This window comes from Povalibacter sp., from assembly GCF_036520495.1.
Classification (GTDB): Bacteria; Pseudomonadota; Gammaproteobacteria; order Steroidobacterales; family Steroidobacteraceae; genus Steroidobacter.
Map to the genome: position 1 here is coordinate 1 of NZ_DATDJO010000030.1, position 115,343 is coordinate 115,343.

At 63.0% G+C, this 115,343-nt stretch carries 106 protein-coding genes and 1 pseudogene (1 of these 107 running past the window's edge); 45 read left to right on the plus strand and 62 right to left on the minus strand.

From position 1 onward, the window contains the following. Positions 1-60: 60 nt before the first annotated feature. Positions 61-834, minus strand: coding sequence for an alpha/beta hydrolase (locus VIZ63_RS10905; protein ID WP_331609629.1), 774 nt, complete (start codon positions 832-834; stop codon positions 61-63). Between the two features lie 233 nt (positions 835-1,067). Between VIZ63_RS10905 and VIZ63_RS10910 the strand changes: the two genes are divergently transcribed. Next, positions 1,068-1,763, plus strand: a complete 696-nt coding sequence (locus VIZ63_RS10910) for a YoaK family protein (RefSeq protein WP_331609630.1) — start codon at positions 1,068-1,070, stop codon at positions 1,761-1,763. A gap of 239 nt (positions 1,764-2,002) precedes the next feature. Here VIZ63_RS10910 and VIZ63_RS10915 read toward each other — a convergent pair whose 3' ends face one another. Further along, entirely contained in the window at positions 2,003-2,551 is a 549-nt protein-coding gene (locus VIZ63_RS10915; RefSeq protein WP_331609631.1) for a general stress protein, read from the minus strand. A gap of 229 nt (positions 2,552-2,780) precedes the next feature. Between VIZ63_RS10915 and VIZ63_RS10920 the strand changes: the two genes are divergently transcribed. From VIZ63_RS10920 to cyoD, 8 genes are all read left to right on the plus strand, one after another. Continuing rightward, positions 2,781-4,820: an FUSC family protein gene (locus tag VIZ63_RS10920; RefSeq protein WP_331609632.1), complete on the plus strand. Its 2,040-nt coding sequence runs from the start codon at positions 2,781-2,783 to the stop codon at positions 4,818-4,820. Beyond that, positions 4,817-5,044 (plus strand): DUF1656 domain-containing protein, encoded by a 228-nt coding sequence (locus VIZ63_RS10925; RefSeq protein ID WP_331609633.1) that lies wholly within the window; start codon positions 4,817-4,819, stop codon positions 5,042-5,044. Before VIZ63_RS10920 ends, VIZ63_RS10925 begins: the two co-directional genes overlap by 4 nt. Beyond that, positions 5,041-5,937 carry an HlyD family efflux transporter periplasmic adaptor subunit gene (locus tag VIZ63_RS10930; RefSeq protein ID WP_331609634.1) on the plus strand — a complete coding sequence of 299 codons (897 nt, stop codon included), beginning with the start codon at positions 5,041-5,043 and terminating at the stop codon, positions 5,935-5,937. The genes VIZ63_RS10925 and VIZ63_RS10930 overlap by 4 nt, the downstream gene beginning before the upstream one ends. Continuing rightward, positions 5,934-7,364 carry an efflux transporter outer membrane subunit gene (locus tag VIZ63_RS10935; protein WP_331609635.1) on the plus strand — a complete coding sequence of 477 codons (1,431 nt, stop codon included), beginning with the start codon at positions 5,934-5,936 and terminating at the stop codon, positions 7,362-7,364. The genes VIZ63_RS10930 and VIZ63_RS10935 overlap by 4 nt, the downstream gene beginning before the upstream one ends. Positions 7,365-7,713: 349 nt before the next feature. After that, positions 7,714-8,511, plus strand: coding sequence for a ubiquinol oxidase subunit II (cyoA, locus tag VIZ63_RS10940; protein WP_331609636.1), 798 nt, complete (start codon positions 7,714-7,716; stop codon positions 8,509-8,511). A 1-nt stretch (position 8,512) separates the two neighbouring features. Next, positions 8,513-10,444, plus strand: a complete 1,932-nt coding sequence (gene cyoB / locus VIZ63_RS10945) for a cytochrome o ubiquinol oxidase subunit I (protein WP_331609637.1) — start codon at positions 8,513-8,515, stop codon at positions 10,442-10,444. After that, entirely contained in the window at positions 10,441-11,061 is a 621-nt protein-coding gene (gene cyoC, locus VIZ63_RS10950) for a cytochrome o ubiquinol oxidase subunit III (RefSeq protein WP_331609638.1), read from the plus strand. Before cyoB ends, cyoC begins: the two co-directional genes overlap by 4 nt. Further along, positions 11,058-11,441 (plus strand): cytochrome o ubiquinol oxidase subunit IV, encoded by a 384-nt coding sequence (cyoD, locus tag VIZ63_RS10955; protein WP_331609639.1) that lies wholly within the window; start codon positions 11,058-11,060, stop codon positions 11,439-11,441. Before cyoC ends, cyoD begins: the two co-directional genes overlap by 4 nt. A gap of 2 nt (positions 11,442-11,443) precedes the next feature. Here the strand turns inward: cyoD and VIZ63_RS10960 are convergent, their stop codons facing one another. The 11 genes from VIZ63_RS10960 to VIZ63_RS11010 form a co-directional block, all read right to left on the minus strand. Then, a complete protein-coding gene (locus VIZ63_RS10960; protein ID WP_331609640.1) occupies positions 11,444-12,877 on the minus strand; it encodes a LuxR C-terminal-related transcriptional regulator in 1,434 nt (477 codons plus the stop codon). Positions 12,878-13,011: 134 nt separating this feature from the next. After that, positions 13,012-13,626: an ABC-type transport auxiliary lipoprotein family protein gene (locus tag VIZ63_RS10965; RefSeq protein WP_331609641.1), complete on the minus strand. Its 615-nt coding sequence runs from the start codon at positions 13,624-13,626 to the stop codon at positions 13,012-13,014. After that, on the minus strand, positions 13,623-14,609 hold the full coding sequence (locus VIZ63_RS10970) for an MlaD family protein (protein WP_331609642.1): 987 nt from the start codon (positions 14,607-14,609) through the stop codon (positions 13,623-13,625). Before VIZ63_RS10970 ends, VIZ63_RS10965 begins: the two co-directional genes overlap by 4 nt. A gap of 4 nt (positions 14,610-14,613) precedes the next feature. Continuing rightward, positions 14,614-15,426: an ABC transporter ATP-binding protein gene (locus VIZ63_RS10975; RefSeq protein ID WP_331609643.1), complete on the minus strand. Its 813-nt coding sequence runs from the start codon at positions 15,424-15,426 to the stop codon at positions 14,614-14,616. Between the two features lie 9 nt (positions 15,427-15,435). Beyond that, positions 15,436-16,560: an ABC transporter permease gene (locus VIZ63_RS10980; protein WP_331609644.1), complete on the minus strand. Its 1,125-nt coding sequence runs from the start codon at positions 16,558-16,560 to the stop codon at positions 15,436-15,438. Beyond that, a complete protein-coding gene (locus VIZ63_RS10985) occupies positions 16,557-17,015 on the minus strand; it encodes an EipA family protein (protein WP_331609645.1) in 459 nt (152 codons plus the stop codon). The genes VIZ63_RS10980 and VIZ63_RS10985 overlap by 4 nt, the downstream gene beginning before the upstream one ends. A gap of 43 nt (positions 17,016-17,058) precedes the next feature. Further along, positions 17,059-19,359 carry an FdhF/YdeP family oxidoreductase gene (locus tag VIZ63_RS10990; protein WP_331609647.1) on the minus strand — a complete coding sequence of 767 codons (2,301 nt, stop codon included), beginning with the start codon at positions 19,357-19,359 and terminating at the stop codon, positions 17,059-17,061. Between the two features lie 260 nt (positions 19,360-19,619). Continuing rightward, positions 19,620-21,341, minus strand: a complete 1,722-nt coding sequence (poxB, locus tag VIZ63_RS10995; RefSeq protein ID WP_331609649.1) for a ubiquinone-dependent pyruvate dehydrogenase — start codon at positions 21,339-21,341, stop codon at positions 19,620-19,622. A 14-nt stretch (positions 21,342-21,355) separates the two neighbouring features. After that, a complete protein-coding gene (locus VIZ63_RS11000) occupies positions 21,356-22,216 on the minus strand; it encodes an acetoacetate decarboxylase family protein (protein WP_331609650.1) in 861 nt (286 codons plus the stop codon). A 161-nt stretch (positions 22,217-22,377) separates the two neighbouring features. Further along, positions 22,378-23,013: a response regulator transcription factor gene (locus VIZ63_RS11005; protein ID WP_331609651.1), complete on the minus strand. Its 636-nt coding sequence runs from the start codon at positions 23,011-23,013 to the stop codon at positions 22,378-22,380. Positions 23,014-23,066: 53 nt separating this feature from the next. Next, positions 23,067-23,747 (minus strand): response regulator transcription factor, encoded by a 681-nt coding sequence (locus tag VIZ63_RS11010; RefSeq protein ID WP_331609652.1) that lies wholly within the window; start codon positions 23,745-23,747, stop codon positions 23,067-23,069. A gap of 557 nt (positions 23,748-24,304) precedes the next feature. Between VIZ63_RS11010 and VIZ63_RS11015 the strand changes: the two genes are divergently transcribed. After that, positions 24,305-29,878 carry a trifunctional serine/threonine-protein kinase/ATP-binding protein/sensor histidine kinase gene (locus tag VIZ63_RS11015; RefSeq protein WP_331609653.1) on the plus strand — a complete coding sequence of 1,858 codons (5,574 nt, stop codon included), beginning with the start codon at positions 24,305-24,307 and terminating at the stop codon, positions 29,876-29,878. 426 nt (positions 29,879-30,304) lie between these two features. On the opposite strand, the gene VIZ63_RS11020 is transcribed toward VIZ63_RS11015, so the two are convergent. From VIZ63_RS11020 to VIZ63_RS11075, 12 genes are all read right to left on the minus strand, one after another. Beyond that, on the minus strand, positions 30,305-30,676 hold the full coding sequence (locus VIZ63_RS11020) for a response regulator (protein WP_331609654.1): 372 nt from the start codon (positions 30,674-30,676) through the stop codon (positions 30,305-30,307). Beyond that, positions 30,673-31,368, minus strand: coding sequence for a response regulator transcription factor (locus VIZ63_RS11025; protein WP_331609655.1), 696 nt, complete (start codon positions 31,366-31,368; stop codon positions 30,673-30,675). The genes VIZ63_RS11020 and VIZ63_RS11025 overlap by 4 nt, the downstream gene beginning before the upstream one ends. A 396-nt stretch (positions 31,369-31,764) precedes the next feature. Continuing rightward, complete coding sequence (locus VIZ63_RS11030; RefSeq protein ID WP_331609656.1) at positions 31,765-32,490, minus strand: response regulator transcription factor; 726 nt, start codon at positions 32,488-32,490, stop codon at positions 31,765-31,767. A gap of 39 nt (positions 32,491-32,529) precedes the next feature. After that, positions 32,530-33,555: a FecR family protein gene (locus tag VIZ63_RS11035; protein WP_331609657.1), complete on the minus strand. Its 1,026-nt coding sequence runs from the start codon at positions 33,553-33,555 to the stop codon at positions 32,530-32,532. After that, entirely contained in the window at positions 33,552-34,049 is a 498-nt protein-coding gene (locus VIZ63_RS11040) for a sigma-70 family RNA polymerase sigma factor (protein ID WP_331609658.1), read from the minus strand. The genes VIZ63_RS11035 and VIZ63_RS11040 overlap by 4 nt, the downstream gene beginning before the upstream one ends. A 101-nt stretch (positions 34,050-34,150) precedes the next feature. Then, on the minus strand, positions 34,151-34,909 hold the full coding sequence (locus tag VIZ63_RS11045; RefSeq protein ID WP_331609659.1) for a response regulator: 759 nt from the start codon (positions 34,907-34,909) through the stop codon (positions 34,151-34,153). Between the two features lie 336 nt (positions 34,910-35,245). After that, a complete protein-coding gene (locus VIZ63_RS11050) occupies positions 35,246-36,031 on the minus strand; it encodes a hypothetical protein (protein ID WP_331609660.1) in 786 nt (261 codons plus the stop codon). Between the two features lie 441 nt (positions 36,032-36,472). After that, positions 36,473-36,850, minus strand: coding sequence for a tautomerase family protein (locus VIZ63_RS11055; RefSeq protein WP_331609661.1), 378 nt, complete (start codon positions 36,848-36,850; stop codon positions 36,473-36,475). 24 nt (positions 36,851-36,874) lie between these two features. Then, on the minus strand, positions 36,875-37,843 hold the full coding sequence (locus VIZ63_RS11060; protein WP_331609663.1) for a cytochrome c: 969 nt from the start codon (positions 37,841-37,843) through the stop codon (positions 36,875-36,877). 135 nt (positions 37,844-37,978) lie between these two features. Next, complete coding sequence (locus tag VIZ63_RS11065; protein WP_331609664.1) at positions 37,979-38,650, minus strand: gluconate 2-dehydrogenase subunit 3 family protein; 672 nt, start codon at positions 38,648-38,650, stop codon at positions 37,979-37,981. A 157-nt stretch (positions 38,651-38,807) separates the two neighbouring features. Then, positions 38,808-39,515 carry a response regulator transcription factor gene (locus VIZ63_RS11070; protein WP_331609665.1) on the minus strand — a complete coding sequence of 236 codons (708 nt, stop codon included), beginning with the start codon at positions 39,513-39,515 and terminating at the stop codon, positions 38,808-38,810. 656 nt (positions 39,516-40,171) lie between these two features. Then, on the minus strand, positions 40,172-40,900 hold the full coding sequence (locus VIZ63_RS11075; protein WP_331609666.1) for a response regulator: 729 nt from the start codon (positions 40,898-40,900) through the stop codon (positions 40,172-40,174). 563 nt (positions 40,901-41,463) lie between these two features. Here VIZ63_RS11075 and VIZ63_RS11080 point away from each other — a divergent pair. Genes VIZ63_RS11080 through VIZ63_RS11090 form a run of 3 tightly spaced genes read left to right on the plus strand, consistent with a single transcriptional unit; the run spans position 41,464 to position 45,567 of the window. Next, positions 41,464-41,955 (plus strand): sigma-70 family RNA polymerase sigma factor, encoded by a 492-nt coding sequence (locus VIZ63_RS11080; protein ID WP_331609667.1) that lies wholly within the window; start codon positions 41,464-41,466, stop codon positions 41,953-41,955. Between the two features lies 1 nt (position 41,956). Continuing rightward, positions 41,957-43,015, plus strand: coding sequence for a FecR family protein (locus tag VIZ63_RS11085; protein ID WP_331609668.1), 1,059 nt, complete (start codon positions 41,957-41,959; stop codon positions 43,013-43,015). A 17-nt stretch (positions 43,016-43,032) separates the two neighbouring features. Continuing rightward, positions 43,033-45,567: a TonB-dependent siderophore receptor gene (locus VIZ63_RS11090; protein WP_331609669.1), complete on the plus strand. Its 2,535-nt coding sequence runs from the start codon at positions 43,033-43,035 to the stop codon at positions 45,565-45,567. A gap of 36 nt (positions 45,568-45,603) precedes the next feature. On the opposite strand, the gene VIZ63_RS11095 is transcribed toward VIZ63_RS11090, so the two are convergent. After that, a complete protein-coding gene (locus VIZ63_RS11095) occupies positions 45,604-46,614 on the minus strand; it encodes a lipid A deacylase LpxR family protein (protein WP_331609670.1) in 1,011 nt (336 codons plus the stop codon). A gap of 181 nt (positions 46,615-46,795) precedes the next feature. On the opposite strand from VIZ63_RS11095, the gene VIZ63_RS11100 reads away from it, so the two are divergent. Beyond that, a complete protein-coding gene (locus tag VIZ63_RS11100) occupies positions 46,796-47,005 on the plus strand; it encodes a hypothetical protein (protein WP_331609671.1) in 210 nt (69 codons plus the stop codon). A 127-nt stretch (positions 47,006-47,132) separates the two neighbouring features. On the opposite strand, the gene VIZ63_RS11105 is transcribed toward VIZ63_RS11100, so the two are convergent. Continuing rightward, positions 47,133-47,489: a hypothetical protein gene (locus VIZ63_RS11105; protein ID WP_331609672.1), complete on the minus strand. Its 357-nt coding sequence runs from the start codon at positions 47,487-47,489 to the stop codon at positions 47,133-47,135. A 230-nt stretch (positions 47,490-47,719) separates the two neighbouring features. Here VIZ63_RS11105 and VIZ63_RS11110 point away from each other — a divergent pair, with 230 nt between their 5' ends. From VIZ63_RS11110 to VIZ63_RS11130, 6 genes are all read left to right on the plus strand, one after another. Next, positions 47,720-48,202 (plus strand): hypothetical protein, encoded by a 483-nt coding sequence (locus VIZ63_RS11110; RefSeq protein WP_331609673.1) that lies wholly within the window; start codon positions 47,720-47,722, stop codon positions 48,200-48,202. 361 nt (positions 48,203-48,563) lie between these two features. Then, on the plus strand, positions 48,564-49,949 hold the full coding sequence (locus VIZ63_RS11115) for an L-lactate MFS transporter (protein ID WP_331609674.1): 1,386 nt from the start codon (positions 48,564-48,566) through the stop codon (positions 49,947-49,949). Further along, entirely contained in the window at positions 49,946-50,044 is a 99-nt protein-coding gene (locus tag VIZ63_RS25390; RefSeq protein ID WP_349261170.1) for an MFS transporter small subunit, read from the plus strand. The genes VIZ63_RS11115 and VIZ63_RS25390 overlap by 4 nt, the downstream gene beginning before the upstream one ends. A 193-nt stretch (positions 50,045-50,237) precedes the next feature. Next, positions 50,238-50,825 carry a DNA starvation/stationary phase protection protein gene (locus VIZ63_RS11120; RefSeq protein WP_331609675.1) on the plus strand — a complete coding sequence of 196 codons (588 nt, stop codon included), beginning with the start codon at positions 50,238-50,240 and terminating at the stop codon, positions 50,823-50,825. Positions 50,826-50,916: 91 nt separating this feature from the next. Next, positions 50,917-51,486, plus strand: coding sequence for a glycine zipper 2TM domain-containing protein (locus VIZ63_RS11125; protein ID WP_331609676.1), 570 nt, complete (start codon positions 50,917-50,919; stop codon positions 51,484-51,486). Between the two features lie 15 nt (positions 51,487-51,501). Further along, a complete protein-coding gene (locus tag VIZ63_RS11130; RefSeq protein ID WP_331609677.1) occupies positions 51,502-52,284 on the plus strand; it encodes a DUF6515 family protein in 783 nt (260 codons plus the stop codon). A gap of 507 nt (positions 52,285-52,791) precedes the next feature. Here the strand turns inward: VIZ63_RS11130 and VIZ63_RS11135 are convergent. The 5 genes from VIZ63_RS11135 to VIZ63_RS11155 form a co-directional block, all read right to left on the minus strand. Beyond that, positions 52,792-52,992: a hypothetical protein gene (locus VIZ63_RS11135; RefSeq protein WP_331609678.1), complete on the minus strand. Its 201-nt coding sequence runs from the start codon at positions 52,990-52,992 to the stop codon at positions 52,792-52,794. Between the two features lie 313 nt (positions 52,993-53,305). Then, a complete protein-coding gene (locus tag VIZ63_RS11140; protein ID WP_331609679.1) occupies positions 53,306-54,904 on the minus strand; it encodes a hypothetical protein in 1,599 nt (532 codons plus the stop codon). A gap of 16 nt (positions 54,905-54,920) precedes the next feature. Then, positions 54,921-55,310, minus strand: a complete 390-nt coding sequence (locus tag VIZ63_RS11145) for a c-type cytochrome (RefSeq protein WP_331609680.1) — start codon at positions 55,308-55,310, stop codon at positions 54,921-54,923. A gap of 30 nt (positions 55,311-55,340) precedes the next feature. Beyond that, entirely contained in the window at positions 55,341-57,101 is a 1,761-nt protein-coding gene (locus VIZ63_RS11150) for a GMC family oxidoreductase (RefSeq protein WP_331609681.1), read from the minus strand. Positions 57,102-57,110: 9 nt separating this feature from the next. Continuing rightward, entirely contained in the window at positions 57,111-57,887 is a 777-nt protein-coding gene (locus VIZ63_RS11155) for a gluconate 2-dehydrogenase subunit 3 family protein (RefSeq protein WP_331609682.1), read from the minus strand. A 326-nt stretch (positions 57,888-58,213) separates the two neighbouring features. On the opposite strand from VIZ63_RS11155, the gene VIZ63_RS11160 reads away from it, so the two are divergent. Then, complete coding sequence (locus VIZ63_RS11160; protein ID WP_331609683.1) at positions 58,214-58,912, plus strand: YceI family protein; 699 nt, start codon at positions 58,214-58,216, stop codon at positions 58,910-58,912. Positions 58,913-59,014: 102 nt separating this feature from the next. Here the strand turns inward: VIZ63_RS11160 and VIZ63_RS11165 are convergent, their stop codons facing one another. The 3 genes from VIZ63_RS11165 to VIZ63_RS11175 form a co-directional block, all read right to left on the minus strand. Next, on the minus strand, positions 59,015-59,587 hold the full coding sequence (locus tag VIZ63_RS11165) for a hypothetical protein (protein WP_349261171.1): 573 nt from the start codon (positions 59,585-59,587) through the stop codon (positions 59,015-59,017). 129 nt (positions 59,588-59,716) lie between these two features. After that, positions 59,717-60,493 (minus strand): molybdopterin-dependent oxidoreductase, encoded by a 777-nt coding sequence (locus VIZ63_RS11170; RefSeq protein ID WP_331609685.1) that lies wholly within the window; start codon positions 60,491-60,493, stop codon positions 59,717-59,719. A 1-nt stretch (position 60,494) separates the two neighbouring features. Beyond that, complete coding sequence (locus VIZ63_RS11175) at positions 60,495-61,133, minus strand: cytochrome b/b6 domain-containing protein (protein ID WP_331609686.1); 639 nt, start codon at positions 61,131-61,133, stop codon at positions 60,495-60,497. Positions 61,134-61,372: 239 nt separating this feature from the next. Between VIZ63_RS11175 and VIZ63_RS11180 the strand changes: the two genes are divergently transcribed. The 9 genes and pseudogenes from VIZ63_RS11180 (at position 61,373) to VIZ63_RS11215 (ending at position 73,336) form a co-directional block, all read left to right on the plus strand. Continuing rightward, the gene (locus VIZ63_RS11180; RefSeq protein WP_331609687.1) at positions 61,373-62,323 is read left to right on the plus strand and encodes a hypothetical protein; all 951 of its coding nucleotides are present in this window, start codon (positions 61,373-61,375) and stop codon (positions 62,321-62,323) included. Between the two features lie 197 nt (positions 62,324-62,520). After that, positions 62,521-63,735: an MFS transporter gene (locus tag VIZ63_RS11185; RefSeq protein WP_331609688.1), complete on the plus strand. Its 1,215-nt coding sequence runs from the start codon at positions 62,521-62,523 to the stop codon at positions 63,733-63,735. Between the two features lie 125 nt (positions 63,736-63,860). Continuing rightward, on the plus strand, positions 63,861-65,036 hold the full coding sequence (locus VIZ63_RS11190; protein WP_414703790.1) for an efflux RND transporter periplasmic adaptor subunit: 1,176 nt from the start codon (positions 63,861-63,863) through the stop codon (positions 65,034-65,036). Between the two features lie 19 nt (positions 65,037-65,055). Next, the gene (locus VIZ63_RS11195; protein ID WP_331609690.1) at positions 65,056-68,235 is read left to right on the plus strand and encodes an efflux RND transporter permease subunit; all 3,180 of its coding nucleotides are present in this window, start codon (positions 65,056-65,058) and stop codon (positions 68,233-68,235) included. Position 68,236: 1 nt separating this feature from the next. Beyond that, the gene (locus VIZ63_RS11200; protein ID WP_331609691.1) at positions 68,237-69,763 is read left to right on the plus strand and encodes an efflux transporter outer membrane subunit; all 1,527 of its coding nucleotides are present in this window, start codon (positions 68,237-68,239) and stop codon (positions 69,761-69,763) included. A gap of 188 nt (positions 69,764-69,951) precedes the next feature. Beyond that, positions 69,952-70,125: pseudogene (locus tag VIZ63_RS25395) on the plus strand (histidine kinase); the annotation flags it as partial. A gap of 196 nt (positions 70,126-70,321) precedes the next feature. Next, positions 70,322-71,353 carry an aldo/keto reductase gene (locus VIZ63_RS11205; protein ID WP_331609692.1) on the plus strand — a complete coding sequence of 344 codons (1,032 nt, stop codon included), beginning with the start codon at positions 70,322-70,324 and terminating at the stop codon, positions 71,351-71,353. 235 nt (positions 71,354-71,588) lie between these two features. After that, complete coding sequence (locus VIZ63_RS11210) at positions 71,589-72,335, plus strand: HAMP domain-containing sensor histidine kinase (RefSeq protein WP_331609693.1); 747 nt, start codon at positions 71,589-71,591, stop codon at positions 72,333-72,335. Between the two features lie 170 nt (positions 72,336-72,505). Further along, positions 72,506-73,336, plus strand: coding sequence for an oxidoreductase (locus VIZ63_RS11215; protein WP_331609694.1), 831 nt, complete (start codon positions 72,506-72,508; stop codon positions 73,334-73,336). Positions 73,337-73,436: 100 nt separating this feature from the next. On the opposite strand, the gene VIZ63_RS11220 is transcribed toward VIZ63_RS11215, so the two are convergent. The 6 genes from VIZ63_RS11220 to VIZ63_RS11245 form a co-directional block, all read right to left on the minus strand. Then, positions 73,437-74,150, minus strand: a complete 714-nt coding sequence (locus VIZ63_RS11220; protein ID WP_331609695.1) for an SDR family oxidoreductase — start codon at positions 74,148-74,150, stop codon at positions 73,437-73,439. 250 nt (positions 74,151-74,400) lie between these two features. Then, on the minus strand, positions 74,401-75,228 hold the full coding sequence (locus VIZ63_RS11225) for a DUF1080 domain-containing protein (RefSeq protein ID WP_331609696.1): 828 nt from the start codon (positions 75,226-75,228) through the stop codon (positions 74,401-74,403). Next, complete coding sequence (locus VIZ63_RS11230; protein WP_331609697.1) at positions 75,225-75,854, minus strand: gluconate 2-dehydrogenase subunit 3 family protein; 630 nt, start codon at positions 75,852-75,854, stop codon at positions 75,225-75,227. Before VIZ63_RS11230 ends, VIZ63_RS11225 begins: the two co-directional genes overlap by 4 nt. Beyond that, the gene (locus VIZ63_RS11235; RefSeq protein ID WP_331609698.1) at positions 75,854-77,659 is read right to left on the minus strand and encodes a GMC family oxidoreductase; all 1,806 of its coding nucleotides are present in this window, start codon (positions 77,657-77,659) and stop codon (positions 75,854-75,856) included. Before VIZ63_RS11235 ends, VIZ63_RS11230 begins: the two co-directional genes overlap by 1 nt. Positions 77,660-77,663: 4 nt before the next feature. Continuing rightward, complete coding sequence (locus VIZ63_RS11240) at positions 77,664-77,849, minus strand: hypothetical protein (RefSeq protein ID WP_331609699.1); 186 nt, start codon at positions 77,847-77,849, stop codon at positions 77,664-77,666. Between the two features lie 18 nt (positions 77,850-77,867). Then, positions 77,868-78,089 carry a hypothetical protein gene (locus VIZ63_RS11245; RefSeq protein WP_331609700.1) on the minus strand — a complete coding sequence of 74 codons (222 nt, stop codon included), beginning with the start codon at positions 78,087-78,089 and terminating at the stop codon, positions 77,868-77,870. A gap of 59 nt (positions 78,090-78,148) precedes the next feature. On the opposite strand from VIZ63_RS11245, the gene VIZ63_RS11250 reads away from it, so the two are divergent. Beyond that, on the plus strand, positions 78,149-79,003 hold the full coding sequence (locus tag VIZ63_RS11250; protein WP_331609701.1) for a fumarylacetoacetate hydrolase family protein: 855 nt from the start codon (positions 78,149-78,151) through the stop codon (positions 79,001-79,003). A gap of 20 nt (positions 79,004-79,023) precedes the next feature. Here VIZ63_RS11250 and VIZ63_RS11255 read toward each other — a convergent pair whose 3' ends face one another. The 5 genes from VIZ63_RS11255 to VIZ63_RS11275 all read right to left on the minus strand — a co-directional run bounded on the left by VIZ63_RS11255 (position 79,024) and on the right by VIZ63_RS11275 (position 84,371). Further along, positions 79,024-79,617 (minus strand): DUF1080 domain-containing protein, encoded by a 594-nt coding sequence (locus tag VIZ63_RS11255; protein ID WP_331609702.1) that lies wholly within the window; start codon positions 79,615-79,617, stop codon positions 79,024-79,026. A gap of 83 nt (positions 79,618-79,700) precedes the next feature. Next, the gene (locus VIZ63_RS11260) at positions 79,701-81,221 is read right to left on the minus strand and encodes an MFS transporter (RefSeq protein WP_331609703.1); all 1,521 of its coding nucleotides are present in this window, start codon (positions 81,219-81,221) and stop codon (positions 79,701-79,703) included. A 31-nt stretch (positions 81,222-81,252) separates the two neighbouring features. Continuing rightward, positions 81,253-82,374 (minus strand): Gfo/Idh/MocA family oxidoreductase, encoded by a 1,122-nt coding sequence (locus VIZ63_RS11265; RefSeq protein ID WP_349261173.1) that lies wholly within the window; start codon positions 82,372-82,374, stop codon positions 81,253-81,255. A 23-nt stretch (positions 82,375-82,397) separates the two neighbouring features. Further along, positions 82,398-83,453, minus strand: coding sequence for a sugar phosphate isomerase/epimerase (locus VIZ63_RS11270; protein WP_331609705.1), 1,056 nt, complete (start codon positions 83,451-83,453; stop codon positions 82,398-82,400). A gap of 18 nt (positions 83,454-83,471) precedes the next feature. Continuing rightward, entirely contained in the window at positions 83,472-84,371 is a 900-nt protein-coding gene (locus tag VIZ63_RS11275) for a sugar phosphate isomerase/epimerase (RefSeq protein WP_331609706.1), read from the minus strand. 139 nt (positions 84,372-84,510) lie between these two features. Here VIZ63_RS11275 and VIZ63_RS11280 point away from each other — a divergent pair, with 139 nt between their 5' ends. Next, positions 84,511-85,719, plus strand: coding sequence for an ROK family transcriptional regulator (locus VIZ63_RS11280; RefSeq protein ID WP_331609707.1), 1,209 nt, complete (start codon positions 84,511-84,513; stop codon positions 85,717-85,719). Here the strand turns inward: VIZ63_RS11280 and VIZ63_RS11285 are convergent, their stop codons facing one another. Next, the gene (locus VIZ63_RS11285; protein ID WP_331609708.1) at positions 85,720-86,592 is read right to left on the minus strand and encodes a DUF1080 domain-containing protein; all 873 of its coding nucleotides are present in this window, start codon (positions 86,590-86,592) and stop codon (positions 85,720-85,722) included. Between the two features lie 182 nt (positions 86,593-86,774). On the opposite strand from VIZ63_RS11285, the gene VIZ63_RS11290 reads away from it, so the two are divergent. The 13 genes from VIZ63_RS11290 (at position 86,775) to VIZ63_RS11350 (ending at position 100,180) form a co-directional block, all read left to right on the plus strand. After that, the gene (locus VIZ63_RS11290) at positions 86,775-88,466 is read left to right on the plus strand and encodes a GMC family oxidoreductase (protein ID WP_331609709.1); all 1,692 of its coding nucleotides are present in this window, start codon (positions 86,775-86,777) and stop codon (positions 88,464-88,466) included. 13 nt (positions 88,467-88,479) lie between these two features. Further along, the gene (locus VIZ63_RS11295) at positions 88,480-89,088 is read left to right on the plus strand and encodes a gluconate 2-dehydrogenase subunit 3 family protein (RefSeq protein WP_331609710.1); all 609 of its coding nucleotides are present in this window, start codon (positions 88,480-88,482) and stop codon (positions 89,086-89,088) included. 54 nt (positions 89,089-89,142) lie between these two features. Further along, positions 89,143-89,547 (plus strand): Dabb family protein, encoded by a 405-nt coding sequence (locus VIZ63_RS11300; protein ID WP_331609711.1) that lies wholly within the window; start codon positions 89,143-89,145, stop codon positions 89,545-89,547. 515 nt (positions 89,548-90,062) lie between these two features. Further along, a complete protein-coding gene (locus VIZ63_RS11305) occupies positions 90,063-91,067 on the plus strand; it encodes a MoxR family ATPase (protein WP_331609712.1) in 1,005 nt (334 codons plus the stop codon). Then, positions 91,064-91,960: a DUF58 domain-containing protein gene (locus tag VIZ63_RS11310; RefSeq protein WP_331609713.1), complete on the plus strand. Its 897-nt coding sequence runs from the start codon at positions 91,064-91,066 to the stop codon at positions 91,958-91,960. Before VIZ63_RS11305 ends, VIZ63_RS11310 begins: the two co-directional genes overlap by 4 nt. Beyond that, positions 91,957-92,442: a DUF4381 domain-containing protein gene (locus VIZ63_RS11315; protein WP_331609714.1), complete on the plus strand. Its 486-nt coding sequence runs from the start codon at positions 91,957-91,959 to the stop codon at positions 92,440-92,442. Before VIZ63_RS11310 ends, VIZ63_RS11315 begins: the two co-directional genes overlap by 4 nt. Next, positions 92,439-93,413, plus strand: coding sequence for a VWA domain-containing protein (locus tag VIZ63_RS11320; protein ID WP_331609715.1), 975 nt, complete (start codon positions 92,439-92,441; stop codon positions 93,411-93,413). Before VIZ63_RS11315 ends, VIZ63_RS11320 begins: the two co-directional genes overlap by 4 nt. Next, the gene (locus VIZ63_RS11325) at positions 93,410-94,342 is read left to right on the plus strand and encodes a vWA domain-containing protein (protein WP_331609716.1); all 933 of its coding nucleotides are present in this window, start codon (positions 93,410-93,412) and stop codon (positions 94,340-94,342) included. The genes VIZ63_RS11320 and VIZ63_RS11325 overlap by 4 nt, the downstream gene beginning before the upstream one ends. Further along, positions 94,339-95,463 carry a hypothetical protein gene (locus VIZ63_RS11330; RefSeq protein ID WP_331609717.1) on the plus strand — a complete coding sequence of 375 codons (1,125 nt, stop codon included), beginning with the start codon at positions 94,339-94,341 and terminating at the stop codon, positions 95,461-95,463. The genes VIZ63_RS11325 and VIZ63_RS11330 overlap by 4 nt, the downstream gene beginning before the upstream one ends. Continuing rightward, positions 95,460-97,232: a BatD family protein gene (locus VIZ63_RS11335; RefSeq protein ID WP_331609718.1), complete on the plus strand. Its 1,773-nt coding sequence runs from the start codon at positions 95,460-95,462 to the stop codon at positions 97,230-97,232. Before VIZ63_RS11330 ends, VIZ63_RS11335 begins: the two co-directional genes overlap by 4 nt. 266 nt (positions 97,233-97,498) lie before the next feature. Further along, positions 97,499-97,843 (plus strand): hypothetical protein, encoded by a 345-nt coding sequence (locus VIZ63_RS11340; protein WP_331609719.1) that lies wholly within the window; start codon positions 97,499-97,501, stop codon positions 97,841-97,843. A gap of 418 nt (positions 97,844-98,261) precedes the next feature. After that, positions 98,262-99,380, plus strand: a complete 1,119-nt coding sequence (locus VIZ63_RS11345) for a hypothetical protein (protein WP_331609720.1) — start codon at positions 98,262-98,264, stop codon at positions 99,378-99,380. Further along, complete coding sequence (locus VIZ63_RS11350) at positions 99,377-100,180, plus strand: class I SAM-dependent methyltransferase (RefSeq protein WP_331609721.1); 804 nt, start codon at positions 99,377-99,379, stop codon at positions 100,178-100,180. The genes VIZ63_RS11345 and VIZ63_RS11350 overlap by 4 nt, the downstream gene beginning before the upstream one ends. A gap of 99 nt (positions 100,181-100,279) precedes the next feature. Here the strand turns inward: VIZ63_RS11350 and VIZ63_RS11355 are convergent, their stop codons facing one another. The 15 genes from VIZ63_RS11355 to VIZ63_RS11425 form a co-directional block, all read right to left on the minus strand. Continuing rightward, positions 100,280-101,473, minus strand: coding sequence for a glycosyltransferase (locus VIZ63_RS11355; RefSeq protein WP_331609722.1), 1,194 nt, complete (start codon positions 101,471-101,473; stop codon positions 100,280-100,282). Beyond that, a complete protein-coding gene (locus tag VIZ63_RS11360) occupies positions 101,470-102,609 on the minus strand; it encodes a glycosyltransferase (protein WP_331609723.1) in 1,140 nt (379 codons plus the stop codon). Before VIZ63_RS11360 ends, VIZ63_RS11355 begins: the two co-directional genes overlap by 4 nt. Then, positions 102,606-103,409, minus strand: a complete 804-nt coding sequence (locus VIZ63_RS11365; protein ID WP_331609724.1) for a WecB/TagA/CpsF family glycosyltransferase — start codon at positions 103,407-103,409, stop codon at positions 102,606-102,608. The genes VIZ63_RS11360 and VIZ63_RS11365 overlap by 4 nt, the downstream gene beginning before the upstream one ends. 2 nt (positions 103,410-103,411) lie before the next feature. Beyond that, complete coding sequence (locus VIZ63_RS11370) at positions 103,412-104,509, minus strand: glycosyltransferase family 4 protein (RefSeq protein ID WP_331609725.1); 1,098 nt, start codon at positions 104,507-104,509, stop codon at positions 103,412-103,414. Further along, positions 104,506-105,687, minus strand: coding sequence for an O-antigen ligase family protein (locus VIZ63_RS11375; protein ID WP_331609726.1), 1,182 nt, complete (start codon positions 105,685-105,687; stop codon positions 104,506-104,508). Before VIZ63_RS11375 ends, VIZ63_RS11370 begins: the two co-directional genes overlap by 4 nt. Further along, a complete protein-coding gene (locus tag VIZ63_RS11380) occupies positions 105,684-106,985 on the minus strand; it encodes a lipopolysaccharide biosynthesis protein (RefSeq protein WP_331609728.1) in 1,302 nt (433 codons plus the stop codon). The genes VIZ63_RS11375 and VIZ63_RS11380 overlap by 4 nt, the downstream gene beginning before the upstream one ends. A gap of 100 nt (positions 106,986-107,085) precedes the next feature. Beyond that, complete coding sequence (locus VIZ63_RS11385) at positions 107,086-108,141, minus strand: acyltransferase (RefSeq protein ID WP_331609729.1); 1,056 nt, start codon at positions 108,139-108,141, stop codon at positions 107,086-107,088. Then, positions 108,138-110,396 (minus strand): GNVR domain-containing protein, encoded by a 2,259-nt coding sequence (locus tag VIZ63_RS11390; RefSeq protein WP_331609730.1) that lies wholly within the window; start codon positions 110,394-110,396, stop codon positions 108,138-108,140. The genes VIZ63_RS11385 and VIZ63_RS11390 overlap by 4 nt, the downstream gene beginning before the upstream one ends. Beyond that, positions 110,386-110,892: a low molecular weight phosphatase family protein gene (locus VIZ63_RS11395; RefSeq protein WP_331609731.1), complete on the minus strand. Its 507-nt coding sequence runs from the start codon at positions 110,890-110,892 to the stop codon at positions 110,386-110,388. Before VIZ63_RS11395 ends, VIZ63_RS11390 begins: the two co-directional genes overlap by 11 nt. A gap of 49 nt (positions 110,893-110,941) precedes the next feature. Next, complete coding sequence (locus VIZ63_RS11400; RefSeq protein ID WP_331609732.1) at positions 110,942-112,159, minus strand: polysaccharide biosynthesis/export family protein; 1,218 nt, start codon at positions 112,157-112,159, stop codon at positions 110,942-110,944. Between the two features lie 178 nt (positions 112,160-112,337). Continuing rightward, positions 112,338-112,850 carry a hypothetical protein gene (locus VIZ63_RS11405; RefSeq protein WP_331609733.1) on the minus strand — a complete coding sequence of 171 codons (513 nt, stop codon included), beginning with the start codon at positions 112,848-112,850 and terminating at the stop codon, positions 112,338-112,340. Positions 112,851-112,852: 2 nt separating this feature from the next. Further along, on the minus strand, positions 112,853-113,668 hold the full coding sequence (locus VIZ63_RS11410) for an EAL domain-containing protein (RefSeq protein WP_331609734.1): 816 nt from the start codon (positions 113,666-113,668) through the stop codon (positions 112,853-112,855). Between the two features lie 14 nt (positions 113,669-113,682). Beyond that, entirely contained in the window at positions 113,683-114,108 is a 426-nt protein-coding gene (locus VIZ63_RS25745; RefSeq protein ID WP_331609735.1) for a hypothetical protein, read from the minus strand. Then, entirely contained in the window at positions 114,108-114,716 is a 609-nt protein-coding gene (locus VIZ63_RS11420) for a polymer-forming cytoskeletal protein (RefSeq protein ID WP_331609736.1), read from the minus strand. Before VIZ63_RS11420 ends, VIZ63_RS25745 begins: the two co-directional genes overlap by 1 nt. Before the next feature lie 119 nt (positions 114,717-114,835). Next, positions 114,836-115,343: the 3' portion of a tyrosine-type recombinase/integrase gene (locus tag VIZ63_RS11425; RefSeq protein ID WP_331609738.1), read on the minus strand. Its footprint extends 347 nt past the window's final position; only the last 508 of its 855 coding nucleotides appear in the window; its start codon lies off the right edge, out of view; the stop codon is at positions 114,836-114,838.

Genomic DNA, 115,343 nt, shown 5'->3' on the forward strand with positions numbered 1-115,343 from the left:
CCCCCCCCCGCGACCCTGTTGCCAATTCGTCATCGGGGTGCTCCTGTGATTACACGCGCATCACTTCCCGAGGCTGCGCGCCGCCTTCGAGATGAAGGCCGCGACCTCCCGCGGATGCGACTCGAACACCACATGGCTCGCGCCCTTGATCTCGATGACCTCGCTCTTCGCCCGCTTGTAGTACCAGCGTTCGAGATCGGGATTGATGATCTGATCGTGCTCGGCGACGACACCCCAGCTCGGTTTGGTTTTCCAGGCAGCTGCGGTCAACGGGGTCGAGAACACCGACGCTGCCGCCAGCACCTGGGAATACGCCGCGAATGTCGCCCGTTCGCGCGGCAGGTCCGGCGCGAACAACTTGAGGAAATCGGCGGGTGCAAGATAGGTGTAGCCGTCGGCCGTCTTCCTGATCGCACCCTCGGTCTTGCCCAGGACACTCGGAGTTTTCTTGCCCAGCGTGGCCTCGTCTTCACCCACGTCGGGCGCATGCGCCGCGACGTAAACCAGGCCGACGACCTTCGGATGCACTCCCGCCTCGGTGATGATCGAGCCACCGTAGCTGTGGCCGACCAGCAGGGTCGGTCCGTCCTGCATATCGAGCACGCGCCTGGCTGCCGTCACGTCGTCGGCGAACGAAGTTTCCGGCTCCTGCACCATCGAAACCATGAACCCCTCGCGCGTGAGGATGTCGAACACCGCTTTCCAGCCAGAGGCATCGACCCAGGCACCATGAACCAGAACGATGTTCTTGAGCGGCGCAGCGTGCAGCGGGGGTGCAATGGCAGCGAGCAGTGCCGCTGTCACGACCGTGAGGCAAGACTTGATATAGTTCATACCGATGGCTCCTTGTGAGTGCGAGTGCAGCTTGCCCGCCTTGCATCGCGGCAATGTTTCGACAGCGCCTGCATTGCAATTCGGGTGACATGCGCTGCGTGAGGAATGAAATGCTGCCGCCCTCGCGCGCTGTTTGTTGGATCTGAAACGCCGGCGCTCTCGACCAACAGCGAGCGGTGCGATCGAATCCCGGCTCACTGTGTGCCAACGCAGTGCCGCTACGGAGATGAGACATGTCAGATGCCGACAAAGCCGGAGCGACCGAAACCACAGCGCACATCCTGCTGCCGGTGATGCTGAGCGTGGTCGCGGGGATGGTCGACCTCACTGGCTTTCTGACGCTCGGGAATCTGTTCACCGCCCACGTCACCGGCAATATCGCGATCCTGGCCGCGGTACTGGCGCGGGATGAGGGACCGCGACTGATTCAACTGTTGATCATTCCGATGTTTCTGGTGGCGATCGTCGCAGCCCGCTGCGTCGCGAACATCGCGAGATCACGACGCGTTTCGCCGCTGCGCGTCCTGCTCGCCATTCAGTTCCTGTTGCTGTCGATCGCGCTGACTTTGAGCATCGCCGCCCTTCCCTCTGCACCGGCGCACAGTCCTGCGACTGACGTCATTGCCGCTGTTGTCACCAGCGCGATGGCTTTTCAGTTCATCCTGGTACGAACGATGCTGCCGGGCCGTCCGTCGACCGTCACGATGACTACGAATCTTGCGGACACCGTGCTGCTGTTGCTGGAAGCAAGAACCGAGGTGACGCGCCAACGTCTGCGGCGAACGGTGCCCGTCGTCCTGGGATTCTTCGCTGGCTGCGTGATCGCGGGTGTCGCCGTCAGGTGGCTGCACGATGCTGCCTGGGCCTTTCCGGCAGGTGTCGCGGCGCTCGCACTTCTCATTGATGACCAGGGCCCGGACCGCGAGTGAATTACAGCTGAAATTTCCAGATCGCAATCCGACATCGTCCGCTGCGACTGCTGCGACACACTCCTTCCCGAACGTGATCATCAGCACGTTCTACCCTCACAGCCCCTGCTCAGAGGCGCCGCGCTACCCCCTCCCCCAACCCCAGCGCGGTCGAGCAGGGGCTTTTTTTTCCTCGGGAAAGTACAACCATGGAAGAGGCACTGGCACGCCAACAGATGGCGTGCCAGCAACTGCAACGTCTACTCGGTGACAGGCGCGACCGGTTCAGCCGCGTCGTGACGATCGAACGATGTGGGATTGGTCGATTTGAGCAGCTCGCGCGCCTTCACGATGTCCTCCGTGACGCCATGTACGACCAGCAGGAACTGGTTCGCCTTCAATGCACGCTCGTAACGAAGGACCGAATCCTTCGGGATGCCGATTGCCGTCATTGCGCCGACCAGCGCGCTGGTGCCGCCGACCACCGCGGCACCCGCCACTCCTTCGAACAGCATCGCGGCAAGCGGACCAAGGATGAATACGTGGCCCACCACGGGGACGAACAGGAGGGCGGAACCGAACAGGATGCCCATCAGCCCCCCCCAGAACGCTCCGAGCTTGCCGAACATTTTCGCCCGATCACCTGCATTCAGAAAGCCAACGACGCGCTCCTCGGTCTCATAGTCCCGCGCCACGATCGAGATGCGCTTCATGTCGAAGCCACCCCGCTGCAATATTTTTACCGCGTCTTCAGCATCGATATGCTGGTCGTAGATGGCAACGGCTATTTCTTCGGGAATGGTTTTCATGGGAGCTCCGTATCAGTGTGCTGTGGATCAATGCTTCTGGCATGCGCCACGGCGATGATCCAACGCCTGTAGTTCCTGGGAATTTCTGTGCGGGTTTCAGCAGAAACGTGTCCACCGCGAATTCCCCCGGGCGGGGGATGCAGCAAGGTGAACCGATCAACCACAGTGGGTCGGGTCCGCCGCCGTATCCCGGCCGCCAGTCGCTGCGCATCCAAAGTCCGTGGAATTCATGCGAATACTGCATCAACGCGCTGCCTTCATTGTCGCCAACACCGCGGCGATTCTGAGCGCCTTGTACATCGGGCTCGCCGCCGACCTCGAGCGGCCGTACTGGGCGGTGTTCAGCACATTCATCGTCGCCGCACCGATCGCCGGTGCTGTGCGCTCCAAGGCGGTGTGGCGTCTCGCCGGCACGGTGATCGGCGCCGCTGCCGCGCTGCTGATCGTGCCGCCGCTCGTGCACTCACCACCGCTGCTGTGCCTCGCGATGGCCGGCTGGGTGGCGCTATGCCTCGGCTTGTCGCTGCTCGACCGTACGCCACGCAGCTATGTACTCATGCTCTCCGGTTACACGGCAACGATCGTGGGGCTGGCCGTCGTCGATGTTCCGCTCGCGATCTTCGACACGGCCGTCGCGCGCGTCGAAGAGATTTCCGTCGGCATCATCTGCGGCGCGCTCGCTCATTCCATTTTTTTTCCCCGCACGGTTGCGGTCGAACTCAATGAGAAGACCGCAACCGCAATCCGGATGTGCGCGGGCTGGATCTCGCAAACGCTGCGCGAGCCCACTGCGGAGTTGCAGACCATGGCCGCGTCGCGACGCCTGACGCAACTGCTTGCCGATCTCTCGACGCTGCACACGCATATCGCCTTCGATCTCTCCGACGTGCCGCGCATCGGCAAACACCTGCTGGTACTGCGGGAACGTCTGATGGCGTTACTGCCTGCCATGACCAACGCGCAACTCGCGATCGACAGGCTGCGGGCCAGCGGGGGGCCGAACGCTCCGCTGAATGCACTGCTGGCAGACACCGTGCGCTGGACAGACCAGATCGCAGCCGCTGCCGACGTGCTCGACGGCGGCGGCTCCGCGCCATCCCGCGCAGCTCCACTCGACGCTGCAGCCGGTGAATCGGTCCGCTGGCCGCTGCTGCTCGAGCAGACAGCCACGCACCAGGTGCAGGAACTGATTGCAGTGCTCGAGGATTGCCGGACTCTGGCGCGTGCCATACGCGATGGTGGCGGGCCGCTGCCGCCACATCTGGAAACACAGGTAAGCAGCGCCAGGCGTCTGCCGCTGTACCGCGATTACACGCTCGCGCTGCTGTCGGCGGGCGCCGCCGCGGTGGCCGTCGTCGTCGCCTGCATACTCTGGATCTGGGGTTCCTGGCCGGAGGGTGCGATCGCCGCGCAATTCGCAGCGATCGGCTGCTCCTTCTTCGCCACGCTCGACCGACCGAGCAAGATGCTGACGGCCACCCTCTACGCAGTGCTGCTCGCCCTGCCAGTCGCCGCGTTCTACCAGTTCGCCGTGCTCCCGCGGATCGAGGGTTTCGTCGCTCTCGCGCTCGTGCTCGTGCCGATCCTGCTGCTGTTCAGCTTCCTGCAGGCCATCCCCAAGCTCACCGGCGCAGCGCTGATACTCGCAATTTCCTTCTTCGGCGGGCTCGCTTTCCAGAAAATGTATCAAGCCGATTTCGCCGCCTTCCTCAACATCAATCTCGCCGAGATCGCAGGCGTGCTGATCGCGATCGCGATCAACCTGGTGTTCCGCACGATCGACCCGACCTGGAACGCGCTGCGACTGTCGCGTGCGGCGTGGCGCACCATGGACCGCCTGACCCAGAGCGGCTCGCCGACCGCCGGCACGCATTCGCAACTGGTCGACTGCCTCAGCCAGGTCGCGATGCGGGAGGAACTCGTCGATGCCGCGCGCAGGGATCAGGTTCGCTCGGACACGCTGCGCGGCCTGCGAGTCGGCGCGAACCTGGTGACCTTGAACTCCGTCGAGCGTGATTGCGGCCCCACATTCGCTGCGCCTCTGGAAGCCGTGCGACGCTCGATCGGATCGATCTTCAGCGCCTGGGCCCGCCAGCGCAGTACACCGACGGAAGATCTCATCGGATCGTCACTCGACACCAGCATCAGAACCGTCACTGCGCTGCCACCGTCCGCTGCCCGCATGAAAGCACTGGCGGGACTGGTGGCGCTGCGTATCGATCTTGCCCCGCACAGCGCGTTCCAGGATTTGCAGGAGACGACGGCATGATCGGTGAGTCGTCCATCGCCGGCGTGTTCTTTCCACCGCTGCTGATGCTCGCGATCGGTGCCTTCCTGGTGACGCTGGGCCTGCGCTGGCTGCTGCGTCGCCTGCACCTGTACCGATTCGTGTGGCATGCGGGCCTGTTCGACACCGCCTTGTTCGTCGTCGTTCTGTGGTTGATGTCAGCAGCCACGACCCAGGTGGGATTTTCGGGGAGTGCGATAAGTTGAATACACGCTGGCTGAGCCTCGCCGTCCGTGCCGGGACGACCCTCTGTATCGTGATAGCCGCTGCCATCGGGGCGCGGTGGCTGTGGGTCCATTACCAGATCGAGCCATGGACGCGCGACGGTCGGATTCGTGCGGACGTCGTGCAGATCGGCTCCGACGTGAATGCACTGGTGATCGAAGTGAAGGTTGCCGACAACCAGTTCGTGCAGGCGGGCGACGTCTTGCTGCAGCTCGATCCCTTGCGCTACGAACTGGCGCTCGAAGAAGCGATGGCTGCCATCGCCGCTACGCAGGCAGCGCTCACACAGGCGCTGCGCGAGGAGCGGCGCAATGACGATCTCGGTTCGCTGGTCACGACGGAGCAACGGGAGCAGAGCGCAGCGCGTGTCAAGGAACTGCGCGCTCAGCTCAAGGGTGCGATCGTTCAGCGCAATGCTGCGCGCCTGAATCTCGAACGCACGGTGGTGCGTGCGTCGGTGAACGGCGTCGCCAGCAACGTCAATGTGCAGCCCGGCGACTACGCCGCGGTCGGCCGACCGCTCGTAGCACTGTTGAATGTCGACTCGTTGCGCGTCGAAGGCTACTTCGAGGAGACCAAGCTGCCACTGATACGCGTCGGCGATCCGGCACTCATTCGTCTCATGGGACTCGAACACGACCTGCGCGGCACGGTGGAGAGCATCGCCGCCGGCATCGAGGACCGCGACCGCGGGCCGAGCAGCTCAGGGCTCGCCAACATCAATCCTTCGTTCAGCTGGGTCCGCCTCGCGCAACGCATTCCCGTACGCATTCGCATCGACGCCGCACCGCAGAACGTGAGACTCATCGCGGGTCGCACGGCGACGGTTGCCATCCAGGTGCCGGCTGATCGCAAGCCGGAAGGTCACCCATGAGTCTCGCGGGTACCGCTCGCGGAGCGCTTCTCACGGCGGCGTTCGCTTTGCTTGGCGCCTGCAAGGTCGGTCCGGACTACCGCGTTCCGGAACAGTCACTCATCAATGCGCCGGCTGCCAACGGGCCCTTCATTTCCCACGGAGACAGCGCGCTCGCTGCCGACGATGTACCGGCGCACTGGTGGCGGCTGTACGAGGACGAGGCGCTCGATGCCCTGATCAGCGAGGCGTTCGCTACGAATACCGATCTGCGCGCCGCGGGTGCAGCGCTCGCCCGCAGCGAAGCACTGTTGCGCGAAGCGCGCACCTTGCGTCAGCCGAGCCTGCCCATCGAAGCGGGCATCGAGCGCAGCCAGGTTTCGGGCGAACAGTTTCTGCTGCCCATCCGGCCACCTGTCAGCAACGATTACGAGATCAGCTTCAGTATCGGCTATGACCTGGATCTGTTCGGCGCGATCCGTCGCGGCATCGAGGCCGCCGCAGCGGACCATGAAGCAGTGGCCGCTGCGCGCGATCTGGTACGAATCAACGTCGCCGCAGGGACGGCTCGCGCCTATGCCGATGTTTGCGGCGCCGGGCTCGAGCTGGCCACCCTCGAACGTTCGTTGCAACTGCAGGAGCGGAGCCTCGCGCTGACGCGTGAGCTGCGCGATGCCGGTCGCGCGACCGACCTGGACGTGACGCGCTCGCGGCAACTCGTCGAACAACTGCGCAGCAACGTGCCGCCGCTCGCCGGCGCGCAGCGCAATGCGCTGTATCGACTGGCGACTCTGACGGGCCGCGCTCCGTCGCAGATCGACGCCGGTCTGTTGAATTGCCGCTCGCCGCCTCGCCTGCTACAGGCGCTGCCCGTCGGTGATGGTGCAGCGCTGTTGCGGCGCCGGCCCGATGTGCGCCGCGCGGAGCGTCAGCTCGCCACAGCTACGGCCGGGATCGGCGTGGCGACCGCTCAGCTCTATCCGGATATCCAGCTTGGTGGATCGCTGGGATCGCTCGGCCGAACCGCCGACTTCAACACTCCGCCGACAAATTTCTGGAACATCGGTGGGCTCGTGAGATGGCAGGCGAATCAAAGTGCCGGACGCGCTCGCGTTGCGGCAGCTGACGCCAGTGCACAGCTGGCGCTGGCGGGTTTCGACGGCGTCGTGCTCGAGAGTCTGCGCGAGGCAGAGACGGCGCTGAACACGTATCTGCACGATCTGCAGCGCGAAGGAATCCTGCGCGCGGCACGCGACGATGCAGCGCAGGCCGCTGCCGACGCGCGACAACTGCTCATCGGCGGACGCGCAACCGAGATCGTCGTCATCGACGCCGAGCGCACGCTGGTCGCGGCCGAGCAGTCGCTCGCGCAACTCCAGGTGGCGATCGCCAGCGATCAGGTCGCCGTCTTCCTGGCACTCGGCGGAGGCTGGGGCGACGCGCGCTGACTGCGCGTCATGTCACCCTGCGCCGCTCGCGGGTCCTGCAGCGTACCCGAGCGAGCTGGAGCAACGCCAAGAAGTACTGACCAGGGAAGGGTGCTCGCGCCGTGCGCCTCGCCCTATCCCCCTGAAGAGGTCTTGGAATTGAACTCTGCGGTTACATGCGCACAAGCCGCGGCACTGCGCCCCCATTCGGGGGATTCGCACACGCAGTCCACGCAACGAGTATTCGCGACAGCCGTCTGCGACCCAGGACGGCGCCATTGGAGATGTCGATGCGTCCGCTTGCTTGCATGCTCTCGCACGATGCACACGCAGCGACCTGCTACGGCGGTGCCGCTGGAGTCGCAGCGACATGAGCGGCGTGCTCGATCCACAAGGCATCATCGGCAAGGCGCAACTCGTCATCCTGACCGACGCGCTGGTCATCATGCTCGTGATCGTCATCCCGGTGATCATCCTCACGCTTGCATTCGCCTGGTGGTTTCGTGCGTCGAACACCCGCGCGCGCTATCGCCCGGATTGGCAATACTCCGGACGCGTCGAATTCGTCACGTGGTCGATTCCGGCGCTGGTCATCCTGTTCCTCGCCGGCCTCACCTGGGTGAGCACGCACGAGCTCGATCCGCCGCGGCCGATCGCGAGTGCGAATCCCCCGCTCGAGATCCAGGTGATCGCACTCGACTGGAAATGGTTGTTCATCTATCCGGAGCAAGGCATCGCGAGCATCAACCAGCTCGTCGTACCGGTGGACACGCCGCTGCGCTTCCGCATCACGTCCAGCGACGTCATGAACAGTTTCTTCATTCCGCAGCTCGGCAGCCAGATCTATGCGATGCCGCGCATGGAGAACGTGCTCTATCTCCAGGCGGATGCACCCGGCACCTACGGTGGCCTGTCCGCGAACTACAGCGGTGGTGGCTTCTCGAAGATGCGATTCGCGGTGTACGCCGTCGATGCTGCTGATTTTGATTCGTGGGTCGAGACCACGAAACGCGGCACGCTGGTGCTCGACGCGATCACCTTCGCACAGATCGCACCGCCTTCGACCTTGAGCCGGCCGCTGGCATTCGCCGCCGTCGCACCGGGGATGTATGACGCGGTGCTGGCCAACGGCCGGGCGCTCGCTCCTTACTCACCTGCGGGACGATGACATGCTAGGCAAACTGAGCTGGGCCGCCGTGCCCTTCGACCAGCCCATCATCATGGGCGTGACCGCCGTACTGATCGTCGGCATCGCGGCGATTCTCGCGCTGATCACCATCAAGGGCTGGTGGGGCTACCTGTGGCGCGAGTGGCTCACGAGCGTCGACCACAAGCGTATCGGCACCATGTACGTGATCCTCGCGCTGGTCATGCTGGTGCGCGGCTTCTCCGACGCGATCATGATGCGCACACAGCTGGCGCTCGCCTCTGGCGGCGCGACTGGTTACCTGCCGCCTGAGCACTACGACCAGATCTTCTCGGCGCACGGTACGATCATGATCTTCTTCGTCGCGATGCCATTCGTCGTCGGCCTCATGAACTTCGTGGTGCCGCTGCAGCTCGGCATCCGCGACGTGGCTTTCCCGGTGATGAACTCGGTGAGCTTCTGGCTGACTGCGGCAGGCTGCCTGCTGATCAATCTGTCGCTGTTCATCGGCGAGTTCGCACGTACCGGGTGGCTCGTCTATCCGCCGCTGAGCGAGCTTGCGTACTCGCCGGGAGTGGGCGTCGACTACTACCTCTGGGCACTGCAGATATCGGGGGTCGGAACGTTGCTATCAGGGATCAACCTGACCACGACGATCCTGAAAATGCGGGCGCCCGGCATGGGCTACGGCCGCATGCCGGTCTTCTGCTGGACCGCGCTCGCCTCGAACCTGCTGATCGTCGCTGCCTTTCCAGTGCTGACCGCGACGTTCGCGATGCTGCTGCTCGATCGCTACTGCGGCTTTCATTTTTTCACCAACGACGCCGGTGGCAATCCGATGATGTACATCAACCTCATCTGGATCTGGGGTCATCCGGAAGTCTACATCCTGATCCTGCCCGCCTTCGGCGTGTTCTCGGAAGTCGTTGCGACCTTCTCGGGCAAGCCGCTGTTCGCCTATCGCTCCATGGTGATGGCCACGATGTGCATATGCGTGCTGTCCTTCTTCGTCTGGCTGCATCATTTCTTCACGATGGGCGCCGGGGCCAACGTCAATGCGTTCTTCGGCGTCGCCACCATGATCATCGCGGTGCCCACGGGGGTGAAGGTCTTCAACTGGCTGTTCACGTTCTATGGCGGACGCATCCGCTACCACGTGCCGGTCTACTGGACGATCGGATTCATGGTGACCTTCGTGATCGGCGGCATGACCGGCGTGCTGCTGGCCGTGCCGCCCATCGACTTCGTGCTGCACAACAGCCTGTTTCTCGTCGCTCACTTCCACAACACCGTGATCGGCGGCGTGGTGTTCGGAGTCATGGCCGGATACACGTACTGGTTCCCGAAAGCTTTCGGCTTCACGCTTAACGAGCGCCTCGGCAAGGTGATCTTCTGGTGCTGGTTCCTGGGTTTCTATCTCGCCTTCATGCCGCTCTATTCGCTCGGGCTGATGGGCGCGACGCGCAGGATGCAACAGTACCCGGACCCACACTGGCAGCCGTTCATGATCGCAGCGCTCGCAGGTGCCGTAGTGATCCTGCTGGGCATCGCGCTGACGATCACGCAACTGGTGGTGAGCATTCGCGCCCGCGAACGTCATCGCGTCGCCAACGATCCCTGGGATGGCCGCACGCTCGAGTGGTCGGTGAGTTCGCCGCCGCCGGCGTGGAATTTCACGCTCATACCGCAGGTGAGCACTGCGGATGCATTCTGGCACAGCAAAGTCGCGGGCCTTCCCGGGCACACTGCCGTACAGGCTGAGACGATTCATCTGCCGCGCAACAGCGCGACCGGGTTCCTGATAGCCGTGTTCGCCGTCGTGCTGGGCTTCTCACTCATCTGGCACATCTGGTGGCTGGCCGGTCTTGGACTCGCCGGATGCCTTGCTGTCTGGCTCATGCTGAGCTGGCGTACTGACCGCGAAGTCGCGATACCCATCGGAGCCGCCGCATGAGCGCCGTCGATGCCTCCACCGCACCGGAAGATGTGCCGCTGTCCTTGCGTGGGCCGGCCTCGACGCATGTCCTCGTCGGCTTCGGCTTCTGGTTGTTCCTGCTGTCGGACATCGTGATCTTCGCCGCGCTGTTCGCGACCTACGCCGTGCTTTCCGGGCAGACCGCCGGCGGTCCGACGGCGGCGGAATTATTCGACCGATCGCATGTGTTCGTGGAAACCCTGTGCCTGCTGATCTCCAGTTTCACCTGCGGCATGGGCGCACTGGCGGTACAGCGCTCGAACCTGCGAGCCACCTATTTCTGGTTCGGACTCACCTTCGTCCTTGGCGTGATTTTTCTCTCGCTCGAAATCAGCGAGTTCGCCGCTCTGGTCGCCGCGGGCGCCGGCCCCACGCGCAGCGCGTTTCTTTCAGCGTTCTTCACGCTGGTGGGCACGCACGGACTGCACGTGGCTGGCGGACTGTGCTGGTTGCTCATCATGCTGGCGCAGATCGCGACCCTCGGCTGGCGGCCCATGGTGCGGCAACGGCTGTTCTGCTTCGGCTTGTTCTGGCATGCGCTCGACATCGTCTGGGTCGGCGTGTTCACCATCGTCTACCTGGGAGCCGCTCCATGATCCCGTCCCCCGATCCTGATTCCATCGACGCGCAGGGGCATGCCCCCGGGGCGAGCTCTCACGGCTCCTGGAAAACCTACGTCAATGGTCTGCTGCTGGCGTTGTTGCTGACCGGCGGATCGTTCTGGGCCGCATCGAGCGACGCCATCTACGCTCCTGGCGTGCCGATTCTGCTGGCGGTGCTCGCCATCGCACAGATGGGCGTACACATCGTTTTCTTCCTGAACATATCCAGCGCACCGGACCAGACCAACAACGTGCTGGCACTGGCTTTCGGTGTCATGGTCGTCGGTCTGATCGTGTTCGGCTCGCTGCTCATCATGGCGAATCTCAGTCCCCACACCATGTCGATGCACGAGCTCGAGATGATGCAGCGATGAGATCAGATCAGGCTGAGGCTGGCCGCCTTGACCACCGCTTCGACCCGTGTCTGCGCACCGAGCTTGATGAATATGCGTTTGGCGTGTGACTTGACCGTCTCCGGCGCAATCCCGAGCTGCTTCGCGATGAGTTTGTTCGAAGAACCGTGACGCATCAAAGCGAGGATGGTGTGTTCCCTCGAACTCAGCGGTCCGAACAGCCGGATCTGTCTGGCCCGGGTAACCGGCCGGACGGTGCGGCGTCCCAACAGGCTGCACACGTACGGATGCAGGAAGTGTCGCCCGTTTGCATCGCGCGCCAGGCGATCCTGCGCCCTCGCGATGAGATGCATGATGGCTGGTCCTGCGCTCACGAACGACTGGTACAGCCCCGCGCTGGCACCGATCTCCAGTGCAGCCAGCAACGCTTCGATCGCTGCGGACTGATCGACGTCGCTGCCGAGCGCCTCGGCGACACGAATCTGCAACTGCACCGACGAGTAGGCATCGCCCCGTGCATCCGCGAGTTCGATGAGCCATCGCAGACCAACGACTGCTTCGGCGACGAAGCCACCGGCCAGCAGCGTCCGGCAGCGCGCCAGCATCACCGCCGCGCCGACGCCGTTGTCCCCCGGGTCCGCTCCCGGCCAGCGCGATTGCATTCTGGCGGCGCGCTTGCTCGCCTCCTCGAGGTTACCCGCGCGCAGCAGGATGCCTATCCACTCCTGCTCACAAACGGCAGCCAGGCGATCCCAGCCGCGACTGTCACCCAACGCGATACCGTCGCGCAGCAGGACGATCGCCAGATCGCCATTGTTGCGGTCGACGGCAATTCTCGCGAGCAGCACATAGCAACGGATTGCGACTTCCGCACAGGCGCGGTTGCGTATCGATGGCAGATGGTCGCGCAACCAGCGCTCTGCCTCGGCCAGCTCACCCTGCTCATACAACAACTGTGCGAGCAACACACCGCCAAACAACAGTGCAGGCGACTTGCGCCTGACGCTGCTTTCCAGTTCATCGGACTGTTGCGCCAGCCTGCGTGCGACGCCCAGACGCAGTTGCTGCAACTCCACCGCAGCGTCGAGCGCCAGATCGAACGCCAGGACTCTCACATCACCCTGCTGAGCGGCAGCGCCAATGCGCCGCTGCGCGTGAAAGTTCTGCAACTCGCCGCACTTCCATTGCGCCAGCCGATACAGCGAGACAGCCAATGCGCCATCGCAACCCGCGCCCGAGGAAAACGCGGGTGAACGAACCAACGCCAGCAGAGACCCGTCATCATCCAGCAGCCCGAGCGCTATCGCGCGCAGCATGATCAGCTCGGAACGGAACTCGTCCGCCGCTATCGCCCCGAGCGCCTCGATGTCCTTGTCCAGCCCATCGATCTCTTCGCATACCCTGCCGAGATCCAGCACGCGCAAGCGACGCCAGAGCCTGTTGATGGCGGTTCGCATGTCTTCATGCACCGCAGATGCAAAGTTGTTTACGAACATGGTCGACATGGTTCATGGGAAGACATGCCTGGCGCCAGCCCCCGGCGGGCATGGAGCGGGCTATCCAACGGGCGGCGAAGATCTCCTCCCATGGGCTAGTGCCGATCAGGGGCCGGAAGTCCGGCAGTAACTTCGGCAAGTATTTCCGCAAGCGCGGTACCGTAAGCCTGAACGAGTGCCTCGGGTAATGCCGCTGCCAGGCCGACTGAGCGGGACGATGAGTTCTCGTACACCAGCTGCGGTCGTCGGCCGCGCTGATCGATGAGCGCCAGCTGCAGCGCCAGCACTGCCGCCGGTGGTCGGCCCGGACGGAAATCGCCATAGAGGGCGGTGACATTGATCTCGAGCACAAAGGCAGCGGGCTGCACGCTGCCGGGTTGCGCCACGACCTCGAACAAGCCCGTGCGATCGAACCAGTCTGCAATCCGCACCCCAAGCATGGCAGCGGGATCCGCTGCGAATGCGTGGTACGGGTCGGTGACATACCGGACATCGTCCAGCCGATAGACGAGCCCGGCGCTCCCGAACGGAGCCGCCACGTGCACTCTTCCCACACGAAGCACTTCCGTCGCAGGACGATCCACCGCAGATGCAGGAACTGCCGGCATATCGATCAGGTAAGTCGTCGCCTGCTCGACCGGCCTGCCGATCGAACACGCGGCGCTGGACAGCGCCATGCAAACGACCAGCAATGCACGTGGAGTTTTCATCGTGTCCTCTCCGGAAGCTCGATCTTCGGCGGCGGCCCGCCGAGCAGCACGCCCGCAGGATCACGCTTCAGGACTTCCGACAAGGCGCGCAGATTGTGAGCAGTGGCCCGCAGGTCCTGCACGAGGACGCTCACGTCATACTGATTGTCGCCAATCAGCGCATCGAGCCGTTCCGCGGCCGAATCGATCGAGTCGATCATCCTGTCGACACCGCCACTGTCCGCGAGGCGCCGCAGGCGCGCGCTGATTGCCTCGGCATTGTCGAGGGTCTGTTCGAGCGATGGGTCTGCCACGACGCGCTCGACTCGAGTGAGCGTCGCCGCGGCCCGGCGCAGCACATCATCCGTTCTCGCCGACAACGCCGCGACCGGCAGTTGCTCGAGCTTTGCGTCCGCATGTTCGATGAACGCGGTAAGGCTGCGGCTCAGTTTGGGAATGTCCACATCGTCGAGACTCACCAGGAACGCCTGCACCTTGTCGATGATCTCGCCGGCGACGCTCGGCGCTGACGGCAGGTAGGTGGTCTGCGGCGTCCAGGAGAACGGCAATGGCGGATTTTTCTTTACATCCAGAAAGTCCAGCTCCAGGTATTGCTGGCCGGTGATACCCGCCAGCTGTGTCTGCGCACGCAAGCCACGCCTGATCAGCGTGCCGATGTCCTTGTTCATCTGCGCCGCCGCGGCGGCCGACAGGCTCGCTTTCACGCGCACGACGATGTAGTCATGCCGTTTCTCGATCGGCACATTCGACTCATACGGTGCTGCCGATGTCAGGATCTCGACGACCTGGCCGAGCGGCACACCGCGAAAACTGACCGGCGCGCCGAGCTCGAGCCCGGAGATGGACTGATCGAAGTACGTTTCGAACATGAAGGCGGGCTGGAACCACAACCGCCACCCGAGCACACTCAGCCCGGCAACCAGTCCGGACAGGCTCACGACCACGAGTAGTCCGAGCCGGATGTAGCGCTTGCTGTCTTCCATGACTTCAGCGCTCCCCGCTCGCCCGCAGCGAATCGGGCTGCCGGTTGAAGAAGCGATGCACACGCGCGTCGCTGCTCTGATCCCGCAGGAACGCCGGTACGCCATCCGCGATGACGCCCCGCGCATGCCCGTCGAGCATGATCGCCCGATCGGCGATCGCGAAGATGCTCTGCAGGTCGTGGGACACGATCAGGAACGTGACCGCAAATTCGCTGCGCAGCGCCAGTATCGTGCGATCCAGATCGGCCGCCGTAACGGGATCGAGCCCCGCCGAGGGTTCATCGAGTAACAGGATGTCGCAACCCAGCGCCATCGCACGGGCGATCCCGACGCGTTTGAGCATGCCGCCGGACAGCTCGGCCGGCATGAGCGTTTCTGTGCCGTCCATCTCCAGTTCGTGCAGCAGCATGCGCACGGCCAGGTTCTTCTGCTCGAGCGTGAGCTGCGTAAAGCGATCGAGCGGAAAGCGAACGTTCGCCAGCACGTTCAGCGAACCGAACAGCGCGCCTCCCTGGTACATGACCCCGAGCTTGCGCTGCAATCGGACCTTGCCCGCGGCGTCGGCCTGGAACAGGCTCTCGCCGTCGATGAGGACGTCGCCGCCCGTTGGCCGGTGCAGGCCGATGATGGTTTTCATCAGGCTCGATTTGCCGCTGCCCGAACCGCCGAGGAGTACGACGATCTGGCCGCGATGCACATCGAACGATGCATCCTCGAGCAGCACTCGCGCGCCAAAGCTCAGGTGCAGATTGCGGACGCTGATCGCTGGCGTCCCTGCAGGTGCCGTCACGCGTTTCGCAGCAAGGTGTTCTGTCACGTCGGATACTCAGCTCGTGAGGACGGCAAAGAAGCCATCGATCACGATGATCAGGACGATGCTCGACACGACCGCACGCGTTGCAGACTGGCCAACCGCCGTCGCTCCCGCACCGGTCGCAAGGCCCTGATGACACCCCACCGCGGCGATCGTCAGCCCGTAGCACGCTGCTTTGACGAGACCCAGCAAGAGGTCGCTGGCTTTCACCGCACCGAGCAGTTCCGTGTAGAACTGCAGATACGTCACATCGAAGGTCATCAGCACCAGGACACCGCCGCACAATCCGACGAAGTCCGCCAGAACCGTCAACAGCGGTACCACGACCACCATGGCCAGCAGGCGCGGCAACACGAGAAATTCGATCGGGTCCAGCCCGAAGGTCGCGAGCGCGTCGAGTTCCTCGTTGACTTTTTGCGAACCGAGTTGCGCCGCGAAGGCCGCTCCCGTGCGCCCCGCGACCACGACCGCCGTCATCAAGGCGCCCAGTTCGCGAAGTACGGCGCTGCCGACGCCGTCCACGACGAAGATGACCGCACCGAACTGCCGGGCGACCTGTCCCAGTTCGAACGCGATGATCACGCCCATGAGAAAGCCGATCAGCAACACGATGGGCACTGCATTCGCGCCCGCCTCGGTGGCTATGTCGAGTGCGTCGCGCCAGGTCGAGACTTGCCGCTCTTGCGAACGAAACAAGGCGCGCGCGCAGGCAGCGACGAAGCCGAGCAACTCCACCAGGTAGCCTGCCTGACGCTCTGTCGCGCGACCCACCTGCTCCAGCAAGCCCATGGAGTGCAGGCCGCTGCCGGCGACTGCAAAGTCTCCCGGCACGTAGCGCTGCAGGATGGCGGCGAGGTCGGGTGCAAGCGCGCGTACTTCGACTTTGGCTCCGGGTGCGCGCTCGCGTCGGATCAGGTCGAACAGCATCGCAAGCCCGACGTTGTCGACGAACTCGAGGCGCGACGCATCGACGAGGACGGGCCGCAGCGGATGGCCTTCGATCTGCTCGATCGCTGCCTTCCAGATCGGCGGCGCCGTCTGCGCGGTGATCCGCCCCTCGAGCCGCAGCGTCAGACTCGCGTCCGTATCCATCGACGACGCCGTCAGCGCAGGGCCGGACCCGGCCTTGCGACTCACTGCTTCAGGGCAATGCGCACACCGTCGGCGGACAGGTCCAACCGGAGGCCAAGGTCCTCTTCGATCAGCCTGATGACGACGCCGTGCTCGTTCCTGAGATAGGTGGCCGTGGATCCGCCGGCGAGCGCAACGCCTGCAGCCACGGCGATGTAGTTGCCGGGAAAGTCCTCGAGGCGCTTGAGATCATAGACATGTCCGCGCGCCGTGAAGTGCGCCGCTCCGACGTCGACCACTGAAAATCCCTTGACCGAGATCTGGTGCACTTTGCCGAGATACTCGAGTTGGCCGTTACCCCACGCGAACCCGACACCCGCGGCAACGGTTTCGCCTTTGAGCGTGATCGTGCCGATCGGCGTTCCGTCGGCCACCATGGGTGCTTGAGCACTGACGTCCGCTGCCTGCGCTGCAGCGCCGAGAAACACGGTCGCCAGCAAGGAAAGGATGGTTCTGCGCATTGAAGAAACCTCTGGTGGAGTGGTCATTGACGGCTGCATCCTGTTACGCACCGGGTTCGGCTTTGCGCACGATCACCGGCACGCACTTGTAGGCCGGTGTGCCGCTTTGCGGGTCCATGTAGTCGAGCGGCAGCAGCACGTTGGCTTCGGGGTAGTACGTGCCGACCGATCCGGCGGCAATGTCATGTTCGACGGCGGTGAGTCCGGTCAGGCGCAGTTTGCGGCTCGAATCCGCGAGGCTCTCGATGTCCACCTGGTCGCCGTGCTCCAGCCCGCGTGCGCGCAGATCCGCTTCGTTCATGAAGATCACATCGCGCCTGCCGAAGATGCCGCGATAGCGATCGTCCATGCCGTAGATCGTCGTGTTGTACTGGTCGTGGCTGCGCAGCGTCGTGAGCTTGAGCACTCCGCCGGCGGCAATGGCCGGATCCTCGTTGATTCCCGCGAATACGAGGAATTCAGCCTTGCCTGAGGGTGTCTTCCAGATGCGCTGCGTCGCGGGCAGCGGCAGACGGAAGCCGCCCGGCACACGAATACGCTCGTTGAAGTTCGCAAAATCCGGAAACACGGCTTCGATGCGACCGCGGATCCGATCGTAATCGGCGATCAGCTCCATCCACGGCACGCGCGTCGACGGCAGCGTGGCCGTCGCGATCCCCGCAACGATGGCCGGCTCCGAACGCAGCAGCGGCGATGCCGGCGGCAACTTGCCGCGCGAGGCATGCACCATCGACATCGAGTCTTCCACCGTGATCGACTGCGGGCCGGTGGCCTGAATGTCGCGCTCGGTGCGTCCCAGACACGGCAGCAGGAATGTCTCCTTGCCCACCATCAAGTGCGATCGATTCAGTTTGGTACCAATATGCACCGCCAGATCGAGCTCACGCAGGCCAGTCAGGCCGCGACCGGTATCGGACAACGCCACTGCGAAGTTGCCGCCGAGGCATATCAATGCCTTCGACTGACCCGCAATGATGGCTTGCATCGCGCGGACGGCATCGTGTCCGTGGTCGCGCGGCGGCTCGAAGCCGAAGGTGGACTGGATTCGATCGAGCATCTCGGGTCCCGGCCGCTCGGTGACACCGACGCTGCGATCGCCCTGGACATTCGAATGTCCTCGCAAAGGACAGATCCCGGCGCCGGGCTTGCCGATGTTCCCGCGCAGCAGCAGCAGGTTCGCGATCTGTTGCACGTTGGACGTGCCCCGGAGGTGCTGCGTCACGCCCATGCCGTAGCTGACGATCGTGGCGTTCGATTGCACATAGGCCTGTGCCACGGATTCGAGTGCCGCGCGCGTCAGTCCGCTCGCCGCTTCGATGTCCTTCCAGTCAGTCGCGCTCAGATCTGTCGCCAGCGTAGCGAAGCCATGCGTATGTGCGTCGATGAACTGTGTGTCGAGCACCTGTCCGGGATACCGGGCCTCGAGCTCGAGCACCGCCTTCATGATTCCTTTCAGCGCCGCGGCATCGCCGCCCACCTTGACCTTGTGATAGGCCGACGCGATGCGCGTCGAACCCAGCGGGCCGCGGCCGAGCGCTGCCATCTCGACGGGATCCTGCGGATCGGTGAACCGCTCGAGTGCACGCTCGCGCAATGGATTCAACACGATGATGGGCACGTTGCGCTCGCCCATGCGGTAGAGCGTCTCCATCATGCGCGGGTGATTGGTGCCCGGGTTGTGACCGATGGCAATGAGCAACTCGCACGACTCGAAGTCATCGAGGGAGACCGTGCCTTTGCCGATGCCAATCGACCTGGGCAGGCCGACACTGGTGGCCTCGTGGCACATGTTCGAGCAATCCGGAAAGTTGTTCGTACCGAACTCGCGTCCGAACAGCTGGTACAGGAAGGCCGCCTCGTTCGATGCGCGGCCTGAGGTATAGAGCTCGAGCATGTCCGGCTGCGGCAGGGAACGCAGGATCGTTCCGATGCGTGCGAATGCCTCGAACCATTCGATCGGGCGGTACGTATCCGAAGCGGCGTCGTACACCAGGGGATGCGTGAGCCGGCCTTCATCCTCCAGTTCGAAGTCACTACGCTGCAGCAGCGACGATACGGTATGGGTGGCGAAGAACTCCGGCGTCGCGCGTTTGTGCGTCGCCTCCCAGGTCACGGCCTTGGCGCCGTTCTCGCAGAACTGAAACGTCGAGGTGTGATGCTTGTCCGGCCAGGCGCAGCCGGGACAATCGAACCCGTCTGGCTTGTTCATGCGCAGCAGCGTGAGCGGCGCCTCCGCAAGGTCCATCTGCGTGCGCACTGCACGCGCTACTGCGCGTAGCGCGCCCCAACCTCCGGCTGCACTTGGATAGGGATGTACGCCGGGAACATCGCGTTTCTGTGCCATGGGCTCTCCACGTTTGACTGCTGCAAGCTGGGCCCGTCGAGCTACGACATCGTTGCAGCAGGCCGCGCGAGTGTTTCAGTCGAAACGACGGGGCGGTCCCTGGCACTGGCCAGTCAGGAGAAGCGGAGATTTTCCACGGGGGTACGGGGAGCAGCAGGCGGAACAGAAAATCCCCGAAGACTTTTTTCTGTCCTCTCGTTTTGCCTGCCCCGTGTTCCCCGTGTCCCCCGTGGAGATCCTCTGCGCTGCTCCAGGTCGCATCAGCGCAGCAGATTGACCTTCGCCAGATCGATGAGCTCGCTGGCTCGTCCATCCAGCACGGCCTTCATCATGAACAGGCCGAACTTGTGCGCTTCGTCGAAGGTCTTCGCCGGCGGCAGGACCAGTTCCTGACGCGCCGTAACGACATCCAGCAGTGCAGGCCCGTCGTATTCGAGAACCTCCCGCAGGGCCGCCTCCAGATCCTGCGGCTTCTCGACACGAACGCCTTTGATGCCCATGGCGCGGGCCATCTCGGCAAAATCCGGATTCGTCAGATCGCAGCCCGTATCGAGAAAGCCGGATGCCTTCATTTCGAGTTCGACGAAACCCAGCGTGCCGTTGTTCAGCACGATGACCTTCACCGGCAGGCGATGTTGCAGGAGTGTCACGAATTCGCCCATCATCATCGTGAAACCACCGTCGCCCGACATCGAGATCACCTGACGCCCCGGAAACGCGGCCTGCGCGCCGATGGCTTGCAGCAGCGCATTGGCCATCGAGCCGTGACTGAATGAACCGATCAGACGACGGCGGCCATTCATCCTGAGATATCGTGCGGCCCAGGCGACCGGCGTACCCACATCGCACGTAAAGATCGCGTCGTCATCCGTCAGTTCGCTGACGAGACGGTTCACGAACTGCGGGTGAATCAACTTCGTCCCCGACCCGCCTTCGGCGAGCGCATCGAGATCGGCGCGCGCCTTGCGATATCCCGCGACGGACGCATCGAGATGCGCCGAGTCCGTCTTCGCTTCGAGCAGCGGCAGCAGCGCCTCGAGCGTATCGCCGACCGTTCCGAGCACGCCCACGTCGAGGGCGCAGCGATTGCCCAGAGCGGCTGCGCGGATATCGACCTGCGCGATGCGGGCCTGGACCGGCAGAAACTGGCGGTACGGGAAATCGGTACCGAGCATCAGCAGCGTGTCGCAGGTCTTCATCGCCTGATAGCCCGAGGCAAAGCCCAGCAGTCCGGTCATGCCGACGTCGAACGGATTGTCGTACTCGAGATGTTCCTTGCCGCGCAGTGCATGAACGATGGGCGACTGCAGTTTGCGTGCGAGTTCGATGACGCGATCGTGAGCGCCCGCGCAACCTGCCCCGCACAGTAATGTCACGCGATCTGCGGTGTTCAACAAGTCGGCGAGCGCGCGCAGTTCACTATCCGCAGGCCGCACGATCGGAGCAGCCGGCAGCAACCAGTCGGGCACCAGTTGCGCCAACGGCTGCAATGCGACGTCACCGGGAATGACGACGACAGCCACGCCGCTTTGCGCGACCGCCACCCGCATGGCACGCAACAGGATCTGCGGCAGCTGCTCCGGATGACTCACCAGTTCGACGAAATGACTGCAATCCCTGAACAGATTCTCGGGATGCGTGGCCTGGAAGAAGTCGATGCCGATCTCGCTGCTCGGGATGTGAGCCGCGATGGCCAGGACGGGCACGCGACTACGCTGCGCCTCGAACAGGCCATTGATGAGATGCAGGTTGCCGGGACCGCAGCTGCCGGCACAGACCGCGAGCTTGCCCGTCAGATGTGCCTCCGCACCGGCCGCAAACGCAGCGCTCTCCTCGTGGCGTACGTGAACCCACTGGATCGATTCGAGTCGCCGCAGCGCATCGCTGAAACCATTCAAGGAATCTCCCACCACGCCATAGATGCGCTCCACTCCCGCCAGTGTCAGCGTCTCGACCAGATAGTCGGCTGCGGTTCGGCTCATCCCGATGCTCCCTGCTATTGCAAGTTCGAGGAACGACGGCCACGCAACTTCGATTGCATACCCGCGACAGCGCGCTCGGCGGCATAGTCCCTGAGAATGCGCAGATCCGTCACCGAATACGCCATACCCAGGCGATAGCCACGGCCCACCCGCACAGGCGCGAGCGAGTGCAATTCCTCACCCGCCACCTCGGGAATACTCAGCTCCGCTGCGCCGGCCCAGACGTCGACGATCCTGAGATCCTCGACGAGCGACAACGTGAGTTCGTCCACCGGCGGCTGGCCCTGCCGTCCGGCCTCGAGCTGCGGAAAGAAACGCCGTATCGTGGTCGGCCGATTGAACACTGTCGAGGGATCCACGACGTTCTCTTCCAGTTGAATGCGCGCCGTCGCGAGCCGCTCATCGTGTGCAGCCACGCTCGCGCCGAAGCGACTGCCTCTGGCCAGCGGCGCCGCCGCTGGACCCGGCGCCGAGAAGCTCCTCGTCTGGTAGATGCTCCCGAGCTTCTTTGGAAATCCCTGAATCCAGCCGCGCGCCAACGCCGCATCGTTGTCGACAAAGATGAAGGGACAGTAGTTGACTGCCATGTCACCGAAGCGGGCTTCGACCAGGACGAATGCTTCGCGATACTGATAGCGGGCGGGATCGGTCAGCTCGTCGTTCGCTCCCGTGAACTGCCAATCGAGGAACCAGAAAAAGGCGCGCCCATTGGAATTCTCATCCGGCGTCAAACCCGGCGGCAGCAGAGCAGCGATCGCAGCCGGGCTGGTCCAGTACTCGATGGCGATGTTTTCGCTCGAGTAATGCCAGGGAGGTGTCGGCGCCAGCGGCGACTTCCCTTGCGGAGTCAGCGGCACGGAATACCCTTTGAGCATGTTCGTTGTCCTCTGTTGGCAGGCCACGCATGCCGGCCCCGGCGATTGCTCTGCAACCAACGCGCGGCACGGAAACCGAGGACGCATCGTCCGGCTTGCAAAGTGTGCCGTGCCAGCCCTGTTTGACCGGGGCAACGAGCGTCAAGGAGAGCAGTGATCACCTACTCCCTACGGCCAGTGTGCGACCGATACGCCAGCGCACGGCTGTCCGGTTGCACGCCACGGAGTTCCGCGCACCTCACCAGATCAGCAAGGCAGGTGGCGTCCATCTTCTGCATCACGCGGCGCCGGTGTGACTGCACCGTGGCCTCACAGATGCCCAGCACGGCGGCGACCTGCTTGTTGAACGCACCGCCGATAGTCAGCATCATCACCTGCCGCTCGCGATTCGTGAGCTGCTCCAGCCGTCGACGCATGCCCATGATGCGCTGACGCGCCGCACGGGTGCTCGCGTCGTATTCGATCGCGGAACGCACCGCGATGATCAGATGCTGTGGTTCGAGGGGCAGTGTCAGAAGGTCGTACACCCCTGCCTTGATGGCGCGAACCGAAGACGCCAGATCCTCGTGACCCATGAGCAGCAGCACGGGAGGACCCATCTCCACGAACTGCTGCAGATCGAGGCCATTCGTGTCGGGCACCACATCCAGAATGACGCACGATGGAGTGTCAGGCTGAGGGCACACCACGAAGCTCGCAGCCGTCTCGAAGACAGCGGTGCCAATCCCCTCCGCGCTGAGCAGTCGATGCAACTCCATGCGCACACCATGATCACCGCTGACTACGCACACGGGCATGGATAAGGCGCTCCATTACCGCGCGTAATTTTCGACGTGCAGCAAGCTGGCACTCATCTCCAGCCGCCGTTCGAATCGTGGCCTCTGTCGACGATGATCCTGCCCGCAGGCATCTCGATCGAATCATCGGATATCAGGCCGCGCCGGCGCGCGACGGCTACGGCTTCGACGCGGGTCGCTGCATCGAGCTTCGCCAGGATCGCCTTCACATGCGACTTCGCGGTGCCCACGCTGCGCTTCAATACCGCCGCGATCGCCTTGTTGGGCAGGCCCAGCATCATCAACCGCAGGACTTCGATTTCCCGGCTCGTCAGCGACGGGGGTGCCAGGCTCGCGGCGATCTTCGAGATGAACATCGGATCGATGGCCGTTCCGCCAGTGTGAATGCATCGCACGGCGTTGATCACGGACGACACCGGCGCGGACAGCGGCAGATATCCCCTGATGCCGAGTTCGATGGCGCGACGGACGTTCGCTTCACTGTCGTCATCGCTCACGATCAGCACGCGCCAGCGTCGGGTGCTTTGCGAAGCCAGGATGCCCAGTCCTCCCTGGTAGTCGGTAACCGCGATGTTTTCGGCTCCGAAGCCAACTGTGCCAGCCACCGGGGCCTGCGGCCCCGGATGCATGGACAAGCAGAATGAATCGTCCGCGCGGAAGGCGGCTTCGAGCCCTGCAGCCACGAGCGGATTCCCATGTGCGATCAACACGCAGATCTTCTTGTCGGCTGACATCGCAATTCACCTCGAACAATGAAACTCTGGCTCGAATGCACCGGCCACGGAGCCGATCGAAACTGCGTGGCGAACAAGCCGCTCGGACTGCAGCGTTCGACGTGCTGGTCGGTGGGCAACACATGCATACCGACTACGTCGGTTGATTCCCAAGCGGTTGCGGTCCCCACGTCGGCCCCTGTTGCCGCTGGCCCGACGGGTTACCGGGCCATTGGCCTTTAGAGTCCTGACAACGGCGGTACGCGCCAATTCGACTTTTGTGTTACGAGTTTCCCACTATCCCGAAAGAAGCAGCCCATCCGACGCAGGTCGCGCCCGCTCATCCTGGCGTTGCTACTTCAACCATGACGCGCATTCAGCCAACCGACGTGAAGAAGCCCAACCAAGGGACGCTCGCTCCAACACCGGCTTCACGTCGCCAGGTCGCTGCAATCATTTTTTTATGTTTCTTGCTGCGCAGCGGACAGCTATCATCGAGCCGGTTCCCAGGGGCTGCCGGCTGCGCCTTCCTGCACTTTCACGAGGCAGTGTGAGCAACAATCAATGAAATTCGGCCGGTGAATACACTCGGTTCTGTGGATGCCAGCGACGATCCCGCCTTCGAGGTTGCATGGCAGGACGCAGAACGGGTCTTCGAACGAGGCTCGTGGGTCGATACCGACGGCGTACGAATTCCCGTGCTGGCAGTACAGCCTGCTACAGGAAACAGCCGTTGGCTCGAAGTGCTTGGCCGTCTGGCGCATGAAATCGAACTGAGGGACAGCCTCGACAGTGCGTGGGCGATGCGGCCTCTGCAGCTCGTGCGCGAGCGCAACGTATTGCTCGTGGAAGATCCAGGCGGCCAGCCACTCACCCAGCTGATCGATGCGCCGATGAACGTGGGCCGGTTCCTGCCCCTGGCCATCGCGCTGTGTCGTGCCGTCGGTCGACTGCATGGGAATGGCCTCATCCACAAGGACATTCGGCCGGGAAACGTGGTGGTTAACACCGCGACCGACGAAGTCCGTCTGACCGGTTTTGGTTTCGCGTCCCGCGTACCGCGCGAGCGTCAGTCACCAGCGCCGCCGGAGGTCATCTCCGGCACCTTCGCGTACATGGCGCCCGAGCAGACCGGGCGCATGAATCGGTCGATCGACTTCCGCAGCGATCTGTATTCGCTTGGCGTCACCTTCTACGAGATGCTGACCGGTTCCCTGCCGTTCACGGCCTCGGATCCGATGGAATGGATGCACTGTCATATCGCCCGGCAACCGGCGAGTCCCGCTGACCGGGTGAACGCGCTCCCCGAGCGCCTGTGCGCCATCGTCATGAAGCTCCTCGCCAAAGGTGCCGAGGATCGTTACCAGACGGCGGCCGGATTGGAACACGATCTCGAACACTGCTTGGCCGAATGGGAAACGCATCGATCCATCGGGCACTTCGCCTTGGGCGACCGCGACGCCACTGACCAGCTGCGGTTCCGGGAAAAGCTTTACGGGCGCGACGCCGAAATAGGACGCCTGCTCGCGGCGTTCGAGCGCGTCCTTACACACGGCGCAGCGGGGCTCGTACTGGTGTCCGGCTATTCAGGCATCGGCAAGTCATCGGTCGTCAACGAACTGCACCGGGCGCTGGTGCCGCCGCGGGGTCTCTTTGCCGCCGGCAAGTTCGACCAATACAAAAGCGGCATTCCCTACGCCACCCTGGCCCAGGCCTTTCAAAGCCTCGTGCGCCAGTTGTTGAGTAAAAGCGACCCGGAACTCGAGCGTTGGCGGCAGGCGCTGGTGCAGGCGCTCGGCGCCAATGGCCGCCTGATGACCAACCTGATTCCGGAACTCGCCCTCGTCATCGGCGAGCAGCCCGCCGTGTCTGATCTGTCCGGACCCGATGCCCAGAATCGCATTCTTCTGGTCTTCCGGCAGCTCCTCAACGTATTTGCACGTGACGAGCATCCGCTCGTTCTGGTGCTGGACGACTTGCAGTGGCTGGATGCGGCGACACTCGCCGTGTTCGAAGATTTCGCCACCCAGCGCGAAGTACGCAATCTATTGCTCGTCGGGATCTATCGGGACAGTGAAGTCGGACCGGCACATCCGCTCACGCGCAGGTTGCAGGCGATCCGCGAATCCGGGGTAGCGGCGGAGGAGATCGTGCTCGGCCCCGTTCAGACCGAACACATGGCGACGATGATTGCGGATGCGCTCGGCACGGAGCCGCAGCAAGTGGATTCGCTGGCGCAGATCGCATTCGAGAAAACCCGCGGCAACCCCTTCTTCACGATGCAGTTCATCAGCGCACTGGCGGACGAGGCGCTGCTCCACTACGACCCGCAGACGGCGGCGTGGCGGTGGGACATCGAGCGAATCAAGGCCAGAAGGGTCGGCGACAATGTGGTCGATCTGATGATCGAACGACTGAGCCGGCTGCCAGACGCTTCGCTGCAAGCGCTCAAACAAATGGCTTGTCTCGGCAACAGCACTGCCATCGCCAGGTTCCGCCATGTCCTGGGCGCATCCGAATCAGACACACAGGGCGTGCTTCGCGAAGCGCTGCACGCGGGCCTGCTGCTGCAGATCGATGATGCCTATGCGTTCGCTCATGACCGTGTTCACGAAGCGGCTTACGCCATGCTGGCCGAGTCCGAGCGGCCTGGGATCCATCGGAACATCGGTACCCGTCTGCTGGCCGACCTGTCGGACAACGAAGTGGAGACCGAGATCTTCGAGATCGTCAGCCAGTTCAATCGGGCCGACTTCGGTATGGCAGAGAACAGCGAAAGAATCGCTGCAGCGTCACTCAACCTGCGCGCCGGCCGCAAAGCGAAATCCGCTGCGGCCTACAAGGCGGCCAGGGAATATGCTGCAAAGGGGATCGCGCAGCTCGACGAGGATGGCTGGATCGATCAATACGAATTGGCTTTCGCCCTGCACCTCGAGAACGCGCAATGCACGTTTCTCAGCAGCGAGTTCGTCGACGCCGAGCGGCTGATCGTCGCATTGCTGCAACGGGCCCGGACCGCGATCGATTCGGCCGCCGTCTATCGACTCAAGGTCGAACTGCACGTCGTGCGCTCGGAGAATGATCTTGCGGTCGCAAGCGCCCTGTCCGCGTTGCGCCTGCTGGGCATCGAGCTGTCGGCAAAACCCTCCTGGGCAGATGTGCAACGCGAATACGACCGCATCTGGACGACGCTGAATGGCCGGTCGGTCGACAGCATCGTCGATCTTCCGGCGATGGTCGATCCGGAGAAGATAGCAACCGTACGGCTGCTCGCAGAACTCTACCCGCCGGCTTATTTCACGAACTTCAATCTCACGACGTTGACCATCTTTCACATGGTCAATCTCAGCCTGATACACGGCAGCCCGGCGACCAATCAGGGTTATGCCTTGTTCGGCTGGATCATCGGCCCGGCGTTCGGACGATACGAAGAAGGCTATCGAATCTGCGGCCTGGCATGCGCGATGGCAGACAAGCGCAACGATCTGCTGGACATGGCCCGGATTCGCGCGTCCATGGCTCTGACCGCTCAATGGACTCAGCCCATGACAACGGCGACCCGATGGAATCGCAGCGCCTACGAGACCGGAGTTCGCGCGGGCGATTTGTACTTCGCCACCTACTCTGCGGCACAGACTGTCCAGTCGCTGTTCCTGAGCGGCCAGCAACTGGAACAGGTTGCGCTGGCGGCCGATGAATATCTTGGCTTCGCTCGTGGCCTCGGCTTCCGCGACGGCACCGACCTGATCGTCACGACCGAGCGAGCGGTCGCAAGCCTGCGCGGCCTGACACGCGACCTTGGCCACTACGACGACGAAGCGTTCGACCAGGAGGCGTTTGAAAGCGAGCTGACCGGCTCGCGCATGACCGTGGTCGTGTACTGGTACTGGACCCGGAAACTCATGCTGTACGTACTCGCTGGCGACTACGAAGCAGCGCTGCGATGCGCGGACTGCGCCAGGCCTGCAGACGGCATCCGAGTCGTGCAGGTACAGCAGATGGACTATTACTACTACACCGCGTTGGCGATTGCCGCGGTGGTGGCCGACGCTTCCGGACCGCGGCGGGATACCCTGATGAGTGACCTGCGCGCGCACCACGAGCAGCTCGGCGTCTGGGCCGAAGAAACGCGCTCGCCAACCTTTGCGGACAAACACAGCCTCATCTCGGCCGAGATCGCGCGTCTCGAGGGCCGCGAAAGCGAAGCACAGATTCTCTATGAGGACAGTATCCGGCTGGCGCGTCAGCACGGATTCATCCAGAACGAAGGCGTTGCCCACGAAACCGCCGCGCGTTTCTATGCGGCACGCGGTCTTGAAACGATTGCGCGTGCGTACTTACGCGAAGCCCGGCACTGCTATCTGCGGTGGGGCGCTCACGGCAAGGTGCGGCAGATGGAGGCGTTGTATCCACCTATCTGGGGCGAGCAGCGCGCACCGGACTCCACAGCCGCCGCTGCGACCGAACTTCCCGAGCACCTCGATCTGGCGACTGTCATCAAGGTTTCGCAGGCGGTCTCCAGTGAAATCGATCTCGCCAGACTGATCGAAACGATCATGCGCACGGTCATCAATGACGCTGGCGCCGAGCGAGCTGTGTTGGTCCTGGTGCGAGACGCCGAGCATCGCATTGCCGCCGAGGCGCGAACCCATGCCGAGGGGGTGCTGGTGCGTCTGCAGGATGGGCCAGTCGTCGACGCAGAGCTGCCGGAGTCCATCGTTCAATACGTGGCCCACACCGGGGAAAGCGTGATTCTCGACGACGCGCAAGTCCAGAACACGTTCTCTTCCGACACTTACATTCGCCGCCAGCGGACTCGTTCACTGCTGTGTCTGCCGCTTCTGCATCAGGCCAAGCGCGTCGGTCTGCTCTATCTCGAGAACAACCTTGCGGCACACGTGTTCACCGCGAAGCGGCTCTCGATCCTCAGGCTGCTGGCATCGCAGGCGGCGATCTCCCTGGAGAATTCGCGTCTGTACGACGATCTCAAGGCGCGCGAGGCCCGGATTCGCCGCCTGCTGGACTCCAAGGTCATCGGTATCCTGATCTGGAATCTCGATGGCCGCGTGCTCGACGCCAATGATGCGTTTCTCCGCATGGTGCGATACGAACGCAAGGACCTGCAGGTGGGACTGAACTGGGCGGACATGACGCCTGAGGAATCCCAGGAAGTCAGTGCCGCCGGCATTCGCCACCTGCTGGCGACCGGTGAGATGCCACATCTCGAGAAGGAATTCTTCCGCAAGGACGGCACGCGCGTGCCGGTCATGATTGGCGCAGCGGCTTTCGATGGCACGCCCACTGAGGGTGTTGCCTTCATCGTGGACCTGACGGAGCAGAAGCAGGCGGAGGAAAAGCTCCGCGAAAGCGAACTGCGCTACCGGGCTCTGCAGTCAGAGCTGGCGCATGCGAACCGGATCGCGACCATGGGACAGCTGTGTGCCTGGATTGCTCACGATGTACGGCAACCGCTGGTCGGCGTCGTGGCGAGCGCCAACGCCGGGCTGCGCTGGCTGTCGACCCAACCGCCCAATGTCGGCTCAGCCGAGCGCGCGCTCGAGCGCATCGTCAGGGAGGGCCACCGGGCGGCCGACGTGCTCGACAGGATTCGGGCGCTGGTAAAGAAAGCGACCCCGCACAAGGAACTGGTCGACATCAATGAGGTCGTCAGGGAGACGATAATCCTGCTCGGTCCAGAAGCAGAGCGCAAAGGCATCGTGGTGCAGGCGGATCTCGTCAGCACTCTGCCCTTCGTTCTCGCGGACCGCATTCAGACCCAGCAGGTGATCGTGAACCTGATGGTCAACGCCATCGAAGCCATGAACAACGCTGCCACCCCACTGCCACACGATCTGCTCGTGGCTTCGAGCGCCGATGCTTCCGGCACTGTCCTGGTGGCTGTGAGCGATTCCGGGCCGGGCGTTTCGTCCGAGCATCAGGGTCATCTGTTCGATGCGTTCTTCACCACCAAATCCGGCGGACTCGGCATGGGACTGGCGATCAGTCGGACCATTATCGAATCCTTCGGCGGCCGCATCTGGGTGACGCCGAACATGCCTCGAGGGGCGGTGTTCCAGTTCACTTTGCCAGGCGTCGCAGCATCCAGCGTTCCGACCGCCGCCAGCGATGCCTCTCCTTCGCGTTCGCGCTGAACCCGTGACTGAAAGGAATCCCGCGGGATGACCGCAGGTGACCAACGGAAATCCCGGGGGCGAATGGTTCATTCATCGAAGCACTTCGATTCTTGCGTCTGTCCGTGAATCAGAACCCTTCGACAGGGTTCAGGGAGAACGGAGGAAGCTTCAGCTCTCTTGTACGTTCGTGCTGAGCCAGGTCGAAGCACTCCCGCTCTTGCGCTCGTCCATAGAATCTCAGGGCAAACGGAGAGAGGCCGACTCCTTTGTGTGGGTCCGGCTTTCCCCAAGGGATTCCCGTTGGTCGCAGCCGGACGTGACCGCCACGGGCGGTGCTCCGCTGAGGTCCGACTGAAGTCGGACCCACACAGGGAATGAGACCCCATTCTTCACTTGAACGCTGTCCATGGAATCTCAGGGCGAACGGAATGAATCAGAGATTTCTCAGGGCTTTCGCAGGACAGAAGTTATTGCGGCAAGCAGTCGCTGGGCATCGAACGGCTTGCTGAACAGAATCTGATGGCCATCGGGGGACGCCACCTGCCTGCCACCTTCGTGCGCGGTAATCAGTATGATCGGCAGCTCGGGGCGCCGCGCGGCGACAATGAATCGCAGCTCCCAACCGTCCATGCCGGGCATGCGGATGTCCGACACCAGACAGCCGATGGAATCGAGCGCCCCGCTATCGAGAAACTCCCTGGCTGACGAGAATCTGCACGCGGTCAAGCCGGCAGATGCGAGCAGGTCCATCATGGCTTCGAGAACCGCACAATCGTCGTCGACAACGGCCACGTCCACATAACTGCCTTGGTTCATGTCGGGTCTGTTCCGGATCTGCCCTCGCCCGCAGCAGAACTCCGCAACTGTGACGTGGATTGACCCTCGCTCGCGGTGGATGCAATGCCGAGCTTCATCGACATCCTCACCAGATCAGGCAGGGAATCAGCGTCCATCTTGCGCATGATGTGCGCGCGATGGATCTGCAGCGTGACCTCCCTGATCCCCAGCTCGGCCGCTGCCTGCTTGTTGAGCCGACCCCGCACGACCAGCGGCAACACTTCCCGCTCACGCGGCGTCAGTGACGCATAGCGGACTCTGAGACTCGCCAGTTCCACCAACTGGCTGTGCATCTCCCGGTGCTGGAGCAAGGCGGCGTCGATGGCTGTCAGGAGCTGCTTCGACGTGAACGGTTTCGGCAGGAAGTCGACGGCCCCTGCCTTGATTGCCCGTACCGACGATGGAATATCGCCGTAGCCGGTGATGAAAACGATGGGCGGATGTTGGTGACCCGCGAGTTCCGATTGCAGTTCCAGGCCGCTCATGTCGGGAAGATCGATGTCCAGCACCAGGCACGCTGGTCCGTCTGCACTAGCCACAGCCGCTTTGTAATCAGCTGCGGAACTGAATGTGGTGACAGCGAATCCGTGCGAGGAAAGCAGGTCCTCCATCGATTCGCGCACGCCGGGGTCGTCATCGACTACGTAGACCGTGCCTTCTGGTTTCGTCATGCCTCCCTCCACGCCGGAACGAGCGGATTCGAACGGACAGGCCCATCTCGCGTCCCTACGCATGAGGTCACCAAAGAGGCTCTTGCAGAGGATTGAAGCAGCAGCCGGATCATACGGGACGCTCACGCGAATCAGGTGTAATGGAAATACATGATTGGCAAACGCAGCGATGTCTGGCATACGAAATTTCAGCCATCTCCGCACAACTGCGATCGTTCAGTCTTCTGCAACGCTCATCAAGGCGGCCTGGCTCGACGGTTCGCTCAACGGCATGCTCGTCGGTTACACCATCCATCAGTATCGGGTTCCGCTCGCGCTCACCAGTGTCGGCTTGTACGGTCGCTACGCATCGGGCACGAGCAGAAGCATGGGTGCGGACCTGGAACGGGGAATAAATCAGAGATTCCTCAGAGCGCTGTCTTTGACGTGCCGCGAGCTGAGACCCAACGCGCGCCGCCGCTCGAACTCATGGGCCTTGCCTGCAAGTCTGCCGACAGGCATCTGAATCGCATCATCGGAGATCAAGCCCCGCCGCCGCGCGACCGCCACGGCCTCGACACGCGTCGCTGCATCGAGCTTTGCCAGGATGGCCTTCACATGCGACTTCGCCGTGCCCAGGCTGCGCTTCAGCACCGCCGCGATCGCCTTGTTGGGCAGGCCCAGCATCATCAACCTCAGGACCTCGATTTCCCGGCCCGTCAGCGACGGGGATGCCAGGCTCGCGGCGATCTTCGCGATGAACGTCGTGTCGATGGCAGTCCCGCCAGTGTGAATACAGCGCACGGCGCCGATCACCGCCGACACCGGCGCGCACAGCGGCAGATAACCCCTGACGCCGAGTTCGATGGCGCGACGCACGCTCACTTCGCTGTCGTCATCGCTCACGATCAGCACGCGCCAGCGTCGGCTGTTCTGCGAGGCCAGGATGCCCAGCCCCGCCTGGTAGTCAGTCACTGCGATGGCCTCGCGCCCGAAACGAAGCGCAGCATCCACTCCGTCCTGCGGTGCACAGTGCGCGGACAAGCGGAACGAATCGGCGGCGCGGAAGGCGGCTTCGAGCCCGGCCGCCACCAGCGGATTCCCATGCGCGATCAACACGCAGATCTTCTCGTCGGTCGACATGACAGTTCCTCGAAGTGAATATGCGCCCCGGACGCCGGGCTACGGTGCGTCCGGGACTCGTGTGACGATGAAGCCACCCTTGCCATCGGTTTCGACATGGGCCCCGGGAATCCCCGCAATGAACGAAGCAAACATCGCTGCGTCGTTCGACGAAAACCGTCCCGTGATCGGTTCGTCCCGCAGGGCCGGACTGCGGATCTCGATCCGCCCGGCGTTGTAGCGGTTGATTTCCTCGACCACTTCACCCAGCGGACGCCGCTGAAACACCAGTTGCTGCTGCATCCACGCGGTGGCAGCGGCGACATCGACGCCACGCTCCAGCTGACCGGATCCATTGATACCCACGGTGATGCGATCGGACGCGGTCAGCACGGGAAAGCGCGACCGCTGCTCGTTCACTGCGACGCGCCCCTCCACCACCGTGACGGTCGTGCGGTCGGCTCGACGGTCGACATCGAACACCGTACCCACGGCCCGTACCACCGCCGCGCCCGCATGCACGTTGAACGGTCGCGTCGAATCATGGGCGACCTCGAACAGCGCCTCGCCTTTGATCAGATCGATCCGCCGTTCACCCGAGCGCAGACGTACTTCGATCTGCGATGCGGTGTTGAGTGTCACGCGCGATCCATCCCCCAGCACGACCGCTCGCTGCTGGCCGATTTCCGTCTGAAACTGCCGGGGGCGCGACAGCGTCCACCATCCGATGCAGACTGCGATCAGCACCGAAGCAGCCAGAGCGAGTGCGAAGCGCCGCGTCGTCGGTTCAGCGCGACGCTGCACGGGACGCTGACGGAGGGGCAGATAGACAGGATCGGCGGGCGCGGCCAGTGCGTCGCGAATCAACTCGGCGGCCGATTTGGCAGGCCAGCCGCCCTCCGCGTTCGTGACGGCAGAATGGACCTGCGCCACGCGCAGATAGGCTGCAACCCGTTCAGGCGAGCGGCCAACCCACTCGGCAAAGCCGCGCCGCTCGCTCTTCGAAACGGCTCCATCGTTGAACACTATCCACCAATGGGCGGCCTGCTCGGAAACCGGGGCCAATGACTCCTTGTATTGACTCACGCCAGCTCTCCCAATGCTGCCCGCAGGCGTTCGTAGCCACGCACGAGGTACCGCCGCGTCTGTCTGACAGTGATCTGCAGATCGTTGGAAATTTCCTCGCAGGACCGGCCGTCGCGCAGCTTGAGCACCATCACCGCCTGCATCATCGGCGAGACGCTCGCCAGCGTGCGGGCCAGTTGCTGCTGCGACAGGTGCGCATCCAGCTCGAGGTCCGGCGAGCTCTCATCGAGCAGCATCGCCTCGCCCAGTTCGACGGTCGCATCGCCATTGCGCTGCCGCTCGCGCCCATCCGGCGTGACGTGTCTTGCCACGTGCAACAGATACGCGTGCGGGTTCTGTACTTCGCTCAGGTCGCGGGCTCGCAGCAGCCGCAGATAGGTTTCCTGGGCCAGGTCCTCCACATCGACGGCTACGGACACCCGTCGCCGCAGGAACTGGACCAGGCTCCGGTTCCACTGTTGCCGCCACCCCAGGAGAACAGACTTGTTGGACATACGCCCCTGGATCGCCGGGTTACCGCTACCGGCTTCTAACCAGACAAGACCCCGGGCGGTGCCATTCAGACCCCTACCCGCAGAAATAAATGTCGGACGCCTCACCGTACCGTCGCGACCAGCGCATCGAAGAAATAGCCGGTACCACGCTCGGTGCGAAAAAAGCGCGGCGTCGCCGGATGGGCCTCGATCTTGCGTCGCAGGCGCAGGATCTGCACATCGATGGACCGATCGTAGACCTCCGTGCTGTGCAGGCGTGACATGTCGAGCAGTTGATCGCGGGTGAGGATGCGCTGGGGCTGCGACAGGAAGGCACACAGCAGGCTGAACTCGCCCCGCGAGATCGGCACCCGGGCTCCCGCGGGCGACAGCAGCCGATGCAGCCTCACATTCAATTCCCAGCCGCCGAACCGGTAGGCTCGCACCGATCGGTCCGGGCTGCCGGCCAGTGTCGCCTGCGACCGCCGCAGCACCGCGCGAATCCGGGCGAGCAGTTCGCGAGGCGAAAAAGGCTTCGTGACATAGTCGTCCGCGCCGAGTTCGAGTCCCATGACGCAGTCCGCCTCCTCCCGCAACGCGGACAACACGACGATCGGCAATTTGGATGTTTCGCGAATGCTGCGGGTGAGGCCGATTCCCTCGCTGCCTCGCAATCGCGGTTCCAGCAGCAGCAGATCGATCGCCTCTCGCCCCAGGATGTCCAGCATCTTGTTGCCATCGTCGACCGCCGTCACCCGGAAGTCGTGCTGCCCAAGATACTCACAGATGCGGCTGCGGGTTTCGGCGTCCTCGTCGGCGACCAGCACATGCGTACCGGCCGCGAAGAGTGGTTTCATAGGGGTTGCAGTTGCAGTATCCATGTCGGGCTCCTGTTGCCAGATGCCCCGGCGGGTTACCGGGCCACAGCACATAGATTCCTGGCAACGCTGAAGCATGCCAATTCCAGTCTTACGTTACCCCGGAAGAGGTAGCCCCGGCCCCCTACGCAGGTGTCGTTCAACTTCTCGTCAGATTCTCCTCGCCGCGTTGAGAACTGATGTCGCAGCGACGAGAAAGCATTTCATTCGAGACGTGAATCGACGACGCATGCAGGCGTGCACGGCAGTCGGCTTCGTACATATCTGCCGCGAAGCGATGTGACGCTCGCACGAACGCCCCGCAGTTATCTGCGGGGCGCCGTAAGCTCCCTGACGTTCTCAGAATTGAAAAGTCAGGCCGAGATCGATCGGGAACGACCAGCTCTGATCCGTGACGCGCATCGGAGCGGCACCGAGACTCTGGTAGGCATGAGAGGTCTGGTGCCTTGGGCTGTTGTAGTCCGCGCCCACGCCGAAGCGCAGAGCCGTCCTCGACGCGATCTCATAGGCCAAGCCAACCTCCACGCCTGCATCGAACCGTGTTTCCTTCGGCAACAGTTCGACGCGCTTCGGTGGCGTCAGCGTTCCATCGACTCGTACGTGCGCATGCAACTCGCTCGCCCGCTCGACGCCAACGTACCCGCCGAGATACGGCCGCGTCCGCCCCGTATCGATGAAGTAGTACCGCGCACCGAAGTCGGCGGTCCAGGACTCGAGGTCGTCGAATTCCGCTCTGATATCGGCGGGCTTCGCCAGCGCTGCAGACTGGATGTCACCGATGCGGGTCGTCCTGCCGCGAAACTGCGTGTAGCTCAACCGCGCAAAGGGCTCGAGTTTGGCCGTCGCCTGATAGCCGAGCTCGAGTCCGAAGCTCGGGCCAGCACGAAAGATATCGTCGAAGTTCTGCCGTTCCAGGTCCAACGTGCCTGCCTTACCCGCCAGCGACGGAATGACGGAGCCGAGATTGGCGATCGACGCCGTTTCACGAGCCTGGAAGCTGCCGTGCGGCACCAGCGACGTGCCGAGTTGGAACGCCGCCGTCCACCGGCCCTCTTCGGCCGCCAATGCACCCTGTGCGGCGCCCAGTGAAATGAGCGCCAGGGGGATAGAGATTCTCTTCAGCATGATGATGTGCTCCTGAAAGTTGTGCAGCGGCCAATAGCGGCCGCGACGAGCTGCAATCGCAGCGGCTGTCAGCCGTGCACAACATCACCTGGTTACATCTCGCTTGAATGTCGAAACCGGGCGCAAAAAATTGCAGATGAAAGGATCGGAGCAAGTGTTTTATCTGCGCAACAACGGCGACGCTGGTGGCACAGCCACCGGCTCGGTGAGACACAACACTGCATCGATTGCTGCGGCATCGCTGATGCGGATCGGATCTTGTCCGATCGATCCTGCTCGCCTGACTGCCCAGGCAGCTCAGGTCCGACTGAAGTCGGACCCGCAAGAACCACCACGCGGCGTCCGCTGCGTTCGTGCTCAGGCGGCGACTGACAGGAATCCCGTGCGTCCATAGAGTCGCAGCACGAACGGGAATCCATCAGAGGCACCTTGATACGCGTTTCACTCCGGCAGCGGCACGTCCGGCATGATCGCCGCCATCTCCATGGCCTGGCTGGCCGGTACCTCCTGGATGCCGATGACGATCTGGTCGTCCGGCGCAGCAGTGGCTTCCTGCAACAGAGCCCACAGGCGCTGCAGCAGTGCACGCTTGTAGTCATCGGATCGACCGACGCGAATGCACAGCGTGAGCGCCGCCACCGCGGCGCGTTCGCCGGCCGTGAACGCATTGCCCCGCTCATACTCGTGAAAGACGATGTGAACCCAGTTCCTCGGCACACCCGAAAACTCGACGTGCAATTGGGTCAGCCCGCCCGCCAGCGCCGCTTTCGCCTGCTCGTCGAGAACGCCGGTCTGGGTCGTGACCGTATAGAGGGGCATGGGTCGATCTCCACGATGAACTGCTTACTGTGCTTCGCTCTGCGCCACCAGCTTGCGAACGGCACGCACATCCGCGATGTCGACTGCACCCGCCTGGTTGCCCCAGCTGGATCGGACGAAGGTCGCGACCTTCGCAACGCCTTCGTCACCGAGCCGCCAATGCAGGGAAGGCATCGTGAAGCGCGCCGGTGTCGCCTGCGTTCGTGGTGTCGTGGCGCCTTCCGAGACGATCGCGATGATGGAATCTGCGCTTTCAGCCAGTACGACGGGATTACCCGCCAGCGACGGAAACACGCCTTCGTAACCCTTTCCGTCCGGCCGATGACACGCAGCGCAGTTATCGAGATACAGCTGCGCACCCGGCTTGCTGGCATCGCCGGCCTTCAATCGCGAGTGCTCGTCGTCATTCGGCGTGAAGGCAGGAGCGAACGTCCTGCCCGGCGTCGTCAATGTCTTCAGGAACGCCGCCATCGCAAGAGCATCATGCTGCGTCAGGTGCTGAGTGCTGTTGACGATCACCTCGCTCATGGATGCGAATGCGATGCCGTGCCGATTCACACCGGTCATGAGAAACGCCGCGATGTCTTCTGCATTCCAGTCCGCGAGGCTGCCCGGCCCTTCACTGCGCAGGCTCGGTGCAAAGTAACCCTCGATGCGGGCCCCTGCCAGAAACCGGCTGCCGTCCTTCGGTGTGGTTGCACGCAGCGCAAGCGCTGCATTCCGCGATGTATGGCATTCGCCGCAGTGACCCAGCCCTTCGACCAGGTAGCCGCCACGCGCGACGTCGGCAGTCCATTCCACGGGCGCGACGTAAGGCTCAGGCGTCGGCGCAAAGAGTAATCGCCAATATGTGAGCGGCCAACGCATCGAGAGCGGAAACGGAATCTCGTTGGCTTTGTTCGGAATCGAGACCGGACTCACGCCCAGCCGGAAATAAGCAAACAGCGCGGCCACGTCTTCAGGCAACAGATTGCTGTAAGAGGTGTAAGGCATCGCGGGATAGAGCGTGTGTCCGCGCGCAATACCGAAGCGAAGCGCGCGATCGAACTCCGGCAGCGTGAAGCGGCCGATGCCGTGGACAGGATCGGGCGATGATCACCGCATCCACTGCCTTGCGCCGCGCAGCCATCACGTGCGACCGGCGATGGACACCGGGCCGTACGGATACCTGCGGCCGGCCTGATCGATCCAGTCGGTGAAATCGGCGCGCGCACCGGGAAAACCGATCCATCGCCAGGCGAGCATGTGACGATTGCCGCCGTACTGAGGATCGGCAAAGTAGCCTTCGCGCGCGTTTGCGAGCATCTGAGCGAAGAACACCGCCGCAGGAATCTGCTCGAACTGCAACTGGCCGTGCTCCATCTGTCGCAGCAGTTGATCCTGCTGAGAGGTCTCGATCTGTGCGAACTCCTTGTGAAAGAGCCGTCCGGCGGCGCCGTTCGCGTCCGCAATACCGAGTCGATAGATTTCACGCGGCGTAAAGCGCAGCTGATATCCGAGCGAGGGTTCCGCATCGGCTATGAACGGGCCCTTCATATAGAAGCAGGCGCCATGTCCATACGGCAATTCGAGCTGCCGGTCGATGAACTCGGGAACGCCCGTGGCGATCCCGCCCGGCCCTTCGCCCTCCTCCGGAATCAGCCTCGCAATCGTCGCGTTGATGAAAGCCCATTCCGCCGACGTGAAGTAAGTCGGCGAATAGCTGGCCGGGGACTGCGCGTTACCTGATGGTTTCGCGCAGCCTGCCGCCAGGGCAGCAGCGCTGAGCGGCAACACGGATAGGAACTTCCGCCTGTCCATCACGGTGTCCTCGCGCCGACCAGGGAGATGAATTACAGGCGCAGGCGGCGATCGTGATGGTGACGGGAAGGCCCTGCTATCCCGCGAACGGGGGAGTCGGTCCCGCCGGATTCAGCGCGATGTCGCGCTCCTCAACAGGCCGACTCTTCGTTATCTGTCAGCGGGGCATGCTGACTGCGCGCCCGTCATATGCCATGACGGATGCGGTCGGATTACGCGTCATCGGCAGGCGACCTCTGACCCGGACGGCGGTCCGCAACGGAATGCGCAGCATCTCGGCAAGGCGGACGAGTTCCGCGAAAGAGCTCGCCTGCATCTTCTCCATGACGCGGGCGCGATGAACCTGCACCGTGATCTCGCGAAGATTCAGCTCCCGCGCCACTTGCTTGTTGATCATGCCGCTGACGACGAGCGACATCACCTCTCGTTCGCGCGCGGTAAGGCGCGCCAGTCGCTGCCGCAGTTCGTCCATCCTCCGGCGCTCCTCGCGAAGGCTCGAATGGCGGGCAATGGCAACGCGGACCGAGCAGACGACCTCTTGCGGGTCGAAGGGGATCGTCAGAAAGTCCACCGCCCCCGCCTTGATCGCACGGACCGAGTACGCCACGTTTACCGAAGACGTTACGAAGATGACCGCGGGATGATCGCAGGCAACTTCACGCTGCAGGTCGAGTCCATTCGCGTCCGGCAGTTCGACATCGAGGATCAGGCATGCCGGCGGATCTGGCTTCGGGTACGCGATGTAGTCCGCGGCGCACCGGAATGTGATTGCCCGCAAGCCATTCGCTGCGAGGAGCTCGCTGAGCGACGCTCGTACCTGCGTATCTCCATGAACTACGAAAACGATCTGCTCTGCTTGATTCATGGCATGTCCCGCTCACGACCGATCTGAACTTGGTTACGAAGAATGATCGGCCTGCTGTTCTCCACAGTCCGCGGAAAACTTCAGTCCTTGAAACAGTAGAGGGAATTTTTTCGCGTCGGGCCCCCGTCTTATGGAAAAAGAAATTCGCGGTCACGTGCGGGGACAAGCACAGCTTTGGTGCGAAGCTCGAGCACAAGGGAAAAGTCCGACTGAAGCACGCCGAATCGTCTGCGCCGTTTTTCACACTGCCTTCGCTCTGCGCTTACAGATGCAGGCAAGAGCCCGGAGTGCTTCGATGGATGAACCATTCTCCCGCGGGATTTCCGTTGGTCACCTGCAGTCATCCCGCGGGATTCCTTTCGGTCACCGGCGCAGCACGAACGGAAAGGAGACGTGCTCGTCCTCCGTCGCTCTGCGCCTCTTCTTCCGTTCGCCCTGAGCGTGTCGAAGGGTGCTGGTTCTGAGCGATGCAGGAATGGAGTGCTTCGCCATGGCGCAGCACGAACGGAAGGAAGGAACTCCAGAGATCCGAGAAAGAAACGCTGGTACACAAACGAGCACCAAGGAGCACAAATTTACAACCCGGCCAATCGCCTCCTTTGTGTTCCTTTGTGTTCCTCGTGCTCCTTTGTGTACGTCGCTTCTCTCGGCGCTCCCTAACGGATCGCCTTGACCGTCGCATCGAAGAAATAACCGGTGCCGCGTTCGGTGCGGATGAACTTCGGGTGGGAAGCGTCTTCCTCGATCTTGCGACGCAGGCGCATGATCTGCACGTCGATGCAGCGATCGTAGACCTCGGTACTGTGGATGCGTGACAGCTCCAGAAGCTGGTCGCGGCTGAGGATGCGTTGCGGCGATGAAAGGAACGCACACAGCAGACTGAAGTCTCCGCGCGAAATTTCCACGCGCTCGCCGGAAGGCGTCAGCAGTCGGTGCAAACGAACGTTCAACTCCCACCCGGCGAACCGGTAGGCACGCAGCGTCTCATCCCGACCGGGCGATACCGTATCCGGCTGCGATCTGCGCAGGACGGCCCGGATCCGTGCCAGCAGCTCACGCGGTGAGAATGGCTTGGTGAGATAGTCGTCGGCGCCCATCTCGAGCCCGAGCACTCGATCCGCCTCCTCCCTGAGATCCGACAACACCACGATGGGCAGCTTCGATTTCTGGCGGATCTCGCGCGCAAGGCGCAATCCGTCATCACCGTGAAGCCGCAGCTCCATTACCAGCAGGTCGATTGCATCCTGTCCGATGATCTCCAGGACCTGTTTGCCAGTGCTGGCGACGCTTACCCGGAAGTCGTGCTTCATCAGGTAATCCTGGACGCAGCTACACACGTCCACATCGTCGTCAATCACTAGAACATGTGAGCTTTCGGAATCCATTTTGCCACCCCGTTGTCTTCGGCCTGCGGACAACGTACTGGCTCCGGTTCCGGGTGCCTATTATGACTTAGCATATTAGGCAGAGCACGTAGGCGCGGCGCCCCGCGGGTCGATGACACCGCAAGTGATCGACATTCCTGTCATCAGCGCGTGCGCGCGGTGGTCCTGCCTTCGATGTCCTCCATCAGACCGGGGTCATCGCTGCTGGCCTCCTGCAGAAGCGGTCCGACCATTCGTTTGCGTCATTCAGAGCCAGAGCACGATGCTGCGATCCAGAACACGACGACCGCCCGTCACGATGGGAATCCAGTGTTGCGTTGATCAGTTGAGCCGGCCGCGGTCTTCATCGCACACTCCCGGGAAAGTCCTCTGGTCGCCAGAATCCCGCCGGCCATTTGCACGCCGATGACGGGCGCCTGGCTCGGAATTACAGCGGCAATCCGTATCGTTGCATTGTGTTTCGGCCGGGCAACAATATTTTCAGGGGTAACAGGGGCCCATCCACTTCATTTTTCGCTCTAGAGTAATGATGCACTTCATCTACTAGGCGGCGACACATAAACATGTCCAACGAGTCCCTGGTGGTCGCGTGGCGGCAGCGCTGGAACCGGAATCTGGTCCAGTTCCTCGGTCGACGCGTGCGGGCCGCCGTCGACATCGAGGATCTGGCGCAGGAGACCTATCTGCGGCTGTTGCGCGCACGCGATCTGAGCGAAGTGCGCAATCCTCAGGCGTATCTGTTACGGGTCGCCAGTCACGTACTGCTGGAATGGCGCGACGATCAACCGCGTGCCGATGCGGTGGTGACGCTGGAAGATGATCTGCTGGTCGACGAATGTCATCCCGAGTTCGAGCTCGAAGCCGGCCTGTCCCAACAGCGGCTGGACCTGGCCCTGGCCACGGCATCGCCCATGATGCGAGCGGTACTCCTGCTGAAACTGCGGGATGAGCGCTCGTCCCAGGACATCGCGAACGATCTCGACATCACTGTCCGACAGGTCAAACGCTATCTCGCGCGGGGCTACGAACGCTTGCGCACGGCCCTGGAGAATTAATATGACGCACGACAAGGACAGCGCGACGTCAGTGACCGAGCAAGCGGCTCACTGGTGGGTGGTATTTCACAGCGACGGCGCCTCGCCCGGCGACCACCGTGAATTCGCCGAATGGGTGGCCCGTTCGCCCGAGCGGGTCGAAGCGTATCTGCGGACCGCACGGGTACAGCAGGCACTGAAATCCGGCGACGTGCAGTGGCCCACGGATTCCGCCGCAGACCTGATTCGCGAGGCCCGGCAATCACCTCAGGAGCCCGTGCCGCTATCCGGTGCCACTGTCGTGTCGCTGCCGCGGACACAACGTCCCCGGGCCATCGCTGCGGCGCCTGTCACGTGGGGGCTGGCCGCCACGGTGATGTTCGGCATCGGCGCCGCCTGGTTCATGCTGGATCGTCCGCAGCACTTCCAGACCAAATTCGGCGAGCAACGCTCCGTGCTGCTCGATGATGGCTCGCACGTAACGCTCAACACCGCCTCGGAGATCGAAGTACGGTTCGAGAAGGACCATCGGCGGATTCGCCTGGTCCAGGGCGAAGCGTTGTTCGATGTGGCTCACGACGCCGCACGACCCTTCGATGTGGAGGCCGGCAACACCGTGCTGCGCGCCGTGGGCACGCAGTTCGATGTCGACAAGCGATCGGACCGCACCACCGTGACTGTCGTGGAAGGCCGGGTCGCCGTCCTTCCCGCGACTGAATTGCCTGGCGTGGAGTTGCCGACACTTGCTGCGAACGATCGTCTGGTGATCAGCGGCGTCGGACCGCATGTGCTCGAGCGGGGCACGAATATCGCGGCCGCAACTGCCTGGACACAGCGGCGTCTGATCTTCGAGCAACGCCCCCTCGGCGAAGTCGCGGAGGAGTTCAATCGCTACAACCGTGCGCGTATCGACATCGCCGATGCGGGTCTTCGACAGGAGCAGATCACCGGAGTGTTCAAGCCCGATGATGCAGCTTCGTTCCTGTCCTTCCTGTCGGATATTCCCGGCGCGCTCATCCGCGAGGACGGGCATGGCGGTTACATCGTCACGCTCGATGCCGACAATGTCGCCGGCACATGAACAGGGAGGTCCGCAAGGTGAAACGCAGGCTGCAGGTCCGCCTTGGCCCGCTGTGTGCGCTGGTCGTCGGTCTTGCCTGGTCGTATGGCAGCGGTGAGATCGCCTGCAGTGCCGAGCCGGTCAAGTATCAGCTGAATATCGCCAGTCAGCCGCTGGGCAACGCGTTGCAGGAATTTGCACGGCAGAGCGGCGTGCAGATCATTTTCTTCTCGCGACTTACACGGGGATTGAGCGCGCCTGCCGTCTCCGGGCAGTACACCACCGAAGAGGCGCTGGCAGCATTGCTTGCCGGTTCAAATTTGACGTTCCGCGTGCTCAATCCGAAAACTGTCGAGATCAGAGCCCGCCCCGTGGAAGATGCGCCGGACCCGCCGACACCCCGAATGCCCGACAAGGTCGATGAGGCACAAGCACCGCGCGGCTTGAAGAAAAGCGCCGCGCGGCGCACCGACGTCGAGGAAGTGATCGTCAATGCGACCGCCGAAGGGCTCGTTGCGACACGCACCGAAACACCCCTGCGTGCCATCCCGCAGACCGTGTCGGTGATCTCGTCTGAACAGATGCGCCAACAGGGCGATACCGACCTGGCCGAGGTCATGGGCCGTGCGACCGGCATCACTCTGGTGCGCACCAACTCGGCGGATCAGAAGTTCTATTCCCGCGGCTTCGAGATCACGACATTCCACGTCGATGGCGGCGCCGCACTGCGTTCGCATGCCGAGTCTCCGCTGATCATCCTGGGTACACCCGATCTCAGCGAGTTCGAACGCATCGAGCTGCTGCGCGGCGCCGACGGACTGTTCTCAGCCAACGGCAACCCCGGGGGCACGGTGAACATGGTGCGCAAGCGGCCGCTGCACAGTTACGAACTATCGGTGGATGCATCCGTCGGCTCCTGGAACCAGTACAGGATCGAGACGGATCTCACCGGGCCGCTGACCGCTGATGGCCGACTGCGTGGGCGAATGGATGCCTTGTACTCGCAACGAGGCTATTTTTACGACACCGCCGAGCTCGAGCGCACCAGGATTTTCGCGGTGCTGGAATATGACATTGCCCCTCAGACGCTGCTCACGGTGGGAGGCAGCTACCAGTGGGACAACGCCCTGCCCTTCGTTGGCGGCCTCCCCTTCTATGCCAATGGCAACGATACGCACCTGCCGCGTGATACTGCCCTGACGTTCGACTGGGCGAACTATCGCACCGAGATCCGCCAGCTGTACCTGCAACTGCAGCACGAGTTCCTGGACCACTGGAAAGTGCGGCTGAATACTTCGTCCTGGGACGGATACTCCGAGCATGCGTATGCCGCCTTCAGCTTCCCGGTCGATCCAGTCACCGACGCGATGCGCGGCCCACCGATTGCTGCTGCCACAGCCCGCCCCAGCATCCACGAACAGATTGCCCTCGATCTCACGCTCACCGGGAGCTTCGACTGGTTCGGCCGGCGCCAGGAACTGGCGTTTGGCGCAGACTTCGCGCGAGTCCGGGCGCGCATGGCCCTGAATGATTATTGGCGCTACGGACCGACGCTGGCCGACATCCACGAGTTCGATCCACTCCTCTACCCGGGCTCGCCGCTACGACTGGACCCGACACTGCACTACGACGTCGACTCGGTCCAGGAGCAGACCGGACTGTTCGCATCATGGCGCGTATATCTGGAAGACTGGTCTGCGATCGCAGGCGCGCGGCTCAGCTCCAACCACATCAGGTCGAATGCAATCATCAGTGCGGGACCGGCCAGCGCGAGCAGGAGCGTCCGCTTCGGCAACAGCGACGTTCTTACACCGTACGCGGCAGTGATGTACGACCTCAGCGACAACTACTCACTCTACGCCAGCTATGCCGACATCTACCGCGCCGGGAACGGCGCCCGGCGGATCGATGGCAGCGAGATCAGCCCGATTCGCGGCATCAACATCGAAGCGGGTGTCAAAGGCGCCTGGCACGGCGGAGCCCTGAACGGACAGCTGGTGCTGTACCGGATTTCCCAGCGCAACATTCCCGTACCCGAAACCAGGCCAAGCCCGCCCGGCAGCGGACTGGAATGTTGCGTTGCCGGCGCAACCCACAGGAGCGAAGGTGCGGAAATCGAACTCACGGGGCTTCTGCAGCCTGGCTGGCTCATCGGTGCGGGCTATACGTTCAACCACAACGAAGCAGCCCTCGGCGGCGACCTGTCGAGCTGGACCCCGACTCACCTGTTCAAGCTCTGGACCAGCAAACAATTGCCCGGCGTGCTCGACCGCTGGACGATCGGCGGCAGCGTGCATGCGCAAAGCCCTTACTCGGTTCGCGGCACCTACTGCGAGCAACCGCTCATCTTCGACTTCTGCGGCGGTGAGGCTGTCGTCGTCGACACGATCCAGAGCGAGTATGTGACTGTCGATCTGCGAGCGAGCTTTGATTTCAGCCCGAACTGGCAGCTCGCGCTGAACGTCAACAACATCTTCGACAAGGCCTATTACCAGACGCTCGGCGCGTCACATCTCAACAACTGGTACGGAGAGCCGCGCTCCGCGATGTTGAGGCTCGACGGCCGCTACTGAGTTGAGCTGCGTTGTCGCTTGCTGCGACGCGCCGCTTCACCATGACAGGGCCACTCCGGCATAGACCGTCGTGTCGCTTCGCTGCGGCAACTTCACATCCGCCAGTTGTCCCCGCACGAAATAATGCATGTCACGACCCTTCGGCAGCCCGATCAGGAAGCCGAGCGTAAGGTCCGGCACCAGGCGTCTGATCCGGTCGGAGGGCACCGTGACATCACTGTGACGAAATTGCCCCTGCAGCAGCGCGTTGTACAACGGTACCCGCGCGGAGAGCGTGCCATAGAAAAATCTGTCGCCGGCATCGTCACTGCTGCCCATCACTCCACGATCGCTCAGTCCCGTCGCGGAGCCATGGATATTCCAGGTGGCGTCGGCAAATCGTCCGACCCGCGCGCCGATCCCGGCACTCAGATCCGTCAGGAAACCAACGCCGCCACCGGCACGATAGAACCACTGCATCCGTGAGCCGCGGAAGTCCGTGACCTCACTGGTCCATTTGCGCTCGTGCATCAGCCGCAGGGTGGGTTCCGCGCCGTCAGAGACCTGATGCTGCCAACCTCGCGGCCGCTCCGACCCCATCGTGCGATGCACTCTGCGCTGTGCATGCGGCACGAATGCGCTGCCCAGAACACCAACGGCCAGCGAAGTCACTGCCGACCGATACGGGTCCTGAATCTGCTGCAGGCTTCCAGACACATAGACGAGTCCGGCGTAGGGTCGGTCGTCCCACACCGGCTCGCTGTCGCGAATATCTGCGGGCGTGAAGGCTGCAACGCCAATCTCGAGCTCATAGCGATAGGAGGACGACTGAATTCCCAGCAGGCGATCCATCGCCGCCAGGCGCGCCTGCCGCCCCGGTGTGGCGTCCGGCTCCAGTGTGCCCGCCACAGTGAACGCCCCGCCGCCCGTGTAGTCCGCATCGTTACTCATGCCGCTGAACAGGTCGTCGTCCAGGTAGATCGTGTGCGTCGTCTCCGCCTCGGCCATGGAACACGCGAGCGTGCAGGCGATGACCCAGGTCCGCGCCGTAAACATCGCATTCTTCATGACACTTCCTCTCGTTATCGATGAGGGAAGCGTCCGATGAGCAGGCTGCCACCGCGTTTCAGGCAGTCACCGTCGCATTTCAGCGGAAATGCCCTGCGAACCGCGTCACCGGCATTGCGAATGAAATGTCCTGCGCATGCGCAGACATCGAATCGCGACCCGCCACTGACAAGATCGCATCATGAAGACCACGCAGAGGAAACCCGACGAGCTCGCAGCTGCGGCCGATGTGGCGGCGTCGCAGGCCGCAGTTCCATCAGCGCCCGCCAACGACTCCGAGGTGCCAGAGCAGCAGGACTTCGCGACGGAGGAACGCATCCTCATCCTGCCGGCCGCGCTCGTGCTGCTCCTGGCGATCCTCGCCCTCCTCATCGTCTTCCTCAGAGGATGATTTTCCGGCGTGCGGCTTCGTGAGTCGTCACCAGGTGCCGCAAGGACAATGGCGCTCAGATAGCGTCATTGAAATCTTCGCCCATTCGGTCCACCTGCATGACTGAGCAGCAGATGCATCCTCGGCGCTAGATCCGCGTATCGACGATCCGGTTCTCCGCACACGTTGCCCCCGGCAGTTCGAAGCCACCGGAAATACTGGCGCGGCAAAGCGCCAGGTCCGGCGAATCCGGCTGGCGTTGGCGAATCATTTGCCCCGCGTCGGGCAACTGCAGTGCGTTCGCATCAACCTCGAAGCACGCGTCGCCTGGCGCGCACCAGGCCCATTCGGGCAGGACTTTGGCCGGATCGGCCGGCCGCAATGCGTCCATGCTGAGCAGTCGTACGGCGAGGCGACTATCTGCCAGGTTCGTCGACAACGAACACCCGACGACGAACGCACACACAATCGCGACGCCTCTGGGGGCTTCTGTCACGGATCTCATATCGCTTCGCTCCTGTTCTGACTGTCGCCGAACAAGACTCGAAGCTCTGCGCCGATTGCATCACGTCGATTGCGGCGAGCCGATTCGGAATTTCATCCGTAGTGGTCCGCTGACCTGATCATTACGCATGAAACGGCGCTGCCGTGGCGGGAAATCATCCAGCGGCGCCTGCGACGTAGCTTGCGCATCGAAGCGACAGTATTTCTCTGTTGCATGTAGGGAGCAGACACATGTTCACCAAGACTTGGCTGGCAGGACCGATCCTGTTTGCCGCGGCCCTCATGACGGCGTGCACTACCACAGGTGTCGGGACTGGCGAGACCCGTGGCGGCGGTTCCGCCGTCAACTTTTCGTGGTCCAGCGACAACGCGACCTCGGGAATGATGACGGCAACGTTCGCCAGGAGCGGCCAGGCATTCAATGGACGTTTCTTTCAGATCACCAGCGAGACACGCTACGACGATCTGCAGCCGTTGTGGGTCGGCTGGGGACGGCGCTGGGGCGGCTGGCCCTACTGGGGTTACGACGATGGTCCGAGTTTCATGACGCACTACTCGGGGCGCGTCCTGGCGAATCTCACCAGCACGACCGGTGAGCGCCTGCGCTGCAATTTCCGACTGGTTCGTCCGTCCTCGGGTATGTCCGGCGGCGGCGAGGGGAAATGCCAGGGGCCAGATGGCGCCGAGATCGACGCTACGTTTCCCTCGGCCTGACACGAGCCTCGCAAACTCCTCCAGCAGCGCCCGGCCGTTGACGATCTGGAAATGAATCGCAACAGCCGGGCCGCTGCCACCCGATGCATCGCGTGTCCTCGCCCGATCGGTCACTGAGCCCGCGCATCATTCGCAGACGACTGACTCCCGTTCGGTCTGCCTTGCGTACATCACTACAGTCGTAACGCAATCCCTCGTTCGGGACATGCCGATGCAACGCACCGGCAGCGCAATAGGGTCGCCGAGGAACTTTCCATTGCCGAACGAGGCGTAATTCAATGGCCAGGCTACTGCGCGTGCTTTACGACGATCCCAGCGGACGTGGCGATCCTTCGTTGCTGCATTCACGGAGGATGCTCACATGACACTCTCCTTTCTTGACCGCGATCGCACGATCGCTCCACCCGGCTACAACCGCTTCCTGGTGCCGCCGGCTGCGTTGGCTGTGCATCTGTCGATCGGGCAGGCCTATGCCTTCTCCACGTTCAATCTGCCGCTGACGCGGTTGATCGGCAACGGCGAGTCCGCGCCGGATGACTGGACGCTCGCCCAGGTCGGCTGGATCTTCTCCATTGCCATCGTGTTCCTCGGTCTGTCCGCCGCGCTGTTCGGTCGCTGGATGGAACGTGTCGGACCGCGCAGGGCGATGTTTACGGCAGCCCTGTGCTTCGGCAGCGGATTCATGGTCTCAGCCGTTGGCATCCATCTCCATCAGCTGTGGTTGCTGTATCTCGGCTACGGTGTGCTCGGCGGCTGCGGCCTGGGCATCGGCTACATCTCGCCGGTATCGACGCTCATCAAGTGGTTTCCCGATCGTCCCGGCATGGCGACGGGTATGGCCATCATGGGATTCGGCGGCGGCGCCCTGATCGCGGCACCGCTTTCGCTGGTCCTGATGGATCACTTCAAGACCGCCACATCGGAAGGTGTACTGCAGACATTCATCGTGATGGGTGTGATCTATTTCATCTTCATGATGATCGGCGCCTACGTCGTGCGTGTACCGGCCAGCGACTGGAAGCCTGCGAACTGGGTTCCACCTGCTCAGCCGCACAAGCTCGTGACGACCGCCAATGTTCACGTCGACGTCGCCTGGCGAACACCGCAGTTCTGGTTGCTGTGGGGCGTGCTGTGCATGAATGTCACGGCCGGCATCGGTGTGTTGAGCCAGGCTTCACCGATGATCCAGGAAATCTTTGGCGGCCGCGTCACCGTTGCTGCGGCGGCCGGCTTCGTCGGACTGCTGAGTCTGTTCAATATGGCCGGACGATTTTTCTGGGCGTCGACGTCCGACTACATCGGACGCCGCAACACCTACATGGTGTTCTTCCTGCTCGGCATCCTGCTCTACTGGCTGGCGCCGATACTCGGCCGACTCGGCTCGGTCAGCATGTACGTCGCGGCCTTCGCCATCATCATCTCCATGTACGGCGGCGGCTTCGCGACGATTCCCGCGTATCTGCGCGATGTCTTCGGCACGATGCACGTCGGTGCCATTCATGGCCGGCTGCTGACCGCCTGGTCAGTCGCGGGTGTACTCGGTCCGGTACTGGTCAACTACATTCGCGAGTACCAGATCGCAAGCGGTATTCCCAAGGCCCAGGCCTACTCCACTACCTTGCATATCATGTGCGGCCTGCTGTTCCTGGGCTTCCTGTGCAACCTGGCCATGCGCGCAGTGAACTCGCGCTACTACTACCGCGAACCGGCGCTCGGCGAGCTGGACACCGTGAGGACACGATCATGAAAGCACGCCTGATCATTCTGTGGCTGATCGTGGGTCTGCCGCTGTTGTGGGGCATCGCCAGGACGCTGGCGAATTCGATGAAGCTGTTCCTCTAGGACAGCCCGCCCGCCGCCGTGGATTGCATCTGCCTCCGTGGATTGCATCTGAAAGAACCGTGGCATACGGGCGTAACACAGTCAGCCTGGAATCCGTCGCAACGGCGGCCCGTCGAGGCCGCTGACGCTGCGACGACATGCCTGAGCGTGCTGCCGCCACAACGACCTCTCCACTGCTATCGGAATGAACACCATGAAAGTGATCGATGTAGATGCCATCGCAAACCTGGCCAAACCGCTGGTCAATCAGACTGCCATCGAGATTCAGCCCTACGGGCAAATCGTCAAGCTACCGAATGCACTGTCTGAATCGGTGTGTCGCAAGTCAGTCGAAAATCTCAACCAACTGCTGGCGGATTGCATGGCCTTGCGCGATCTGTACAAGAAGCACCACTGGCAGCTGGTCGGTGCCACGTTCTCGCAGCTCCACGTGCTGTTCGACAAGCACTTCGAAGGGCAGACAGAAATCGTCGATGAGATCGCCGAACGGATTCAGGCGCTGGGTGGCGTGAGCGTCGCGATGGCACACGACGTTGCGGAGATGACCCTCGTTCCTCGTCCGCCGCGAGGCCGCGAAGAAGTACCAGTGCAGATCTCGCGGCTGCTGCATGCCCATGAAATCATCCTGCGCGAAGCCCGCACCATGGCGCGGCAAGCCGCCGAGCTGGGCGACGACGGCACCAACGATCTGCTGGTTGGCGACGTCATTCGCCCCAACGAGCAGCAGGTGTGGTTCATCGCCGAGCATGTCGTCGACACGCCGCTGGTTCGTGCCGACTAGTTACAGCCGTAATCGCAGGCGTGCTCGCGGCAATACGCTGGCAACACCCAGGTCAGATGCTGGCTTCGACTCGGCGAACTCAGGCAGATCCGTGAAGCAACACATCCACTCGTCAGGCGCAGTAGCACTCGCAGCATGGTTCGCTCTGACTGGCTGCGTCTCCGAGCCCGTAGCGACCTATGTCGAACCGCCCGCGCCCCCGCCACCGGATACGACCGTGTATTTCTATCCGGCGGAGGGCCGTGCCATTCCGGCCGCTCAGCAGGACCGCGATAAATATGAGTGCAACGTCTGGGCAGTGAAACAGAGCGGGTTCGACCCGAGCGCCCCGAACATGCCACCGCATCATCGCGTGCGAGTCGTTGCTGGCGGTCCCCCGCCTGGCGCCACCGTTGGCGCGGGTGCGGTGACCGGCGCCGTTGTCGGCGCCGTGGTCGCCAATCCCTGGGAATCCGGACGCGGCGCACTTATTGGCGCCGTCGCAGGTGCGGCCATCGGCGGCATCGTCGAATCCGAGCGCGCCCATGAGGCGAGCCAACGTCAGGCCCAGGCGAACGCGGATGCCAATGGCGCACGAGCCGCCGCGCTCGAGCAACAGTCGGCGCAGTTCCGACGGGCGATGAGCGCCTGCCTGGAAGGGCGCGGTTACATCGTCAGGTAAACAGGACACATCGACATGAATGACCGGAAACATTTCAGTGCGTCGTCCCGTTCGACGCGTTCGCGCAAGCCGCTGGCTGCCTATCCTGCGTCGCACATGATCGTCTGGACGATCATTTTTCTCTTTGTCGCGGCCGCAGTCGCCTCCGCTGCGGAGCACGGCGGCGGCGACAGAGGCCAGCCTCACGGCGGCGGACAAGGCCACTTCGGCGGCGGCGCGCAACCGCATTTCGAGACCCACATGGATGGGCGCTTCTCACACAACCGCCACTACTACAACCATGGTCAGACAGTGCATGACATTCCCCGCGGTGGCATCGACATCCATCACGGTGGCCAGCACTACTGGTATGACCGCGGCCATTGGTATCGCCGGCACAACGGCATCTCGGTGGTGATCGGCGCACCCCTCGGAGCGTTCGTCCCGCTACTGCCGTACTACTATTCCACGATCTGGTGGGGCGGTGTGCCGTACTACTACGCCAATGACACCTACTACACCTGGAACGGCGGCCAGAACGAGTACGAAGTGGTCAACCCGCCGGCCGGCATCGACTCCGGGGGCACCACGCAGGCTCCCTACGGCGACGAAGTTTTCATCTACCCGAAGAATGGGCAATCCGCCGATCAGCAGGCGCGCGATCGCTACGAATGCTATCGCTCCGCCGCGGATCAGACCGGCTACGATCCAACCGCTGCCAGCGGCGGCGTGCCGTCCGGGCAGGCTGTGAGCAAGCGTTCGGACTATCTGCGCGCACAGGCGGCCTGCCTGGATGCACGCGGCTACAGCGTGAAATAGCCACTGCACGAGTGAGGCGAGGGCTGCTGTACGGTGGCCCGCTTCGCCCGCGAACCTGAACTCGAATACGCAATCACGATCTTCATTGAACGTGTATTGCTCAGTAGGCGCGAAGGAATAGTGGCAGTGGCCCCACCAGCGCGCTTGCGCACGATCCAGCCGGAGGACAGACACGATCTGGGTGAGTCACCTCAGGGCGAAGCATGCGTCGCCTGCCAACGTCTGGAATACACCTCGAACTCACCGTGACTGCCGCGAGAAGAGCTTTTCCTGGAACGCCATCCCCCTTTGGGGATTCCGCGGCATGAATCCGTCCCTGGAGGCTCCGACAAAAACATCCTGTTTTTGACGGTCCAGGAAAACCAGTCTGACGACAATCGCATCAGTAGCATCGTCGAGGCTGGAAATGCTTCGCTACCGAATTTGAGACAGGCTCCGGGCTCACGGTGAGCACCGATCAAGCCGCCACTCCCGCGCAGGCGCGGATCCCTCTTGTCGCTTCAACCTCTACCTGTTGACCCGCTCGATGCCGGGCAGGACCAGGTGCGCGGCCGCTTGCAGCTCGCGCTGCGCGTTTCGCTTCCGCTCTTCCCAGAGCATGGCCTGCAGCTGGCGTTGCCAGTTGTTCTCGGCCGGGATGAAACACGGCAGCAGCGGTGCAACACGAGATGCGATCTGCTGCTGACGGTTGAGCCATAGCTGTTTCATGACACTCTCCTCTCGGCACGCCTCTCGGCACGCCTCTCGGCACGCCCCACGGCGTCCTCGGGTTTGCTCCTGACCACCTATCGATTCACCGCGCCCTTCTGATGGCGATCGGATGGATGCGATGAGCTTCAGCATTGCAGCCCCATGCATCGGCCGGATTTCTCTGGCGTGTCGGGCAATTTCATCTGACACCGTCGTGGAACCGAAGCGGCATCGCTGACGTGCATGCGATCGTTTCGATCACTGCAGTCGTGTCATGAAGAGGCAGGAAGTCGGATGCCAGCGGATGCCGGCACCCGACTTGCCTCGAGAGTCATTTCTGATAAGGGTAGTAACGGAATGACAGCATGCCCATGGTGATATTCGTATCGGGATCGCCGCCAATGCCCTCGAAGATGTTGCGCCTGGTATAGGAGCCCTGCAGTCCGACCTGCATGTTGCCCAGTGCGCCCTGGTAATACTTCCACCACATGCCCAACGCGCCGTGCTCGATGCGCGAAGTGTTGGCCGCACAGGCCGAACTGCCTTCGATGAGACAGCCGCTGTTGTCGTACAGCGGGCTGCCATAGCCAAAGCCGAGCGTATTGCCGTTCACAACTGCGGTGAAGTCCTCCGCATCCGCATCCTCGATGCCGGCATACGCATAGACGGTCCAGTCGCTGGCGGGCCGATAGATCAGACCCACCAGTGCCTGATAAGCAGACACGCGCGAGAGTTCGCCGTCGGGTTTGACGGTCACGTCCGGCAGCTGCGCCGAACCGTACCGACCAATGCCACGGCCCGCGAGGCCGCTCAGTTGGAAATCGACCTGACTGCCGAGGGGCAGAATCATGCCGAGGCCAACGCCGCCGCCGTAGGTGGTCTTGTTGTCGCTCCCCGCACGCGCACGGAACGCACGGCCCAGGCCGTAGAACTCGTAGTGACCATAGCCGGGATCCCACGCCACTTTGGCGACTACGTCGGGAGCGACGTCCGTCGAATAGTTCACTGTTGGCGCGAACAGCGAGCCACCTGGCTCGCTGGACACCGACGGTACCAACGTGTTGTTGGGACCTTTGAATATGATGGCCTGTGGGCTTTCGAGCGACAGCCCCAGCGCGAGCTTGCCGCCGAAGTCCTTCACGAAGCGCAGCTGCGGATTGCGCGTCCAGTTGAAGCCGGGCACGTACTGCCCATCGATGACCAGGGGGATCTGCTCCTGGCGCGGCATCATTCCTTTCTTCTCGAGCGTGACCAGACTGTAGGTCTGTCCCGCAAGCAAGTAGAAGTCCGACGCCTTGTTGTAGTAGGTGCCGTAGAAGTGCCGCATGCGGGGGTTGTAGCTGTTGCTCTCGACCGAGTTGGCCGTGGGCGCCGAGCTCTGAAAATCCATCTCCACGTAAGCTTCTGCACGCGCCCTGCCGTCATCCGGACCTTCTGTCAGCAACGAGATCCGGCTCTGCCGCGCCGAGCCGCGGAACTCCGACATATGGTACTGAGGCAGATTCGGGAACGGGATGCTCGTGTTGAAATTGCTCGACACATCCGCCGTCTCGTTGCGGTTGCGATAGATGGCCGCAAGTTCCGCGAAGCCACCGAACGTCAGCGTGAGCGGTCCGGCCTGGATGCCAGGTCCGCCAGTCGAGGCGCGTGCCGACCTGCCGCCATCGGGGGCTGGTGAGGCGCTGCCCTGCCTGGCCGTCGCATCCTGCTGCGCCTTCAAGCGATCGAGTTGTCGCTGCAGCTCCTGGACCTGCCTGCGCAAGTCATCGAGTTGACCTGAACTCTGGCCCGCGGCCTGGGCGAAAACCTCGCCGCTGGAAATCGTGCCGAGCACGAGCGCGACGGCCGTCGCCACCTTCATGCGAACACGCGCTGCATGCACATTGTCGCGATCCGGAATAGGCATCGCACAGAACTGGATCGTTGCCATGACTGAGATTCCTCATTCACTTGAGCGTGGACAGGTAGGCGATGAGCGCCGAGCGCTGGCCCGGATCGCTCATGCCGGCGTAAGGCATCACGTTGCCCGGTACGACCGCCTGCGGATTGGCGATGTACTTGTCGAGAGTTGCAGCAGTCCACGTCAGCCGCGCGTGCTTCATGGCATTGCTATAAGCGAATCCAGGAGCGCCGCCGCTCGCGCGTCCGACGATGCCCTTGAGCGAGGGGCCGACGCCGTTGCTGCCATCGGTGCTGTGACAGGCGGCGCATTGCGCGAAGGCTTCCTGGCCCGCATTGCCGGATGAATCCGCGGCCCGAAGGGCAACTCCGCCGAGTGCGGCCGCCATGAACAGTACGAGCGCGATGGTGTTTCTGGCACGGAGGATTTCATACATGGGTGGTTGCTCCGACACGGACGAGTGGCTTTAAAGACGCTGTGGATTGCGCGCATAGCGGCTCAGGTCATCGCTGAGTCGCAAGCCGATGGCGCTCATCAGCGCAGTCGGGTTGTAGCCGGCGTTGTGCGCATAGACCGAGCCGCCGACGACGAACAGGTTCTCGGCATCCCAGTGCTGCAGATGTGGCGAGACCACGCTCGTGTGCGGATCTGCGCCCATCGGTGTCCCGCCGACGACGTGAGTCGTCTGATAGAGGCGCGAGTCGTACGGACCCTTGCGCGGCGCTCCGGGGCCGACGATCGTGGCACCACTGGCATTGGCCAGCTCCACCATCTTGCGGGTGACGTACTCGGACATCTTCACCTCGTTGTCGCGCCAGTCGAACGTGATGCGCACCAGGGGTTGTCCGTAGGCATCGCGATACGTCGGATCGAGACTCAGGTAGTTATCGACGTGCGGATAACAACTGCCGATCGTGCTGAACGAGAAGGCATGCGAGTACCAGTCGGCGCTCGCCTGCTTCCACTTCGTTCCCCATTGCGGCGTGCCAGGCGGCAACGGCCGGGTCGAGATCGGCCGGCCATTGGTGGTGTTGTTGAAGATGTACGCACCGCCCATGAAGCCCAGGCCGCTGTGATCGAAGTTGTCGCCATTGAACTCATCGAGAATGGTCTGCGATGAGCCCGAGGCGAAGAACGGATTGATCCAGCGATCCTTGTAAAAGACGCTCATGCTGGACTGCGTCTGATGGCAGTAATTCTTGCCGACCACGCCGCGCCGGGTCGCCGCGTGATACGGCTCGCCGATCCGGCTGCCCAGGAGCAGCTTGGTGTTGGTGAAGGTGAATGCGGACAGCACCACCACGTCGGCCGGTTGCTCGATCTGATCACCGGTTTCCAGATCGATGTAGCGCACGCCTGTCACGCGCTTCGCCTTCGCGTCGTAGTCGATTGCCGTCACGTGGCTGTAGGGACGGATCTCGAAGTTCTTCTTGCGCTTCAGCACCGGATAGAGAAGTACCTCGGGCGATCCCTTCGCGTTCGACTCACAGATGAATCGCTCGCAATGACCGCAGTACTGGCAGGCGCCCAGGCGCATGCCGTCCGGATTCACATAGACATGCGGAGAATTCGATGCGGCCATCGGAAAGGGCTTGTAGCCCAACTTGGCAGCAGCCTCGGAGAGAATCACTCCGGCTTCGGTGATCTCGAGCGGCGGCTGCGGATACTCGCTGCGCCGTGGTGCTTCGAAAGGATTGCCGCCTGGCTGAATCTCGCCGCGCAGATTCCCCGCCTTGCCGGCAACACCGAACAGCTTCTCGAACATCTCGTGATACGGTTCGAGCTCCTGATAGGTGACGCCCCAGTCCTGGATCGGCATCTCGCGCGGCACCGCTGCCGCGCCGTAGCGATCGACCAGACGCGTGCGCAGCTGCATGTCGTAGTCGGCCCAGCGAAAGCACTGGCCGTTCCAGTGATTGCCGGCACCGCCCACTCCCTCACCGGGAAGAAACGCGGCCAGGGTGCGGATCGGTAGCGCCGTTTCCTTGTCCGAGTAGCGCAGCGTGTAGGTTTCGATCGACCAGTCCTGCGCCAGTTGGTTGCGCACGCCCCAGCGCAGCTCATCGCGCTGACTCGGCAGTCGGTGCTCCGCTCCGGCGTCGTGATCGCGGCCGCGCTCCAGGACGAGCACGTCCACGCCATCCTCGACCAGCTTGCGCGCCGCGAGCGCTGCCATGAGACCGCCGCCCACGAACACGACCTGTCGTGACTTGAGTTTCTTGTTCACGAGGAATCCTCAGCTGAAGTCCAGAATGGATTTCGGGGTCTGCGCACCCGGGAAGGGCTTGCCGCGGTACTGCACCATGTCCTGCGCGTAGAAGGCCGGCAGGCCCGGGTAGCCGATCATTTTCCAGAACACCTTGTCGCGATTGCCGCCGTAGACCGGATCCGCAAAGCACGCCTGCTGGAACAACGGGTAGAGCAACTGCGAGAACCAGTCGGCCAGCGACAACCGTTCATCGACGACCTTGCCGCCGGCGAGGTCGGACAGGAACGCATCCGCGTCGGCCGGCGCGAGCTGGTCGAACGACTTTCCGTAACGCGATTGCGCAGCTTTGCGTGCAGCTGCAATCCCGGCCTTGAAAAATTCCGCGGGCTTCATCGGCAGCTGATAACCCTGCTCCGGTTTGCCCTTGATCCATGGACCCTGCGAATACATGCGCCCGCCCTTGCCGAAATCCCCGGCGAGCTGGCGATCGATGTAAACGGCGAGCCCACAGTCGGTACCGCTCGGGGTCAGCGAGTCTGCCGGACACATGATGTCGACGACCGCCTCGAGGAACGTCGCCTCCTCCGGACCGAGCAACGTATAGCCCGCGTTCGGCGCCGCAGGCGCCGCGTTCGCAGCGGCTCCTGGCGCGAGGACCGCGGGCGCGGCCGACGCGTGTCGCACGATCTGCGATACCGGCAGCAATACAGCGACGCCCGCGGCCTTCGCAATGAACAGCCGACGTGATGACGCCGGCTGGGCCGATTCGTGGTCCTGATCGTGGTTCTGGGGTTCCTTGCTCATCTCATCTCCTCATGCAGTTGCAACCCGCATTCCGAATCGGCACGCACGCTGTTATCTACGCGGCCGTGTAAGCAAGGTCGTGCAAATGCATTACCCGCGAGTGACGAACATGTGGCAGCAGATTTCGCATCACATTTCATATGCAACTGCGACTGCCGGATTGCAGTTGAAACCCGCACGGCGCGCTGTGTTATCCGCACGAACGACGCTGCCCCGAGCATCGATCGCGGTTTCGAAGTTGCGCGAAGCGTGCGCATCACCGCATCCACATCGCACCCGCACGGCATGCATCGCGACCGCGATGCCATCGAGGAGTGGAGATCACCATGAAATTCCCGCGAGCACCCCGTCATGCAACGAATGCGATCGCTGCGATCGCGCTCTTCAGTCCGTGGCTCGTCGGTGCCACGACCACGGATCAGGCCATGACGAAGGATTCGCCGTCGGTCGATGCCTCGAGCACCACCTACGTCGTCAGCGAGCAGAAATCCTCCGTGAACATCCTGGTCTATCGTGCTGGCGCACTGGCACTGTTCGGCCACGATCATGTGATGACGGTGGGCGCATTGAGCGGGAAAGTCCGGGTCGGCCCGGCGCAATCGGGTTTCGATCTATCCTTTCCCGTGGCCGGTCTGATCATCGACGACGCCGCAGCACGCAAAGCTGCCGGCCGCGATTTCGCATCCGAGGTGCCGCAGGCGGACCGGGATGGCACGCGCCACAACATGCTGCTGCCCGAAGTGCTCGACGGCGAACACTATCCGCAGATCACGCTGCGCTCGGCGCAGATGTCCGGAACGCTGCCGGACGCGCAGTTCGTCGTGCATGTTCAGATCAAGGACGTGACCCGCGACATCCGCGTCCCTGCCACTGTCACCATTGACGGCAAAGAACTCACTGCCAAAGGTCAGTTCGACATCCTGCAGAGCGACTTCGGCATCAAGCCCTTCAAAGTGGCGCTCGGCGCATTGGAAGTGCGCGATCGCCTGGTAGTGAACTTCAGGATTTCCGCGCAGGCGCAGTGACTGACGGACCAGATGAAGATATGGCTCCGCCCTCGGCCCTCCGCTCGCCCTGACTCCTTGTCGAAGGGGCGAAGGACCGACAGGCTCTGTGGTCAACAATCCTCACATCGGTGGCACCACACCATCCTTCTCGACTACCACGCGTTGCGCCACGAACTGATTCGGCCCGCTGCCCGTGGCGATCACGAACACCTTCTTGCCTTTGGACAGATCTGTTCTGTCCGCAGGGACGAATGTGACGATGGGCACATTGGGAGGAACGGTGATGTCCTTCTTGCCGCCCTTGTACGACAGCTTCACGTTCGTGCCATTGGTACTGTCGACGATGGCATCCACATTGGCATTGGTCATCGTGCTGCGCGGGCCGAGATCCCACGCATAGTGGCCTTCTCCGGTACCGCGCGCGGCTTCCGGAAACACGACCACCTCCTGCGCCGTCAAACGGCCCTGTACATCCGTCGTCGCAGCAGTGCCGATGAATGAACCCGGCTTGATATCACTGAGTGACAGCTTGCGCACTGCGGACAGAGGCACTGTCGGAGGAACCTCGATGGTGACGGTATCGCCGCTGACGCGATGAACCGTCAGCGTCTGGTCCGCGAGCGAAACGATGTCGCCGCGAATACGCTGCGTCTTTTGCTGCATGTTGGACTGCGGCTCCATCTCCATCCGCATCTGTGCGAGTGTCACCGTCGAGATCGCCATGGTCAGCGATGCCACCGCCATTCGCAGGAAAAATGTTCTGCCTGGTTGAGCCATAAAGCCTCCGCTTGAAAGTTTCTGGTGGATGAAGTGGCTACGGCATCAACTGCCGCTGAACCAGTTGTAACCCTGGTTCTCCCAGTAGCCGCCGGGATACGTATTCGTGAGGTCGATCGACAGGATGTGCTTGGGATTCTTGAAGCCGAGTTTGGTCGGGATCCGCAGCTTCATCGGAAAGCCGTACTTCGGCGGTAACACGACACCGTCGTAGGTCAGTGTCAGCTGCGTCTGCGGGTGCAGTGCCGTCGGCATGTCGATGCTGGTCGAGTAATCGTCCGCGCATTTGAAGAAGACGTACCTGGCCGTCGTGTCGGCACCCGTGCGCTTGAGAAAATCGGAGAAGGTGATGCCTCCCCATCGACCGATCGCACTCCAGCCTTCGATACAGATGTGCCGTGTGATCTGGCTCGTTTGCGGCATCGCGCGCAGTTCCTCGAGCGTCCACTCGCGCTTGCCGCGCACCAGCCCGCTCAGCTCGAGGCGATAGCTCGCTGCGTCGACCTGCGGCACCTCGTCGATGTCGTAGTACGCATTGAACGGAAACGGCCGCGTGATCATCGACTCCGGATACGTCGGTGCAAGCTTGTTCGGATCGAAGATCCATCCCTGCACGCGATCATTGAAGCGCGAGATTCGCCGCAGCATCTTCTCGACCGAACTGTCATCGCTCAGCGTGCATCCGGTGAGCAGCGACAAGCCACCGAGCGAGAGCAGCTGTTTGGCGAACAGGCGCCGGGTCGGCCGTGTCAGCTCGCGCTGCGCATCGCGGATGATGAGGCGCGCATCCAGACGCGGGACTTTTGGCTCCCTGCTGCTCATCTCATCGCCCGCGAACCATGCTGAGCAATGAACGCGGCACGAGAAGCGCCATGGTCACGTGTATTGCGAAGAACCCAACCAGGACGGTCATGGCGAAGAAATGCACGACACGCGCAGTGTCATAGCCGCCCATCAGATCGCACAACATCGAAAACTGCACTGGCTTCCAGATCGCCAGGCCTGACGCGATCAGCACCATGATGGTCAGGATGACCACGATGTACGCGGCCTTCTGGACCATGTTGTAGCGCGACGGGTCATCGTGCACGAGCGCGCCGCGCAGGGCTGCCGCAAGATCACGACCAAAACCTCGCGCACTGACGGGCAGCAGCATGTGCACGAGGCGACCGCTCAGCACGCCCAGCGCAAGGTAGACCAGGAAGTTCACGACCAGCAGCCACATCGCCGCGAAATGCCACAGCAATGCGCCGCCGAGCCAGCCGCCAAGGGTGATCTGCGTCGGGAAGTGCACTCCCGCAAACAACGGCGAGGCGTTGTAGATCTGCCAGCCGCTGGTGACCATGAGCGCCACTGCGACTGCATTCACCCAGTGCGTGATACGCAGCCACGCGGGATGAGTCTCCTGCGGCGCTGGTGATGTCAGGCCGGGATGGCTCGCGGATGAAACGACTTCAGTCATTCGGCTTGCCCCGTTGGAGCGAATCGCTGTAACTGACGTCAACGATCGAATCGATTCGTTACCGCTTCACGTCGACGCGGCGCCGTCTCATTGCGCGTGAAACACGCTTACGTTCCAGTTACTGCGCTCTTCGCAGGGGTTTCAACCGCAACGCGCCGCTGGTGATACGCAACCCCCTGGTAATACCTGCTGCCGATCCTCAACTCGCGAGTCTCCCTTCGACGCCACTGGAGCCAGCGATGAAACCGTGGATTGTGTGTGTGGTGCTTCTGCTTCCCGTTGCAGGCTTTGCGTGCGAAAGCGGCAGTCGACGCCGCTGCGAAGAGCAGCTGATGAAGCTGATCTCCTATCGTGCCGACGCGATCGAAAGTGCATTCGGCGATCTCTCGGGTGCAATGCCGGAGCAGTTGCGCGTACGTTTCGTTCGCATGAAAGATCCGGATTCCTCAATGATGACCGGACACGCGCACTACGATGCCGAACGGCAGATGCTGCTGCTGTCGCGCCGCGCCGTCGGCGCAACGTTGCCGAATCCGCTGCGCTGGGCCGTCTACTACTGGCCCTACTATCAGAAGGAGAAGTTCCGCGAGGATTTTCCGGTCATCGAGGCCATCGACAATGCGATATGGGCTGTCTACCTGCAGTCGGCTGCACGCAAGAGCGGACTTTCGTGGCCGCACGCCGACTGCAGCTCGGTGGAGGTCGCCAAACGTCTGCCGTGCGAGATGGTGGTCACCGGGATCGCAAGGTTCGTCAAGGTGCGTCGCCCCCTGCACTTCAACGAGAACCGGGTCGACCGGATATGGCCGGAGAACTTCTCGGCCTTCAATCGTCCTGGCCTCAGCTACCAGGACAGCGAGTACGACGTTGTTCGTCTCTATGGTGGTATCTCACTGGTCCGACCGCTGATCAGCGAGTTCGGCGTACCGCAGGTTCTCGCCTATGTGGCGCAGATCCCTTTCGTCATCGAGGGCAACAACGTGCGTACGTCCGCCCTGCACTATCAGGAGCGTGCCCGCGACGCATTGCGCGCGGCGCGGATCGCGCCCGCCGCGCCGCGAGCACCCCTGCTCCTGGCGCAGGTCAAAGAACAGCCCCCCGTCACGCGGTACGAAACCCGTGTCGTGGCGGTGCCCCAGAAGACCAATCCCGCCGATCAGAGCGGTGGCGATGGACTTCAGTTGAAATAGCATGAAGGCGTACGGACATCACTGCATCAGCAGCCTGTCGGAACGTGCAGCTACGGCATTTCGCAACGGCGACTCAGACAGCCCCTCTTCGACTCGATCCGCATTTGCAGCCATCCTCCTCCCCACGGCCGCAATGTTTCGAAGAGGGGCTCCTTTCCGCAGTCGCCCCTGAGCAAAGCAAGCAAGCATGAGCGAGCATGAGTAGTCAGGAGCAATCCGGGCAGGCACCACACGTGCCTGGCCGGACACTCGTCCTGACATTTGCCGTGGCCTGCGGCCTCATCGTCGCCAACATCTACTATGCCCAACCACTGATTGCCCTCATCGCACCGGAACTGGGATTGCACACCGGTCTCGCCGGTGTGATCGTCGCGCTCACGCAGCTCGGGTTCGGCGCGGGACTGCTGCTTGTCGTACCTCTCGGCGACCGGTTCGAGAATCGTGGACTGGTGCTTCTGACCCTGAGCGCCCTGCTCGTCGCGCTGATCGGCGTCGCCCTGTCGGATTCAATGCTCACATTTCTGGTTGCTTCATTTGCCGTCGGCGTGAGCGCCGTCGCGACACAGATTCTGATTCCCTTCGTTTCCCAGCTGGTCCCCGCGGCTTCACGAGGATCGGTCATTGGTGTCGTCGTGGGCGGGCTGGTTGCCGGGATCATGCTCGCGCGCCCCTTTGCAAGCTACATCGCAGCACTGTTCGGCTGGCGCACGGTATTCGCGCTCGCCGCCTGCTTCATACTCATCCTGATCGTGACCCTGCGACTCGCGCTTCCGCAGCGCTGGCCCGCGCAGCATCTCGGATATCCGGCCATCCTGCGTTCCCTGCCTGGATTGGTAGCGAACACGCCGCCGCTACGTCGTCGCGCGTTCTACCAGGGCATGTTGTTCGCAGCGTTCAACATGTTCTGGACCGCCTCACCGTTATTGCTGGCACAGCAGTTCGATCTCGGACACAAGGGCATTGCGCTGTTCACGCTCGCTGCGGCCGCCGGCGCACTGTCGGCGCCACTGGCGGGCCGGCTGGCGGATCGCGGACTGACGCGACCCGCGACGGGCTATGCAATCGGCGCCGTAGTGCTGGCGCTGCTGCTGAGCCTGCTTGCCGCGCAGCTGCATTCCATTGCCGTACTGGTCATCGCGGCGCTGGTGCTGGATGCGGCCATACAGGTCAATCAGGTCCTCAGTCTGCGGTGCATCTACATGCTCGCACCTGAACTGCGAGGCCGTCTGACCGGACTGTACATGGCGTTCGTTTTCGCTTGCGGCGCCGTCGGCTCGAGCGCCGCGGCTGCGCTGTATGTCTTTGGCAGCTGGACCGCACTTGCCATCGCGGGGGCAGCGTTCGCAGCGGCAGCACTGCTGTTCTACGTCACCGAGTTCCGCGCGCCGCGCGCCGTTTCGTCGCCGACGTGATCGGCTGAATAACACCGCCGGTTTCGTCCGTAATACGCGGCGCACTCGCCGCCATCAATCCAACGGAAACTTCGCGCTTTACTGCTCTCAGCCGCTGCACTCAGCCGCGGGTTCACGGGGAGCAGATGCTTATGGATGTCCCTCCGACAGTCAGGAAAGCCGCAGCGTTTTCCGCGCTCCTGCTTGCTTCGGTCCTCGGCGGCTGTCGCGATCAACCGCAGAACGCTGCCGCGCCGCCCGAGGTGTCCGTCGTAGCGGCGCGACGCACTGCGGTACCGGTGGTGACAGAGCTGCCGGGGCGCACCTCGCCGTACCTCGTGGCCCAGGTCCGTGCGCGAGTCGATGGGATCGTGCTGCAACGCCTGTTTCAGGAGGGAGCGGACGTCACCGCCGGTCAGCTTCTCTACCAGATCGATCCTGCACCCTACCGCGCCGCACTCGACAGCGCGCGTGCGCAGCTGGCCCGGGCTCGTGCCAATGTCGAATCGACGCGTGCACAGGCAGAGCGAGACAGCATATTGGTCGCCGCCAACGCGGTCAGCAAGCAGACCTACATCAATGCGGTGGCCGCCCAGCGTCAGGCCGAAGCCGACGTTGCAGCCGGCGTGGCAGCCGTGGAGCTTGCGTCCATCAATCTTGGCTACACCGACGTCACGACGCCCATCAGCGGTCGCATCGGGCCCGCCTTGGTGACCCAGGGCGCCTATGTGCAGCTCAGCGAAGCGACGCTGATGGCCACCATTCAGAAGATCGATCCCATCTACGTCGACCTCAACCAGACGAGCGTCGAGGGCCTGCAGCTGCGACAGGATGTTGCCGATGGTCGACTCAAGCTCGCTGGACCGGATCAGGCGAAGGTGCACCTCGTGCTCGAGAATGGTGGCGCGTACGCACTCAGTGGCACGCTGGAGTTCACGGACATCACCGTCGATTCCGGCACTGGCACAGTCACCGTGCGCGCCATCTTCCCCAATCCGCAGCACCTGCTGCTGCCGGGAATGTTCGTGCGCGCCCGCATCGAGCGGGGCCTGGACCAGCACGCCATCCTCGTGCCGCAAACCGGCGTGTCGCACGACCGCACCGGCAGGGCCACCGTGCTGCTGGTGGGACCCGACAACAAGGTCGTTTCCAAAGTCGTGACCGCGACGCGCACGTTGGGCAGCGACTGGGTCGTCGAAGACGGATTGAGTGAGGGCGACCAGGTGATCGTCAGCGGCATACAACGAGCTCAGCCGGGAACCGTGGTCGCACCCAAGCTGGCACAGGCCTCCACCCCAGTCGTGCAGGCGCACGCCAACTAGCCAAAGTAGCCCTCACGTCATGGCACGCTTCTTCATAGACCATCCGATCTTTGCGATCGTCATTGCGATCCTGGTTTCACTCGCCGGCACGCTTGCGATCACGCGTCTGCCGGTCGAGCAGTATCCGACCATCGCACCGCCGTCCGTGCAGATCACGACAAGCTATCCGGGCGCCTCGGCGCAAACCGTCGAGAACAACGTGGTACAGGTGATCGAGCAGCAGATCAGCGGCATCGATCATCTGCTCTACATGGCCTCGACCAGCGACGACTCCGGTCAATCCACGACCACGATCACCTTCGAGCCGGGCACCGATCCCGACATCGCACAGGTGCAGGTTCAGAACAAACTGCAACTCGCGGTGCCGCAGCTGCCCCAGCAGGTCCAGCAATCCGGCATCCGCGTCACCAAGTCGAGCGCTTCATTCCTGCTCGTGGCCGGCTTTATCTCGTCGGACCGCCACATGACCCGGTACGACATTGCCGACTACGTCGTCTCGCACGTGCAGGATCCGGTCAGCCGCCTGCCGGGTGTCGGCAACATCACCGTCTTCGGCACGCAGTACGCGATGCGCATCTGGCTGGACGCCAACAAGCTCAACAGCTTTTCGTTGATGCCGGTGGACGTCACCGATGCACTGCTGGCGCAGAACGTACAGGTCTCCGGTGGCGCACTCGGCGGCACACCCGCACCTGCTTCGCAGCGCCTGACCGCCGCGATTACCGAATCGACGTTGCTGAGCACTCCCGAAGAGTTCGGCAACATCCTTCTGAAAGTGAACACGGATGGCTCGCAGGTGCGGATACGTGATGTGGCCCGCGTCGAGCTGGGCGCGGAGAACTACAACATCGACACGCGCTACAACGGGCAACCCGCCGCCGCGATCGGATTCCAGCTGTCGACGGGCGCGAATGCGCTGCAGACCACGGATGCGATCCGCAAACGCATCGCCGAGCTCGAGGCCTACTTCCCGCCGGGCATGAGCGTCGTGTACCCCTACGACACGACGCCTTTCGTGCGCATCTCCATCGCCGAAGTCGTCAAGGCACTGCTGCTGGGCATCGTGCTGGTGTTCCTGGTGATGCTGCTGTTCCTGCAGAACATCCGCGCCACCCTGGTACCGACAGTGGCCGTGCCGGTGGTGCTCCTCGGAACCTTCGGAATCATGGCGGCGGTCGGCTTCTCCATCAACACGCTGTCGATGTTCGGACTGGTGCTCGCCATCGGCCTGCTCATCGACGATGCCATCGTGGTGGTCGAGAACGTCGAGCGCATCATCGCCGAAGAAGGTCTCTCGCCGCGCGAGGCGACGCAGAAGGCCATGTCACAGATCACCGGCGCCCTCATCGGCGTGGCACTGGTGTTGTCCGCGGTGTTCGTTCCGGTCGCGTTGTCGACCGGCTCGGTGGGCGCGATCTATCGGCAGTTCTCGCTGACCATCGTGGCGGCGATGCTGCTCTCGGTGTTCGTTGCACTGACGCTCACACCGGCACTGTGCGCCACCCTGCTGAAGCCAGCCGGACACGCGACGATGGCGAACACGCGTTTTTTCCTCTGGTTCAATCGCGTCTTCGAACGTGGCCGCAACGGCTACATGAGCGGCGTACGCAACGTCATTGCGCGCTCGGGCCGCTGGCTGCTGATCTATCTCGCCACCCTCGGCGTCGTTGGCTGGATGTTCACGCATCTGCCGACATCGTTCCTGCCCGATGAAGATCAAGGCTACGTCTTCGTACTGGTGCAAGGTCCGCCGGGAGCAACCCAGGGCAGTACCGCCATCGTGCTGCACGATGTTGCGGACTATCTGCTCGAGCAGGAGTCGCGCATGGTCGATGCGGTCTTCGAAGTGAACGGTTTCAACTTCGCGGGCCGCGGACAGAATCAGGGCCTGGTGTTCGTACGTTTCAAGGACTGGGATGTGCGCAAGAGCAAGGAACTGAGCGTGCAGGCGCTGATCGGACGCCTCTCCGCGCGCTACGCCAGCTATCGCGAAGCCCTGATCATTCCGGTCAATCCGCCGCCGATTCGCGAACTCGGCACGGCATCGGGCTTCGACCTGGAACTGGAGGATCGCGGCGGCATCGGCCATGTAAAGCTCATGGAGGCCCGCGACAAGTTGCTTGCCCTGGCGAACCAGGACCCGACACTCGCGCTCGTGCGCCCCAATGGCCTCAGCGACAATCCGACCTTCAAGATAAAGATCGATCGCGAGAAGGCCAGTGCACTCGGCGTGAATCTGAGCGACATCGATCAATCCTTTTCGATCGCCTGGGGCTCGGACTACGTCAACAACTTTCTGGATACTGACGGTCGCATCAAGCGCGTCTTCGTGCAGGCCGACCAGCAGTTCCGCATGAATCCGGCGGATCTGCGCCTGCACTATGTGCGCAACGTGCAGGGCACGATGGTGCCGATCTCCGCCTTTGCCACCGGCGAATGGACTTACGGATCGCCGAAGCTCGAACGCTACAACGGTGTGTCTTCAGTCGAGATCCAGGGTCAGGCAGCACCGGGAAGCAGCACCGGCGACGCCATCGCAACGATGCAACGCCTGGTGGAGCAGCTGCCACAGGGCGTCGGCTTCGAGTGGACGGGACTGTCGCTGCAGGAAGAGCTCTCGGGCTCGCAGGCTCCCTTTCTCTATGCGGTGTCCGTTCTGATCGTCTTCCTGAGTCTGGCGGCGCTGTATGAGAGCTGGTCCATTCCGATCTCGGTCATTCTCGTCGTACCGCTCGGCATCCTCGGTGCGCTCAGCGCCGCACTGCTGGCTGGCTACTCGAACGACGTGTATTTCCAGGTGGGCCTGCTCACCACCATCGGACTGTCAGCCAAGAACGCCATCCTGATCGTCGAGTTCGCACGCAACCTGCATGAAGGCGGCCGCAATGTCGTCGATGCCGCGCTCGAGGCGGCTCACCTGCGATTGCGCCCGATCCTGATGACGTCCCTCGCTTTCATACTCGGCGTGCTGCCGCTCGCCATCGCCACTGGCGCGGGCTCTGCAAGCCGCAACGCCATCGGCACCGGCGTCATCGGTGGCATGTTGAGCGCCACGTTCCTCGCCACCTTCCTGATCCCGATGTTCTATGTCGTGGTGGCGCAGCGTTTGAGTCGCGATCGAGCCAACCCGGTTGCTCCCACACCGACTGCGATCGCACCCGCCACCGGCACGCTCTCTACTGAACAGGGACGGACTTGAGATGGCAGCGTACAAATTCACGGCAAGGCCGTTCCAGAGCCGTGCCAGGGTGAGCCCGATTGCTATCGCCACGCTCGGTTTCGTGTGCGCCGGGTGTTCATTGATACCCGAGTACCACCGCCCTGCCGCACCGATCGACGACCGCTATCCTGCAGGGCCCGCCTATGTATCCGACTCCCGGATGGGCGGCACTACCGTGCGAGCGGGCGACCTGGGATGGCGTGAATTCCTGACCGACCCGCGGCTGCAACAGCTCGTCGAAATCGCACTCGAGAACAATCGCGATCTGCGCACGAGCGTGTTGAACGTCGCATTGCTGCGTGCGCAGTTCCGCATTCAGGGCGCCGGGTTGTACCCGCAGATCGCCGCGTTTGCCGACGGCACCAGCTTGCGCTCACCGCCGGGCATAGGTGAGAACCGCGGCAGTGTTCCGCTGCGCCTGAAGAGCACTGAAGTGGGCATATCGGCGTCCTGGGAGATCGATCTGTTCGGACGCATCCGCAGCCTCAAGACCGCCGCACTCGAGCAGTACCTCGCGTCGATACAGGGACGCAAGGCAGCGCAGATCACGCTGATCGCGCAAGTTGCGGATCAGTACCTCACCATGCTCGCCAACGATGAGCTGCTCGAGGTCACGAAACGCACGCTGGAAACGGCGCAGGCCTCTTTCAACCTGGTGAAACTGCAGTTCGATACCGGCGTGGCCACGGAACTGGATCTGCGTCAGGCGGAGACCGTCGTTCAGCAGGCACTCGCAAACCAGGCGGCGCAGTTGCGGGCGCGGGCACAGTCGCAGAACGCCCTGGTGTTGCTGCTTGGGCAAACGCCACCCGACTCGACAGTCCCGACGGCCCGTCTCGGCGAGCAACAGATACTCGCCGACATTCCTGCAGGGTTGCCCTCTGAGCTGCTCACACGCCGGCCCGATGTGCTGGAGGCGGAGGCGTTGTTGCGCTCAGCCAATGCAGACATCGGCGCGGCGCGCGCAGCGTTCTTTCCCAGCATCACGCTGACCGGCAGCGCGGGCACCGCCAGTCGGAAACTCCATGACCTGTTCAGTCCGGGCTCTGCGGCCTGGACGTGGGGTCCGACCGTCATGGAGACGCTCTTTGCAGGCGGCGCGAACCGCGCGAACCTCGACGCTGCCCGCGTCAGCCAGCAGATCGGTGTCGCCCAATACGAAAAGGCGATCCAGATCGCCTTCCAGGAAGTGGCAGACGGCCTGGCGGCGCGCGGCACTCTCGATGATGAGATCACTGCGCTGGAACGCTTCACCGCTGCGCAGCGTCGTCGGCTCGAACTGGCCCAGCTTCTGTACACGAACGGCAACGACAGCTATCTCGACGTGCTCACCGCGCAAACAGATCTCTACGACGCCGAACTGGTTCTGGTCGCAGCACGGCTGCAACGCCTGACGAACCTCGTCGATCTCTACCGGGCACTCGGTGGCGGCTGGCTGGCTCACACCGGAGATGAACCCGCGCCAGGTGATGCGCCGCAGACCGCCGTCGCCAATTCAACGAAATGAAGCGATCTGCAGAGATGCGCCGGCGCAATGCGCCATTCACTGATCACATCCGGGTGGCACCTGCCGTTCGCAAGGAGCGATGCTCGATGCGTCGAAGCGCGAACATCCGTCTGCAGTCGCTCTGCTCGCTTCCCTCTCGCATGATCTGCGTACGCCGCTGGTTTCAGTAGGAGCGAACACGCGTATTCGAGTCGTTCTTTCGAGGCCGGCGATGCGCCGATGTCCCTGGTAGCGGCCTTGGACTCGCGCTATGCAAGGGCTTCATCGAGGCGATGGGCGGAGCCATCGTGGCGTGTGATCACGACCGGAACATGGGAGCCAGCATCAGAATCCGCCTGAGTCTCTGCGCTGATCGGGGATGAGCGCTTTCTGCGTCCGCTCGCCAACGGTTCCCGCAGCGCTCGATACCCACTGTCGACCGCCAGTTGAATCCCCGCTCATGAGGATGACACGCGCATTGGTGGCGAATTTCATTCGTAACGGCGACAGGTGAGGAGTGCCATGTCGCCGCAATGCCGCAAGACCACCGTGAGCCTGACAACGAACAGGAGTGATGCCGTGCCCCAGTCCCGCCAGGTTCAGAATGAACTGATCGACACGGAACTCATTGCGATCCCGGGCACCGGCTTGCGGGTGTCGCGGGTGGCACTCGGTACCTGGGCCATGGGCGGCTGGATGTGGGGCGGAACCGACGAGCGCGAAGCCACTGCCACCATCATCGCCGCACTCGATCAGGGGATCACGCTGATCGACACGGCACCCGCTTACGGATTCGGCCTGTCCGAGGAGATCGTTGGCCGCGCCGTTGCGACAGCTGGCACACGGCAGCATGCAATCATCGCTACGAAGGTCGGTCTCGACTGGCATGACGGCAAGGTCTATCGCAACGCATCGCGCGACCGCATCCTGCGGGAAGCGGAGGACTCGCTGCGACGACTGCGTACCGATCACATCGACATCTACCAGGTTCACTGGCCCGATCCCCTCGTGCCGATCTGGGAAACCGCTGAAGCAATGCTCACGCTGTACCAACAGGGCAAGATCCGCGCGATCGGTGTGAGCAATTTCTCGGTGTCGCAAATGCAGCAGTTCCGGCAGATCGCACCGCTGCATGTGCTGCAGGCTCCCTACAACCTGTTCGAACGAAGTATCGAAATGGAGATCCTTCCCTATTGTCGCCAGCATGGCATCGTGACTTTCGGTTATGGAGCGCTGTGCCGGGGATTGCTGAGTGGGCGGATTCAGTCGGACACGACGTTCCCGGAAGGCGATCTGCGCCGACTCGATCCAAAGTTTCAGCCGCCGCGCATCGGACAGTACCTCAAAGCGATGCAGCAGCTCGATCAACTGGTCCGCACCGACTTTCATCGACGCGTGATTCAACTGGCGGTGCGCTGGATGCTGGATCAGGGGATCGACGTTGCTCTCTGGGGCGCGCGTCACCCCGCGCAGCTGTTTCCCGAACTCGGCGTGAACGGCTGGTCGCTCGACAAGACGGCGATGGCGCGGATCGATCGCATCCTGCGGGAGACCATTACGGATCCCATCGGTCCGGAGTTCATGGCGCCGCCGCAGCGCGTGCCGGAATAAAGGAACGCCCATCACCCATGCGCATATCACCCATCGGCGAGCCGATTTCAGTCGAAATGTGACTGCCACGTCTGGAAACGAGGACTCAACGCAGCCGGGGTCCACTGCAGGCAGCCGGGAGAACAACGTCGCCGGCTGCAGAACGTGATCGGTCGGAGCGCATCAGCGCAGAAACAAACTCGGGCGGCACCTGCGGCCAGAGCATCAGAATGACCCGCTGAGGATGGAACAACGTATGACAGGTGTGCACTACACGCATCGGGATCCGGCTCAGATCGAAGTCCTCGCGACCCTCGCGCATGAGCTACGCAACCCGCTTGCCGCAATCCAGTGTGCGGTGCGCGCGCTCGAAGCGCCCAATCTCACCGGCGCAACGTTCGAACAGGCACGAGTGCTCATCGACACCCAACTGATGCGAATCGTCCGGATCACCGACGATCTCATGAGCGTAGCGCGCGTCGCGACGGGGAAGATGGTGGTGCGCAAGGAGATCATCGAACTGGCCAGTATCGTCGAGGCCGCCGTGGACAGTTGCCGGCCGGCTATCGACGCCAGTCGCCACACGCTGCTCGTGCAGCTGCCAGCGCGCGCGGTGTCACTCGAGGCAGATCCGGTTCGGCTGGCACAGGTGTTGGTCAACCTGCTGGACAACTCCGCCAAGTACAGCGTCCGCAACGGCAAGATCCGGCTGAGCGTCGAATCCAGTGCAGGCGAGGCCATCATCCGGGTCAGCGATGACGGCATCGGCATCGCGCCTGAGATACTGCCGAACGTGTTCGATCTTTTCGTCCAGGCCGATGCGTCGAGAGAACACTCGCGCGGCGGCCTGGGGATCGGACTGAGCCTCGTCAAACGCATCGTTGAATTGCATGGCGGCACGGTCGAGGCCTGCAGTGAAGGCCCTGGCTGCGGCAGCACGTTCACGGTGCGTATACCCGTTATCGACGCCGCAGTGCCGATGACCTGCCCCGCGATGGTGTAAGGCCGATCGTCCGCTCGCCGCAGTCTCACGGCTCGTCGGTCTGTGTGTCCCTGCCTGTTTCGTTCGTAACGTCCGGCAGCGCCTGCCTCATCGAGGCGTCAGGCGCGCCGGCAAACTATATGTCCAGTGGAGCAGTCATACATTCAGCAATCACCTGAAGGAGCGACGCCATGCAAAAGACATGGTTCATCACGGGCGCCAGCCGCGGATTTGGTTATGAAATCGCGAAAGCAGCCTTGAGTGCCGGCGCTCGTGTCGTCGCCACCGGTCGGGATCTTGCGAAAGTCCGCAGCGCACTCGGTGCCGATGGCGATCGACTGCTGTCATTGCACCTCGATGTCAGCGACGCGGATGAGGTGCGATCCGCGGTCGCCGCCGCTGTGGCGCGGTTCGATGGCATCGATGTGCTGGTGAACAACGCAGGGTATGGCCATCTGGGTTTCTTCGAAGAAACGACGAACGAGGACGTGCAGACGCAGCTCGCCACGAATCTCTTCGGCGTCCTCAACGTCACGCGCGCTGTTCTGCCCGTCATGCGGTCTGCACGCCGCGGTCGGATCTTCAACCTGTCGTCCGTCGCCGGTCTGCGCGGCATGGAGTTCTCCTCGCTCTACTGCACCAGCAAGTTCGCTCTGGAGGGCTTTTCGGAATCGCTGTCGCACGAAGTCGCACCCTTCGGAATCTTCGTGACGCTCATCGAACCCGGTCCCTTTCGCACCGGCTTCCTTGCAAAGGAATCCCTGCGCATCAGCATGAATCCCATCGCCGACTACGATGATCGACGCAAGCGAGCCCGCAGTTCGTTCGAGGAGCGCGATGGTCAGCAGCCCGGTGATCCGGCAAAGCTCGCAGAGGCACTGGTACAGCTGGCAGATGAGGGGGCGCCCCCGATGCGCCTGACGGCCGGTGCCTATGCGGTTCGGGTACTCGATGAGAAACTCACTGACATGCGTGCCGAACTGGAGACGTGGCGACGAGTCTCCCTGGGGATGGACTACTGAATCCCGCCCCATCGGTAGCCCCTCCGCGAGCACACGGAGTCTTCGCAGAGACGGCTGCGGCTCGCCGCAGCCGTTGCGGTGAGCGGGACCGTTTCGCCATTCACCGATGTGAACCAATATAGGATGCCGGCGTTGCGGACAGCCCTCGCTTGAGCTCTTTCGTGCCCGAGTCCGCAAATACTTCATCCTCGCCAGCGACGAGCGCATCGAACGTCTGACTCACCACGTCCAGCGGACTCGACTTCGGCCTGTCGACGTCTCGCGCTAGATCGGTGTCGACGAAGCCGACGTGCAATGCGAGAACCTGAATGCGCTGGCTGCTCAGTTGCAGTTGCAGGCGCAGGGTGTTGGTAAAGCTCCACGCCGCGGCCTTCGATGCGGCGTAAGCCGCAAGTGCCGGGATCGAACGCCAGGTCGCACTCGACAGCACGTTGATGATGCCGGCGTCGCCGCGCGCCGCCAGACCCGGCACGAATGCGCGGGTCACCCGAATCATTCCGTAGTAGTTCGTTTCGAAGAGCTCTCGCGACATCGCCTCCATCCGCTCATCAAGTGGCCCATCCATCGTGCGTGCGATGCCTGCGTTGTTCACGAGCAGCGTCGTATCTCCACACCGTGCGGCCGCTGCGTCCACCGATCCCTGATCGGTCACATCCAGGCTGACCGGAACGAGGCCGTCGACTGAGAAGCCCTTGGTGTTGCGCATCCCGGCATACACCTTGGACGCTCCGCGCGACAGAGCTTCACGCGCAAACGCCAGACCAATGCCTCGGTTTGCGCCAGTGACAAACACAGTTGAGCCGCGAATATCCATGATGATTTCTCCGCTTTCATGGGCCAGAACGCTCCAGGGAAACCTTGCCGGCCGTGCCGATCGTAACGCTCGCGCCGGGATACCGGCGTTTCACAATCCACTGATCAGCGTCGGCGCAAGCCATTACCTCGATGTGACTGCCTCGCGAGCCCGCGTGTCAGATGAAACAGCTCACAACCAGTCAGGTCGTTGGAACGACGTGTTCGCCTGGTCAGCGGCAAGTGACAAACCGTCCTTGCTCGGACATCGGCTATCGTTGCAGTGGTCGGATCCAGATGTTCCTGAAGCGAACCGGATAGGTATGGTCCTGCAGCTGGATCGGTCCCGCCGGACCGTGCACGACCAGCGCAGGCAGCGCACGAAAACGCACCGCACCGAGCAGTTCGGTATGGTTCTGGGTAACGACGCCGTTGTGCAGGATCGTGACGTAGCCAGGCGTCACGACCTTGCCGTCCTTGAATCGCGGCCCGGTATAGATGATGTCGTACGTCTGCCATTCGCCTGGCGGGCGCGAGACATTCACGAGCGGCGGCGTCTGGCCGAAGATCGCCGAGGCCTGGCCATCGGCGTAGGTGAGGTTGTCGAAGCTGTCCAGAATCTGGACTTCATATATGCCATACAGAAAGACGCCGCTGTTGCCGCGCCCCTGACTGTGATTACTGGGCGGCGCAGGCGTGGCGAATTCGACGTGCAACTGACTGTCGCCGAATTCCTCGCGAGTGGCGATGTCGCCGGCGCCGGCGGTCACTTCCATATAGCCGTCTGCGACTTTCCATGTCGCGGGACCTCCGTCTTTCACCGATGTCCACGCTTTGAGGTTCGTGCCATCGAACAGGATCACCGCGTCAGCGGGTGGCTTGCCGGCCGTGCCGGGCGCCACGATCGGGGGACGTGGACGTGCTTCGTCATGAACGCGCCATTGGCTGCCCGGCAGTTGCGGGCCGTCCGTGTAGCCCGTCGGAAATTCCTCTGTCTCTGCTGCGAGGGCGAACGGCCCGATCAGCAATAGTGCCGCGACGGCAGCGGTGCCCGGTCTTCCGAAGATCTGGCACCTCGATCGAAACACGGACCGTTTCATAGCAGACCTGCTTTCTTGAGTACTGCCGCCGGCGGACCATCGAACCTGGCCAATGGCACGTTACCGACATATTGAAGATCCTTGCGGCCCTCAGGAGTCGTGTAGAAGCCGCCCGCGGTCAGATCGCGATAGCGTGCAAAAAACCCGGCCGCCTCGGTGAATTGCGGTGCGGCCTTCGGCAGGTAGCAGATGTCATCACAGATCTGTCGCCCCTGGCCGATCAATAGTGCGCCGAAAGGCCTGGAGAAGCGGCGGGCGGACTCCTTGTCCAACCATTCAAACCCGTTGAGCACGATCTTGCGATCGGCACGGTGCTCTTCGTAGGGTGCGCTGATCCACTCGTCGATGAACTCGACCACACCAACCTTGGAAGCACTTGGCGAATTCGCATCCGCCGGAATGATCAGATCGGCAAGCGCTGCGGCGGTGACGCGCTGCTCAGAACTCAGTGTGAGGGGCCACAGATCGCCTGGCTTGTAGATCTTAAGCAGGTCGGGATCGGTGCCGTATGGCGTCGATGTCACTGCCGTACCGGTTGCCTGCGCCGCATGAACGACTGCTCCCTTGAGCGCGGGCAGCGATGCCGACGCGGCCAGCATCCACTTGATCGTCGTACGTCGGTCCATTACAGCTCCTTGCGGCGCATGCGATCGAGAATGTGATCGGCCGCGCGCCAGGCGCTGGCCATGATGGTGAGCGTCGGATTCTTGTCCGCGTTGGACGGAAACGGCGCACCGTCGGTGAGAAAGAGATTCTTTACGTCCCACGTCTGGCACCACTGGTTGGTGACCGAGTCGCGCGCACTCTCGCCCATGATGGCGCCACCCACCTCGTGAATGATCTCGCCGCCGTGAGCGATGGCATTGCGACCGTCACTATGCACCACATCCTTCACACGTCCGCCCATGGCCTCGATCAGCTGGGCGAAGGTCTTCTGCATGTGGGCAGCCTGATTGATCTCGTGCGTCGACCACTTCCAGTGGAAACGCAGCACGGGGATGCCCCATTTGTCTTTGACGACGGGATCGATCTCGCAGTAGGAATCCTCATTCGGCAGCATTTCTCCGCGTCCTGAGAAATACATCATGGAGCCGTAGTAACGGCGCTGGTCCTCCTTGAACTTCGCGCCATAGCTGCCACCCGTCAGCCATTCCATGTCGGCCGTGCTGAAGACCGACGGCATGTCCCGGCCGCCGCCGAACTCAATGTGATAGCCGCGTGCGAAATTGAGCTTGCCGGCGAGTTGCTCCTGATAGAGCCACCAGGGCGAGTACATGTGTCCACCGGACACTCCATCCTCATTGTGCGGCGGTAAACTTTCCAGCCGCGGAATCTGCCCGACCACGCTGGCACCCACGGTGTCCATGATGTACTTGCCCAGCTTGCCGCTGGAGTTCGCGAGTCCCTGGGGAAAACTGCTGGATTTGGAGTTGAGCAGGATGCGCACGGTTTCGAGCGCACTCGCTGCAAGTACGACGACACGCGCCGTCACGTGAACTTCCTTGCCCGTCGCTCGGTCCACGACACGAACCCCCGACGCGTCGCCGCGCTTGTCGAGCGTCACCTCGCGGACCATCGCGTCGGTCACGATGTCCAGCTTGCCGGTGTCCAGCGCTGGCGGCAGGTGTACGGTGGTCGATTGATAGTTCGCCCGCGTCGAGCAGCCACGGCCGCAGGGCGTGGCAAAGAAGCACGCCGCACGACGTTGCATGTCGGCCGCGAGGATGGTCTGCGCAGTGGCATTGCCTGGATGCAGTAGGGCTGGGAGCCGCTTCCAGTCGAGTCGCTCGGTGAGCACGGCGCGATGACACGCGACCACCGGAATACCCAGCGTGCGAGCGTACTTTTCGGTCAAGAGGTCGCTCACCAGCGGCTTCGGTGCCGGCAGCAGACATCCATCGGGCGAGTCAGGCGTGTTCTCCAGGCCTTCTTTCGAACCGTAGATGCCGACCAGCATTTCGACCTTGTCGTAGTACGGCGCCAATTCCTCATACGAGATCGGCCAATCGAGCCCCAGTCCGTCGCGCGAACGTCCCTTGAAGTCATAGGGACCATTGCGCAACGAGATGCGTCCCCAGTGATTCGTGCGACCGCCCAGCATGCGCGAACGCCACCACATGAAGCGACTGGCAGGATCGGTGCTGGCTTGAACGTACGGTTCTCCTGGCACCTCCCAGCCACCGTCCACCGTCGCATCGTAGAAACCAAATGGCTTGTCCACCGTGCTGACGCCACGCAGAGGTGCCTGGTCCGGTGTCTGGAACATCGGGGTCTCGGTCAACGGGTCATAGCGACGTCCCGCTTCCAGCATCAGCACTTTCGCGCCTTCCATGGTCAGCGTGTACGCCGTCTGACCTCCCGCGGCGCCGGACCCCACGACGATGACGTCATAAGACTGTTTCGATGCTGCATCCAGCGTAATGAAGCTCATTGATTCATCCGTGGTTGGATTCGAGTCGACCGCTGAGCCGGCCGGGTTCTTGGGTTTGCACACCGCCGCCGGCGGTGATGTTGTTGACTACTTCTACGCGCACACGGCCGGCGTCGAATCTGCAGGCCACTGCGTCGTGATGTGCCGCTGCGGAGAAGCCGAGGAATTGCCTGCGATCGAAGATCGACATCGCTTCCGGCTCGTTGGATCAGAGCGGATGGTTCGGCATCACATACACACAGCGCAGCGGATTCGGCTGGAAGGCATTGTTCATGACGTAGCCACCCCGGTCGGTGAGATTCTTGAGGTTCACTCGTGCATCGAGCTTACTGGATAACGTGTAGCCCAGGAATGCGTCCGCCTGCACCGGCGATGGAATCTGGATGTCGTGCTGCCAATTCCCCGCCAATCGGATCGGGATCAATCGCATCGTGTAATCTTCCGCTGCATGATCAACATGAATGACTTCAACATCAGTGTAGGTAGACCATGAAGCTGTTGCGATTCGGTGCGCCGGGCCGTGAAAAGCCAGGAATGCTCGACAATTCGGGCCGCATCCGGGATCTGTCCGGCGTGGTTGCCGATGTGGATGGACACACCCTGGAAACCGGGCTCGCACGACTGCGAACCCTGTCCCCTGCTGCGCTTCCTCTGATCGATTCAACGGTTCGCATAGGCCCCGCCGTCGCGCAGGTCGGCAAGATCGTCTGCGTCGGTCTCAACTACGCGGATCATGCGCACGAGATCGGGCAGCCGCTCCCGTCGGAACCCATCCTGTTCCTCAAGGCCACGTCGTCGATCACCGGCCCCTTCGATGACGTCGTCTTGCCGCCTGGTTCGCAGAAGGGCGACTGGGAGGTGGAACTGGGCGTGGTGATCGGTCGGCACGCGCGCTACGTCTCGAAGGAAACGGCCCTGGACCACGTTGCCGGCGTTTGCGTCATCAACGACGTTTCAGAGCGCAGCTACCAGCTCGAGCGTGGCGGACAATGGGACAAGGGCAAGGGATGCGACACGTTCTGTCCGCTCGGCCCGTATCTCGTCACACTCGACGCAGCCGGGGATCTGCAGTCGCTCGATCTGTGGTGCAAGGTGAACGGACAGAGCATGCAGCACGGCAACACTCGCACCATGATCTTCGATGTAGCGCACCTGGTGCATTACACGAGTCAGTTCATGAGCCTGCAACCTGGCGATGTGATCAGCACCGGCACACCGCCTGGAGTGGGCATGAGCATGAAGCCGCCGCGCTGGCTGCGGGAGGATGACATCCTGGAAGTCGGCATCGCGGGACTGGGCGAGCAGCGACAGCGGGTCGTGCGCTATGGCTCCGGAGAAAAGTAGTCGCTCGAAGGCCATCCTGCTCATCGTCGCACGCTGATCTCACGGAACAGGACCACGTCCGACTCCCCGTGGTTCTGCAGTCCGATATAGCCGGACGTCGGTCGCGGCCCGCGCTCCGGCTCGCAAGGTTTGAGTTTGCCCGGCACCGGGTCGCCTTCGCGAAAATCCGTTACGACGACATCGTTCACCGTGACCACGGTGCGATCGCCGTCGAGCGTAATCTCCATCGTGTTCCACTCGCGCAGTTCCGGCCTGGCGCGCGCCTTGGTGAACGAATACAGCACACCCGTGCGATGCATGTCGTCATCGCTGTCGTCGATCTGTACTTCATAGCCCTTGTTGACAGGCATCCAGGGCTCGGTCGGCTCCTCCGGAATGCGTATGAACACTCCTGCATTGCCAGCCTCCTGCGGATCCGGTGCGCGATACACCACACGGATGGATGCATTGCCGAATTTCTCGCGCGTGTACCACAGCAATCCCATGCCGCCCTCGGTTCTGAGCAGACCGTTCTCCACGACGAACCGCCCGGGCCCCACATGGCTCCAGCCATCGAGGTCCTTGCCATTGAAGAGCGGACGCCAGTCGTCCGCGGCATGGACGGCACCGTTCATGAAGAATCCTGCGAGCGCGAGGTATAGGGCTATCAGAACCGATCGTAGTTTCACAACGCATCTCCTGGCTGATGGGTTCTCGATCAGGTGAGCGGCGGCGCGTGACCCAGCGCGACGGCCCGGTAGCCGCCACGCCGGCGGAAATACAGGATCAGCAGCAGGTACGCACCCAGCGTGATGAGCGGCAGGACGGCGACCGACTTCAGTGCGGTCCTTTTGCTTCCTGCCACTACAGAATTCACGACCGTGCGTGTCTCTTCGTCAGCGGCGTTCACCTTCATCTCGTCGAGCGCCAGATAACGCCCGAACGCGCCGCTCTTTTCGTTGGTGAAGTACGTGGCATGCAACTGCGTGCCGTGCTGTGCATCGTGTTCTGCCAGGGAACTGCCGATGGCGCGGTCCTGAATCGTGCCAAGCAGCACTGAGCCCACGATCCCGACGCCAAGCATGCCGACACCCGCGAGCACATTCATGGTCACGGCCCCGCCCTTGGGAAACTGCTCGGCGACGAATCCGATCGAGGTGGGCCAGAAGAAACTCTTGCCTACACCATAGATCGTCGCTGCCAGCAGCACCGTTACGCCGGTAGCCTCCGACAAACCATAGAGACCGATCGCCGCGATCGCCGAACACAGCGCCAGCAGACCGAGCGGCGAGAAGCGATGGACCAGCGGTCCGGCAAACAGACGCAGTACCAGCATCAGCGCGGAGGTGTACACGAGTACCCAGCCCGATTGCAGTCCCATGCTGACCACCTCGGGTTCGAGCAACGAGGTGATCCAGCTATCAGTGCCGAGTTCGGTCGTTGCGAGCGGCATCATGATGAGCAGCATGACGATGAACAACCCGCGGCCGGGAGAACGCGTGTAGTACGCGTAGTACGCCGTCGCAGCGACGATCAGCAACGCCTGCAACAGCAGCGACCAGTCGAACACCCGGCCCACTTCGATGACGATGAGTGCGGCCACGATCAGCGCGCTGATGTAGCCCGCTTCCGCCAGCATCTGGCGGTAAGACACACCCGCAGCCACGCGCTCGCTCACCGGGAAGCGCTGACGCAGCAGCAGGATGGAGTACACGACGACGGGGACAATCACGAGGCCGATCTTCCAGCGCCAATCGACACCGGTGCCCTGTGCCAGCGCCAGCAATCCGCCCAGCACCAATCCGCCGGGCCATCCCGCGTGCAGCATGTTCAGCCACTTCGTCTTGTCGTGACGATACGCCGTGGCGATGATTGGATTCACCGCCGCCTCGACGGCGCCGTTGCCCAGTGCGAGGACGAACGTCCCGATGTAGAGCGACCAGTATCCGGTCGCGAACAACGTGACCGATGTGCCGATCAGGTGACACGCAACGGCCACCCAGAGCACCGCGCGAAATCCGACGCGATCGATCAACAGACTCAGCAGCACGATGCTGATCGAGAACGGCCACAGCCCGACACCCAGCAGTTCGCCTTTCTGGGTTGCCGAGAGATTGAACTCATGCCCCCAATCGTCGATGACGAATGCACGCAGCACGAAGCAGAAGGACGTTGCAACCAGTGCGGCAAAGCAGGTGATGAACAGTCTGTTGTTGGCGGGTTCAGTTGTTGTATTCATTCATTCCCCCCGGAGCGAAAGTCTTGAGACGCTAGATGTTGGTCCAGGCGGCGTCACGCCTGCTGGATTCCACGGCAGCGTGAATGAACCGCACACCGCGCAAGCCATCGCTGACCGTCGGCACCAGCAACGCGCCCTCGCCTGCGGCTCTACCCTGGTTCGCGGCCAGGATGAGATCGGCTGTGTCCGAATAGATTTGCGCGAACGCCTCGATGTAGCCCTCCGGATGTCCCGACGGCACGCGCGAGGCCGCAGTGGCCGAGCGCCCCAGCCCGGCGCCGCCGCGCGTAATGAAGCGTGGCTGCTCGCCCAGCGGCGCAAAACGCAACTGATTCGGGTGTTCCTGCGACCATTCGATGCCCGCTTTCGATCCGTAGAGACGCACGCGCAGCCCGTTCTCGTTGCCGGGTGCCACCTGGCTGGCCCACAGCGAACCGCTCGCGCCGTTCGCGAACCGCAGCAACATCTGGCCGTTGTCGTCCAGCCGGCGTCCGGTCACTTGAGTCGAAAGATCGGCCGCGAGCTTCGCAACCTGCACGCCGGTGATGAACTCCGCCAGATGAAAGGCGTGAGTGCCGATGTCTCCTATGGCACCGGCAACGCCGCTGCGCTGCGGGTCGACACGCCACGCCGCCTGCTTGTTGCCGGCGGTTTCGAGATCCGTCGCCAGCCAATCCTGCGCGTACTCGATCTGCGCGACGCGCAGATCGCCCAGCAGTCCCTCGGCGATCATCTGCCGCGCCTGTCGCACCAGCGGATAGCCGCTGTAGTTGTAGGTCACCGCGAACACACGCCGCACGCTCTCTGCAGTGCTCACGAGGTCCTCGGCGTCCTCCAGCGTTGTCGTCAGCGGCTTGTCGCAGATCACGTGGAAGCCGGCGTCGAGGCATAGCTTCGCCGCCCGGTAGTGCAAATGATTGGGTGTGACGATGGCGATGGCATCCACTCGATCTGCGCGTTGCCGCTCCCGGCTGACCATCTCCTCGAGCGTTGCGTAACAACGATCAGACGCGAGGTGAAGATCGGCCCCGCTATCGCGCGAACGCTGTGCATCGGAGGAAAACGCGCCAGCCACGAGCTCGTACCGGTCGTCCAGACGCGATGCCATTCGATGCACGGCGCCTATGAAAGCGCCGCGACCGCCGCCGATCATGCCGAGCCTGAGGCGTGCAGCCACTAGCCGAGTCCCAGCATCCGACGATTGGCCGCCGCATCCGTTCCGGCGCCCGCGAAATCATCGAAGGCCTTGTCCGTGGTGCGGATCAGATGTCGCTGGATGAACGGCGCGCCTTCGGCAGCACCCTGCTCCGGATGCTTGATGCAGCACTCCCATTCCAGCACCGCCCAGCCGTCGTACCCATATTGAGTGAGCTTCGAAAAGATGCCGCCGAAATCGACCTGGCCGTCACCGAGCGAACGGAATCGACCAGCCCGGTCGATCCACGGCTGGTAGCCGCCGTACACCCCCTGTCGGGCACTGGGCCTGAACTCCGCGTCCTTGACGTGAAACATGCGGATGCGCGAGTGGTAGACATCGATGAAGCCGAGATAGTCGAGCTGTTGCAGCACGAAGTGGCTCGGGTCGTAGAGCATGTGACAACGCGGATGATTGCCGACGCCCTGCAGGAAGCGCTCGAACGTGACGCCGTCGAACAGGTCCTCGCCCGGATGAATCTCGTAGCAGAGGTCGACCCCCGCGGCATCGAACGCATCCAGGATCGGACGCCAGCGATTCGCCAGTTCGTCGAAGGCCGTTTCCACGAGGCCGGCGGGACGCTGCGGCCAGGGATAGAGATAAGGCCAGGCGAGCGCACCTGAGAACGTGGCATGCGCCTTGAGACCCAGACGCTGCGAAGCATGCGCCGCCTTGCGCAACTGTTCGACGGCCCATTGCTGGCGCGCACGCGGATTGCCTCGCATCGAGGGCGGCGCGAAGCCATCGAAGGCTTCATCGTAGGCCGGATGCACCGCGACCAGCTGCCCTTGCAGATGGGTCGACAATTCGGTGATCGCAATGCCCTCTTCCGCGAGAATTCCCTTGATCTCATCGCAGTAGGCATCGCTGTCCGCCGCGCGTTCGAGATCGAACAGGCGCGACTCCCAGGTCGGAATCTGCACACCCTTGTAGCCAAGCTCAGCGGCCCAGCGCGCGATGGTCCGCAGGTCATTGAACGGCGGCTCGGCGCCTGCGAACTGCGCCAGGAAGATGCCTGGACCTTTGATCGTAGCCATGGGGCGTCCTCGCAGCGTTCAGGCGTTCGCGCCGAGCTTCCTCAGGTAGTCGTAGCTGATCTTGATGGACTCGAGCGGACTGCGGTCGAAGTTCTCCTGCTCGACGTAGTAGTGCTGGATGTGCACGGGATCGGCAGCCGCGAAGAGCGCCTGCCAGTCGATCGCACCGCTGCCTACTTCGGTCGTCTGCGCCTGCAGCTCGGTGGTCACCTTCAGATCCTTGCGTACATCCTTCACATGCAACTGCGTAATGCGCGACGCGTACTTCTTGAGATAGGCCACCGGGTCCTGACCGGCGGTGACCACCCAGGCGATATCCAGCTCCAGCGACACCAGCGCCGGATCCGTCAGGCGCAGCAGTTCGTCGAACGCGATGACACCATCGAAGGAACGAAATTCGATGTTGTGATTGTGATAACCGAAATGGACACCGGACTTGCGCGCAAGCTCGCCGACCCGATTCAACTGCTCCGCATTCCACTTCCAGTCATCGAGTGTCATCTCTGCACCTTGCGAGCCGCTCGGAAGGGATCGCCCATCGGCGGTCGCCGGGAAGGAACAGACCAGGTACTGGACCCCGAGCGCCTTTGCGTAGTCGATGCGTTCCTGCGCCTTGGTCTTCAGGTCGACCATATTCGAATGCATGCTGGGAAAGCTGAGTCCGGTGTCTGCGCGCAGCGCCTGCATCTCTGCCACCGGTCGCACGGGACCTGCCAGCTCAACTCCGGTGTAACCGATGTCTGCGATGGCCCTGAGTGTTCCCGGCAGGTCCTTGGCCGCCGCCTCCCTCACCGTATAGATCTGCAGCCCGATGGGGCGTCCGAGCGGACCCCTGGCCGGCGACGCATCCGCGGGTAGACAAGTCATCGCCGCCACCGCCAGCGAAGAATTCTGCAAGAAACGACGCCGTGTCCACATGATTCCCCCTTACCTGATTGCAGAAGCGGCCAGCACAAGCGGCCAGACTCATTTGCATTCTTTCTGCCAGAATAAATCCGCACACTGCGGTCTGTATATCGACAGGTTTACTTCGGACATCGACGAAAAGAGAGAGGCCATGCTCCCCTGGTTGAATCTCGGTTTACCCCGGACCGCGCCGTCCGCACAGACCAATCATGCTTTGAACCTGAGCAGCTATCTCGCGAGGCTGGTCGCGTCCGGACAGGCCACGTCCCGCTCCGAACTGGCCCGGGTGACGGGGCTCGCACGCTCGACAGTGTCCGAGCATCTGGCGCCGCTGCTGCGAATCAACCTGATCGCCGAGCACGAGGCAGAGGCCGGCGCACGCGGCCGTCCGCCCTCCGTGCTGACCTTGAATCCGCAGGCGGGCGTCATTCTGGTCGCCGATATCGGTGCGGCCCGCGGACGATTGGCGATCGCGGATTTCGGCCAGCACTTCCTGGCCGAACGCTCGATCAAGACGGATGTGGCACGCGGACCCGAGCCCGTGCTCGCGGAAGTGCGCGCCGAATTCCTGCAGATGCTCGCCGAACATCAGATAGAGCCGCACAACGTGCGGCTCATCGTGGTGGGTCTGCCGGCACCGGTCGACTTTGCCAGCGGCGTACCCGTGCGCCCTCCCATCATGCCGGGCTGGGACAACTATGCCGTTCCCGCCTCTTTCCAGGTCGCGTTCTCTGCACCGGTTCTGGTGGACAATGACGTCAACCTGATGGCGCTCGGCGAAGCGCGCTGTCGCCCCGCTTCGCAATGTCCGCTGTTGTATGTCAAGGCGTCGACGGGCATCGGCTGCGGAATCGTGACTCACGACGGGCAACTGCACCGCGGAGCCGACGGCGCGGCCGGCGACATCGGGCACGTTCGCGTGCCCGGACACGAGGAGGTCTGTCGATGCGGTGGCGTCGGCTGTATCGAGGCATTTGCATCGTATGCTGCGATCCTGCGCAAAGCGGGCGGTGAAGGCACCGGCAATCCTGCCCAGTCTTCGGACTCAGTCGACGGCCAGCTGCACGCCCTGGTTCGTACTGCGGCGGGTGAGATCGGCGAAGTGATCGCCATGCTCGTTCACTTCTTCAATCCTGGAGTCATCGTGCTGGGCGGGCGCATGACGCAGTTCGGCGATGAGATGCTGGCTGGCGTCCGCTCCGTCGTCTATCGGCGCGCGCTGCCGCTCGCCACGCGCAGGCTTTCCGTCGAACTCAGCACGCTGGGTAACCGCGCGGGGATCATCGGCGCCGTCGTACTCGGTGTGGAACATGTGCTGTCCCCGCAGGGCCTGCGCGCCCTGATACCGGTCAGCAGCTGACTATCGGTCGGTACTGTAGCGGCACTCCGCGGGCATCGATCTGACGAAGTAGCTCTTGTAGTTGATCGCCTTGTGATCCATGCAACCCGCAAGACTGAGCAACTCGACTTTGCGGAATTCGATCGGGTGCGACTCGCTCTGCAACGCCAGGTAGCCGCCTTCGATCAATTGGCCATCCGGCTTGGCGGCCGGCTCGAATTCATTCACCGCGCCGCCGCCATACTGCGGCAGTGAATACTCCAGGACGGTCTCGCCGTTGACCTTGTGCGTGATCGTGGCGCTGCCGAGCACGAGGATCTCGGCCCGCACCCACTGGTCGCCATCGAAGGTCTTCGACTTCGAGTCGAAGCAGTGCGTTGGCAACAAGGAGCCGTCGTAGACGACTTCTGTGCCGGGCGTACACACATTGAGTGTCGGACGCGCAACTCCATCGCCCAATCCCCCCAGGAACTGCGCTTCGATCGAGATGGGGAAGTCCTGGTTCCGCGTCATCGACCGCGGATCCTGTGAATGCAGCATCACGCCGCTGTTGCGCACCGCCCAGCTTCCCGGTCCTTGCGGCGCCTGCTCCCCGACGAAACGGTATTCGACGACGAGCCGGTAGTAGCTGAACGGTTTCGCGTAGAACAGGTGCCCGAACCTTCGATCGAAGGCCCGATAGCCATCGTAGTTCACGCGCAGGACACCGTCTTCGACCTGGAACGTATTCGCGTAGTTGTCACCCAGCGAATGCCTGGTGATCTTTGGCGTCCATCCGCTGAGGTCGCGTCCGTTGAACAGCGAGATCCACTCCTCGTCATCCGGACCGGCGTAGCCCGAATCGAACCACCACAGCAGCGCAATCAGGACCGTCAGGCTTCTGGCAACGCGCATGTAACGAGACCCCTGACGACACGCCGACACGGCGCGCGGGAAGCATAGCCAACATCCGACACTGCCGACACGAACTGCCATTGCGTCATCAATAGTTCGATACCCGCCGTAATTGTGGCTCTTCAATATCGTAAGTCGTTCGCGTTACAGTCGCCGCATCAGGGGCGAATCGAGTGCGGGCAATGGCGCCAGACAAGAACAATGCCTTCGATGCAATCGTGATCGGCACGGGCATCAGCGGTGGATGGGCGGCCAAGGAATTGACCGAGAAAGGTCTCAAGACACTGGTCCTCGATCGAGGACGCATGGTGCGCCATGGCGACTATCCGACCGCGACCAAGGATCCGTGGGAGCTGCCCTACGGCGGCCGCGCGACCCAGGAAGACCTGCGGCGCCATGCGACCGCGGCGCGAACCAACTATGCCGTCACCCAGGCCACCAAGCACTGGTGGCTGGACGATGCCGAGCACCCCTACGGTGAAACGCAGCGCTTCGACTGGGTGCGCGGTTATCACGTAGGCGGCCGTTCGCTGCTGTGGGGACGACAGTCCTATCGCTGGAGTCCGATGGATTTCGAAGCGAACGCGAAGGACGGAGTAGCGGTCGACTGGCCGATTCGCTATCGCGACGTCGAACCGTGGTACGACCATGTCGAACGATTCATCGGTGTGAGCGGCCAGAGCGAAGGATTGGAACAGCTGCCCGATGGTGCTTTTCTTCCCCCGATGGAGATGAATTGCGTCGAAAAGCATTTGAAGCAATCACTCGCGGAGAAGTTCGGCCGGGTCATGACGATCGGCCGGGCCGCGCATCTGACCGCGCCATTGGCCCACAGTCCGCAACGGGGCATTTGCCAGAGCCGCAATCTCTGCATGCGCGGCTGTCCGTTCGGCGCCTATTTCAGCAGCAATTCCAGCACCCTGCCGGCGGCCGAGAAGACCGGCAACATGACACTGCGGCCGAACTCCGTCGTGTACGAATTGATCTACGAAAAAAAGGCCGGCCGCGCCAGTGGTGTGCGTGTCCTCGACGCGGAAACCAACGAGCAGCTCGAATTCACTGCACGCGTTATCTTCCTGTGTGCGTCCACCTTCGGCTCCGCGCATGTCCTGATGAACTCGACCTCCAGCCGGTTTCCCAACGGCTTCGGCAACGATAGCGGCGAGCTTGGTTGCAACATCATGGATCACCATCTGCAGGTCGGCGCTCTCGCCGTCGTCGATGGCTTCGAGGATCAGTACTACGTCGGCCAGCGGCCGAACGGCGTCTACATTCCGCGCTTCGTCAACATCGGCAAGGACAAGCGCGACTATCTGCGCGGTTTCGGCTATCAGGGCGGCGCCTCACGACGCAACTGGACACAGCTGATGAGCGATCCGGCACTGGGTGAGGACCTCAAGCAGAAGGCGACGACCCCGGGACCGTGGACCGTCTCGCTGGGAGGTTTCGGTGAGATCCTGCCCTATCACCACAATCGCGTAACCCTGGATCGGAACAGGAAGGACAAGCATGGCTTGCCGACGCTGACCTTCGACGCCGCCATCGGTGCGAACGAACAGAAGATGCGCGGCGACATGGCCAGCGAAGCGGCCGCCATGCTCGAAGCGGCCGGCTACAGCAATGTTCGTCAGTTCGATCGCGGTTACAGCATGGGGCTGGGTATTCATGAGATGGGAACGGCTCGCATGGGACGCGATCCGAAGACCTCGGTTCTCAATGAGTGGAACCAGATACATGCCTGCAAGAATGTCTACGTCACTGATGGTTCCTGCATGACATCGAGCGCCTGCCAGAACCCTTCGCTGACGTATATGGCCTTGACCGCGCGCGCTGCCAACCACGCAGTCGAAGAACTCAAACGAATGAATATCTAAAGGGCAAGCGACCATGAATCGACGCGAAGCGCTGCAACAGGTCGCCTGGTTGATGGGCGGAACCATTTCCGCCCCTGCCGTGCTGGGTATGCTCAGCGGGTGCTCTGCACACTCGGATCCGGCCTGGACACCGGTCTTCCTGACGCAGGAACAAGCTGCACTGGTCGGCGACGTGGCCGAGATCATCATTCCGCGCACGGACACGCCGGGTGCGAAAGATATCGGGATACCGGCATTGATCGATCGGATGCTGAAGGACGTCTATCCGAAAGCCGATCAGGACCGCTTCATCGCCGGATTGAGCGACTTCGTGTCGCAGACTCGCCATCACTACAAGCGCGGCTTCGCACAGCTTGATCGCGATACTCAGGTCGCCACGGTCAGATCCGCGACAGAAACCGCGATGGCGGCGGAGCGTGCCCATCCCGGTCCCGAGCGGTTGCCGAGACCGTTCATGCTCATGACTCGTGAACTCACCCTGCTCGGCTACTTCACTTCGCTGCCGGGATCGAGTCAGGTGCTGCAATACAACCCTGTTCCCGGTCCCTATCGTGGATGTGTTCCGCTCGCGCAGGCCGGAAACGGCAAGAGCTGGGCAACCGAACAGGCCCAGCGCTTCTGATGCTTCGATGTCTCACACGCTTTCCCACACTTTCGTAACGGAGCGGGACGACAGATGAACGATCCCAGTCGGCGCACAGTCATCCTGAGCATGGCAGCACTCACTGCAGGCGCCGCGGGAACGGCGGTGGCAACGAACCAGACCGACAAACGTTACCTCGTTCATCATGCACTCTTCTGGTTGAAGCGCCCCGGCTCGCGCGAAGATCGGGAACGCTTGATCGCCGGACTGAAAACGCTGCGGCAGATAGATGCGATCCGCGAACTTCACATCGGCGTTCCAGCAAATACCGAACAAAGAGATGTGGTGGATGCCAGCTTCGATGTGTCCGAGGTAATGCTGTTCGACGACGAAGCGGCGCAAAGCGCCTACCAGAAACACCCGGTGCATCGTAAGTTCGTCGAAGACTGCTCGAGCCTGTGGCAGAAAGTCGTGGTGTACGACGCGATCGACGTGTGAGCCGTTGGCGAGTTCCTTCGCCATTCGTTCGCGACTCATCTGCTCGACGCTGGCGATTGGCTGTCCCACGAGCATCACCCCGATCTGAACGCGACAACGCTCCTCGTCGCAACCTCGTTTCAATAGCACCAGTATTTCAAACACGGCTCGAAGGAACCTCCAAAGCAGAACCTTCTCAGTCGCCCGGCGCGAATCAGCGCCATCGCCGCAACTGATGGCGAATTCTTAATCCTCGCGCTCGCCGTCCGCGGAGCTGCGTGGGTACGCTAAGTTGGCGTAAACATTAATAAAGGACTGGCGGGGCGGACCGACCCCAGAACCGACGCAACCCGCTGCATTGCACAAGATTCCCCCGTTTGTGGGATAGAGCGCGTGCGCCGCGCCGATCACGATGGATTCCAATGCTCAGCCGCGCGCCAGCCGCGTGGCGGCGGCCGCGTTCGTCCGAAAACTGGAAGTCAGTTTCCGTGTCGAGATCGGCGCGACCCGTTTCCGTCAACGAGAGAGTCATCACAATGGATGCCACGTTCCCCAAGCTCGAAACAGCATCGCCGCCGGATGCTCGCGCCCGTTTCGTGGAACTTCGTGGTTACCTCTCGAACCAGATCATTGGCCAGCAGGCGCTGGTCGAACGTCTGCTCGTGACCTTGCTGGCCGATGGCCACCTGCTCGTCGAAGGCCCGCCCGGACTGGCGAAGACGCGTGCCGTGAAGGCGCTCGCGCATGCACTCGAAGGCGACTTTCATCGCGTGCAGTTCACGCCAGACATGCTGCCGGCGGATCTCACCGGCTCCGAGATCTATCGTCCCGAGGAAGGCACCTTCCGTTTCCAGCGCGGCCCGCTGTTCCACAATCTCATCCTCGCCGACGAGATCAATCGCGCACCCGCGAAGGTGCAATCGGCGTTGCTCGAGGCCATGGCGGAGCGCCAGATCAGCGTTGGCGCGGCAACGTATCGCCTGCCGCCGCTGTTCCTCGTCATGGCCACGCAGAATCCCATCGAGCAGGAAGGAACGTTTCCGCTGCCTGAAGCACAGATAGATCGCTTCATGCTGCACGTTGCCGTCGACTATCCGGATCGTGCGACGACCCTGCAGATCATGTCGCTCGCGCGGCGCGAAGCAATCGAGGCACGCGAGTTCGTCCCGCCAAAGCATCGCCTGACGCAAGAGTCCATCTTCATCGCACGACGCGAAGTACTGGGGCTGACGCTTGCGGAATCGGTGGCGGAGTACATTGCCGCGCTCGTGGAAGCGACGCGCCGGCCGGAAGCCTATAGCAACGAGCTGAAGGCGTGGCTGCGCTGGGGAGTCAGTCCGCGCGCGGCGATTTCGATGGAACGCTGCGCACGTGCGCTGGCCTGGCTCGACGGGCGCGACTTCGTCACTCCCGAAGACGTGCAACGGATTGCGCCTGACGCACTGCGCCACCGGCTGCTGCTGGATTACGGCGCGCAGGCACGCGGGCTCACTGCACAGGCTTGCGTCGAGGAGCTGCTGCGCAGGGTTCCTGCGCCGTGAAGCCGGTCGATCTCGACGAGCTGCTCGTCCTGCGCGGTGCGGCACATCGACTGACACTGCGATCGAGCGGACCCGCACGTGCTCTGCTGCTCGGCAGTCATCGTAGTGCGCACCGCGGTCGCGGTCTCGAGTTCGAAGAGGTGCGTCAGTACGTGCACGGCGACGATCCGCGCAGCATAGACTGGCGCGTCACCGCCCGACGCGGCCGACCGCACACGAAGCTCTATCGCGAAGAACGTGAGCGTCCTGTGTGGCTGCTCGTCGATCTGAATCCGGCGATGTATTTCGGCAGCCGATTGCAACTCAAGTCATCGCTCGCGATGCGCGCAGCCGCCCTGCTCGCGTGGATCGGCGCACGCGGCGGCGATCGCATCGGTGCGGTGGTCACGAACGGCACGGTGACTCGCTGCATTCCGCCGCGCTCGCGCGAAGCGGGCGTGCTGCCCATCCTCAACACACTTATAGAACTGCAACCAACCTCGCCTGCCCCGCCACTGCACACGTTGCGAGCAGCGCTCGAAACACTCACACCGCTCGTGCATCCGGGAAGCCTCTCGCTCGTGCTCAGCGATTTCGCAACAGCCGACGAGCGCGACGACACCTTGTTAGCGCGTCTGACCGCCCACAGCGAGTGCCGCCTGTTCTGGATCGTCGATCCGCTCGAATACGAAGGACTGCCGGCGGGGAGATTTCGGGGGGGCTATCCGGGAGCGATTCGCGCGCTCAACGGTCGCGATGTGCACCAGCAGTGGCTCACGGCCTGGCAGCAGCGCGAACAGTCGGTAACGGCACTCGCACAGCGGCTCATGCTTTCCGTAACGCGACTTACGACGACGCGGCCCGTGGAGCAGGCACTCGCGGAGTGGCTCACGAAACCCGATGTCGCCGCATGAACAACGACTGGCTGACCCAACTCGCTCCTGAGTCCGCGCCGGCGTCGCCCGGCTGGTGGCCACTCGCGCCGGGTTGGTGGGCACTGGCCATACTCATCGTCATCGCCGCCGGTCTCACGCTGCTCTGGCTGCAACGTCCCGCTGCGCGTCGCCAACGTTTCGTGAGAAGCGAGCTGCAGCGTCTGCGCGAGCGCGCCATCGAGCCGGCCAGCGCTGCACGGGGCATTCAGAATCTGCTGCGCCGATATGCACTCACGGTGTTCGGGCATGATGCAACGGCGCGCCTGAGCGGTGAGGCCTGGCTCCAGTTCGTGATCGACTCGGGTGGCGATGCGTTCGCGGGCGACTCGGGTCGCACACTGCTTGCCGCAGCCTTCGGAGATACTCACGCCCCCATCAGCGAAGCCGATCGGCTGGGCTGGTTCGATGCGGCCGATCAGTTTCTTCGCCGTGCGCATCCGCAACGGAGGGCGGCTCGATGATGCATGTGGCATGGCCGTGGATGGCGCTGCTCCTGCCGCTGCCGTGGTTGCTCTATCGCCTGCGAGCCGCTGCGCAATCGGGAGGCACGGCGATCTACCTGCCGTTCGTTACTGCGTTGGGCACCGCAAGTGCGGAGCGCGACAGCGTAAGACTCGGCCTGCGAGCGCTGTTCGTGCTGATCTGGATACTGCTCGTCGCCGCCGCGGTCCGCCCGCAATGGCTCGGCGATCCCCTGCCTGTTCCCACCACCGGTCGCCGCCTGATGCTGGCGGTGGACGTTTCCGGATCGATGGAAGCACAGGATATGGCGAACAACGCGACGCGCCTGCAAGTCGTGCAGGCCGTCGCCGGGAACTTCATCGACGGCCGCCGCGGCGATCAGGTTGGGCTGATCATCTTCGGCACGCAGCCCTATCTGCAGGCCCCGCTCAGCCCGGATCTGGCCACCGTGCATCGCTTCCTTGACGAAGCGGCCATCGGGATCGCCGGACAGGAGACAGCGATCGGCGATGCCATCGGTCTGGCACTGAAGCGACAGCGTGCGGAACCCAACAAGGATCAACAGAACGCCGCGAACCGTTCAGTGCTGATCCTGCTCACCGACGGTCAGAGCAACGCCGGCGCCGTACCGCCTCTGGAGGCGGCGAAGCTCGCCGCGCAGCAAGGTCTGCGCATCTACACGATCGGAGTCGGTGCGACAGGCGACGGCGGTTTTTTCGGCTCGTTCGGCAACATGGACCTCGATGAGGACACGCTGCAAGCCATCGCCAGGATCACGGGTGGCCGCTACTTCCCGGCGACGGACGCCAACGCGCTGCGGGAGGTCTATCGGGAGATCGACAAGCTGGAGCCAGCCGCCGGCCGTGAGCAATGGTGGCGTCCGGCCGACGAATGGTTCCGCTGGCCGCTCGGGCTGGCACTCCTGTTGAGTGTGCCGGCGCTCGTGCTGGGAACTCGCACCTGGACATGAGCGCACTTGCTGCATTCCATTTCCTGTACCCCGCGTGGCTCCTTGCGCTCGTGCCGCTGTGGGCGTTGATCGCCTGGGCTGCGCTGCGCCGTGCGCGCGACGGCAACTGGTCGCACGTCATCGACCCCGATCTTCTGCCCGCGATGCGACTGGAAAGCGGACGACGGGATAACGCGCCATGGTGGGTATTCGCCGCCGTGTGGACATTGGCGAGTGTTGCCCTCGCCGGGCCGACGTGGCACCGCGACCAGAGCCCGGCGTTTCGTTCGCCGCATGACTGGATCGTGGTGCTCGACCTGTCGCCCTCGATGGACGCGCGCGATGTCACGCCGAATCGGACCACACGTGCGCGCTACCTGATCGACGATATCCTGTCGTCCGTGCACGACGCACGCGTGGGGCTCATCGTCTTCGCTGGCGATGCACATGCAGTCACGCCGCTCACGTCGGATGTCGAAAACGTCCGTGCGCTGCTGCAGCCGCTGACGCCCGGCCTGCTGCCCGTACCCGGCGATGCCCTGGCGCCCGCGCTCGACGAAGCCAATACGCTTCTGCGTGCCGTTGCCAGCCGCGATGCGGAAGTGGTCGTCCTGACCGATGGGTTCGCAGATCCATCACAAGCACTTCGATCCGCCGCAGCGCTACGGGCGCAAGGCACGAGCGTCAATGTCATCGGCATCGGCACCGCAGCCGGGGCCGGAATCCCCACCGACCTGCTGCAGAAACTCGCCGCCGCCGGCCACGGTGAGTACGCATCCTTGAGCGACGCCCGGCAACTCATCGCACTATTGCAACAGCAACCGTCAGGCGAACTCGCGAGCGACAAGATGCAGGACTTGAAGCTCGAGACCTGGCGCAACGAGGGTATCTGGTTCCTGCTACCGCTGGCGCTGTTGGCGACGATGATCGCGCGACGAGGCTGGGTATGAAGCGCATCGCCCTCCTTCTGAGCATGCTGGCAGCAGGCGGCACCGCAAACGCTGCCTCGTGGTCCAGCCTGTGGTTGACGCCGGATCAGCAGGCACAGCGCCTGCTCGACTCCGGGAAAGCGGCGGATGCCGCTCGCAAGTTCGAAGACGCGCGGCGGCGCGCGTACGCACAGATCGAGGCCGGGCAATATGCGGAAGCTGCGCAGCTCCTCGCAGACTTTCACGACCCGCAGTCTCAATACAACCGAGGCAACGCACTGGCACGCGCCGGTAGCCTCGAAAATGCCCTTGCGGCCTACGACGACGCGATCAAGCAAACGACAGCTAACTCAGCACTGGGCCGGGATGCTCGTCGCAATCGCGAGCTCGTGGCAGAGCAACTCAAGCAGCAACAGTCTTCGCAATCGCAATCGGGCGGCGAATCGCAACCCGGCAAGCAAAGCTCTGCAGCGAATCAGTCACAGTCTGGCAAGCAGGATCAATCCCAAGCCGGGAACCAGTCGCAATCCGGCAAGCAGGATCAATCGCAGTCAGGAAAACAGGATCAATCCCAAGCTGGCAATCAGTCACAGCCCGGCAAACAAGACCAATCGCAAGCCGGTAACCAGTCACAGCCCGGCAAACAGGATCAATCGCAGGCCGGACAGCCAAGTCCGTCGGGCAGCGGTAGCGAGCCGCGCAAGAACGCCCAGCAGAATGCGACGAACGGATCCGGGCAGCAGCAGGATCAGCGCGCGCAAGAATCTCCGGGCCAGCAGTCACAGCAGGCCCAGGCCTCCGCACAGCGAGGCGAAGATTCGCGCCGCCAGGCCGCCGCGTCGAAAGCAGAGCAGGATAAGCAGGACGCCGCCCAAGCCCAACGCGACGTCGCGTCCACAGCCGTGCAGCCGAAGCCGCAAGACGCTGGCGGGTCGGCTGGCCAACGCATTCAACAAACAGATCAATCGCCCGATCGGAACGGCACGCCTGTCGCTGCTGCCGCGGATCAGCCTCCCTCCGAGCAGACGCTCGCACTCGATCAGTGGTTGCGACAGATTCCCGATGATCCCGGCGGTCTGCTACGCCGGAAGTTCCTCCTCGAACACCTGCGGCGGCAGCGCGCGCAGCGGGAGCCGCAATGAGATCGCTGTCTCTGGCCTGTGTCCTTCTTGCTGCGGGGCTGATGAGCACGACGACCCAGGCAGCGATCGAGGCGTCCGTGGACAGCACTCGGGTTGCACCGGGCGAGACCATCTCACTCACGCTTGCGCACGACGGCAATACGAACTCACAGCCCGACATTGCACCGCTCAAGCGCGACTTCGACGTGCTGTCGACGAGCCGCAGCAGCAACGTGCGGATCGTGAATGGCAGCATGTCGTCCGAGACGCAGCTCAGGCTCACGCTGTCACCCAGGCGTTCCGGGCAGCTCACGATTCCGGCGCTCACCTGGGGAAACGAGCAAAGCTCGCCCATTGCCATCACGATCGACAGCAGTGGCGCGCCGCCCGCCGGCACGACGCAGCAGGCGCAATCCTCCAACGTATTTCTCGAAACCAGGGTGGACGATTCGCGGCCGTACGTGCAGGGCGCCGTGAAGTTGACGGTACGACTCCTGGCCGGCGTTCAGCTCTACAACGCCAGTCTCGACTTGCCCGCGAGCAGCGACGTGCTCGTCGAGCAGCTTGGCAAAGACCGCAGCAGCCGGACGCAACGCAACGGCCGCAGCTACGATGTCATCGAACGGGACTATCTGCTGTTCCCGCAACATAGCGGCGCGCTGCAGATTCCGGGACCCGTACTCGACGCGCGCGTGCCTTCGGGTTCACGCAGCAGTCCCTTCCCCGACGACGCGTTCTCCGGCCTGTTCGACAACTTTCCATTAGCGGACATGATGCAAACCGCGCGGCCCATCCGCATTCACGGCGACAACATCTCGCTCGACGTACGACCGCGGCCGCCTGGAGCCACGACGAGCTACTGGATCCCCGCGAAGAATCTGACGCTCACGAGCGAGCGGCAGCCTGATTCCCTCGAGGTGCACGCCGGCGAGCCGATCACGCTCGATGTGCGTCTTCGAGCCGAAGGTCTCACCGCGGCCCAGCTGCCAGACATTGCATCGCTTCTGCAACTGCCCCCGGGCCTGCGTGCCTATCCCGATGAACCGAAGCTCGAGAACAGTGCGCAGAGCGGCACCGCCGTCGGCGAGCGGGATCAAAGCGTGGCACTCATCGCAGATCACGCGGGAAATTTCGATGTTCCCGCGCTCGAGATTCAGTGGTGGGACACGAGCGTCGATCAACCGCGCACGGTCGAACTGCCGGCGCTCACCATCAAGGCATTGCCCGCCGTAGCAGGAACCAGCTCGGGCGGTGCAACGAGCACTGCCGCGCAAGGTGCAACCGGAGCAACTGGCAACGGCGGGATGCAGCAGTCCAATGCCTCACCACTTGCAGAGGCAAGTGCACACTCGCGTTGGGTGATCCTTGTCACCCTGACGACCCTGCTGGTGGCCGCGGCCGCGCTTTGGTGGCTCTATCAGCAACGTGCGTCGGCAAGGTCCATCACACCGCGGGCTGCTCCTTTGCCAGGACGAGACGAAGCGCGGGCGCGCAGAGAATTTCTGGCGGCATGCAAGCTCAACGATGCACGCAGCGCACGTCGCGCGCTTCTCGAGTGGACGCAAGCAAGATGGCCCAACTCGCCCCCCCTGGGTTTGCGTGATGTCGCCGTTCGCCTCGACGATCCGGAGATCACGACACTGCTGCTGGAGCTCGACAGGGCATGCTTCGCCGGCGCCCCATGGAACTCAGCAGCGCTCGCGAAAGCACTCGAACGACTGCCCGAACCATCCGGGACCAAGCACCCGGCGCGGCGATCGGATCTGGCTGAGCTGTATCCGCAGGCCTGACACCACGCTCGTATCCGACACTCATTCTTCTCATCGACGTTGTCCTTGATAGTTGGACGATCAGCTGGGGGTGCTGCAACGCGCCCGTGAAGCCCGGCAGGCGATCATGATCGAAGGTTCACGGCCGGAACCGCAGCGCGCGATTCCGGCGAAGATCGCCGTGAGTTTCGCCAGTAACACAAACAGGTGATCTGCCAGTCGTGCGGAAATGTGGCGCACACAGGCTGCCTCGGTCGGCGAATCGCCGCGCAACCAGGTATCCGGTCATGAAACCAGCACTGCTTCTGCTCGCAGCGGTGTCCGCATTCGCTACGCTCCCCGCAGTTGCCGACGACCCGATCGATGAGCTGCTGTTGCTGAACGGCGGCGAATTCGAGATGGGCAACGGCGAAAGCAAGGTCATTCTGGATTCGAAGATCCCCGTGGAGTATCGCGTGTGTGCAACCAAGGGTCCCGACTCGGTACCACTGGTGATCCACTACGATGAAAAAGACACCGTGCTCAAGCTCGGCGATTGCACGAACCTCAAGGCGAAGTTCATCAGGCTCGAACCGGGAGCGGGACTCGAGGAGGACGAAGTCCTCATGGGGAAGTTCACGAGAGCCAGGTAATCAACAGCCCTACCCGGCGGGCATCTCCCGCCTGGCGCTGACGAACGGGCGCGTCACCCCGTGCAGGGACGCGCGGATGACTCATGCAGCGCAGCTGGATACCTCATCTCATCACCTGGCGGGGCGCTCCTGATTGAAGGACTCGATGAAGTGACGCTCGACAAAGAGACCTCTGAAGCCACCGGAGAGCGATCTCTACACAAGCCAACCTGAGCGAATGCATGCAGCGTGCATCCATGATGCATGTCAGATTGAATCTTTCTGCCATCTACGGACGCATGTGGTCCGCTAGCCTCTCTACTCATCCGCTGTCGCGCCAATCGTAAGAGTCGCGCGCTCAACCGTTAACACATGTTTGTGCAGCCTGGCTGCGGCTTGCCATCGCGGGCACTCGCAGTGATCGGCACGAGAGGCTTCGATGCTTGGACCTGTGCTCGCCTTCGCAGCAACGCTGCTGCTCATGACCGGGCTGCGCGCGCTCGCGCCCGTGGTGGGACTGATCGATCGGCCAGGCGGTCGCAAGCGCCATGAGGGCGAGGTGCCGGTCATCGGCGGACTGGCCATTTTTGGCGGTTCTCTCATGGGCTCGATGCTGTTGCCTGAGGCCGTCCAGATGCCTGTGTCCTTTGTGATGTGCGCGGCTCTGCTGGTCGCAGTCGGCGCGGCGGACGACCGTTTCGACGTCTCGGCCTGGGTGAGACTCGGCGCCCAGCTCACGACTGCATTGATCATGGTCGGCACCGAAGGTCTCGTCATTCAGGAGCTCGGCGCCGGGAACGGCGCGAATACATTCAATCTGGGTCCGTTCGCGGCATCGTTCACCGTCCTCGCCGTCGTCGCGGCCATCAATGCCTACAACATGATCGATGGCCTCGACGGACTGTCGGGTGGCCTGGGACTCGTCGCTATCCTGTCGCTACTGATGGTGGCCCATGGCGGACCTCTCGCTGGCGCCGCGCCCATCCTGGCCATGATCGCAGCCACTATCGGTGCGTTCCTGCCTTTCAATGTTCCGGTGGGCATCAACCGCCAGATGCGCTGCTTCATGGGCGATGCGGGCAGCACGCTGATCGGCTTTACCGTGGCGTGGTTTGGCATACAGCTCAGCCAGGGCAACCAGCCTCAGGTACAACCGATCACGATCCTGTGGTTCACCGCGGTGCCGTTGCTGGAGCTGGCAGTCAGTTTCTGCCGTCGCCTCGCGGCTGGACGCTCGCCTCTGGCGGCTGACGCCGATCACTTCCATCACAAACTCATGCGTGCGGGTCTGTCGGTTCCGGGCACCTGCGTCACGCTCGTGGGCCTGGCTGCGATATTCGCTGCGACTGGCTTGTTCCTCGAACACGTCGAAGCCCCATCGCTTACGTCCCTCGCGCTACTGATCATGATGAGTGCGGGCGTAATTCGCGCGTTGCTCAAGGCGCATTCCTGGGCAGGCGCCCTGCCTGCATGGATGACACAACGTCGACCATCGGCGTGGACTCGCCCGATCCCTCCGCCACCAGTACTTGAAGCCCACGTGAGATCGCCACAATGATTTTTCCGCTGATCAAGGCCGCGATACGCCGCACTCCGCTCATCGCATTGGACTACGACGTCGATCCGACTCCCCGCTGGGGCTTCGGCAAGCCGCCTCACGCCCGGCTGCAGGCTCTGATCGCGGCGAGCTCGGCGCAATACACGAAGCTGCTCATGGAGATCGCGACGTATCGCTTCGATTTTCTCGCCATCCCGGAACGGTCCACATCGCCGCTGGTGCCCAGTCGTATCAACGACTACTTCTCGGGCCTGGACGCCCTCGCTCTCTACGCATTGCTGAGGATGCGCAAGCCACGTCGCTATCTGGAAATCGGTTCCGGAAACTCCACCCGCTTCGCCGCGCGTGCGATAAGCGATGAAGGTTGTGATACTCGGATCATTTCCATTGATCCGCAACCTCGCGCGGAAATCGACACGCTCGCGCAGCGAATCGTGCGAGCGTCACTGGAGAGTGTCGACCAGGAGATCTTCCGCGAGTTGCAACCGGGCGACTTCCTGTTCTTCGACGGCTCGCACTACTGCCTGCCGAACTCTGACGTGGTGACGTTCTTCCTCGAGATCCTGCCCGAGTTGCCTGCCGGCGTGGTGGTCCAGGTGCACGATATCCGGCTGCCCTACGACTATCCGCCGAAGCTGAAGCGGCACTGGTACGGCGAACAGTACATCCTGGCGATGTACCTGCTCAGCACACCGCGGCCCGACGTGCTGTTGCCGAACTATTTCATCTGGGAGCAGCCGAAGCTGCGCGCGCTCGTGGATGACATCGGCGGAGGCAATTCTTTCTGGTTCGTGACGTGACGCGGCACCCTCGAGCCCGGACCAGCCCTGAACGCCGGGCGTGATGCCCGGCGTGACTCATATATATGTATGCCGGCCACTGGCAGCGGGCTATCGCGTTCAGCGTGAGATGAACTGACACATGCGGCGGGCCAGTGATTCCACCGTAAGGTGCCTGGCCTGCTCCCAGTTATGCCTGCCGATCTCCAGGCGCCGCTGCGGGTCGAGCGCCAAGCGACGGATTGCTGCCACCAGTTGATCAGGACGATGTGGCTCGACGAGGTGCCCGTTCTCGCCATCGACAATCAGATCGGGCACGCCGCCGACGCGCGTCGCAACCACCGCACGTCCCATTGCCATGGCTTCGACGAGGACCCTGGGAGTGCCTTCGGACCACGACGGCAGTACGAACACATCGCAGGACCGGAACGCCTGCAATAGTGCCGATCCAGGCGGCATGGGGCCACGGACATCCACGGCATGCTCGATGCCCAGCTCCACGATATAGGCGCGCAATCTTTCCATTTCGCCGTGCGCGGCCCAGCCGATCACGATGAGTCGATATCCTGGTCCCGGAGACTTCAGCAGCTCAGCGAGCGCATCGATGAGATCGCAAAGTCCCTTCTCGACCGCGATCCGTCCCACGTAGAGCAATTCCACAGGCCCGCCCGACCGTTGCTCCATGGGTGCTTGCGTGGGCAGAGCAGACTGCGGCAACGTCGACGAGACGACACGCAGAATCCTCGCCGCGTCCGCTCCTGCCTCAAGCAGCTGCCGCTCCAGCGCCGAACCGTTGACGATGCATGGCCAGCGTCTGGCGAACAGCCGCTCCACGCTTCCGGTCGCACGCGACAGCCACGCTCCTGCACGAACGAGCGGCCCACCGCCCCGTCGCGTCTGGTTGGCCGCCTCCACCGCAGAGCGATCCGACACGAACCAGATGACTGGCTTGAATCGCAGCAACCACAGCAGTGGCAGCAGGATGAGATTCAAATGTTCCGGCGCGCGACAGATGACGACGGGCGTGTGACGACGCAGCTTGTACAAGCGCAACAGCAACAGCGGCGCATTCATGTAGGCGCGCAGAAACCCTCTGCACGAAGGCAGCGCCAGCAACGCATCCTGCTGTCGCAACGAGTAGTGAACATCAGCTGTCGCGCTTTCATCCGCGCTACTGCCCTCGATCGGCAGCACCATGATCATCGCCTCGGTGCAGTCGCTCGCCGCGCTCAGCCAGCGAGGGAACGAGCTCGCGGCAGCAACGCCATCCTTCGTACGGCGGTGCGACTCCAGTCTGATGACGCCCAGCTTCATGCCGCCGCTCCCGCGGGGGCATCGACCGGCATGCACAGCGTCTCCACGAACCTGGCAATGCGCTTCGCCGCATCCGCCGGACGGTACAGCGCCTCCGCCTGAAGGGTCGAATGTCGCAACGATGCCGAGCGTGCCTCGGCCATCGCGCGCTCGATTCCATCCGCGATGCTCTGGGGGTCGCTCGCATCGACGATCCACCCGGTCGTCCGTGCGAGTTCGCACCCGCCACATTGCCGTGAAGCGATGACCGGCGTGCCCAGCGCCATCGCCTCGTTGATGACATTGGCCCAGGGGTCATGCAGGCTCGGGACGATCAGTGCATCCGCGCGCCGGTATTCCTCGGATATCGCATTTCGCGGCAGGAAGCCGAGCATGCGCAATTGAATAGGCGGCGGGCAGTTGTCTGCAAGGTGGCGCGCGAGTGGCCCGTCACCAGCGGTCGTCAGGCTCAACTGCTGCTGTAGCGCATTGGGCAGACGGTGCAGCGCCTGCATCAGATTTTCGAGCCCTTTACGCGCCTCATGCTTGCCCACGAACAACAGCCGGAAGCGACCGCCCTGCTCCTCTTCACACACCCGCGGGCCCAGCGGTGGCGGGTCGAATACCTGCGTTCCCGTGATAGTGGGGCCCTGGACGCCGCGCGCACGCAACCAGTCCACCGAGCGATCGGAATAACAAATGAAGCCGGAGGCTCGGCGAAGAATCCGTCCATACAGCCACGCGAATGCGCGTGACAACAGGCCAGGCACTTCATCGTGCCCCCATGATTCGTTGTCGATATCCCCGACCCAGAGAATCAGCGGGACGCGATGTCTGTTCGCCCATCGGGAGACCCGGAGGACGTCGATTGCGTTCGAACGTGTCAGCACCGAGATGATCGCCTGCGGCTGCAGCCGCTGCAGACGCTCCGGCAAATTTGCGCAGACCGTGAGGGGCCGTGAAAACGCATACACGGTCGCGCTGCGGAGCACTTCGCTCTCGTAATCTGACGGGATGTCGGCGGCCCATTTCCGATCCGCCGTAACGCGCGTCGCATAGAGCACGCGCAAAGGAAGGTGGCGTGCGATCTCACGGAACAGCGCGTGGCGGTACGGAGCGACCATGTTGTGAAACAGCACCACGCTGGACAGGCTCATACGACTGGCTCCGCAAGCTTCAGCCGCGTGGCCACGGCAAACGCCAACTCGCGAAACGCGAACAGCGGCAATGAAGTGAACTGACGCGCCAGCCGCCGGTGCGGCTCCATGATCAGCCGGAACAACCATTCCAGGCCGAGCTTGCGCAGAAACGCCGGCGGATACACCGCCTCGCCGACCAGGTAGTCGATCGCGCCTCCCACGCCGACGTAGATCGCCGCATGCGGCACCCGCTGATACAGCTCGCGAATCAGCAACTCCTGCTTGGGCACACCGAGAGCCACCAGCACGATGCAGCGCTCTGGAATACGCGGCGCCAGAGCCGCCGCGGACGCCACGATATCGTCGATCATCTCCGACGAGCCGGGGACGACGGCAACGCCCTCGGCAGTCAAGCGTTCCTCGAACCGCTGCCGTACGCCCTCCCGCGCACCGATGACGATCACCTTCCAGTCGTTCACGGTACTGGCCTCGACCAGCGCGCTCGCCAGTGCCACGCCCGTTGTCCGCGGCGGCACCAGCGCTCCCCTCATCCGGGCGGCAATCTGCACTCCCACACCGTCGCAAACCCGCACATCGCTGTTCTTCACCGCCCTCGCGTAGTCGGGGTTACGCAGCAATGTCTGATCGATCTCGGGATTGACGGTAACGATGTGCGTGGCGATGCCGGTCTGCATCCGCAGGTACGACAATCGCACCACGTCGGCGACGCTTGCCGTATGTACGCGTAGACCCGACCGCAACTGGATACTGGCGCGCACCAGGTCGAGCCCGGCCGGCATGGATACCACAGGGGACATTTTCAGACCTCCAGGATGCTTCTTAACTGACGCGCCACGTCGGCGGTGCTGTAGTACTGCGCCGCCTGCCCGGACTTCAGCCGGGGCGGGCTCGTTTCGGACTCGGTGTCGAGAATGGCGCGCGCCAACGTCGGCAGATCCGCCGGTGTGCCCATGATTCCTCCCCACCGCGCGATAATCTCCGCCGTTCCCGGCAGCTCGTACACGACAGGCAGGGCTCCTGCGATCACGGCTTCGAGCACCGCGAGCGGGAAGGCATCCACGCGAGATAAATAAATCAGGTAACGATGGCGACCCAGTTGCGTCATGACTTCTTGCGCCGACACCCGGCCGTGAATACGGATCGCAGCAGCCAGCGCCGGATCGCGTTGCGCAACCTCGCGCAGGAAATCGTGCATCTCCGGCTCGGCTTCTCCAAAGATCTCCAGCGCGAATCCCTCGCGCTCAGCGAGCAGAATCCTCAGCAGATCGACCATCTCGCGGATTCCTTTCTCCGGCGAGACGCGCCCGGCAAAGATCAGCGATCCCCTGGGACGCTCACGAAATGGCGTGCGCTGCGCCGTGGACGACGGCAGCAAGGTACGCATCCGCGCAATTGGCGGCGCGCCTCGGATGGAGAAGAACTCCACCTGCTCCCGGCTCAATGCCAGCAGCAGATGCACGCGCTTCAGGATCCTGTGTGCCACCCATCTGCTGCAGCGATGGGTCAGATGGCGCCACGTGAGGCTGCAATGCGGAGTGACGATGAGACGAATACCCGACAGCCGCGAGAGCAGCGCGATCGACAGCAGGTCCAGAGCATTGCCGTAGTGATACCAGACACTCGTGACCTGGCCTTCGGCGCGCCGCGTCGCCTGCCGAATGAAACGCACGTTATCCAGATGCGTGTGCCACCAGCGTCGCAGGCCGGCGTACAGGCCCTGCGACGTCTTGCACACCGCACTGTTCGCAGGCAGCACGATCATTGCGCCCAGGCCGGTGTGCGGCCACATCTCGGCGAGGCGTTGCATGAACACCTCGACGCCGCCGTGGCTCTGCTGCATGCCGCCGATCGAAACATAGGAGTGTCGCGCGGCTGGCTTGGCGACGCGTGTACTCATGTTTCCCCTCGGCTCGTGTCGCGCACTGCAATGGCAGTGCCGATAAGGAACCACGCGAACGCCGTCCAGATGATGCTATCGAGCAGCATCTGCATCACCGCGCTCACCAGCAACACGCGTTTCATGGCTACCAGGTGCGTTGCTGGCGACACGGCGGCGACGGCCGAGATGTTTCCTGCCAGGCTCGCGATGACCCAGCACATCACCGCGATGAGCGGCACGCCGCCGAGCAGCAGCAGATAGATCACATCGGAATCGGCGTTGAAGCCCGGCTTGTAGAAAGCCGGATAACGGACCGGCGCGTACTGCGCGAGGAACGGCCCGATGTCCATCGTCGGCGCACCCGCGATCCATGTCTCGGGCATCGAGGCGAGCGCCGCGCGATACAGATTGAACCGATACAGACTGGACGATCCCACTTCCCAGTCGTACAGGCTGCGCCAGCGGCTGGAAAGATCCTCCAGCAGCGACTCCGGCATGACGACGACGGCAGCGGCGGCAAAGAGACAAGCGGCGATGACAGCGGCGCGACGTGTCGGACCATCCAGGACCATGACGGCGATCAGTGCCAGCAGCCATGGGCCTCTGGCCAGCGTCGCGAGCAGACCTAGCACCACCACTATCAGTCCGGCGAGATAGTACGCTCGCGAACCGATGCGCCCGCTGCGCAACAACACGATACCGGCGGCGAGCGCGACCGCATCGAAATACCCGAACACGGTGCGATGCTGCCAGGAGAGAAAGGCGATCTTGCCGGGCAGCGGCGCTCCATACTTCAGCAGCAGCGCCAGGGAAGCTCCAACCGCCACCCAGAACCAGATCTTGAGCAGCCGTTCAAACATGCGTTCGTCACGGAAGACGACAAACGAGAACACCAGCACGATGACCCATGAGCATGCACGCAGCACGGCCACGAACCCACCCTTGAACAGCATGAGAACGATGACCGAAACAGCGAATACGACCACGGCCATCGGCATGCCTTGCAGTGTCCGGCCGAGTGTCGCCACGGGCAGCGCGAACAGCATCACAGAGGCCGCGATTGCGCCACCGAGCAAAGCAAACAGCGTTTCCGGCGCGAACGGCCCGACCGCCAGCTCGTTGGGCAGCAGGAACAGCATGAGCGGATAAAGCAACCAGGCGCTCAGCGCCAGATTCCGCAGCGCAGCCATCGTCATTGGCGTACCTGCGATGACGGCGCTGCCATCAGAATCCGTGCCGACAGCCGTCTCATCAGCAGATTCGCACCGGCGACGGAGAGCGCGATGGCCATACCCACGCCGACGAATCCGTACAGCTTGCCGAGCACGAGCGTCGCCAGCGCGCCGACACCCGCACTGACAAACTGGATGACTGCGGCCTGCCGCTGATGACCGCTCATGGTCGCGAGGTAGCCGACCGGTCCGCAGCAGGCGGCGACGAACTGAGCAGCGCACATCGCCAGCAACACCGGAAATGCGGCAGCAAAGTCCGCTCCGAACAGCTGCAGCACGTAGCGCCCGCCCAGCGACATGACTGCGCATATCGCCGCTCCGGCCACGATCGAGTAGCGCGTGGCAATGCTCAACAGTCGTCGGCATTCCTGCAGGTTGCCTTCGTGATAAAGAGCGGCGATGCGGGGAGCAGCGGCTATGCCGACCGATGAAACGGCAAACGCGACCACATCACCCAGACGTGAGGCGACCGCTACGAGTCCGATACCCGCAGGATCGAGCACAGAACCTGCAAGTACGATCGGACCGCGAGACAGGCCCACCTGCGCGATACCGAGCACGCCGTACTCGCGGATATCCCGACTCCAGGCGCTGGCATGGACCGATGCGGACGCCGGCATTCCGATCGGCAGGGAACGTGCGAGCAGCCACAACGCCATTGCATTCGCCAGCAACGCCGCACACAGAGAACTGATCATCGCCACGAACACCGGATCGAGCGCGGTAAACGAATACACCACGATCACCGTCAGGCCGGCGGTGGCCAGTGGCTTGAGCAATCCCTCGGGTAATTCCGACGCAATGATCTGGCGCGCACCGCGCAGCTGCCCCTGCAACAGCAACCCCAGGCTCGATAGCGGGACGATCAAGGCCGCCGCCGCCACCGTCCCCGCGGATACGGGCAAGGAACCGAAGGCGATCCAGGCTGCACAGATCAGTCCGAACAGCGTCGCCAGAACCAGCACCGCTCGCCGACTCGCACTCATGAAGTCCGCCAGACGCTGCCGCTCGCCCTGCGCCAGGTACTGCGCAACGAAGCGCACCGCGGCCTTGTCCCAGCCCCACTTGCCACACGTCGCCGCCAGCAGAACACAGCTGATGGCGAAGGCGTACGCGCCATAGCCCTGCGCACCGAGCAGCCGTGCCAGCAGCAGGTTCAACGCAAAGCTCGCGGCCGCGGCCAGCACTCGCATCGCACCCGACCCGAGTATCGACGCCAGGAATTGCGAGCGAGCGGCCTGTTGAATCGTCGTGGCGTGCATCTCGTTCCCGCGCCTCACTGGACACGACTGCCGCACGACAGGCACGCGAATTCTTCGAGCGACTCGATCCATACCGTCAATGACTGCTGCCACCGGATCATCATCGAGCCGACGGTGTGGGCTGTGCGGCGCCGAAATTCGGCTTGACGTTGCGCAGCCAGCGCAGGGCGGGACGTTCGATGTGAAAGGCAATGACACTGGCGAGAGTGATCGCGACCGCCATCGTGCCGGCAATTGCCAGCAACGGATGCCAGCCCTGTCCCTCCAGCCAGCGGATCCCCACGTAGCCGATGTTCTGATGCAGCAGGTACAGCGGATACGAGATGGTACCCAGGAAGATGAGCGGCTTCTGCCGCAGCGAAGCCAGGCCGCCTGCGAGCAGCAGCATGAAAGCGACTGCGATAGCGAACGCCATGAGCGCGGAAGCCGGCCCCCAGCAAATTCCCGCCGTAACGACTGCGGCCGCCATCATCGCCGCGCCCGTCCGATCCCAGCAGCCCAGCTGCATCGCGCGGTGTGCGAGCATGCCCAGACCAAAGAATGGTATCCACGGACAGATGAATGCCTTCGCCACATACGGCGCGGGCGCCCATTGCAGGACGTCCCCGGCGAACTTCAGCAGCAACGCCAGCACGAACCACGCGCCGAGGACAGGCACCAGGAACTGCCGCGCGCGGGAGAAGTACAGCAGCGCGATCCAGAAGTAGAACAACAGCTCGATGGTCAGGGTCCAGTAGGCACCGTCCACATGCGGCGCGCCGACGAACTCCTGCAGCATCGAAAGATTGATCGCCGCCTCGCCCACGCTCACTGTGCGCTCCGGCAGCTGCGCGAAGGCGACGACGAGGAACGTGAGCGCAACCGCAATCCAGTAGGCCGGATACAAACGCGAAGCGCGGGCGTAGACGAAGTCCGCCGCGCTCCGCGTACGCCCCAGCGTCATCGAGATGATGAAACCGCTGATCGCGAACAACCCCTGTACGCGCAGGAAGCCCCCTTCGACCAGCGGCACCGGCATCGTGTGACCGAACAGCTCATCGTAGCGATGGGTGTAGTGAACCAGCATGACATAGACGACCAGCAGCCCTCGCAGAGCATCGAGCTCCGGAAGCCGCATGCCGGACGTAATGGAAACGCGGGGTGACGCGGCGATCACACACGTCTCCCGAGGTGCACGGCGCTTTCCGCGCTTTGAGCGTCCTCCTTTTCGCCTTGAGCCTGCGCGTAGCCATAGCCGTATCCATAACCGTAGCCATAGCCATAACTGAAGGCCGGCCGGCGATGGTCGTTGAACACCGCGCCGACAAACTTGGCGCCCAGGCGGCGCATCGCCGCCACCGATTGGCGCACCTGCGCATAGGAGACCTTGCCGTGCCTCGCGACGAATATCACCTGATCGGCCAGCCGACCGAGCGCAGCGGCGTCGCCGATGATGGACGCGGGCGGGCCATCGATGAGGACCCACTCGTACTGCGTACGCAGCTCGGCGACCAGTGCTTGCAGCGCCGCCGAGGCAAGCAGATCCCCCGGATTGGCCCCTCTTCGTCCCGCGGGTATCAATGAGAACCCGGGCGCAATCGCGATCGTCGCGTCGGCGTGGCTGCACTCCCCTCGCAACAATCCGCCGAGACCGATCTTGTGCACGGGTAACCCGAGATAGCGATGCGTGGCGCCTCGATACAGATCTGCATCCAGCAGCACTACGCGAGCACCGGATGTGGCCAGCGCCTGAGCGAGGTTGCACGCAATGAACGTCTTTCCCTGACTCGGTTCCGCCGAGCTGAGAAGCAGCACGCGTCCGTTCGGATCAGCCGGCAGTCGCACCTGCAGCGCCATTCGCAGGCTGCGCAGGGCATCGCTGGTCGGAGACTGCGGCTCCTCCTGCACGATGAGCCGTGGCGTCTGGCCCTCGATTCGATCCAGCGCGCGCTGCTCGCGTGCGTGCGGCACGATCGCCAGGATCTCCATGCCCGTCGCCATTTCGAGCGTGTCGGTATCACGCACCCGCGCCACGGACAGCGCGAAGATCTGGCACACGGCGACACCCGCCGCGACCGCAAGCAGCGCGCCGAAGACCACGATCAACGGCCGATTGGGACGAGTAGGCCGGTGTGCCGGCTCTGCCCGGTCGATGATCACGGCATTCTCGACCGTGCCGGCCTTGGCGATGCGCAACTGCTGTGCGTTGTTTAGCAGCGATACATACAACTGGGTATTGACCTCGACGTCGCGAGCCAGCCGCAGGTAGTTCTGCTGTGTCTGAGGCAGCGCATCCCTCCGCGCCGCCAGCTGATCGAGTTCACTCTGCACGCGCAGCAGTTGCGCGTCGACCGACGCGACAATCGGATGCAGCGGCTCGAATCGGGCCACCAGCTCACCGCGCTTCAGTTCCAGATCCATGCGCTGGCGTTCCAGCTCGGTGATCCGCTGCAGCAACTCGCTGACCTGTCCGCCGATGTCGATCGTCCCGGCCTTCATGCGGAACTCGTTGAACTCCGCCTCTGCCCGATCCAGCTGCGCCCGCAGCTGCGGCAGCTGCTCATCCAGAAAGTTGAGGCTGCGCGCCGCCTCCTCCGAGCGCCGTCGCACGTTCATGCCCACGTACGCATCAGCGATGGCATTCACCAGGCGTGAGGCGAACAGCGGATCCGGATCGTCGAGCTTCACCCGGATGGCATTCGATTGCGGCGAGGTCTCTGCCACCTGCAACTCGGCTGCCACATCCCGTATGCGTGTCTGTAGCGAGTGGCGCACGACCTGGAAGCGCGCTCCGGGACGTGCGGTCAACTTCGATACATGCACTCGCAGATCGCCGTTTGCGACCAGTTCGCCCAGCGTGCCGCCGACCAGCGTTTCTCCGTCAGAGACCGCCAACTGCCATGCGCCATCGGTTCCCGCGATCAACTCGAGCTCCACACCGAGCAGCGCGGCGGGCACGTCGAGCACCGCGAACTCCAGCGCTTCACTGCCCCAGGTGAATGCCGTCGAGCCGAACAACTGCGACAGCCAGCGCTGCGCACCGATAGGCAACACGCCGGCCATCGACGGCAGCGGATCGATCACGCGGATCGACAGATGCCCTGACACGTGCTCCAGGGCACTGCCGATGGTCGCCCGCGACTTGAGAATCTCGATTTCACCGAGCACCGATGGATCGCGCACCTGCAATGCCCCGCCCAGGTCTGCGAGCGGACCGATCATCGAGGACTTCGCGGGTTCCACACGGATCAGCGCATCCGCGGTGTAGATGGGCGTCGCCAGCAGCGCATATGTGAACGCGGCACAGAAGATGATTCCAGCAACGGCCGCGAACAGGCCACGGTTGTCACGCACATTCTCGACGAGCCAGACGATCGCGGCGGATCCCGTATCTCCGGCACTCTCCCGCCGGGCGGTGACTTCATCGCGCATGGCGCATCTCCTGCACTGCATCGGCAGCCGCTATGCTGCGCAACGGCAACAGCCCTGAGACCTGCAAACGTTCCTTCCAGTCTCCGAGACACGCCCGCAGCAACTCGAACGTGTCCTTGCCGGAAACTTCCGCGTTCTCCACTGGATCTTCGATGGCCACGCCGCGCCAGCCACCGAGCACGAGAACCCGGCCGGTGAACGCAGCCATCGTCTTGAGGACCTCTCGTTGCTGCAATTCGTCCATGGTGAGCACCAGATCGACGGCCCGGATCATCGACGGAGTCAGCCGCCGCGAAAGATGCGTCTGCAATTCGAAGAGGCCGTTGTCGACAGCCAGTTCGAGCGCCATTGGATGCACCAACTGACCACTCACGGCCTGGACACCAGCGGAGGCGACTTCGACCTGATGCTCAGCCCAATCCCGCCGCAACAGGTGTTCGGCCAGAGGACTGCGAAAACGATTGGCTGCGCACACGATGAGTATGCGCAGTGGCATGTCCGACTGCGTCACGAGTGTTCCATCCTGATCTGTGAAACGGGGCGGCTCAGCGAAACTCGCGACTGGTGATCGCTGTCTGCCACAAGGCTTGCAGCGTCGGCAGCAACTGAGCCAGTGCGCGGTTGTAACGGGTGAACGGCACAGCCGCGACGTACACCACGTCCTGAGGTTGCAGCTGGTACTCGGCGGCGATGACCATCGTGGCCGGGCTGATCGCGTCCAGCCAATGAGCTACCGCGTGGTCGCGCTCGCGACGAAACACATAGATGCGTCCTGGATTGGCAGTGGCTGCATCGAGGCCTCCCGCCGCGCCGAGCGCGTCCGCAAGAGTCAGGCGACCGCTGCGCATCGGGTAACTGCCAGCCTGGCGAATCTCGCCCAATACATGCACTCGCTTCGCGGCGGAGTCTGGAACGTTCAGCAGGTCTCCGGCACGCATCGTCAGAGAGGGTGACGACACGGCGAACTCGAGCAGGGCGGGCACATCGAGCGTGTAGCTGCGGGCCGCGCGCACCAGCTGCACGTCGCTCAGATCGGCATTCGGCGCCGCACCTCCCGCTTGTGCAAGGGCGTCGAAGATGGACAAGGGCACGTCATTCAACGTCACCACGCCGGGCGAATGTACGGCGCCGGTGACGATCACGCGTTGACTGCGATACGCCGCCACTCGCACGTCGACCTGCGGATTCTTTATATAGGCCGCAAGCCGCGCCGCCAGTAGCTCGCGGATCGCGCCGACGGTGCGCCCCTGGACCTGCACTTCGCCGACCAGCGGGAAGAAGATGGTACCCATCGCCGTAACGGTGCGACCACCGCCGGCCGGCGCAGCGGATCGCTCGCCGGTGGCGGCAACAGGAGCGTCGCTCAGCTCGGGATGATCCCAAAGAGTAATCCCGAGACTGTCGCCGACACCAATTCGGTATTCATACGCCGCAGCATCGGAGTCCATCGCCGGCATCCCGATCGGTGCGGTCTTCGCAACCTGCGGCTGCAGCGCTGCGACGGTGATCGGCTCGATGCGAATGCCCTCGATCACCTGTGTTTCGCTTGCCTGCGCGGTCGCCTGCTCCAGATCCTTCGCGTTGAAGCCCGGTGTCTGGCACGCGCTCAACGCGAGCGACAGCGCCGCGAATACCAGTGCTTTGCGCTGTAGAACAATTGCGGACGTCCGTCCGGGTGCATTGCCCAACGACTGGTTCGCACGCTCGCCGAATGCACGGCGGTCATGCGCGATAGTGGTCAGTTTCCCCGCTGTGTACTTCATCTGCTCTGGTGTCGTAAGGCTCAAGTGCGGAGAACCTTAGCAGCGAGTTCACGGCGACGCGGCGGATCTGCAACCGAATTGAATCCATCTGGATTCAATTCATCCGAGATGAATGTTTGCGACCAGGACTCGATCGCGGCTGCCGGGCGAGCCTGCGACGAGAAAGTCCGTGAGCACGTCAGTGAACGCGATTCGATCGACGGACGTTTCCAGCAGTAGCCGCGGAATGCGGCCGCACTGTCATGCGTTGCTTCCAGTCGGCCACGCACACGCGCAGCAGACCGAAGGTCCACTCACGCGACCGCAGCGATGTGACCATGGGATCGCCGATGCTTACACCGCGCCAGCCACCGAGCAGCAACACCCGGCCAGTGTATGTCGGCATGATGCGCCTGACTGCATGTTGCTGCTGTTCATCCATGGTTAGAATCAGATCTGCATCGCGCATCAGTTGCCTGGTCAACAAACGAGTTCGATGATCATCGATTCCCTTCAGCCCGTGCTGCCTGGCCACCGCCAGGGCTTCGTCGTTCGCTGGCGCGCCGTCGTTGGCGGAGATGCCGGCGGATCCGACACTGATCGTGCAGCCGGACCACTCCCGTCGCATCAGAGACTCTGCGAGCGGGCTGTGGAAACGATTGGCATCGCACACGATCAGCATGCGCAGGGCCGCGACGTCGGACCAGTTCATGACTACGCGCAACCTCGAAGCACGATGCCGCGCGACTGTTCCGGCACCTCAGCGGGCAGCCGCAATCGTCTCAACAGATCTTCACGGCTGAGTGCGGGGCTGAAGTAGTAGCCCTGACCGATGTCGCAGCCGAGTTCGCGAAGGTGTTCCAGGTGTCCCGCGGACTCGATACCCTCGGCGATGATCTCCACGCCGATCTCTCTTCCCAGCCGAACGATGGCTGCGACGATGGCGTAGGCTTTGCGGCTGACGCCGAGCTGCGCGATGAAGCTGCGATCGATCTTCAGGTAGCGAATCGGCAGGCGTGTCAGCAGGCTCAGCGACGAGTAACCGGTACCGAAATCATCCAGCGCGACGCGCACGTTGGCCGCGGCCAGCGCGTCGAATGCCCCGGCCACATCGTAGCCATCGGGCAGCAATGCCGATTCCGTCAACTCCAGATCCAGTCCTGCTCCGGCTGCCTGCCATGCCTCGCCGATCGACAGCACCCACGTCAGGAACCCCGGCTCGCGCAGCTGCAATGGAGAAATATTGATGGCGATGCGTCCGGCACTCAGGCCATGGCTATGCCAGTAGGCGAAGTCTGCTGCGGAGCGCTCGAACAGCCAGGCGCCGACCTCGTTGATCATGCCAGTGCGTTCCAACACCGGAATGAACACCGACGGTGAGATCCACGCGCCGCTGTCGGTGCACCAGCGCAGCAGTGCTTCGACGCCCTGCAACTCGCCGGTGATCAGATGGAACTTCGGCTGGTAGTGCACCTTGAACTCATCGCGCCCGAGCGCGCCGTAGAGCTGTCGCCGGAGCGATGAATGCACAGCGAGCGACCCGTTCAACTCGCCGTGGCGAATTGCAGGTGCTGGGCCGAGGGTTCACCATTCAGAACGCTGTGGAGTGTCCAGTGTCCCGTGTTCGCGCGCAGCCACACACCGGTGGCGACAAGCACGGCGTCGTGATCGTAGAACGACATCTGCAGCGCAATCTGCTCCGCGCGCGCGCCCGGAACCTGATCCAGTTGCGCGACGATGAACCAGATCCGATGCCCGTCGTGCCAGGCGCGCCACCGGGTTTCCGCGTCCGCGTCTGGTGCGCGAGCCTGCAGACACAACGGCAATTCATTGATGCGCTCGATGACTCGCGCACCCTCGGGAACATAGCGACGCTCGCGAACGAATTCTTCCAGCAAGGCGTCGAGGTTCCCCGTCTGTGATTCGTTCATGCTGCGCTCGATCATCAGGACCTTCTCCCGCTCGCTCATCAGGTCCGATCTGTCTCGGCGGACATACTCTGTACGGCGCTGCTCGAGGTCACCTCGACGTTCTGCTCGCTACGCAGCCAGGCCAATGCAGCGCCGCCGGACAACGCCAGGCCGATCGCCACCGAGAACATGAACAGGTGCATGCCGCGCTTCGCGCGATACTTGCTCAAAGGCGGGTGTATCACCACGGCCCGGCCTGGTTCGGCGTTACGCTGCAGCGAGTTGACTTCTCCGGTGATGCAGGCGCCACGGTGCACGACGATGTATGGGGCGGAGACTTTTCCGCTGACGACCGCCGAAGCACGCAGCACGATTTCCTCGGTGCCGACAGCTTCACCATCCAGCGTTCCGGAGATCTCGACACGCGCCGCCCTCGCGACACCATGAAATTCGCCGCCACGACTGATCGACAGCGAGGAACACTCGACATTGGCGTCGCCGAGGACGCCATCCACGAAGATCGATCCCGCGGTCTGAAAGTTGCCCGAGGTGCGCACTCCCAGTCCGATCACGATGTCATCCGTTCGACATGTTGCCTGTGAATCGATGGGTGCTCTGGTGGCGCTCGTCGCGCTCACGGATTTGGACTCGACGTTGACGGAACTCATTGCGGCTCCATTTCCGGTGCTGAGAAATTTCAGTCGCGAGATACTGCCCGGTTCGTTCGGCACGTGCCTGCCAGAAAGATTCGTAATGCAAGCATTTCCGCCTTGCTCCTGGTGCGGCGTCAGGCGCCCTCGCGACACGTCAGCTGCGATGAATCGCTCGCTGGATTCCAGCGAACAGACCTGGCGGCGGAGCGCTCCCTGTCCGCCAACGCACGGGAATTTCTCGATCGACCACGCAGTGCCCGCCAGAATTCGCTCCGCGTCAGCGCCCGTCCGCCGATCGAGGGAAACACGTGCGCACAGCTGTGTCCTCTGAGCAGCGCGTTGCGATGCTCGGTGAGAAATCTCATGAGGAGGTCGATCAGCGGCGGACTGAGAGACATACGGCGTGTGCATCGTTGGTCGCGCACCGACAGGTACCCCTGATCCAGATGCAGGTCGCCCACGCGCAGCGCGATCAGCTGCCTTGCTTCCATTCCGGAAGTGACCATGAGCGCCAGCATGGCGCGATCCCGCTCGGCGACCACCTGACGGCTTTCGCGCTGGCGTCGAATGGTCGTCTCCTTCGGCCGCTGCGCTTCGCACCAGCGAACCATGGCCGGACTCAGCATCGGATTGTCGTCACGC

What these genes read in the sequence shown, in the direction of transcription:
- VIZ63_RS11240 (WP_331609699.1), bottom strand. Translation starts at nt 77,849, where the DNA reads ATGTCGATCTTCGATCGCAGGCAATTCCTCGGCTTCTCCGCAGCGGCA.
- VIZ63_RS11165 (WP_349261171.1), bottom strand. Translation starts at nt 59,587, where the DNA reads ATGCGGATGGAGATGGAGCCGCAGTCCAACATGCAGCAAAAGACGCAG.
- VIZ63_RS11095 (WP_331609670.1), bottom strand. Translation starts at nt 46,614, where the DNA reads ATGAAGAATGCGATGTTTACGGCGCGGACCTGGGTCATCGCCTGCACG.
- cyoA (WP_331609636.1), top strand. Translation starts at nt 7,714, where the DNA reads ATGAGCGGCGTGCTCGATCCACAAGGCATCATCGGCAAGGCGCAACTC.
- VIZ63_RS11130 (WP_331609677.1), top strand. Translation starts at nt 51,502, where the DNA reads ATGAATGACCGGAAACATTTCAGTGCGTCGTCCCGTTCGACGCGTTCG.
- VIZ63_RS10920 (WP_331609632.1), top strand. Translation starts at nt 2,781, where the DNA reads ATGCGAATACTGCATCAACGCGCTGCCTTCATTGTCGCCAACACCGCG.
- VIZ63_RS11060 (WP_331609663.1), bottom strand. Translation starts at nt 37,843, where the DNA reads ATGCCTTACACCTCTTACAGCAATCTGTTGCCTGAAGACGTGGCCGCG.
- VIZ63_RS10965 (WP_331609641.1), bottom strand. Translation starts at nt 13,626, where the DNA reads ATGAAAACTCCACGTGCATTGCTGGTCGTTTGCATGGCGCTGTCCAGC.
- VIZ63_RS11325 (WP_331609716.1), top strand. Translation starts at nt 93,410, where the DNA reads ATGAGCGCACTTGCTGCATTCCATTTCCTGTACCCCGCGTGGCTCCTT.
- VIZ63_RS10905 (WP_331609629.1), bottom strand. Translation starts at nt 834, where the DNA reads ATGAACTATATCAAGTCTTGCCTCACGGTCGTGACAGCGGCACTGCTC.
- VIZ63_RS11280 (WP_331609707.1), top strand. Translation starts at nt 84,511, where the DNA reads ATGCTCCCCTGGTTGAATCTCGGTTTACCCCGGACCGCGCCGTCCGCA.
- VIZ63_RS10915 (WP_331609631.1), bottom strand. Translation starts at nt 2,551, where the DNA reads ATGAAAACCATTCCCGAAGAAATAGCCGTTGCCATCTACGACCAGCAT.
- VIZ63_RS11295 (WP_331609710.1), top strand. Translation starts at nt 88,480, where the DNA reads ATGAATCGACGCGAAGCGCTGCAACAGGTCGCCTGGTTGATGGGCGGA.
- VIZ63_RS10910 (WP_331609630.1), top strand. Translation starts at nt 1,068, where the DNA reads ATGTCAGATGCCGACAAAGCCGGAGCGACCGAAACCACAGCGCACATC.
- VIZ63_RS11215 (WP_331609694.1), top strand. Translation starts at nt 72,506, where the DNA reads ATGCAAAAGACATGGTTCATCACGGGCGCCAGCCGCGGATTTGGTTAT.
- VIZ63_RS11145 (WP_331609680.1), bottom strand. Translation starts at nt 55,310, where the DNA reads ATGTATGAAATCCTCCGTGCCAGAAACACCATCGCGCTCGTACTGTTC.
- cyoD (WP_331609639.1), top strand. Translation starts at nt 11,058, where the DNA reads ATGATCCCGTCCCCCGATCCTGATTCCATCGACGCGCAGGGGCATGCC.
- VIZ63_RS11255 (WP_331609702.1), bottom strand. Translation starts at nt 79,617, where the DNA reads ATGAACGGTGCCGTCCATGCCGCGGACGACTGGCGTCCGCTCTTCAAT.
- VIZ63_RS11065 (WP_331609664.1), bottom strand. Translation starts at nt 38,650, where the DNA reads ATGGACAGGCGGAAGTTCCTATCCGTGTTGCCGCTCAGCGCTGCTGCC.
- VIZ63_RS11220 (WP_331609695.1), bottom strand. Translation starts at nt 74,150, where the DNA reads ATGGATATTCGCGGCTCAACTGTGTTTGTCACTGGCGCAAACCGAGGC.
- VIZ63_RS11395 (WP_331609731.1), bottom strand. Translation starts at nt 110,892, where the DNA reads ATGCCACTGCGCATACTCATCGTGTGCGCAGCCAATCGTTTTCGCAGT.
- VIZ63_RS11000 (WP_331609650.1), bottom strand. Translation starts at nt 22,216, where the DNA reads ATGCTCAAAGGGTATTCCGTGCCGCTGACTCCGCAAGGGAAGTCGCCG.
- VIZ63_RS11330 (WP_331609717.1), top strand. Translation starts at nt 94,339, where the DNA reads ATGAAGCGCATCGCCCTCCTTCTGAGCATGCTGGCAGCAGGCGGCACC.
- VIZ63_RS11345 (WP_331609720.1), top strand. Translation starts at nt 98,262, where the DNA reads ATGCTTGGACCTGTGCTCGCCTTCGCAGCAACGCTGCTGCTCATGACC.
- VIZ63_RS11085 (WP_331609668.1), top strand. Translation starts at nt 41,957, where the DNA reads ATGACGCACGACAAGGACAGCGCGACGTCAGTGACCGAGCAAGCGGCT.
- VIZ63_RS11260 (WP_331609703.1), bottom strand. Translation starts at nt 81,221, where the DNA reads ATGAATACAACAACTGAACCCGCCAACAACAGACTGTTCATCACCTGC.
- VIZ63_RS11355 (WP_331609722.1), bottom strand. Translation starts at nt 101,473, where the DNA reads ATGAAGCTGGGCGTCATCAGACTGGAGTCGCACCGCCGTACGAAGGAT.
- VIZ63_RS11020 (WP_331609654.1), bottom strand. Translation starts at nt 30,676, where the DNA reads ATGAACCAAGGCAGTTATGTGGACGTGGCCGTTGTCGACGACGATTGT.
- VIZ63_RS10985 (WP_331609645.1), bottom strand. Translation starts at nt 17,015, where the DNA reads ATGCGCAGAACCATCCTTTCCTTGCTGGCGACCGTGTTTCTCGGCGCT.
- VIZ63_RS11185 (WP_331609688.1), top strand. Translation starts at nt 62,521, where the DNA reads ATGAGTAGTCAGGAGCAATCCGGGCAGGCACCACACGTGCCTGGCCGG.
- cyoC (WP_331609638.1), top strand. Translation starts at nt 10,441, where the DNA reads ATGAGCGCCGTCGATGCCTCCACCGCACCGGAAGATGTGCCGCTGTCC.
- VIZ63_RS11315 (WP_331609714.1), top strand. Translation starts at nt 91,957, where the DNA reads ATGAACAACGACTGGCTGACCCAACTCGCTCCTGAGTCCGCGCCGGCG.
- VIZ63_RS10925 (WP_331609633.1), top strand. Translation starts at nt 4,817, where the DNA reads ATGATCGGTGAGTCGTCCATCGCCGGCGTGTTCTTTCCACCGCTGCTG.
- VIZ63_RS11365 (WP_331609724.1), bottom strand. Translation starts at nt 103,409, where the DNA reads ATGTCCCCTGTGGTATCCATGCCGGCCGGGCTCGACCTGGTGCGCGCC.
- VIZ63_RS11225 (WP_331609696.1), bottom strand. Translation starts at nt 75,228, where the DNA reads ATGAAACGGTCCGTGTTTCGATCGAGGTGCCAGATCTTCGGAAGACCG.
- VIZ63_RS11180 (WP_331609687.1), top strand. Translation starts at nt 61,373, where the DNA reads ATGAAACCGTGGATTGTGTGTGTGGTGCTTCTGCTTCCCGTTGCAGGC.
- VIZ63_RS10960 (WP_331609640.1), bottom strand. Translation starts at nt 12,877, where the DNA reads ATGCGAACCGCCATCAACAGGCTCTGGCGTCGCTTGCGCGTGCTGGAT.
- VIZ63_RS11025 (WP_331609655.1), bottom strand. Translation starts at nt 31,368, where the DNA reads ATGACGAAACCAGAAGGCACGGTCTACGTAGTCGATGACGACCCCGGC.
- VIZ63_RS11340 (WP_331609719.1), top strand. Translation starts at nt 97,499, where the DNA reads ATGAAACCAGCACTGCTTCTGCTCGCAGCGGTGTCCGCATTCGCTACG.
- VIZ63_RS11320 (WP_331609715.1), top strand. Translation starts at nt 92,439, where the DNA reads ATGATGCATGTGGCATGGCCGTGGATGGCGCTGCTCCTGCCGCTGCCG.
- VIZ63_RS11380 (WP_331609728.1), bottom strand. Translation starts at nt 106,985, where the DNA reads ATGCACGCCACGACGATTCAACAGGCCGCTCGCTCGCAATTCCTGGCG.
- VIZ63_RS11420 (WP_331609736.1), bottom strand. Translation starts at nt 114,716, where the DNA reads ATGAGTTCCGTCAACGTCGAGTCCAAATCCGTGAGCGCGACGAGCGCC.
- VIZ63_RS11005 (WP_331609651.1), bottom strand. Translation starts at nt 23,013, where the DNA reads ATGCCCGTGTGCGTAGTCAGCGGTGATCATGGTGTGCGCATGGAGTTG.
- VIZ63_RS11405 (WP_331609733.1), bottom strand. Translation starts at nt 112,850, where the DNA reads ATGAACTGGTCCGACGTCGCGGCCCTGCGCATGCTGATCGTGTGCGAT.
- VIZ63_RS11115 (WP_331609674.1), top strand. Translation starts at nt 48,564, where the DNA reads ATGACACTCTCCTTTCTTGACCGCGATCGCACGATCGCTCCACCCGGC.
- VIZ63_RS11075 (WP_331609666.1), bottom strand. Translation starts at nt 40,900, where the DNA reads ATGGATTCCGAAAGCTCACATGTTCTAGTGATTGACGACGATGTGGAC.
- VIZ63_RS11350 (WP_331609721.1), top strand. Translation starts at nt 99,377, where the DNA reads ATGATTTTTCCGCTGATCAAGGCCGCGATACGCCGCACTCCGCTCATC.
- VIZ63_RS11135 (WP_331609678.1), bottom strand. Translation starts at nt 52,992, where the DNA reads ATGAAACAGCTATGGCTCAACCGTCAGCAGCAGATCGCATCTCGTGTT.
- VIZ63_RS11045 (WP_331609659.1), bottom strand. Translation starts at nt 34,909, where the DNA reads ATGGATACTGCAACTGCAACCCCTATGAAACCACTCTTCGCGGCCGGT.
- VIZ63_RS11300 (WP_331609711.1), top strand. Translation starts at nt 89,143, where the DNA reads ATGAACGATCCCAGTCGGCGCACAGTCATCCTGAGCATGGCAGCACTC.
- VIZ63_RS11400 (WP_331609732.1), bottom strand. Translation starts at nt 112,159, where the DNA reads ATGAAGTACACAGCGGGGAAACTGACCACTATCGCGCATGACCGCCGT.
- VIZ63_RS11290 (WP_331609709.1), top strand. Translation starts at nt 86,775, where the DNA reads ATGGCGCCAGACAAGAACAATGCCTTCGATGCAATCGTGATCGGCACG.
- VIZ63_RS11160 (WP_331609683.1), top strand. Translation starts at nt 58,214, where the DNA reads ATGAAATTCCCGCGAGCACCCCGTCATGCAACGAATGCGATCGCTGCG.
- VIZ63_RS11270 (WP_331609705.1), bottom strand. Translation starts at nt 83,453, where the DNA reads ATGGCTACGATCAAAGGTCCAGGCATCTTCCTGGCGCAGTTCGCAGGC.
- VIZ63_RS11140 (WP_331609679.1), bottom strand. Translation starts at nt 54,904, where the DNA reads ATGGCAACGATCCAGTTCTGTGCGATGCCTATTCCGGATCGCGACAAT.
- VIZ63_RS10970 (WP_331609642.1), bottom strand. Translation starts at nt 14,609, where the DNA reads ATGGAAGACAGCAAGCGCTACATCCGGCTCGGACTACTCGTGGTCGTG.
- poxB (WP_331609649.1), bottom strand. Translation starts at nt 21,341, where the DNA reads ATGAGCCGAACCGCAGCCGACTATCTGGTCGAGACGCTGACACTGGCG.
- VIZ63_RS11265 (WP_349261173.1), bottom strand. Translation starts at nt 82,374, where the DNA reads ATGATCGGCGGCGGTCGCGGCGCTTTCATAGGCGCCGTGCATCGAATG.
- VIZ63_RS11360 (WP_331609723.1), bottom strand. Translation starts at nt 102,609, where the DNA reads ATGAGCCTGTCCAGCGTGGTGCTGTTTCACAACATGGTCGCTCCGTAC.
- VIZ63_RS11275 (WP_331609706.1), bottom strand. Translation starts at nt 84,371, where the DNA reads ATGTGGACACGGCGTCGTTTCTTGCAGAATTCTTCGCTGGCGGTGGCG.
- VIZ63_RS11050 (WP_331609660.1), bottom strand. Translation starts at nt 36,031, where the DNA reads ATGCTGAAGAGAATCTCTATCCCCCTGGCGCTCATTTCACTGGGCGCC.
- VIZ63_RS11285 (WP_331609708.1), bottom strand. Translation starts at nt 86,592, where the DNA reads ATGCGCGTTGCCAGAAGCCTGACGGTCCTGATTGCGCTGCTGTGGTGG.
- VIZ63_RS11390 (WP_331609730.1), bottom strand. Translation starts at nt 110,396, where the DNA reads ATGCGCGATGAAGTCACCGCCCGGCGGGAGAGTGCCGGAGATACGGGA.
- VIZ63_RS11105 (WP_331609672.1), bottom strand. Translation starts at nt 47,489, where the DNA reads ATGAGATCCGTGACAGAAGCCCCCAGAGGCGTCGCGATTGTGTGTGCG.
- VIZ63_RS11055 (WP_331609661.1), bottom strand. Translation starts at nt 36,850, where the DNA reads ATGCCCCTCTATACGGTCACGACCCAGACCGGCGTTCTCGACGAGCAG.
- VIZ63_RS11335 (WP_331609718.1), top strand. Translation starts at nt 95,460, where the DNA reads ATGAGATCGCTGTCTCTGGCCTGTGTCCTTCTTGCTGCGGGGCTGATG.
- VIZ63_RS11245 (WP_331609700.1), bottom strand. Translation starts at nt 78,089, where the DNA reads ATGCGATTGATCCCGATCCGATTGGCGGGGAATTGGCAGCACGACATC.
- VIZ63_RS11170 (WP_331609685.1), bottom strand. Translation starts at nt 60,493, where the DNA reads ATGAGCAGCAGGGAGCCAAAAGTCCCGCGTCTGGATGCGCGCCTCATC.
- VIZ63_RS11120 (WP_331609675.1), top strand. Translation starts at nt 50,238, where the DNA reads ATGAAAGTGATCGATGTAGATGCCATCGCAAACCTGGCCAAACCGCTG.
- VIZ63_RS11370 (WP_331609725.1), bottom strand. Translation starts at nt 104,509, where the DNA reads ATGAGTACACGCGTCGCCAAGCCAGCCGCGCGACACTCCTATGTTTCG.
- VIZ63_RS11040 (WP_331609658.1), bottom strand. Translation starts at nt 34,049, where the DNA reads ATGTCCAACAAGTCTGTTCTCCTGGGGTGGCGGCAACAGTGGAACCGG.
- VIZ63_RS11230 (WP_331609697.1), bottom strand. Translation starts at nt 75,854, where the DNA reads ATGGACCGACGTACGACGATCAAGTGGATGCTGGCCGCGTCGGCATCG.
- VIZ63_RS25390 (WP_349261170.1), top strand. Translation starts at nt 49,946, where the DNA reads ATGAAAGCACGCCTGATCATTCTGTGGCTGATCGTGGGTCTGCCGCTG.
- VIZ63_RS10935 (WP_331609635.1), top strand. Translation starts at nt 5,934, where the DNA reads ATGAGTCTCGCGGGTACCGCTCGCGGAGCGCTTCTCACGGCGGCGTTC.
- VIZ63_RS25745 (WP_331609735.1), bottom strand. Translation starts at nt 114,108, where the DNA reads ATGAGCGAGCGGGAGAAGGTCCTGATGATCGAGCGCAGCATGAACGAA.
- VIZ63_RS11155 (WP_331609682.1), bottom strand. Translation starts at nt 57,887, where the DNA reads ATGAGCAAGGAACCCCAGAACCACGATCAGGACCACGAATCGGCCCAG.
- VIZ63_RS11100 (WP_331609671.1), top strand. Translation starts at nt 46,796, where the DNA reads ATGAAGACCACGCAGAGGAAACCCGACGAGCTCGCAGCTGCGGCCGAT.
- VIZ63_RS11250 (WP_331609701.1), top strand. Translation starts at nt 78,149, where the DNA reads ATGAAGCTGTTGCGATTCGGTGCGCCGGGCCGTGAAAAGCCAGGAATG.
- VIZ63_RS11080 (WP_331609667.1), top strand. Translation starts at nt 41,464, where the DNA reads ATGTCCAACGAGTCCCTGGTGGTCGCGTGGCGGCAGCGCTGGAACCGG.
- VIZ63_RS11190 (WP_414703790.1), top strand. Translation starts at nt 63,861, where the DNA reads ATGCTTATGGATGTCCCTCCGACAGTCAGGAAAGCCGCAGCGTTTTCC.
- VIZ63_RS11175 (WP_331609686.1), bottom strand. Translation starts at nt 61,133, where the DNA reads ATGACTGAAGTCGTTTCATCCGCGAGCCATCCCGGCCTGACATCACCA.
- VIZ63_RS10990 (WP_331609647.1), bottom strand. Translation starts at nt 19,359, where the DNA reads ATGGCACAGAAACGCGATGTTCCCGGCGTACATCCCTATCCAAGTGCA.
- VIZ63_RS11195 (WP_331609690.1), top strand. Translation starts at nt 65,056, where the DNA reads ATGGCACGCTTCTTCATAGACCATCCGATCTTTGCGATCGTCATTGCG.
- VIZ63_RS11110 (WP_331609673.1), top strand. Translation starts at nt 47,720, where the DNA reads ATGTTCACCAAGACTTGGCTGGCAGGACCGATCCTGTTTGCCGCGGCC.
- VIZ63_RS11375 (WP_331609726.1), bottom strand. Translation starts at nt 105,687, where the DNA reads ATGACGATGGCTGCGCTGCGGAATCTGGCGCTGAGCGCCTGGTTGCTT.
- VIZ63_RS11210 (WP_331609693.1), top strand. Translation starts at nt 71,589, where the DNA reads ATGACAGGTGTGCACTACACGCATCGGGATCCGGCTCAGATCGAAGTC.
- VIZ63_RS11305 (WP_331609712.1), top strand. Translation starts at nt 90,063, where the DNA reads ATGGATGCCACGTTCCCCAAGCTCGAAACAGCATCGCCGCCGGATGCT.
- VIZ63_RS11235 (WP_331609698.1), bottom strand. Translation starts at nt 77,659, where the DNA reads ATGAGCTTCATTACGCTGGATGCAGCATCGAAACAGTCTTATGACGTC.
- cyoB (WP_331609637.1), top strand. Translation starts at nt 8,513, where the DNA reads ATGCTAGGCAAACTGAGCTGGGCCGCCGTGCCCTTCGACCAGCCCATC.
- VIZ63_RS11200 (WP_331609691.1), top strand. Translation starts at nt 68,237, where the DNA reads ATGGCAGCGTACAAATTCACGGCAAGGCCGTTCCAGAGCCGTGCCAGG.
- VIZ63_RS11030 (WP_331609656.1), bottom strand. Translation starts at nt 32,490, where the DNA reads ATGTCGACCGACGAGAAGATCTGCGTGTTGATCGCGCATGGGAATCCG.
- VIZ63_RS11070 (WP_331609665.1), bottom strand. Translation starts at nt 39,515, where the DNA reads ATGAATCAAGCAGAGCAGATCGTTTTCGTAGTTCATGGAGATACGCAG.
- VIZ63_RS11010 (WP_331609652.1), bottom strand. Translation starts at nt 23,747, where the DNA reads ATGTCAGCCGACAAGAAGATCTGCGTGTTGATCGCACATGGGAATCCG.